Source organism: Pseudomonas pudica, assembly GCF_015680405.1.
Taxonomy (GTDB): domain Bacteria; phylum Pseudomonadota; class Gammaproteobacteria; order Pseudomonadales; family Pseudomonadaceae; genus Aquipseudomonas; species Aquipseudomonas pudica.
In genome coordinates this window covers 1-97934 of the sequence record NZ_JADLJS010000018.1, presented here as the reverse complement: position 1 = coordinate 97934, position 97934 = coordinate 1, and the positions used below count along the sequence as shown (strand labels likewise).

The 97934-nt window shown below is 63.5% G+C and carries 86 protein-coding genes and 1 tRNA gene; 37 read left to right on the top strand and 50 right to left on the bottom strand.

Translation table 11 applies throughout. From position 1 onward, the window contains the following. Positions 1-118: 118 nt before the first annotated feature. From nfuA to IRZ77_RS14760, 3 genes are all read right to left on the bottom strand, one after another. Complete coding sequence (gene nfuA, locus IRZ77_RS14770; protein ID WP_003250416.1) at positions 119-703, bottom strand: Fe-S biogenesis protein NfuA; 585 nt, start codon at positions 701-703, stop codon at positions 119-121. Positions 704-761: 58 nt separating this feature from the next. Further along, positions 762-1796, bottom strand: a complete 1035-nt coding sequence (locus tag IRZ77_RS14765) for an acyltransferase family protein (protein ID WP_196173757.1) — start codon at positions 1794-1796, stop codon at positions 762-764. Between the two features lie 208 nt (positions 1797-2004). Next, positions 2005-4305 (bottom strand): fatty acid cis/trans isomerase, encoded by a 2301-nt coding sequence (locus IRZ77_RS14760; protein ID WP_135002259.1) that lies wholly within the window; start codon positions 4303-4305, stop codon positions 2005-2007. Between the two features lie 183 nt (positions 4306-4488). Here IRZ77_RS14760 and metH point away from each other — a divergent pair, with 183 nt between their 5' ends. Further along, positions 4489-8196, top strand: a complete 3708-nt coding sequence (metH, locus tag IRZ77_RS14755) for a methionine synthase (RefSeq protein ID WP_046615695.1) — start codon at positions 4489-4491, stop codon at positions 8194-8196. Positions 8197-8356: 160 nt separating this feature from the next. Continuing rightward, on the top strand, positions 8357-8572 hold the full coding sequence (locus IRZ77_RS14750) for a DUF2970 domain-containing protein (RefSeq protein ID WP_046615696.1): 216 nt from the start codon (positions 8357-8359) through the stop codon (positions 8570-8572). A gap of 329 nt (positions 8573-8901) precedes the next feature. Here IRZ77_RS14750 and IRZ77_RS14745 read toward each other — a convergent pair whose 3' ends face one another. Continuing rightward, positions 8902-9978: an ABC transporter substrate-binding protein gene (locus tag IRZ77_RS14745; RefSeq protein ID WP_153670982.1), complete on the bottom strand. Its 1077-nt coding sequence runs from the start codon at positions 9976-9978 to the stop codon at positions 8902-8904. A gap of 213 nt (positions 9979-10191) precedes the next feature. On the opposite strand from IRZ77_RS14745, the gene IRZ77_RS14740 reads away from it, so the two are divergent. The 7 genes from IRZ77_RS14740 (at position 10192) to IRZ77_RS14710 (ending at position 17811) form a co-directional block, all read left to right on the top strand. Further along, entirely contained in the window at positions 10192-11844 is a 1653-nt protein-coding gene (locus tag IRZ77_RS14740; protein ID WP_085600253.1) for a nitrite/sulfite reductase, read from the top strand. Then, entirely contained in the window at positions 11828-12322 is a 495-nt protein-coding gene (locus IRZ77_RS14735) for a DUF934 domain-containing protein (RefSeq protein WP_046615699.1), read from the top strand. Before IRZ77_RS14740 ends, IRZ77_RS14735 begins: the two co-directional genes overlap by 17 nt. A gap of 129 nt (positions 12323-12451) precedes the next feature. Continuing rightward, a complete protein-coding gene (locus IRZ77_RS14730) occupies positions 12452-14023 on the top strand; it encodes a hypothetical protein (RefSeq protein ID WP_196173755.1) in 1572 nt (523 codons plus the stop codon). 229 nt (positions 14024-14252) lie between these two features. Then, complete coding sequence (gene dkgB, locus IRZ77_RS14725) at positions 14253-15056, top strand: 2,5-didehydrogluconate reductase DkgB (RefSeq protein WP_046615701.1); 804 nt, start codon at positions 14253-14255, stop codon at positions 15054-15056. A gap of 4 nt (positions 15057-15060) precedes the next feature. After that, a complete protein-coding gene (locus IRZ77_RS14720; RefSeq protein ID WP_196173754.1) occupies positions 15061-16014 on the top strand; it encodes a TIGR03571 family LLM class oxidoreductase in 954 nt (317 codons plus the stop codon). A 14-nt stretch (positions 16015-16028) separates the two neighbouring features. Then, complete coding sequence (locus IRZ77_RS14715) at positions 16029-17204, top strand: MFS transporter (protein WP_046615703.1); 1176 nt, start codon at positions 16029-16031, stop codon at positions 17202-17204. Positions 17205-17346: 142 nt separating this feature from the next. Further along, entirely contained in the window at positions 17347-17811 is a 465-nt protein-coding gene (locus IRZ77_RS14710) for a nuclear transport factor 2 family protein (protein WP_046615704.1), read from the top strand. Here IRZ77_RS14710 and IRZ77_RS14705 read toward each other — a convergent pair whose 3' ends face one another. Beyond that, positions 17812-19167, bottom strand: coding sequence for an ATP-binding protein (locus tag IRZ77_RS14705; RefSeq protein ID WP_196173753.1), 1356 nt, complete (start codon positions 19165-19167; stop codon positions 17812-17814). It lies immediately after the preceding gene. Then, a complete protein-coding gene (locus IRZ77_RS14700; RefSeq protein WP_196173752.1) occupies positions 19164-19874 on the bottom strand; it encodes a response regulator in 711 nt (236 codons plus the stop codon). Before IRZ77_RS14700 ends, IRZ77_RS14705 begins: the two co-directional genes overlap by 4 nt. A gap of 168 nt (positions 19875-20042) precedes the next feature. On the opposite strand from IRZ77_RS14700, the gene IRZ77_RS14695 reads away from it, so the two are divergent. From IRZ77_RS14695 to IRZ77_RS14675, 5 genes are all read left to right on the top strand, one after another. Next, a complete protein-coding gene (locus IRZ77_RS14695; RefSeq protein ID WP_135002265.1) occupies positions 20043-20825 on the top strand; it encodes an MlaA family lipoprotein in 783 nt (260 codons plus the stop codon). Further along, positions 20815-21048 (top strand): hypothetical protein, encoded by a 234-nt coding sequence (locus IRZ77_RS14690; protein WP_256573704.1) that lies wholly within the window; start codon positions 20815-20817, stop codon positions 21046-21048. Before IRZ77_RS14695 ends, IRZ77_RS14690 begins: the two co-directional genes overlap by 11 nt. Before the next feature lie 269 nt (positions 21049-21317). Beyond that, positions 21318-22550 (top strand): MFS transporter, encoded by a 1233-nt coding sequence (locus IRZ77_RS14685; RefSeq protein WP_046615709.1) that lies wholly within the window; start codon positions 21318-21320, stop codon positions 22548-22550. 36 nt (positions 22551-22586) lie between these two features. Beyond that, positions 22587-23360 carry an AraC family transcriptional regulator gene (locus IRZ77_RS14680; RefSeq protein WP_196173751.1) on the top strand — a complete coding sequence of 258 codons (774 nt, stop codon included), beginning with the start codon at positions 22587-22589 and terminating at the stop codon, positions 23358-23360. Between the two features lie 107 nt (positions 23361-23467). Then, positions 23468-24616, top strand: a complete 1149-nt coding sequence (locus IRZ77_RS14675; RefSeq protein ID WP_085600235.1) for a M14 family metallopeptidase — start codon at positions 23468-23470, stop codon at positions 24614-24616. A 193-nt stretch (positions 24617-24809) separates the two neighbouring features. Here the strand turns inward: IRZ77_RS14675 and IRZ77_RS14670 are convergent, their stop codons facing one another. From IRZ77_RS14670 to IRZ77_RS14640, 7 genes are all read right to left on the bottom strand, one after another. Continuing rightward, entirely contained in the window at positions 24810-25778 is a 969-nt protein-coding gene (locus IRZ77_RS14670) for a Csu type fimbrial protein (protein ID WP_196173750.1), read from the bottom strand. Then, positions 25775-28072: a fimbria/pilus outer membrane usher protein gene (locus tag IRZ77_RS14665; RefSeq protein WP_196173759.1), complete on the bottom strand. Its 2298-nt coding sequence runs from the start codon at positions 28070-28072 to the stop codon at positions 25775-25777. Before IRZ77_RS14665 ends, IRZ77_RS14670 begins: the two co-directional genes overlap by 4 nt. A gap of 108 nt (positions 28073-28180) precedes the next feature. Then, entirely contained in the window at positions 28181-28957 is a 777-nt protein-coding gene (locus IRZ77_RS14660; protein WP_046615713.1) for a fimbrial biogenesis chaperone, read from the bottom strand. A gap of 39 nt (positions 28958-28996) precedes the next feature. Next, positions 28997-29500: a Csu type fimbrial protein gene (locus IRZ77_RS14655; RefSeq protein ID WP_196173749.1), complete on the bottom strand. Its 504-nt coding sequence runs from the start codon at positions 29498-29500 to the stop codon at positions 28997-28999. Between the two features lie 3 nt (positions 29501-29503). Next, the gene (locus IRZ77_RS14650; RefSeq protein WP_135002270.1) at positions 29504-30034 is read right to left on the bottom strand and encodes a Csu type fimbrial protein; all 531 of its coding nucleotides are present in this window, start codon (positions 30032-30034) and stop codon (positions 29504-29506) included. A gap of 18 nt (positions 30035-30052) precedes the next feature. Further along, positions 30053-30589 (bottom strand): Csu type fimbrial protein, encoded by a 537-nt coding sequence (locus IRZ77_RS14645; RefSeq protein WP_046615716.1) that lies wholly within the window; start codon positions 30587-30589, stop codon positions 30053-30055. A gap of 30 nt (positions 30590-30619) precedes the next feature. Then, positions 30620-31147, bottom strand: coding sequence for a Csu type fimbrial protein (locus IRZ77_RS14640; RefSeq protein WP_046615717.1), 528 nt, complete (start codon positions 31145-31147; stop codon positions 30620-30622). 263 nt (positions 31148-31410) lie between these two features. Between IRZ77_RS14640 and IRZ77_RS14635 the strand changes: the two genes are divergently transcribed. From IRZ77_RS14635 to IRZ77_RS14625, 3 genes are read left to right on the top strand one after another with little or no spacing between them, the layout of a single operon-like run. Further along, positions 31411-33660, top strand: coding sequence for an ATP-binding protein (locus IRZ77_RS14635; protein WP_046615718.1), 2250 nt, complete (start codon positions 31411-31413; stop codon positions 33658-33660). Positions 33661-33672: 12 nt separating this feature from the next. Continuing rightward, on the top strand, positions 33673-34134 hold the full coding sequence (locus tag IRZ77_RS14630; RefSeq protein WP_046615719.1) for a response regulator: 462 nt from the start codon (positions 33673-33675) through the stop codon (positions 34132-34134). A gap of 13 nt (positions 34135-34147) precedes the next feature. Further along, positions 34148-36535: a response regulator gene (locus IRZ77_RS14625; RefSeq protein WP_196173748.1), complete on the top strand. Its 2388-nt coding sequence runs from the start codon at positions 34148-34150 to the stop codon at positions 36533-36535. Between the two features lie 93 nt (positions 36536-36628). Here IRZ77_RS14625 and IRZ77_RS14620 read toward each other — a convergent pair. Then, a tRNA-Gln gene (locus tag IRZ77_RS14620) sits at positions 36629-36703 on the bottom strand. Positions 36704-36963: 260 nt separating this feature from the next. Between IRZ77_RS14620 and IRZ77_RS14615 the strand changes: the two genes are divergently transcribed. Further along, on the top strand, positions 36964-37206 hold the full coding sequence (locus tag IRZ77_RS14615) for a DUF465 domain-containing protein (protein WP_046615721.1): 243 nt from the start codon (positions 36964-36966) through the stop codon (positions 37204-37206). 1 nt (position 37207) lies between these two features. Here the strand turns inward: IRZ77_RS14615 and IRZ77_RS14610 are convergent, their stop codons facing one another. After that, positions 37208-37633: a DUF1810 domain-containing protein gene (locus IRZ77_RS14610; protein ID WP_046615722.1), complete on the bottom strand. Its 426-nt coding sequence runs from the start codon at positions 37631-37633 to the stop codon at positions 37208-37210. Between the two features lie 158 nt (positions 37634-37791). Here IRZ77_RS14610 and zapE point away from each other — a divergent pair, with 158 nt between their 5' ends. Then, complete coding sequence (gene zapE, locus IRZ77_RS14605) at positions 37792-38877, top strand: cell division protein ZapE (RefSeq protein WP_196173747.1); 1086 nt, start codon at positions 37792-37794, stop codon at positions 38875-38877. A 92-nt stretch (positions 38878-38969) separates the two neighbouring features. Further along, entirely contained in the window at positions 38970-40211 is a 1242-nt protein-coding gene (locus tag IRZ77_RS14600; RefSeq protein ID WP_135002272.1) for an NHL repeat-containing protein, read from the top strand. Between the two features lie 76 nt (positions 40212-40287). On the opposite strand, the gene IRZ77_RS14595 is transcribed toward IRZ77_RS14600, so the two are convergent. Continuing rightward, positions 40288-42177 carry a propionyl-CoA synthetase gene (locus IRZ77_RS14595; RefSeq protein WP_196173746.1) on the bottom strand — a complete coding sequence of 630 codons (1890 nt, stop codon included), beginning with the start codon at positions 42175-42177 and terminating at the stop codon, positions 40288-40290. Positions 42178-42357: 180 nt separating this feature from the next. Between IRZ77_RS14595 and IRZ77_RS14590 the strand changes: the two genes are divergently transcribed. Continuing rightward, positions 42358-43224, top strand: coding sequence for a LysR family transcriptional regulator (locus tag IRZ77_RS14590; protein ID WP_108480327.1), 867 nt, complete (start codon positions 42358-42360; stop codon positions 43222-43224). Here IRZ77_RS14590 and IRZ77_RS14585 read toward each other — a convergent pair. From IRZ77_RS14585 to IRZ77_RS14565, 5 genes are all read right to left on the bottom strand, one after another. After that, positions 43198-44352: an HPP family protein gene (locus tag IRZ77_RS14585; RefSeq protein WP_196173744.1), complete on the bottom strand. Its 1155-nt coding sequence runs from the start codon at positions 44350-44352 to the stop codon at positions 43198-43200. The genes IRZ77_RS14590 and IRZ77_RS14585 overlap by 27 nt on opposite strands. 262 nt (positions 44353-44614) lie before the next feature. Then, positions 44615-45934 carry an ATP-binding protein gene (locus IRZ77_RS14580; RefSeq protein WP_196173742.1) on the bottom strand — a complete coding sequence of 440 codons (1320 nt, stop codon included), beginning with the start codon at positions 45932-45934 and terminating at the stop codon, positions 44615-44617. Next, on the bottom strand, positions 45931-46599 hold the full coding sequence (locus IRZ77_RS14575) for a response regulator transcription factor (RefSeq protein WP_039614066.1): 669 nt from the start codon (positions 46597-46599) through the stop codon (positions 45931-45933). The genes IRZ77_RS14580 and IRZ77_RS14575 overlap by 4 nt, the downstream gene beginning before the upstream one ends. Continuing rightward, positions 46600-46914: a PepSY domain-containing protein gene (locus IRZ77_RS14570; RefSeq protein ID WP_085600216.1), complete on the bottom strand. Its 315-nt coding sequence runs from the start codon at positions 46912-46914 to the stop codon at positions 46600-46602. After that, entirely contained in the window at positions 46914-47225 is a 312-nt protein-coding gene (locus IRZ77_RS14565) for a PepSY domain-containing protein (RefSeq protein WP_085600213.1), read from the bottom strand. Before IRZ77_RS14565 ends, IRZ77_RS14570 begins: the two co-directional genes overlap by 1 nt. Positions 47226-47498: 273 nt before the next feature. Between IRZ77_RS14565 and IRZ77_RS14560 the strand changes: the two genes are divergently transcribed. After that, a complete protein-coding gene (locus IRZ77_RS14560) occupies positions 47499-48578 on the top strand; it encodes a patatin-like phospholipase family protein (protein WP_135002275.1) in 1080 nt (359 codons plus the stop codon). A 53-nt stretch (positions 48579-48631) separates the two neighbouring features. Next, the gene (gene queD, locus IRZ77_RS14555; protein WP_025338446.1) at positions 48632-48988 is read left to right on the top strand and encodes a 6-carboxytetrahydropterin synthase QueD; all 357 of its coding nucleotides are present in this window, start codon (positions 48632-48634) and stop codon (positions 48986-48988) included. A 38-nt stretch (positions 48989-49026) separates the two neighbouring features. Here the strand turns inward: queD and IRZ77_RS14550 are convergent, their stop codons facing one another. Together IRZ77_RS14550 and IRZ77_RS14545 are read right to left on the bottom strand one after the other, a co-directional pair. Beyond that, the gene (locus IRZ77_RS14550) at positions 49027-50286 is read right to left on the bottom strand and encodes a hypothetical protein (RefSeq protein ID WP_196173740.1); all 1260 of its coding nucleotides are present in this window, start codon (positions 50284-50286) and stop codon (positions 49027-49029) included. 71 nt (positions 50287-50357) lie between these two features. After that, a complete protein-coding gene (locus tag IRZ77_RS14545; RefSeq protein ID WP_161795747.1) occupies positions 50358-50825 on the bottom strand; it encodes a DUF1289 domain-containing protein in 468 nt (155 codons plus the stop codon). Between the two features lie 406 nt (positions 50826-51231). On the opposite strand from IRZ77_RS14545, the gene acnB reads away from it, so the two are divergent. Beyond that, on the top strand, positions 51232-53841 hold the full coding sequence (gene acnB, locus IRZ77_RS14540) for a bifunctional aconitate hydratase 2/2-methylisocitrate dehydratase (protein WP_108480323.1): 2610 nt from the start codon (positions 51232-51234) through the stop codon (positions 53839-53841). 71 nt (positions 53842-53912) lie between these two features. On the opposite strand, the gene prpD is transcribed toward acnB, so the two are convergent. The 6 genes from prpD to IRZ77_RS14510 form a co-directional block, all read right to left on the bottom strand. Next, positions 53913-55439, bottom strand: a complete 1527-nt coding sequence (gene prpD / locus IRZ77_RS14535) for a 2-methylcitrate dehydratase (RefSeq protein WP_196173738.1) — start codon at positions 55437-55439, stop codon at positions 53913-53915. A 109-nt stretch (positions 55440-55548) separates the two neighbouring features. Further along, positions 55549-56739, bottom strand: coding sequence for a 2-methylaconitate cis-trans isomerase PrpF (gene prpF, locus IRZ77_RS14530; RefSeq protein ID WP_196173736.1), 1191 nt, complete (start codon positions 56737-56739; stop codon positions 55549-55551). 157 nt (positions 56740-56896) lie between these two features. Then, positions 56897-59485 carry a Fe/S-dependent 2-methylisocitrate dehydratase AcnD gene (acnD, locus tag IRZ77_RS14525; RefSeq protein ID WP_196173734.1) on the bottom strand — a complete coding sequence of 863 codons (2589 nt, stop codon included), beginning with the start codon at positions 59483-59485 and terminating at the stop codon, positions 56897-56899. A 169-nt stretch (positions 59486-59654) separates the two neighbouring features. Continuing rightward, positions 59655-60782 (bottom strand): bifunctional 2-methylcitrate synthase/citrate synthase, encoded by a 1128-nt coding sequence (gene prpC, locus IRZ77_RS14520; RefSeq protein WP_085600205.1) that lies wholly within the window; start codon positions 60780-60782, stop codon positions 59655-59657. Between the two features lie 167 nt (positions 60783-60949). Then, complete coding sequence (gene prpB / locus IRZ77_RS14515) at positions 60950-61840, bottom strand: methylisocitrate lyase (RefSeq protein ID WP_003259689.1); 891 nt, start codon at positions 61838-61840, stop codon at positions 60950-60952. Beyond that, the gene (locus IRZ77_RS14510) at positions 61837-62553 is read right to left on the bottom strand and encodes a GntR family transcriptional regulator (protein ID WP_108480321.1); all 717 of its coding nucleotides are present in this window, start codon (positions 62551-62553) and stop codon (positions 61837-61839) included. Before IRZ77_RS14510 ends, prpB begins: the two co-directional genes overlap by 4 nt. A gap of 329 nt (positions 62554-62882) precedes the next feature. Between IRZ77_RS14510 and rloA the strand changes: the two genes are divergently transcribed. From rloA to IRZ77_RS14485, 5 genes are all read left to right on the top strand, one after another. Further along, positions 62883-63419 (top strand): retropepsin-like aspartic peptidase RloA, encoded by a 537-nt coding sequence (rloA, locus tag IRZ77_RS14505; protein ID WP_046615736.1) that lies wholly within the window; start codon positions 62883-62885, stop codon positions 63417-63419. 5 nt (positions 63420-63424) lie between these two features. Beyond that, positions 63425-64960 (top strand): osmotic stress tolerance membrane protein RloB, encoded by a 1536-nt coding sequence (gene rloB, locus IRZ77_RS14500; protein ID WP_025338437.1) that lies wholly within the window; start codon positions 63425-63427, stop codon positions 64958-64960. Further along, a complete protein-coding gene (locus IRZ77_RS14495; protein WP_046615737.1) occupies positions 64960-65940 on the top strand; it encodes an alpha-L-glutamate ligase-like protein in 981 nt (326 codons plus the stop codon). Before rloB ends, IRZ77_RS14495 begins: the two co-directional genes overlap by 1 nt. A 193-nt stretch (positions 65941-66133) precedes the next feature. Further along, positions 66134-67477, top strand: coding sequence for an aminodeoxychorismate synthase component I (gene pabB, locus IRZ77_RS14490; protein WP_108480320.1), 1344 nt, complete (start codon positions 66134-66136; stop codon positions 67475-67477). Positions 67478-67610: 133 nt separating this feature from the next. Continuing rightward, a complete protein-coding gene (locus tag IRZ77_RS14485; RefSeq protein ID WP_108480319.1) occupies positions 67611-68345 on the top strand; it encodes a phosphoadenylyl-sulfate reductase in 735 nt (244 codons plus the stop codon). 126 nt (positions 68346-68471) lie between these two features. Here IRZ77_RS14485 and cysB read toward each other — a convergent pair whose 3' ends face one another. The 3 genes from cysB to IRZ77_RS14470 all read right to left on the bottom strand — a co-directional run bounded on the left by cysB (position 68472) and on the right by IRZ77_RS14470 (position 71143). Further along, positions 68472-69446, bottom strand: coding sequence for an HTH-type transcriptional regulator CysB (gene cysB, locus IRZ77_RS14480; RefSeq protein WP_013971904.1), 975 nt, complete (start codon positions 69444-69446; stop codon positions 68472-68474). Positions 69447-69574: 128 nt separating this feature from the next. Then, a complete protein-coding gene (locus tag IRZ77_RS14475) occupies positions 69575-70072 on the bottom strand; it encodes a universal stress protein (protein ID WP_015269711.1) in 498 nt (165 codons plus the stop codon). A 123-nt stretch (positions 70073-70195) separates the two neighbouring features. Next, complete coding sequence (locus IRZ77_RS14470; protein ID WP_108480352.1) at positions 70196-71143, bottom strand: putative 2-dehydropantoate 2-reductase; 948 nt, start codon at positions 71141-71143, stop codon at positions 70196-70198. A gap of 231 nt (positions 71144-71374) precedes the next feature. Here IRZ77_RS14470 and IRZ77_RS14465 point away from each other — a divergent pair, with 231 nt between their 5' ends. Then, positions 71375-72451 (top strand): 3-deoxy-7-phosphoheptulonate synthase, encoded by a 1077-nt coding sequence (locus IRZ77_RS14465; RefSeq protein WP_085600196.1) that lies wholly within the window; start codon positions 71375-71377, stop codon positions 72449-72451. 130 nt (positions 72452-72581) lie between these two features. Here IRZ77_RS14465 and IRZ77_RS14460 read toward each other — a convergent pair whose 3' ends face one another. Continuing rightward, entirely contained in the window at positions 72582-72863 is a 282-nt protein-coding gene (locus IRZ77_RS14460; protein WP_046615741.1) for a GNAT family N-acetyltransferase, read from the bottom strand. Between the two features lie 508 nt (positions 72864-73371). Here IRZ77_RS14460 and oprI point away from each other — a divergent pair. Beyond that, positions 73372-73623 (top strand): outer membrane lipoprotei OprI, encoded by a 252-nt coding sequence (oprI, locus tag IRZ77_RS14455; RefSeq protein WP_003259780.1) that lies wholly within the window; start codon positions 73372-73374, stop codon positions 73621-73623. Between the two features lie 131 nt (positions 73624-73754). On the opposite strand, the gene IRZ77_RS14450 is transcribed toward oprI, so the two are convergent. From IRZ77_RS14450 to IRZ77_RS14440, 3 genes are all read right to left on the bottom strand, one after another. Continuing rightward, on the bottom strand, positions 73755-74732 hold the full coding sequence (locus IRZ77_RS14450; protein ID WP_046615742.1) for a L,D-transpeptidase family protein: 978 nt from the start codon (positions 74730-74732) through the stop codon (positions 73755-73757). Between the two features lie 111 nt (positions 74733-74843). Beyond that, positions 74844-75134 (bottom strand): hypothetical protein, encoded by a 291-nt coding sequence (locus IRZ77_RS14445; protein WP_013971899.1) that lies wholly within the window; start codon positions 75132-75134, stop codon positions 74844-74846. Positions 75135-75192: 58 nt separating this feature from the next. Next, positions 75193-75798, bottom strand: coding sequence for an arylesterase (locus IRZ77_RS14440; RefSeq protein WP_046615743.1), 606 nt, complete (start codon positions 75796-75798; stop codon positions 75193-75195). A 10-nt stretch (positions 75799-75808) separates the two neighbouring features. Between IRZ77_RS14440 and IRZ77_RS14435 the strand changes: the two genes are divergently transcribed. Both IRZ77_RS14435 and IRZ77_RS14430 read left to right on the top strand, forming a co-directional pair. After that, positions 75809-76492, top strand: coding sequence for an ABC transporter ATP-binding protein (locus tag IRZ77_RS14435; RefSeq protein ID WP_016714756.1), 684 nt, complete (start codon positions 75809-75811; stop codon positions 76490-76492). After that, the gene (locus IRZ77_RS14430; protein ID WP_196173732.1) at positions 76492-78999 is read left to right on the top strand and encodes an ABC transporter permease; all 2508 of its coding nucleotides are present in this window, start codon (positions 76492-76494) and stop codon (positions 78997-78999) included. Before IRZ77_RS14435 ends, IRZ77_RS14430 begins: the two co-directional genes overlap by 1 nt. Positions 79000-79125: 126 nt before the next feature. On the opposite strand, the gene greB is transcribed toward IRZ77_RS14430, so the two are convergent. The 4 genes from greB to IRZ77_RS14410 form a co-directional block, all read right to left on the bottom strand. Beyond that, complete coding sequence (greB, locus tag IRZ77_RS14425) at positions 79126-79599, bottom strand: transcription elongation factor GreB (protein WP_046617232.1); 474 nt, start codon at positions 79597-79599, stop codon at positions 79126-79128. An 11-nt stretch (positions 79600-79610) separates the two neighbouring features. After that, a complete protein-coding gene (locus tag IRZ77_RS14420) occupies positions 79611-79919 on the bottom strand; it encodes a hypothetical protein (RefSeq protein WP_025338428.1) in 309 nt (102 codons plus the stop codon). 221 nt (positions 79920-80140) lie between these two features. Further along, a complete protein-coding gene (locus IRZ77_RS14415; RefSeq protein WP_046617231.1) occupies positions 80141-80578 on the bottom strand; it encodes a DoxX family protein in 438 nt (145 codons plus the stop codon). 113 nt (positions 80579-80691) lie between these two features. Continuing rightward, positions 80692-82098, bottom strand: a complete 1407-nt coding sequence (locus IRZ77_RS14410; protein WP_196173730.1) for an MltF family protein — start codon at positions 82096-82098, stop codon at positions 80692-80694. Between the two features lie 158 nt (positions 82099-82256). Here IRZ77_RS14410 and IRZ77_RS14405 point away from each other — a divergent pair, with 158 nt between their 5' ends. From IRZ77_RS14405 to IRZ77_RS14395, 3 genes are all read left to right on the top strand, one after another. Beyond that, entirely contained in the window at positions 82257-83054 is a 798-nt protein-coding gene (locus tag IRZ77_RS14405; RefSeq protein WP_046617229.1) for a TatD family hydrolase, read from the top strand. A 218-nt stretch (positions 83055-83272) separates the two neighbouring features. Beyond that, a complete protein-coding gene (locus IRZ77_RS14400; RefSeq protein WP_196173728.1) occupies positions 83273-84751 on the top strand; it encodes a methyl-accepting chemotaxis protein in 1479 nt (492 codons plus the stop codon). A gap of 75 nt (positions 84752-84826) precedes the next feature. Continuing rightward, complete coding sequence (locus IRZ77_RS14395) at positions 84827-85195, top strand: Mpo1-like protein (RefSeq protein ID WP_046617227.1); 369 nt, start codon at positions 84827-84829, stop codon at positions 85193-85195. 137 nt (positions 85196-85332) lie between these two features. Here IRZ77_RS14395 and IRZ77_RS14390 read toward each other — a convergent pair whose 3' ends face one another. From IRZ77_RS14390 to IRZ77_RS14380, 3 genes are all read right to left on the bottom strand, one after another. Then, positions 85333-86130, bottom strand: coding sequence for an acyl-CoA thioesterase (locus IRZ77_RS14390; RefSeq protein ID WP_108480314.1), 798 nt, complete (start codon positions 86128-86130; stop codon positions 85333-85335). Positions 86131-86207: 77 nt separating this feature from the next. Further along, positions 86208-86987, bottom strand: coding sequence for a CHAD domain-containing protein (locus IRZ77_RS14385; protein ID WP_085600184.1), 780 nt, complete (start codon positions 86985-86987; stop codon positions 86208-86210). A gap of 17 nt (positions 86988-87004) precedes the next feature. After that, positions 87005-87283: a hypothetical protein gene (locus tag IRZ77_RS14380; protein WP_003259403.1), complete on the bottom strand. Its 279-nt coding sequence runs from the start codon at positions 87281-87283 to the stop codon at positions 87005-87007. A gap of 179 nt (positions 87284-87462) precedes the next feature. On the opposite strand from IRZ77_RS14380, the gene IRZ77_RS14375 reads away from it, so the two are divergent. Then, on the top strand, positions 87463-88503 hold the full coding sequence (locus tag IRZ77_RS14375) for a patatin-like phospholipase family protein (RefSeq protein WP_046617224.1): 1041 nt from the start codon (positions 87463-87465) through the stop codon (positions 88501-88503). Between the two features lie 178 nt (positions 88504-88681). On the opposite strand, the gene IRZ77_RS14370 is transcribed toward IRZ77_RS14375, so the two are convergent. The 7 genes from IRZ77_RS14370 to IRZ77_RS14340 form a co-directional block, all read right to left on the bottom strand. Further along, a complete protein-coding gene (locus IRZ77_RS14370; protein WP_108480313.1) occupies positions 88682-90553 on the bottom strand; it encodes a SurA N-terminal domain-containing protein in 1872 nt (623 codons plus the stop codon). 183 nt (positions 90554-90736) lie between these two features. Beyond that, positions 90737-91009 carry an HU family DNA-binding protein gene (locus tag IRZ77_RS14365; protein WP_003259401.1) on the bottom strand — a complete coding sequence of 91 codons (273 nt, stop codon included), beginning with the start codon at positions 91007-91009 and terminating at the stop codon, positions 90737-90739. 152 nt (positions 91010-91161) lie between these two features. Next, on the bottom strand, positions 91162-93558 hold the full coding sequence (gene lon / locus IRZ77_RS14360) for an endopeptidase La (RefSeq protein ID WP_015269697.1): 2397 nt from the start codon (positions 93556-93558) through the stop codon (positions 91162-91164). 163 nt (positions 93559-93721) lie between these two features. Further along, entirely contained in the window at positions 93722-95005 is a 1284-nt protein-coding gene (clpX, locus tag IRZ77_RS14355; protein ID WP_025338419.1) for an ATP-dependent Clp protease ATP-binding subunit ClpX, read from the bottom strand. A 108-nt stretch (positions 95006-95113) separates the two neighbouring features. After that, entirely contained in the window at positions 95114-95755 is a 642-nt protein-coding gene (gene clpP, locus IRZ77_RS14350) for an ATP-dependent Clp endopeptidase proteolytic subunit ClpP (protein ID WP_003259400.1), read from the bottom strand. 91 nt (positions 95756-95846) lie between these two features. Continuing rightward, positions 95847-97160 carry a trigger factor gene (tig, locus tag IRZ77_RS14345; RefSeq protein WP_015269696.1) on the bottom strand — a complete coding sequence of 438 codons (1314 nt, stop codon included), beginning with the start codon at positions 97158-97160 and terminating at the stop codon, positions 95847-95849. 247 nt (positions 97161-97407) lie between these two features. Continuing rightward, a complete protein-coding gene (locus tag IRZ77_RS14340) occupies positions 97408-97707 on the bottom strand; it encodes a DUF6388 family protein (protein ID WP_046616831.1) in 300 nt (99 codons plus the stop codon). Positions 97708-97934 lie beyond the last annotated feature (227 nt).

Here is a 97934-nt window from a genome sequence, read left to right as displayed (position 1 = left end):
GGGCTGCGTAGCAGCCCCCGGGGTATTGGCGGCGAAGCTGATATTGCTGGGGCCGCTCCGCAGCCCTTTCGCGACGCAAGGCCGCTCCCACACGCAACAGACCGCGCCTGCCTCTACATCAGTAATAGGCGTTCTCTTTCTGGCTGTGGTCAGTCACGTCACGCACGCCCTTCAGCTCGGGAATACGCTCGAGCAGGGTGCGCTCGATGCCTTCCTTCAGGGTCACGTCGGCCTGGCCACACCCCTGACAACCACCACCGAACTGCAGCACGGCAATGCCGTCGTCGACCACATCCACCAGGCTCACCTGGCCGCCGTGGCTGGCCAGGCCGGGGTTGATCTCGGTCTGCAGGTAGTAATTGATGCGCTCGTTGATCGGGCTGTCTTCGTTGACCATCGGCACCTTGGCATTCGGTGCCTTGATGGTCAGCTGGCCACCCATGCGGTCGGTGGCATAGTCGACCAGCGCGTCTTCCAGGAAGGGCACGCTGACCGCGTCCAGGTAAGCGGTGAAGCTCTTGAGGCCCACGGCGGTGTCGTCAGGCTTCTCTTCGCCCGGCTTGCAGTAGGCGATGCAGGTTTCGGCGTACTGGGTGCCCGGCTGGGTGATGAAAATGCGAATGCCGATGCCAGGCGTGTTCTGCTTGGAGAGCAGATCGGCCAGGTAGTCATGGGCGGCGTCGGTAATGGTTATAGCGCTCATGTAGGTTCCTCACAGACTTGCGGCCAAGTGTACGCCAACCCGGCTTTCGAACAAAGTCCTAGTATTTGACTCGGGAAAGCGCATATTCAGGGGCCTGCCCCCTTGGCGCCGCCAGCCAGGCCTGCATGCGCCGGTACAGCCCGCGCTCCAGCCACTGGTAGCTGAACCACGACATTAGTCCAATGGACGGCACGCACAGGGCGAACACCAGGTACGGGTTTAACTGCAGGCGCTGGCTGGCGAACCAGCCGGCGTACAGCACCAGCACATGGACCAGGTACACCGAATACGAACAGTCGCCCAGCGCCTTGAGCAGCCGGTTGCCGCGGAACAGTGGCTCCAGGGCGACGAAGGCCAGCACGATCATTGCGCTCGGCAGGCCCCAGTGCAGCAAGCGCCAGGAAGCGTCCAGGTGGTAGATGGCAAGGCCTGCCACTGCCAGTAACGCCAACGGTAGCAAGCGGCCCTGGTGGATGAGGCCGCGACGGTGCAGCACGCCCAGGCCGATGCCGAGCAGGAATTCGTAGATGATGTCGTTGCCGTAGAAGCGGCTGAGCACGCCCAGTCGGCCCAGTAGCTCGCTGGCCAGCAGCAGCGCGGCGGTGACCAGCAACTGGTGATGACGGCGGCGCACCAGGAAGGCCAGGCCGAACAGCAGGTAGAAGAACATCTCGAAGTTAAGCGTCCAGCCCACGTTCAGGGTCGGGTACAAGCCGTAGCCACCGGGGTTTTCCGCCGGGATGAACAGCAGCGACAGCAGCAGGTGGTGCCAGGTGAATGCCTGGTGTGGCATCCATTGGCTGAAGGCCAGCAGCAGGGTTGCCATCAGCGCCGTGTAGAACCAGTAGGCCGGGACGATACGCAGCGCCCGGTTGAGCAGGAACTGGCGGGGCTCGATGGCCTTGTCGCAGGTCGACAGGTAGATGACCAGCCCGCTGATGACGAAGAAGATGTCGACGCCTGCGGCGCCGCGGTCGCTGAGCAGTTGGCCGATAGGGCCGGAGGCTTGGAAGTCGAAGAAAATCTGCATGAAATGGTGACAGACCACCACCCAGGCGGCGAACGCCCGCAGTGCTTGAAGCGAATACAGCATGGAGTACCCTGCGCTTGCCGGTGCATTGAGGCCTTTGGGAGCACGTTGCGCTCCATCACCGGCAAGCCGGCTCCCACAAGGACTGCGCAGCCTTCAGGCATGTGCGGCCCCTGTGGGAGCTGGCTTGCCGGCGATCGGGCTGCACAGCAGCCCCCGGACCACCCACCCATTCCGACCGCAGGGTAATCGGAAAGGTCAGCCCGACCGATCAGAGGTTCTCGTAGCGGTTCATGTCCAGCACGCCCGCCTCGACCGGTTCGGTCTCCTTGATGAAGCTGTTCAGGTCATGGAAGTAGCGCCAGAACTCTGGGTGACTGCGACGCACACCCCAGCGCATGACGATGCGCTCGAACCTGGCCGGGTCATCTTTCGCGTACTCCATGTCCTCGACGAACTCCGGCACATCACTGGTCGGGATGTTGAAGATGAAGTTGGGGTAGCTGCTGAGCACGCCCGGGTACAGGGTCAAGGTATCCAGCCCCGGCTGGTAGCGGTACGCCTCGCCCAGCAGGAACGCCACGTTGCTGTGCGCGCGGTTGCGCAGCAGGCTGTATACCTGGCGCTGGCCGCCCTGCCCTTCGATGCGCAGCATCGTCGCTTCGGGCAGCTGGTTGATCACCTTCAACCCGGCAGCCGGGCGCGACACCAGGCGGCTGAGCGATTGTTCGGCATTGCGGAACTCTTCGCTCACCTGCGGCCGTGAACAGAACGCACCCTGGCAGCGGTTGATCGGGTCAGGCGCGGCATTCAGGCTGCCGGTACGCTGCAGAAGCTTCAGGCCGAAGTCGCGCTTGGGGTTGCGCGGGTCGAGCTGGATACCGCTCGGGGTGTCGGTGTCGATGTCTTCATAATCCATCCACATCTTCACCTTGCCGCTGTTCTGGTACCAGTCACCGAGGATCGCCTTGCGCTGGTCGGCCGGCATCAGGCGCAGGAAGTTGACCTCGGCGCCGTTGCGGATCAGGTCGAAGTACAGGCGCGTCTGCAACTGGTGCGAGACGTTGCCGAACACATCGAAGTTGACCGCCAGCTGGTAATAGGTGCGCTCGAACAACGGGTAGTCGAACAGCCACACGGTCAGCGGCACATCACCGATCAGGCCCTTGCTCACCGAGGCGCTGTCGAAGTGGCGGAAGATGCTCAGCAACGCGTTGTCGTTACCGGCCCACAGCGTCGCCCAGCCCGGGGCCGGCATGTCGGCATAGGCTTCGCGGCGCAGTTTTTCGTACTCGTTGCGCTTGTCGCGGTAGGCGTGCCACAGGCTCAGCACGCTGCCCACGTCATCGATCTGCCCAGGCATGGCCAGCAGCGGTGTGGCCTCGCCACGGTACTTGGCATCGGTGATGTAGCGGTCATGGGCCGGCTCCTGGAACAGCGCCCAGAAGTTGTCGCGGATCACGTCGGTGGCAATCTGCCCACGGCATACCGGGCCACGGATGAAGGTGCGCACGAAGTACTCGGCGTTATCCAGCATGAACTGGTAGCGCGCCACTGCCGGGATCGCTTCGAAGGTTTCGAACGGGTTGGCCCGGTGGCGCGGGCCGTAGCCTGGCAGCGCGGTGGCATGCCAGTCGCCGGCGTAGAACAGTTGCTTGACCCGCTTGAGCTTCTGCGGCCCCATCGGATAGGTGATGTGCGTCTTGTGCACGATCACGCCCTGCACCGGGATCAACCGGTAGTAGAAGTCGGTGCCCGGCGGGTCGTTGGGGCGGCGCGTGGCGATCAGGTCGACCGGCTGACCGCTCGGTGTACGCGAACGCACCCACTGGAAGAAGTGGCCCTGCTCGCCACCAACGAAATAGATGTGCGCCAGGAACAGGTGCTCGTACAGCCAGCGGCCGACCAGCGCCTCGGTGGAACCCGGGCGGTTGAGCAGCTCTTCCCAGTCGGCAATCTGCTTGGCTTCGGCCGCGCTTGGCTTGATCGGCTGGTACTCGACGGGTGCACCGGCGGCCAACCAGCGGCGCATGGTGTCGTATTCCTTGTCGGTCAGGCCGGTCACCGCCAGTGGCATGCCTTCCTTGGGGTGAGCGCCGGCATAGGCATCGAACTCATGCGGCAACGGGCACATGTTGTTGCGGTTCAGGCCCAGGACGATTTCCTCGGGCAGCTTGGCATTGGGCGTGAGCGGGGTCTTGTGCCCCAGCTCGAGCATGCGCGCCATCAGCGCGGCCTGGCTGCCCTGGTTGTCGAGCACCGAGTAGAAGCCCTTCTTGCGCCACTCGCCCTCGCTATGGGCGTCGTAGAACAGCCGCGTGGTGGGCACTGCCTTGCTGCGCTCGCCCTGGTACACGGGAACCTTGGTGGCGCCGCGCACCGCGCCTTCAGGGCTTTCCAGCTTCAGCTGGCAGGCGGCGTCGTTGCAGGCGTGGCAGGCCACGCATTTCTCGGTGAAGATCGGTTGAATGTCCCGGGTGTAGGAAATGGCCGGGCTCGACTGGGGGGCTTGCCCGAACGCCACACTGCTGATGAGCAGGGCGAAAACGCCGGCAAGAATACGATGCACCATGTGCGGAAAGTCCTGGGTATTGAAAGCCATCACGATTTGTTGCCTGGTCGTCCTTGGGTGCCCTGCTTCGCCGACGCCCGCCCAACATGAGCCATTTTCATGCAAATGGGCGATGCGCCTAAAAACCGCGCAGCTTTGTTATGATTCTGCACCTTCTGAAATTTGCCCGACCAGGTAGTTCCTATGTCCGACCGCAGCGCTCGTCTCCAAGCACTCCAGAACGCACTCAAGGAGCGCATCCTGATCCTCGACGGCGGCATGGGTACTATGATCCAAAGCTACCGGCTCGAGGAACACGACTATCGTGGCACGCGCTTCGCCGATTGGCCAAGCGATGTCAAGGGTAACAACGACCTGTTGCTGCTCAGCCGCCCGGATGTGATCGCAGCCATCGAAAAGGCCTACCTGGATGCCGGCGCCGATATCCTCGAAACCAACACCTTCAACGCCACGCAGATTTCCCAGGCCGACTACGGCATGGAGTCGCTGGTCTACGAGCTGAACGTCGAGGGCGCGCGCATCGCCCGCCAGGTGGCCGATGCCAAGACCCTGGAAACCCCGCACAAGCCGCGCTTCGTCGCCGGCGTGCTCGGCCCTACCAGCCGCACCTGCTCGATTTCCCCGGACGTCAACGACCCCGGCTACCGCAACGTCACCTTCGACGAACTGGTAACGAACTACACCGAGGCCACCCGCGGCCTGATCGAGGGTGGCGCCGACCTGCTGCTGATCGAGACCATCTTCGACACCCTCAACGCCAAGGCGGCGATCTTCGCCGTGCAGCAGGTGTTCGAGGAAGACGGCATCGAACTGCCGATCATGATCTCCGGCACCATCACAGACGCCTCGGGCCGTACCCTGTCGGGCCAGACCACCGAAGCGTTCTGGAACTCGGTGCGCCATGCCAAGCCGATTTCCGTGGGCCTGAACTGCGCCCTCGGCGCCAAGGACCTGCGCCCGTACCTGGAAGAGCTGGCGACCAAGGCCGACACCCATGTCTCGGCCCACCCCAACGCCGGCCTGCCGAACGCCTTTGGTGAATACGACGAAACCCCGGCGGAAATGGCCGTGGTGGTCGAGGAATTCGCCGCCAGCGGCTTCCTCAACATCATCGGCGGCTGCTGCGGCACCACCCCGGGCCACATCCAGGCCATCGCCGAGGCCGTGGCCAAGTACAAGCCGCGCGAGATTCCGGAAATCGCCAAGGCCTGCCGCCTGTCGGGCCTGGAGCCGTTCACCATCGACCGCCAGTCGCTGTTCGTCAACGTCGGCGAGCGCACCAACATCACCGGTTCCGCCAAGTTCGCCCGGCTGATCCGTGAAGAGAACTACACCGAAGCCCTGGAAGTCGCCCTGCAGCAAGTCGAGGCCGGCGCCCAGGTGATCGACATCAACATGGACGAAGGGATGCTCGACTCCCAGGCCGCCATGGTCCGCTTCCTCAACCTGATCGCCGGCGAGCCGGACATCTCGCGCGTGCCGATCATGATCGACTCGTCCAAGTGGGAAGTGATCGAAGCGGGCCTCAAGTGCATCCAGGGCAAGGGCATCGTCAACTCCATTTCCATGAAGGAAGGCGTCGAGCAGTTCAAGCACCACGCCCGCCTGTGCAAGCGCTATGGCGCTGCCGTGGTGGTGATGGCCTTCGACGAAGTCGGCCAGGCCGACACTGCCGCGCGCAAGAAGGAAATCTGCCAGCGCAGCTACGACATCCTGGTCAATGAAGTGGGCTTCCCGCCGGAAGACATCATCTTCGACCCGAACATCTTTGCTGTCGCCACCGGCATCGAAGAGCACAACAACTACGCCGTCGATTTCATCGAGGCCTGCGCCTACATCCGCGACCACCTGCCGCACGCCCTGAGCTCGGGCGGTGTATCCAACGTGTCGTTCTCGTTCCGTGGCAACAACCCGGTGCGTGAAGCCATCCACTCGGTGTTCCTGTACCACGCGATCCAGAACGGCCTGACCATGGGTATCGTCAACGCCGGCCAGCTGGAGATCTATGACGAGATCCCGGCTGCCCTGCGTGAAAAGGTCGAGGACGTGGTACTCAACCGTACCCCGCATGGCACCGACGCACTGCTGGCCATCGCCGACGACTACAAGGGCGGCGGCGCAACCAAGGAAGTGGAAAACGAAGAGTGGCGCTCGCTGCCGGTGGAAAAACGCCTGGAGCACGCGCTGGTCAAGGGCATCACCGCGTTCATCGTCGAAGACACCGAAGAATGCCGCCAGCAGTGCACCCGCCCGATCGAAGTGATCGAAGGCCCGCTGATGAATGGCATGAACGTGGTCGGCGACCTGTTCGGCGCGGGCAAGATGTTCCTGCCCCAGGTGGTCAAGTCGGCCCGGGTAATGAAACAGGCGGTAGCGCACCTGATCCCGTTCATCGAAGCCGAGAAAGGCGACAAGCCGGAAGCCAAGGGCAAGATCCTGATGGCCACGGTAAAAGGCGACGTGCACGACATCGGCAAGAACATCGTCGGCGTGGTGCTCGGCTGCAACGGCTACGACATCGTCGACCTCGGCGTGATGGTGCCGGCCGAGAAGATCCTGCAAACCGCCCGTGACGAGAAGTGCGACATCATTGGCCTGTCCGGCCTGATCACGCCGTCGCTGGACGAGATGGTCCACGTTGCCCGCGAAATGCAGCGCCAGGGCTTCCAGTTGCCGCTGATGATCGGCGGCGCCACCACCTCCAAGGCGCATACCGCAGTCAAGATCGAGCCCAAGTACAGCAACGACGCCGTGGTCTACGTCACCGACGCCTCCCGTGCGGTGGGCGTTGCCACCCAGCTGCTGTCCAAGGAGCTGAAAGCCGGCTTCGTCGAGAAGACCCGCCAGGAATACGAGGAAGTACGCGAGCGCACCGCCAACCGCAGTGCCCGTACCGAGCGCCTGAGCTATGCCCAGGCGATCGCCGCCAAGCCGCAATACGACTGGGCCGGCTACCAGCCAGCGGTACCCTCCTTCACCGGCGTCAAGGTGCTGGAAGACATCGACCTGCGCACCCTGGCCGAGTACATCGACTGGACCCCGTTCTTCATCTCCTGGGACCTGGCCGGCAAGTTCCCGCGCATCCTCACCGACGAAGTGGTCGGCGAGGCGGCCACGGCGCTGTACAAGGATGCCCGCGAGATGCTCGACAAGCTGATCGACGAAAAACTGATCAGCGCCCGCGCGGTGTTCGGCTTCTGGCCGGCCAACCAGGTGGCCGATGACGATATCGAGGTGTACGGCGAGGACGGCCAGGCCCTGGCTACCCTGCACCACCTGCGCCAGCAGACCATCAAGCCGGATGGCAAGCCCAACTGGTCGCTGGCCGACTTCGTCGCGCCGAAGACCAGCGGCGTTACCGATTACGTCGGCGGTTTCATCACCACCGCCGGCATCGGTGCCGAGGAAGTGGCCAAGGCTTACCAGGACAAGGGCGACGACTACAGCTCGATCATGGTCAAGGCCCTGGCCGACCGCCTGGCCGAGGCCTGTGCCGAATGGCTGCACGAGCAGGTGCGTAAAGAGCACTGGGGTTATGCCCGCGACGAACACCTGGACAACGAGGCGCTGATCAAGGAGCAGTACCGCGGCATTCGCCCGGCGCCCGGCTACCCGGCGTGCCCGGACCATACCGAGAAGGAAACCCTGTTCCGCCTGCTTGATGGCACTGCCATCGGCGAGACCGGGCCGAGCGGCGTGTTCCTCACCGACCACTTCGCGATGTTCCCGGCGGCGGCGGTCAGCGGCTGGTACTTCGCCCACCCGCAGGCGCAGTACTTTGCGGTGGGCAAGGTCGACAAGGACCAGATCGAGCGCTACAGCGCGCGCAAGGGCCAGGATGTGAGTGTGAGCGAGCGCTGGTTGGCGCCTAACCTGGGTTACGACAGCTAAGACCCTTGGGGCCGCTTTGCGGCCCATCGCGACACAAGGCCGCTCCTACAGGAGAATTCAATCCCTTGTAGGAGCGGCCTTGTGTCGCGATGGGCTGCACAGCAGCCCCAATAGCCACCTACACTGTCCCTGATTGCCTCTGATTTCCTCAGGAGCCACCATGGACGATTCCAGCCAGGGCAAGCCCCCTACCTTCTGGCAGATGCTGCACAGCATCCTCGCTGCCGCCTTCGGCGTGCAAAGCGGCAAGAACCGCGCCCGTGACTTCACACACGGCAAGGCCAGCCATTTCATTGCGCTGGGGACGCTGTTCACCCTGGTGTTCATTGCCGTGCTGATCGGCCTGGTACAGTTGGCCATGCACCTTGCTCGCTAGCCCTTGAAGGGCAGTGATTTACCTGTGGGAGCGGGCAAGCACGCGAAAGGGCCGGCACAGGCAAAGCAAAAACGCCTGCGGGACTCCCTCCCGCAGGCGCTCCGGCTGCATCACGGTCTTGAGTACAAGTCTACTGGTGGCTGACCCAATACACGGCAGTGACCACCACCAGAACGATCAGGCAGAGGATCGCCCAGGCATCGACGCTGCTGTCAGCTTTGCGGACCTTGGTTGAGTTTCCCATTGCATTGCCTCTTGTAGTGGTTATGGGAATGCACTTCACCACCAGCAGTTAAGACGAGCAATGCCCTTCCCTCAAGCAAGGTCTTTCAATAATTGATCGGTGATGTCAGAAACGGGTACTGGTAATCGGGCGGCCGCCCTTCGGCACTGTAATGCTTGAAATCGATGCCGTAGTCGGGCTGTTCCAGGAGTTTCAGCCATCGGCTCGCCTTGCCCTGGTCGATCGGTTGCAACACCGGCACGCGATGCTCGCGCAGGCCATCACGGTTCACTGCCAGCCCCAGGGCATCGTCGTGCAGCATCACCATGGCCCAGCCGCCGAGGCTGAAATGCCCGCCCATCAGCACGCTGAGGCGCCCGTCGATACGTGCCTTCAGGGCCTCGGGCGAGCTGTTGATGGCGCTGAACAGCACATCGCGCCCCGGCGTACGCCCCGCCTCTTCGAACGCCTGCATGGCACCAAAGGCCATTTCGTCGTTGGCCGACCACACCAGGCGGGTGGCCGGATAGCGCTCCAGCAGTTGCTGCGCCTGCTCGTAGGCGCGCTGGCGGCTCCAGCCGCCATATACCACCTGGCGCAGGCGCACCTGGGGGAAGTCGGCCAGGGCGCGGCGCATGCCCTCCTCTCGCAGCTGCGAGGCCGGGGTGGTCTTGACCCCGGCAAACGCCAGCAGGTCCACCGGGCCACTGTCGCGGGGCAATTGCGCGACCATCTGGTGCAACATCTGGAAGCCCGCCTGCTCGTCGTTGGCCGTCAAGGTGCCCAGCAGCTCGGCGTATTTGCCGGGCTGGGCCTCGATGCTGTGGGCCTGGCTGGCAGTCAGGCCGTTGTTGACCAGGAACAGCTTGACCCCGCTGCCGCGCGACAGGCGGATGATCTCCGGCGCCACGTACTGCTCGTTGACCAGCACCAGGTAATCCGGGCGCTGCGGCCCGCCCAGGATCGCCCTGGCGTGGGTCAGCGCCAGGTCGGCGCGGCGTTCGCTGTACTCCACGCGCAGGGTCATGCCCAGGTCGTGCGCAGCGGCCTGCATGAAGCGGCTATAGCTGGTCCAGAACGTCTCGGTGGACAGGCCCGGGTTGAGGAAAACCACCGAAACCGGCTGCGCGCTTGCCGCCAGCGGCAAGACAAGACACAAGCTTTGGCACAATGCCTTGAGCATGGGCTGACATCCCTGCGAAGCAAACACCGGATTATAAACGCCAGGCCATACCGAGCACACAAATGGCAGTCAGTCTCACATAGTCCATTTGGTTCTTTTCATATGCAAAAACATCACTTTAGCGCATAAACGCAACCTGCTATCGTTCCCCGGCTCCGAAGCGGAGTGCGCGGCCGTGCGCGCGAATAGCTGCATGCCTGAGACAGGACTTTTATGTACGTATACGACGAGTACGATCAGCGGATCATCGAGGACCGCGTCAAGCAGTTCCGTGATCAGACCCGCCGCTATCTGGCCGGTGAGCTGAGCGAAGAAGAATTCCGCCCTCTGCGCCTGCAGAACGGCCTTTACATCCAACGTTTCGCACCGATGCTGCGCGTCGCCGTGCCGTACGGCCAGCTGAACGCCACCCAGGTCCGCACCCTGGCCAAGATCGCCCGCGACTACGACAAGGGCTATGCCCACATCTCCACCCGCCAGAACGTGCAGTTCAACTGGCCGGCCCTGGAAGACATCCCGGACATCCTCGCCGAACTGGCCACCGTGCAGATGCACGCAATCCAGACCAGCGGCAACTGCCTGCGCAACACCACCACCGACCAGTTCGCCGGTGTGGCCGCAGACGAAATCGTCGACCCGCGTCCGTGGTGCGAGATCGTCCGCCAGTGGACCACCTTCCACCCGGAATTCGCCTACCTGCCGCGCAAGTTCAAGATTGCGATCAACGGCTCGCAGGAAGACCGCGCCGCCATCGAAGTGCACGACATCGGCCTGGAGCCGGTGCGCAATGCCGCTGGCGAGCTGGGCTTCCGTGTACTGGTCGGTGGCGGCCTGGGCCGTACCCCGGTGGTGGGTTCGTTCATCAACGAGTTCCTGCCGTGGCAGGACCTGATCAGCTACCTCGACGCCATCCTGCGCGTGTACAACCGTTACGGTCGCCGTGACAACAAGTACAAGGCGCGGATCAAGATCCTGGTCAAGGCACTTACCCCGGAAGTGTTCGCCGAAAAGGTCGAGGCCGAAATGGTCCACCTGCGTGGCGGCAGCACCACCCTGACCGAAGCCGAAGTGCAGCGTGTATCGCGCCACTTCGTCGACCCGGCCTACCTGGCCCTGGACAACTTCGACTATGCCGCCCAGGACGCCGAGTACCCAGGATTCGCCCGCTGGCGCTCGCGCAACACCCGCGCCCACAAGCGCCCTGGCTACGTGGCCGTGACCCTGTCGCTCAAGCCCACCGGCGTTGCCCCGGGCGACCTGACCGACAAGCAGCTGGACGCCGTGGCCGACCTGGCCGAGCGCTACAGCTTCGGCTTCCTGCGGACCTCGCACGAGCAGAACATCATTCTGGCCGACGTCGAGCAGCGGCAGCTGCACGCCCTGTGGCTGGAACTGCGCGAAAGCGGCTTTGCCACCCCGAACATCGGCCTGCTGACCGACATCATCTGCTGCCCGGGTGGTGACTACTGCTCGCTGGCCAACGCCAAGTCGATCCCGATCGCCGAATCCATCCAGCGCCGCTTCGACGACCTGGACTACCTGTTCGACATCGGTGAGATCGACCTGAACATCTCCGGCTGCATGAACGCCTGCGGCCACCACCACGTGGGCCACATCGGCATCCTAGGCGTGGACAAGAAGGGTGAGGAGTTCTACCAGGTGTCGCTGGGTGGCAATGCCGCACGCGGCGCGAGCCTGGGCAAGATCCTCGGCCCGTCCTTCGCTCAGGATGACATGGCCGATGTGATCGAGAAGCTGATCGCCGTGTACGTCGAGCAACGTACCGAGGAAGAGCGTTTCATCGACACCTACCAGCGTATCGGCATCGACCCCTTCAAGGAACGCGTCTATGCAGCGAATCATTAAGAACAACCAGATCGTCGACGAAACCTGGCATCTACTGCCCAAGGAAACGTCCTTTGACGAGCTGACCAACTGCGACGACTACATCGTCCCGCTGCAGATGTGGCGCGACCATGCCCATGCGCTCAAGGCCCGCGACGGCGGGCTGGGCATATGGCTGGACAGTGACGAAGAAGCCGAAGAAATCGGCGAAGAGGTGCAGCACTTCCAGGTCATCGCACTGAACTTCCCGGCGTTCACAGACGGGCGCAACTACTCCAATGCGCGCCTGCTGCGTGACCGCTACAAGTTCAAGGGCGAGCTGCGCGCCATTGGCGACGTGTTGCGCGACCAGCTGTTCTTCATGGCCCGTTGCGGTTTCGACGCATTTGCCATCCGGGCCGACAAGGACCCGGAAGACGCACTGCAAAGCCTGAAGGACTTCTCGGTGACCTACCAGGCCGCCACCGACGAGCCGCTGCCGCTGTTCCGCCGCCGCTGATCGTCACCTTGCAATGCCAGACGGCCCGCCTTCATGGCGGGCCGTTGCGTTTCCTGATCGAGAATTCAAGTTCGCCGATGGCTTGCCGACATCACGCAGGAACGTATCAGTAAAGCGCAGGGAGCGTGAATGAATCCGATTACACCGATCATACGCACGACGCAGACCTACCTTCCCGCTTCCACGGTAACACCAGGCAATGCCGTGAAAGCCGCAAGCGCCACAGCTGCAAGCAGCAAGGTCAGCATAGGCCAGTCGCCGCCCAGCACCGACATCGGCATTTACAATGCCAAAGGTACCCTCGGCAGTGGGCAGGTTCGCTATGTCTGGGAGCATGACGGCATCGACAGGCTGAGCCTGAACATGTACAGCGCGATTCAGTCCTCCTCCACCGCATCCCGGTTCCAGGGACTGGGCGCAGCATTGCTGGAACAACTGGCAGCCAATGGCGGGCAACGCATTTCCCAATCAGGCTTGGCAATTGACAGCGCTACGGCAACAGAACCCATGCTGCTTGGGCTTCAACAGGCCAGGTTGCGCGAATTCGCCACGGACAGCGTGACCTTCACCCTGAACACGGCCTCCGGCGCGACCGTTTCACTGGGGCTTTACAACAGCGACAGAGGCTTGGCGGTAGATGCCGAGGTGCTCGGTGGCAACCTGACCGCCGGCGAACTCGACGGCCTGACTAAGATGGCGGACAGCTTCCAAGGTGCCCTCAACGGCCTTGCTCAGGAACCCCCTGGCCTGAAGCTCGGCGCGCTGGTCAAGCTAGACCCCGCACTCTTCACCGGCCTGCAGTTCAAGGCACAGCTGGAAACCGCAGGCGGTGCTCGGCAGACGTTTGCCCTGCAAATGGACGAGCATACGCGCAGCCTGGAACTCCAGGCACCGTCCGGCAATGTGAAAATGAACTTCGACACCCAAGGCGGCACCTTGCTCGGCAGCGAGGCGCAACGGCAAGCAGCAGTGTCGAACTACCTGACCCAATTCGACGCCGCGCAGCAACGCGGGAACGGCAATGAACAGCTGATGACGCTGTTCAAAGATGCATTCCGCCAGCTCAATAGCGTGGACGACGCAGCCCTGCGCCCAGCCAATCATGACACCTGGCTGAACAAGACCAGCCGCCTGCTGCTCAGTGGCATGGCCGATTTCAATGCTTCGCTCACTACACCCGAGCAGCGAACCAACCCCATGCGCCCGCATGAGATAGACAGCTTCGATTACACCGTTTCACAGACCACCACCCGCAATGGCGGGGCAGCGAACCTGAGCCTGCAACAGGACCAGCAGAGCACGCTGAAGGCCTCTTGGCACGAGAGCCTCAACCCCTGGGTAGAGCTACAACTCACGCTCGACAGCAAATCGCAGGACTACCGTTATCATGAGGTGCATGACCAAGCCAGCAGTTCGACCCGCATAGGCTTTGTCAACAATGTCCTGGTCGAGGCCACTGCCACCCAGCAGGCCAGTCAGCAGGAGCGTGTACGCACCTACCAGCAAGCCGAACTGCAGTCTGACATGACCACCTCTGCCTCGGCCGCACAGTCACGCGACCTGCTGGACATGCTCGATGAGTTCCTGGCCCAGGACCGGCAGGCGCGACGTCTTGGCCTTGGCTCCAGGCTCGAGCAGCAGGTCCAGTCGCTGCGGAACCTGTGGTTGCTGCAGTCCAACCCGGCATTGATCGACGACTGATGTTTGCATCTGCCTGCCCCTGTCGCCCTTCAGCGGGCGCCAGGGAGCGGGATGAATTGCCTGGCGTTCGCTCACGATCGGCCCGCCTATTCTTGACTGCAGGACAAAGGACCTTGGCCCTGCCCCAGCTTAATCAATCCCCGCCAAACCCGCACACTGCTCCCACACGAACAGCCCGAGCCTTGAGTCTCGGTTCAGTTCACCTCCCTTACTCACCAGGAGCAGATCCATGAGCATTCCATCCTTTGGCCTCGGCACCTTCCGCCTCACCGGCCAAGCCGTCATCGACTCGGTCAAGTCGGCCCTGGAACTGGGCTACCGGGTCATCGACACTGCGCAGATCTACCAGAACGAAGCCGACGTCGGCCAGGCCATCGCCGAAAGCGGCGTCAAGCGCGACGAGCTGTTCATCACGACCAAGATATGGGTCGAAAACTACGCCGCCGACAAGCTGATCCCCAGCCTGCGCGACAGCCTGCAGAAGCTGCGCACCGACTACGTCGACCTGCTGCTCATCCACTGGCCTGCCCCGGGCAACGGCGTTGAGCTGCCCGAGTACATGGCGGCCCTGGCCGAAGCCAAGAAGCTGGGCCTGACCCGCCAGATCGGCGTGTCCAACTTCAACATCGACCTGACCCGCCAAGCCATCGAAGTGGTCGGCAAAGGCGAAATCGCCACCAACCAGATCGAACTCAGCCCGTACCTGCAGAACAGCAAGCTGACCGCCTTCCTCAAGGAGCAAGGCATCACCGTCACCTCCTACATGACCCTGGCCTACGGCAAGGTGCTGAAAGATCCGGTACTGGCCGACATCGCCGCCAAGCACAAGGCCACCGTCGCTCAGGTTGCCCTGGCCTGGGCCCTGCAGCTGGGCTACGCAGTGATCCCGTCGTCGACCAAGCGCGAAAACCTGGCCAGCAACCTGCTCGCCCGTGACCTGAAGCTGGACGCCGACGACATGGCACGCATCGCCAAGCTCGAGCGCAATGGTCGCGAAGTCAGCCCTGACGGCCTGGCGCCAATCTGGGACTGATACCATGACCACGCCCCTCGAACGCCTGACCGCTGGCGGCTTCAGCATCGGCCTGGAAGCACCGCTGGACCACGACTGGACGCCCGCCGGCGACCAGGCGCGCCGCCGTGACGGCCGCCAGTTCGGCGAACCTGACCTGGCCCGCCACGCAGCACTGGCACAACTGGCCGATCGCCTGGGCTACCGCGCCCTGTGGGTCCGCGATGTGCCGCTGTACGACCCTTCGTTCGGCGACGCCGCCCAGGTGTTCGAGGTATTTGCGTACCTCGGCTACCTGGCCGGCATAACCCGCGACATCCTGCTCGGCACGGCTGCCGTGGTGCTGCCGATTCGCGAACCGCTACTGACCCTTAAATCGGCCAGCAGCGTGCAGCGCCTCAGTGGCAACCGCCTGCTGCTGGGCGTGGCCAGTGGTGACCGGCCGGTGGAGTACCCGCTATTCGGTCGGGATTTCGAGGGGCGTGGCAACGCATTCCGCAAACAGGTCGCGCTGCTGCGTGATGGTGCCAACGGCCACCTGCCCGAAGGGCTGGCCGTGCTACCCAGTACCGCTTCGCCGCTGCCGTTGCTGGTAGCCGGCCTGGCCCAGCAGAGCCCGGAATGGATCGGCAGCAACCTGGACGGCTGCCTGGCCTACCCCGGCACACCGGACGACCACCGGCACCGTGTCGCTGCCTGGCGCGCGGTGGCGGGCAACAAGCCTTACAGCAGCTTCATCCATCTGGACCTGGCGGACAACCCCGACGAACCGCTGCAACGCTGGCGCTTCGGTTTCCGCGGCGGCCGCAAGGCGCTGGCGGCCGAGCTCCGCGCCCTGCGCGCGGTGGGTGTCGACCATATCGGCCTGCACCTGCGGCGTAACGTGCGGCCGCTGGACGAAACCCTGCGCGAAATCGCCGAATACGTATTGCCACAATTCCATGAGACAAAAACCCAACTGACGGAGGCCACCCCATGACAGGAGCACGCGCAATGAAGAGCGGGCACGTCCTGTTTGCCTTGGCCATCGGCGCCTTCGGCATCGGCACCACCGAGTTCACCCCGATGGGCCTGCTGCCGGTAATTGCCCAAGGTGTCGATGTCAGCATCCCCAGCGCTGGCATGCTGATTACCGCCTATGCCATCGGGGTGATGGTCGGTGCGCCGATCATGACCCTGCTGTTCAGCCGTTTCGGCAAGCGCGCCGCGCTGATGGCGCTGATGGCCATTTTCACCCTCGGCAACCTGCTGTCGTCGCTGTCGCCGGACTACTACACCCTGCTCGCCTCGCGCCTGGTCACCAGCCTCAACCACGGCGCGTTCTTCGGCCTTGGTGCGGTAGTGGCTGCCAGCGTGGTGCCCAAGGAGAAACAGGCCAGTGCCGTGGCCACCATGTTCATGGGCCTGACCATTGCCAACATCGGCGGCGTGCCGGCCGCCACCTGGATCGGCCAGCAGGTCGGCTGGCGCATGGCCTTTGCCGGTACTGCCATGCTGGGCCTGCTGGCCATGGCCGCGCTGTGGTATGCCCTGCCCAAGGGTGAGCGCGGCAGCGTGCCGCACGTGCGCAAGGAGCTGGCGGTCATCGCCCGGCCCAGCGTGCTGCTGGCAATGGCCACCACCGTGCTCGGTGCCGGCGCCATGTTCACCTTGTACACCTATGTCGCACCGGTACTGGCCGAACTGACCGGCGCCTCGGACAGCTTCGTCACTCTGGGCCTGGTGCTGATCGGCGTGGGCTTCACCCTGGGCAACAGCCTGGGTGGCCGCCTGGCCGACTGGTCGCTGGATGGGGCGGCGCGGATCTTCCTCGCGGCACTGGCAGTGATCATGCTGCTGATGCCGCTGGTGCTGGGCAGCCACATCGGCGCCGCCATCGCCTTGCTGGTGTGGGGCATGTTCACCTTTGCCGTGGTACCGCCGCTGCAGATGCGGGTGATGACCGCCGCCATCGAAGCACCGGGGCTGGCCTCGTCGATCAACGTGGGCGCGTTCAACCTGGGCAATGCCGTGGGCGCGGCGCTGGGTGGTGCGGTGATCAGCCTGAACCTGGGCTATGCGGCAGTGCCGATGGCGGGTGGCGTGCTGGCGGCTGCCGGGCTGCTGCTGGTGTGGCTGGGCGGGCGTAGCAAGGCTGCCGGGAAAACCGCAGCCGACGCAGCCAGATAGAGCCCCCCTGCAAGAGCGCGCCTGGCATGGCACCTCGGCATTGTTCCACGCACTGCAATTATGATGTGCCAGGCGCACCCATTCTCTGTTCGGTCAGCGGCTACTACTCTCCTACAAGCCAATCGAACTGAGGAGTACCGCGATGTCCCGTCCACCCCTGCCGCCCTTCACCCGCGAAAGCGCCATCGAAAAGGTCCGCCTGGCCGAGGATGGCTGGAACGGCCGCGACCCGGCCAAGGTTGCGCTTGCCTATACCGTCGACACCGTGTGGCGTAACCGCGCCGAGTTCCCGCGTGGCCGTGCCGAGGTCGAGGCGTTTCTGACGCGTAAGTGGAACCATGAACTGGAGTACCGCCTGATCAAGGAGCTGTGGGCCTTCACCGGCAACCGCATTGCCGTGCGCTATGCCTACGAGTACCACGACGACAGCGGCCAGTGGTACCGTGCCTATGGCAACGAGAACTGGGAGTTTGCCGACGACGGGCTGATGCAGAACCGTCATTCGAGCATCAACGAGCACCCTATCAGCGAAGCCGAGCGCAAGTTCCACTGGCCGTTGGGCCGGCGCCCGGATGATCACCCAGGGCTCAGCGAAATGGGGCTCTGATCAACCCTGCGGCAGCATGATCCTGACTTCCAGCCCACCGCCCGGGCGGTTGCCCAGGGTCATGCTGCCACCCTGCTCCAGCACGATGGCCCGTGCTGCGGGCAGGCCCAGCCCAACGCCACCGGTATTGCGGTTGCGTGAACCTTCGATACGGTAGAACGGCACGAATACCTGCTCATGCAGCTCCGGCGCGATGCCCGGCCCGCGATCCAGCACGGTAATCTCGATCTGCCTGGCGCTCACCGCCAGCACCACCGTTGGCTCACAGCCGTACTTCGCTGCATTGTCGATCAAGTTGACCAGCACACGCCTGATACCCACTGGCCGCCCCGTGTACACGCAGCGGCGCGGCCCGCTGAGGCCGACCTCGACCCCCGCGTCCTTGAAGTCGTCCACCACGGTCAGCAGCAACTCGCCCAGGTCGAATACGGTCGTCTGTTCCAGCCGTGCATCATCACGGAAGAACTCCAACGCCGCATCGACCATCGCCTGCATCTCGTCGACGTCCTTGAACAACTTGGCCTGCAGCTGGGCATCGTCGACGAACTCGGCGCGCAAGCGCATGCGCGTCAGCGGTGCACGCAAGTCATGGGAAATGGCCGCGAGCATCTGGGTGCGGTCGTTGAGAAAATGCTTGAGCTGCGCCTGGGTGGCATTGAACGCGAGAATGGCCTGGCGCAGGTCGTGCGGGCCGACCACCGGAATGGGCGGGGCGTTGAAATCCTTGCCAAAACGCCGCGCCCCTTCGGCAAAGCGCTCCAGCGGCTTGGCCAGGTAGCGCGTGGCCAGCAGCGCGACGGCAAGGCTGGAAACCAGCATCAGGCCAAGGATGATCAGGTTGCGAGGCAGTTCATCCAGCCCCCAGCTACGGTTGGTGGCGCGGAACAGCACCCAGGACTTGTCGCTCAGCTCGATCATCAGCGCATAGCCGCGCTCAGGTGCGTATTCCGGCATGTCGGACGGTGCAAAGGCCTCGACCCTGGCATCCGGGCGCTTGAGCAGCGCGCGCAGGATAGGCGTGCCCTCGCTGAACTCGGCATCGACCAGCACTGGCACGTCCGCTTCGTCATGCCGGCGCAACCATCGCACGGAGTATGAGCCATCGCCCGCCGCACTGGCGATGTTGGCTCGTTGCGCCATGGGCGCGGCGTCGAGGATGCGGGTAACCGCTGCAACCTTCTCGATAACCCCGCTCTCCAGCAGCGGAGGCTGCGCCCAGGCACTCAACAGCAGGCTGAACAGTCCCTTGAGCAGCAGCAGGAACAGCATCGCCGTCAGGGTGGTAAGCGCGATCCAGCGGGCAATGGTGATCCTGGGCCTTGGCAGCGCCTGGCGAACCCTGGCCAGCAGCTTCATCGCTTCGCGACCGTGGACGTGAAAAGGTAACCGGCATTTCGCAGGGTACGGATCAAGGGCTCGTTGCCGTTGTCGGTTTCAAGCTTGCGGCGCAGCCGGCTCACCTGGACATCGATGCTTCGGTCATAGGCGTCATACGCATCGCCACGAGCCATATCCAGCAACTGCTGGCGGCTGAGCACCCGCCGCGGATGTTCGGCGAACACCAGCAGCAGCTCGAACTCACCGTTGGACAGAGGGATCATGACGTTGTCCGGCGAACGCAGTTCGCGCCGCACCACATCCAGCCGCCACCCGGCAAACTCCAGGGTCGCGCAGGCATGGCTCGCCGTGCCACCGGCCGCTTCCCCGGCACGGCGCAGCACTGCCCTCACCCGGGCCAGCAGTTCACGGGCGGCGAACGGTTTGGTCAGGTAGTCGTCTGCCCCCAGCTCCAGGCCAACCACCCGGTCACTCAACTCGCCCATGGCGGTGAGCATGATCACTGCCACTTTGTGCTCGGCCAACAGGCGCTGGCACAACACCAGGCCACTGTCGCCAGGCAGCATCACATCCAGGATGACCAGGTCCGGCACCCGCCGCTCAACGGCTTGCCAGAGCCCCTTTCCATCCGTGGCCACATCAACCTCGTAGCCATGCTGGCAGAGAAACTTCTGCAGCAGGTCGAGCACCTCGACATCATCGTCGACTATCAGCAAATGGCTCACAAAAAAGCACCGCAATACAAGGTTACCAAGCCGTACTTTAAGGCCATCCCCGCGCAACCGTCATATATTTCAACTTGGTAACAAAGTGTCGACGCCGAGAAAATCCAGACATTTCCAGGCAAAGAAAACCGCGCAGCATCGGCGCCAGTTCTTGCCAGGAATGTATCCATGTCCCTTTCATCATCCGCCTCCCGCTCAGCGCGCTCTGCCGCGCTGGCCTTGTCGCTGCTTGCGGCGGGAGGCTGCAGCCAACGTGCACCGGCCACGGCGGCCTGCGGCAATGTCGCCTATCAGGTCAGTGACCCGGCGGAGCCCGCCAACCGCGCCGTATTCGCCTTCAACCGCACGGTCGACGACTATCTGCTGGCCCCCGTCGCCAGGGGCTACACCGCGCTGCCCGGTTTTGCCCGGCAGGGCATGCACAACTTTGCCAGCAACTTCGGTGAGCCCAAGGTGTTCGTCAACGACCTGCTGCAGGGCAACGGCGAACGAGCGATGACCAGCCTCTCCCGCTTCATCTTCAACACCACCTTGGGTGTGGCGGGGCTGGTCGATGTGTCTGGCAAGATGGGGCTGAGCCAGCATCGCTCGGACTTTGGCCAGACCTTCGGGGTGTGGAACATCGCCGCTGGCCCCATCGTCGAGTTGCCGCTGCTGGGCACCCACAACCTGCGCGATGCCACCGGCACGCTGCTGGGCCTGGCACTGGACCCGTTTGGCGGCAACAGCGATACCGTCGAAACCATGGGCAACGTAGCCACAGCCGGCGGCATCGTCGATACACGGGCCGAAGCACTGCCTTTGACCGACCTGCTGCGCACCTGGCCTGACTACTACCTTGCGCTGCGTGACTACACCGCGCAGCGGCGCAGCAACCGGGTGGCAGAAGGCAAGGCCGGCGAGCCGGGAGCGTGGCCAGTGGATTGTGCAGGGGGTGCCCGTGAAGAATGATGCCCAAGCCGCCATGCTGCTGTTCAGGCGCCTGGAAGGCGCTGCCCGGCAACCGCTGTTGCTGCATGAACTGGAAGCCCGGCTTTCGGCCGATGGCCGGAGCCTGGTGCTGAGCCGCTATCGCGAACGCTTTACCGCCGAAGGCAAGCCCTACCGGCACGAGGCTCACCGCAGCGTACCGATTGCAGCATTGCTGCGCTGGGTGGCGCGTCACGAACGATGAATCCGGCGCGGCCAGGTATTAGCAGGGAGCCTGTGGGAGCGGCTTCAGCCGCGAACACCGGCGCAGCCGGTGCCATGCACCGCGTTGGATTTTTCGCGGGTAAACCCGCTCCCACAGGGTACGCGGACCGCTTGCGAATTCAGGGCGTCAGGCCCGGAATGTCCGAAACGCGACAGTAGCTGCCTGTTCGGCGTGAGACAGGCAAACCGGGCCCTGGCTACCCTTCTTCGGCAAATGCCTTGTTCCCTTTCGCCAGAAGAAGATCGCCCATGACGACCTCCACCGCCTCCATGGCCGCCACCACGCCTGCCGACCAACCCCAGGGCTTTCTGGTCCGCATCGTCGGCGCCGCCGCATTCGCCCACCTGCTCAACGACCTGATCCAGGCCGTGCTGCCATCCATCTACCCGATGCTCAAGAGCGATTTCGCGCTGAGCTTTGCCCAGATCGGCTGGATCGCCCTGATCTACCAGGTGACCGCGTCCCTGCTGCAACCCTGGGTCGGCCTGTACACCGACAAGCACCCGCAACCCTACCTGCTGCCGGCTGGCATGCTGGTGACGCTGGTGGGCATCGCCCTGCTCGCCTTCGCCAGCAGCTATGAAATGCTGCTGGTAGCCGCAGCGGTAGTCGGGGTGGGTTCGGCGACCTTCCACCCCGAAGCCTCGCGAGTGGCCAGGATGGCCTCCGGTGGGCGCTTCGGCACCGCGCAATCGACTTTCCAGGTAGGTGGCAACACCGGCTCGGCCCTTGGCCCGCTGCTGACCGCTGCCATCGTCATTCCACACGGCCAACCGGCCATTGCCTGGTTCATGCTGGCGGCCGCGCTGGCGGTGTTCGTGCTGTTGCGGGTGACCGGCTGGACCGTGCGCCACGGCCAGACCCGGCTCAAGACCTTCGCCGGCCAGCAGGCCCCCGGCCTGTCGCGTGGCGCCATGTGGCGCGCCGTGGCGGTGATCGCCGTGCTGATGTTCGCCAAGTTCGTCTACATCGCCTCGTTCACCAACTACTTCACCTTCTACCTGATCGAGCATTTCGGCCTGAGCGTGCAGCACAGCCAGCTGTACCTGTTCGTGTTCCTCGTGGCCGTGGCCCTGGGCACCTTCGCCGGTGGCCCGGTGGGTGACCGTATCGGGCGCAAGGCAGTGATCTGGGTCTCGTTCCTCGGCGTGGCGCCCTTCGCCCTCGCCCTGCCTTACGCCAATCTGGCCTGGACGGCGGTACTGGCGGTGGCCATCGGCCTGGTGATGTCCTCGGCCTTCGCTGCCCTGGTGGTATATGCCCAGGAGGCCGTGCCGGGCCGGGTCGGCATGGTGTCGGGGGTGATGTTCGGGTTGATGTTCGGTATCAGCGGCATCGGCGCTGCCGGGCTTGGCGAACTGGCCGACCGGCATGGCATCGAGTGGGTGTACCAGATCATCTCGTTCCTGCCGCTGCTGGGGTTGGCCACGGCGCTGCTGCCGGCAACCCGCTCGCAAGCCCGCCCCAGCCGCTGCTGTTAAAGTGGGCATGCCAGGCTGCCCGTACAAGAGGTCGAAATGCTGAAGCCGCAGCACGAATTGCTGGTGGAAGTGGATGAGTGGAGCTGGGAGGTGGGCAGCCGTGCGACGGACTACCCGACCGACTGGTTCATCGAGCCCCACAGCCATGCCAAGCACCAACTGATCTATGCCATAAAAGGCCTGATGATCGTCGAGTCCGGTAACGAACGCTGGACCGTGCCCCCCAGCCGCGGCGTATGGATGCCCTGCGGCCAGGTGCACGCTATACGCTGCGTGGGCGATGTGAAGATGCGCAGTGTGTTCGTGCGCACCGACGCGGCAGTGCAGTTGTCCGTGCAGAGCAAGGCTATCAGCATCTCGCCGTTGCTCAGCGAACTGATCAAGGCTTCCGTAGGCTTTACCGCGCCGTTTGCCGAAGACTCGCGCGAAGCCCGGGTGATGCGCCTGATCCTCGACGAGATCTGCGTGCTGCCGACCATGCCACTGAAGCTGTCGCAGCCCCGCGACAAGCGCCTGCAGGCGATCTGCTCGGCATTGCACCAGCGGCCTGACGATAACGCTACCGTGGCCGACTGGGGCCAGCAGCTGGGGGTGGACGAAAAGACCATCCAACGCCTGTTCCGCAAGGAAACCGGCATGACCTTCGGCCAGTGGCGCCAGCAGGCGCGGCTGATGCAGGCACTGGAGCGGATTGCCCTGGGCGAGCGGATCATCGATGTGGCGGGGACGCTGGGGTATGACAGCCCCAGTGCCTTCGCCAGTATGTTCAAGCGCCAGTTCGGTATCACGCCGAGTCAGTTCTTCAAATAGCCTGTAGGAAACATATGATATCGCCCACGCGTTGCTGATCTCGCACAGCAACCCTGTCAAGCCGTGTACAGTACCCTCACAACAAAGCCCCAGAAGGAGCCCGGTACATGACCGTGACGCTGTCCCCCCTGCAGATCGACTGCGATTTCGACTCCGGCAACATCCAGGTACTGGATGCCAGCAACCCGGCCCGGGTGCACCTGGCCATCCGCCCGGACACCCACAGCGACCACTACCAGTGGTTCCACTTCAAAGTCAGCGGGCTGACGCCGGGCCAGGTCCATCGCTTCAGCCTCGACAACGCCTCCGGCTCTTCCTACAAGAACGCCTGGAGCGGCTACAACGCCGTGGCCTCCTATGACCAGCAAACCTGGTTCCGCGTCCCCAGCCAGTTCGACGGCACGGCGCTGTCGTTCGAGGTGAAGGCCGAACAGCCGCACATCTGGTTCGCCTACTTCGAGCCCTACCCGCGCGCCCGCCACAACCAGCTGATCGAGCGTGCACGGCAACTGCCGGGGGTGGAATTGCTCGCCAGTGGCCGCAGCGTGCAGGGCCGCGACATTCCCCTGCTACGTGCCGGTGATGGTGCCGCAGGCAAGCGCAAGCTGTGGCTGATTGCCCAGCAGCACCCGGGCGAACACATGGCCGAATGGTTCATGGAGGGCGTGATCGACCGCCTGCAGGCCAACGACGCGGTCATACAGCAGTTGCTGGCCAAGGCCGACCTGTACCTGATCCCCAACATGAACCCCGACGGCGCCTTCCTCGGCCACCTGCGCACCAATTTCAAGGGCAAGGACCTCAACCGTGCCTGGCAGGACGCCAGCGTCGAGTTCAGCCCCGAGGTGTTCTTCGCCCAGGCGCAGATGAAGCAATACGGGGTGGATGCGTTCATCGACGTGCATGGCGACGAGGAGATTCCCCACGTGTTCACCGCAGCCTGCGAGGGCAACCCCGGCTACACGCCGCGGCTGGCCAAACTGGAAGAGCAGTTCCGCAGTACCTTGTGCAGCCTGACCCGCGACTTCCAGACCGTGCATGGCTACACCCGCGACGAACCGGGGCAGGCCAACACGACGCTGGCCTGCAATGCGGTGGGGATGGCGCATGACTGCCTGTCGCTGACCCTGGAAATGCCGTTCAAGGACCATGACGACGCGCCGGATGCTGTCACCGGATGGTCGGGAGCACGCTCGAAAGCGTTGGCCGGGGCGGTGCTGGAGACATTGGCGAAGATGGTTGGCGATTTGCGCTGAGTGAAACGGCCCATCGCCGGCAAGCCGGCTCTCACAGGACTGCACATGACTCATGGAATTAGCAGGGACCCTGTGGGAGCGGCTTTAGCCGCGAACGCCGGCGTAGCCGGTGCCACGCACCGCGTTGGATTCTTCGCGGCTAAAGCCGCTCCCACAGGTTACGCGGACCGCCGCCCCCACCAGGTCCCTGCGCTCAGAACTGCACATCCAGAAGCACGCTGTCGGTATAGCTCCCAGCCGGGGGTGTAGCCTGATCGGTGTAGACCTTGGCGTTGTAGTTGAACACCTGGCTACCGGTGCCGGTACCCGTGCCGGGGTTCACATCGGCATCGGTACTGGCCCGTCGTGCAGCCCCTACCGAACCCCAGCGCACCGCACCGGCGCCCTTGAAAATGTCATAGGCCAGGTAGTTGTTGGCCGTCGACTTCATCCGCCGCCGACCATTGGCCACGTTCTGCCCGTCGTCCAGGCCCACGGTGTAGTTGCTGCCCTTGGTGCACGACACACTCAGGCTCTGGCTTACCGTACCGAACCCCGCCACCACTGGCGCGCTGGCGAAGTTGATACTGGGTGTGGTGATCTGGCAGTCGTTGGTCACCGTCATGCTCACCAGCAGGGTCTTGGTACCGGTGCCTTGGTCTCGCCCTATGCAAAGCCCGCCAACACCGATCCCGTCGCAATAGTCCCAGGTCCACTCGACGGTGAGGGTTTCCTGATACAGCCCCGCCGATACATTGCTGCCTACCTGCGTGCGCATGTAGATGGGCACGTTCTTCGGTGTACCGTTGAGCAACCCGAGCAGGTCGAGGATGCCGGTGGTCCTGAATTCGAAGGCGGTGCCACGGGTAATCGGATAGGTGGTTGTGGCGTCGGCATACAGCGTGTAGGGGATCACATCCCCGGTAGCCCCTACCAGCCCGCTGGTGGTAGAGGTGATCTTGATCTTGAAGGAGTCGGTACTACTGAGCACGCTGATCACCGAGCCGTTGCATTGCAGGCCCGAGTTGGTGCTGGAGGCCGTCTGTACCGTGCTACGTACCTGGGTCGAACTGAGCGAACCAAACGCCGCCGGCGCAGTTACCACTGACGTGCACTTGGCCCAGCCCGAGCCTGCCCACACCACCAAGGCACTTGCCCATAAACCACGCCAGCAGGCCTTCATTTGCATACCAACGGGCCGATCAAGGGGATCGAGCCTTGCGACTCAGGCAGGTCGAACGCCACCTGGCACTGCCCGCCGCCTTCCAGCTCCACCTGCAGGCGGTTATGCGGCGCCAGGTTCTCCAGATACACCAGGCCATCCCAGCCGACCACCGCCTGGCTGCCGCTTTCTGCATGGGTGACACGGCTGCCCAGCTTGAGTACCTGCCGGTCGGCGTCCACCAGTTCGATACTGGCCGCCAGCACACGCCTGAGCGGGAACTCCAGCAAGTAGCCACTGCCCCGGCGTACCGCCACCCGCTGCTCCACTTCCGGTGCGAGGATATCCGGCGGCAAGTCCATGGGGTCGATCTCGTACTTGCCTCGGTAGTAACCGCTGCTGTACGGCACCAGCAGGTGGCCATCGGCATCGGTGCGGCCGACCTCCTGGTTTTCATAGCGCACCGGCACATCGGCGTAACCACCGGTGCTGACCACCACGAAGGCATCGTCGATGCGGTTGGCAGCGAACAGCCCGGCATCCATCCACACCAGCGAGCCACTGGCGTCGGCCCAGCGGGTCATTTCGCCACTGCTGCCATACACACCGGCCTGCAACTGCACCGACTGCAGGCGCCAGGTGGCATCGGCCTGGCGGTAGGCGTCGCGCTCGCTACCGGCGGCGTAGCCGAGGTTGTAACCGACACCACCACCCACTGGCGTCGCGCGGCTGTAGTTGACCCGCTGCAGGGTTTCGCCTTGCTGGCTGCGTTCCATGCCCAGGGCCAAGGTACCGTGCAGGTCGAACGGGATCACCAGTTGCGCCTGCACCGCCCACCGGCTGTCCCCCACTTCACGGTTGGCCGACAGATACACGCTGCTGTTGCCCCACAGCGGCCTGCTGTAACTCAGGTTGATCAGCCGCGTACGTGTGCCGTCACCGGCGCGCACATCGAAATAGCCGGCGCCGATGTTGCCGTATTCGTTCAGGTTCAGGCTCAACGTGACCTGTTCGCTGCGCTGGCTCAGCTGTATGTCGCGGCTGTCGACCCGGGTCAGATCGGCATAGTCGCCATGGCGTTGCAGGCGCTGGTAGCTGAAACCGATGCGCTGGCTGTTGTACTGGTAGCCGAGGGCGATCTGGTGGCCCTTGTCGCCGTCGAACCGGCTCTGCGCCAGGGCCGCGTTGAGCACGCCGAAGTTGCCCAGCCGCATGTTGCCGCCCAGACCGCCCAGCATCAGCGATTCGGCGCTTTCGGCATGGGTCTCCAGGGTGAAGAGGTCGCTGACCCCGTAGCGCAGGCTGGCCGAGGCAATCCCGGGGCCGTAGGCAAAATCGCGTACCCCGTAGTCACGGCGCAGGCTGCCGGCCGCTACCGAATAGTCCGTCAGGCCCTGCTGCAGCAGGCTGCTGGTGACGTAGAACGGCAAGGTGGTCGACACCTGCCGGCCAAGGGCGTCGGTGGTGACCACCACCGCCTCCCCGGCGCCGTTGATGAACGGCACGTTGGTCAACGTGTAGGGGCCCGGCTGCAATTCGCTGGTGCTGGACTTGTAGCCATTGATGAACAGGTCCAGCGAAGTCGGTACCGCCGCTTCACCGGAGAACGCCGGCAGCGGATAGGTGACCAGGTCGGGGCGCGCAGCGAAATCGCGCGATACCTGCAGGCCGCCAACCCGCACCGAGCTGGTCCAGGGCAAGGCCCCGGTCACAAGGTCCCCGGCTTCGTAGGTCAGCAGGCGCTGCTCGTCGGTGAAGCGCCAGGTGGTGTCGTAGCGCAAGAAGCCCTGGCGCAGGTCATCGGTCGGCGCACCATTGAACGACTGGCGCCACTGCCCGGTGCTGGAGAACGTACCCCAGCTGTCGAACAGGCGCAGTTCGTTCCAGGCCGCCAGGTAGCTGCCGCCGTCATCGGTGTCGTTCAGGTACAGGTCGTAGTTGAACAAGGCGCCGAAACTGCTGCGCGCATCGCTGGCCGGGTACAGGTTGCGGTCGCCCAGCTGCTGGTCGGGCAGCCAGGCCGGCGGCACTTGCAGCAGCAGGCGCTGGTTCTGGCTGTCATAGTCGGCATGCATCCCCCCGATGGCCTCCAGCGCCACCTCGCCCTGCGGGTTGCCCGGCAGCGAGACACCGGCCGCCCGCAACACTTCGCTGTCGATATACAACTGCCCGGCGCGCTGCTGCACCGGCACCAGCTCAGCCTTGGGCATCTGGTTCACCAGCAGTTCGAGGTACAACGTGGCATCGGCGATGGCGGACAGCTCCGTAGGTGGTGGTGGCAGGTCGTCGCCCAGCACCAGGCCAGGGCCGACCAGGGCAAGCCCCAGGCACCAGCGATGCGTCCTCGCTGTCAGCCACCTCACACACGGTTTCCAACCATTGCCGGGTCCTCCCTGGCCCCTGCGCGGCATTCAGGCGCAGGCTCATTGGCTTTGGCGGATGGCGTCCGCGCTGCTCTGGCCGTTTACCCTCCCTTTCAGCACACTGCCGGCGTTCGGTGCCAACGGTGCCGGCCAGCGCATGCTGGCCCCCGGCAGCACATAACCCAGCAGGCCGTCGGCCAGTGGCTTGCTCTGGCTGCCCTGCTGCACCACCACATCGGTCAGCCGTGCATGCACCGCGCCGGTGTTGCGCAGCTCCACGTACGGCTTGCCCTGCACGGTCACCGCACGCCAGCTGAGTTGCGGCTTGCCGACGCCCTCGGCATTGCGTTTGCCCTCGGGATCGGCTTTGCCCCACAGGCCTTCGCCGTAGACGAACAGGGGTACCGAGTAGCGCATCTGCAGGCGGATCGCCGCGGTAGTGCCGGGCTCGGCCTTGTCGACTGGGATGGCGGGCGGGATTTCGTCGATGATGATGCGATAGGCCTGCTCCTGTCCGACTGGCGAGGGGCTGGTGCGGGTCAGGCGAATCAGTTGCTTCTGCCCGGGGGCGATGTTGGCCACCGGCGGGCTGCCAATGATTTCGCGCTGTGCCTGGTACTGTTCCTGGTAGTCACCCTGGCGCCAGGCGAACACCCGCACCTGCAGGTTGGCCGGTGCGGTACCGCGGTTTTCCAGCCACAGTGCGCCAGCCTTCTGGTCAGCCTCCAGCACCGGGTCGATCGGCCAGATCAGCACCGAGGTGGCCGCCCCGGCCGGCAGGCTCGCCAGCCACAATACTCCGATCAACCCACGCGCCCACTTCGCGCCTGCCCCCATGAAGCTCTCCTTGGATACTGGTCGTTGGTGCCGATGCATTCACCAGGTCACCGTCACTTGCACCACATCGGTGTAGGTCCCTGCCGGCAACGTGCCGGTCAGCTGGATCCGCCCGTACACCGGCAGCTTTATCGCCGTCGGGTCGGTGTAGCTCACGGCCACGCTCTGGCCGATCCCCAGGCTCTGGCTGTATGCCGCGTCCCGGTACAACTGGTAGGCCAGCACCTGTGTGCCGCCCGTGCGCTTGAGGTTGCGTGTGCCACTGGCACTGTTCTGCCCGCCATCAACGCTCATGCTCAACGCCACCCCCGGGGTGCACTGAAAGGTCACCGTGGTGCCGCCCAACGAGGTGTCGAGGCCCCCAGTGGCCAGGGCCGATTGCGAGCCGTAGTCGAGCGTCCCGTAGCTGCTCACGCCGCCCACCACCAGGCACCCGGCGACGATCTGCGCCGTCACCATGAAGCTGCTGGTGGTCGCCGCATCCAGAGGCGCGGCCAGCAGCACGCCGAGGCCACTCAGGCCACATGCCAGCCAGCTACGCATGGCTCAGAACGACAGTTCGACGGACACTGTGTCGGTGTATACCCCTGCCGGCAGGCCGGCCTTGCCGCGCGCCTGGCCATACAGGTTGACGACCTGTGCCGTACCGCTGCTGGTCGGCAAGGTGATGGTGCCGTTGATGGCCAACACCTGCGTGCGCCCGGCATCGGTATAGAAATCGTACGGCACGAAGTTGCCGGCGCCATCCGCCAGCGCACGGCTGCCCCCGGCCGACTGGCCATCGTGGACGCCTGCCCCCACGCGGATCACCGGTACCGTGCCAGCCGAGCAGAGAATGCTGATCGCCCCTCCGCCGCCGCCGATCACCTGGGCGTCCGCGCTGGTGAACAGGGCATCGCGAGTACCGAAGTCCAGGGCACCGAAGTTCACCCCCGAAGTGCCCGAGCTGCCATTGACCTGGCACGCTGCGGTCAAGGTCAGCTTCGAGTCGATGGTCCCGGTCGTTGCGGCCTGGGCCTGGGAAGCCAGCATCAGCCCAAGGCCGGTGAGGATGCAGCGTGAAAGGTTCGTTCTCATCGAAGTCTCCTTGCGTTGTTACCAGTCCAGGGTCACCCTCAGGGTGTCACGGTAAAGGCCGGCCGGCAGCGCGCGCGGTTGCGCCACTACCACACCGTAGATGGGGATCGGTATCTGCCGGGTACTGCTGATGGTGAAGGCACGTGCCTGGCCGATGCCGTAGCGGCTGTTACCGCCTGGGTCGATCGCCAGTTGATAGGGGATCAGCTCGCGGCCATTGCTCAACCGCCGTATGCCGTCGCTGCCATTCAGGCCGCCGTTGATGCGCACGTTGAACGCACGCACTTCGGGCGTGCAGCTGATCTGCAGGCTACCCTCGCCGCTCACATCATCAACCCGGCTGCGCAGCGGCTGGTCCCAATACGGACCGCGCTCGCCGAAGTCCATCACCCCGGGGTTACCCACCGTCGCCGGTTGCGTCTCGTTGCTGCTGATCTGGCAAGCGGTGCTGATCACCAGCCGCGCCTGGATGAAACCGGTACTGGTGCCATGCGCGGCACCGCCGGGCACCAGCAGCGGGCCGAGGGAAAGCAGCAGGATCGAGGTACGGTTCATGGCGTCGCGTCCTTGTGCATGGTGGCATCCCTACCAGCTGACGGTGACTTTGAGCAGGTCGGCATACAGGCCTGCAGGTGGTATCCAAGCCAGCTTGTCGATCCGTGCATACAACGGCAGCTCGACCGAACCGCTGTTTGGCACCCGCGCCGAATGCGCCACATTCACCGCCAGCGGTTCGCGCCAGGCAGCATCGCGGTACAGGCGATACGGGATGAGCCGAGCCGTGTCATCGTCACTGGCCAGAAAGCGCAGCTCGCCGACGCCGCCATGCTGGCCGCCGTCGACGCGAACCTGATAGGGGGTGCCGGGGTTGCATTCCAGGCGTGGCGGGCGCCGGCTCAACAGTGCGCCGGTGAGCGGCGCGCCAGGACCATCCAGCCGTGCAGCAGCGCCCAGGCCGATGCTCCCAAGCGCCTGCGCCCCGGCATCGCGGGGCTGGTTGACCAGCATGCAGCCACGCTGCACCAGCACCCGTACCTCCACCAGGAAGTCCGCCGCCATGACACTGCTACTCAACATGAGGCCCAACAGGGCGGCCAGGTAGCGCTCTGTCACCTAATTATCCTTGTCGATGTCTGCTGACCTGAGCGTAGCAGCGGAGTGGCATCACGCTGCTGGCATCGAGCCATTTTTTTGTATTAGCCAAAAAGCGCTACCACCTGAAAAAAAAGCCGCACGACACAGAACGCATCGCCGGCATTCTCCTCAAATGGCCAAAGGCCGTTATCCGGGCCGATATTCTGTTAGGGTGTATCCCTTTCATCCTGCCTAGACTCATGCGGCATGCATGGAAGGACACGACAGGAGCGTTTTCATAGATGATTGCAGACAGCACGCTCACCCAAGCCCTCGAGCGCTGTGCCCAGGAACCGATCCAGCTGCCTGGCAGCATCCAGCCCCACGGCTTCCTGCTGGTGCTGGACGAAACCGAAATGCGCGTACTCCAGGCCAGTGAAAATATCGAGCATTGGCTTGGCATACCGGCCACTGAACTGGCCGGTTGCGACTTCGCCGAACTGGTCAGCGGTGCCTTCGACCTGCGCCTGCACCTGGCCCGCCTGCCAGAGGATGAGATCTTTCCGTTCCACATCAGCGATGTCTTCCTGCGCCAGGGCGCGCCTTACCGCGGCAACCTGCACCTGCTGGTGCATCGCCACGACCAGGTGTTGATCGCCGAATTCGAACCCCCTCGCCTGCCAGCGGATCTTGCCGGGCAAGGCGACTACTACCCACTGGTGCGCAGCTTCGTGGGCCGCCTGCACCAAGCCGGCAGCCTCGAGGAACTGCTGCAGCAAACCGTGCTGCAACTCAAGCGCATCACCGGCTTCGGCCGGGTCAAGGCGTACCGCTTCGATGCCGAAGGCAACGGCCAGGTGCTGGCCGAGGTGGCCGACCCGGGGTACCCGAGCTACCTGGGCCTGTGTTTCCCCGCTTCGGACATACCGCGCCAGGCGCGCGAACTGTACCGAATCAACCGCATCCGCGTGATCGAGGACGCCAACTACCAGGCCTCGCCGTTGCTGCCCGCTGCCAACCCGCGCACCGGCAAGCCGCTGGACCTGAGCTTTGCCGCACTGCGCAGCGTGTCGCCAGTGCACCTGCAGTACATGCGTAACATGGGTACCTTGGCATCGATGTCACTGTCGATCGTGGTCGACGGGCAACTCTGGGGGCTGGTGTCCTGCCACCATGAACAGCCGCGCCCGGTGGACCTGCGCACCCGTACTGCCTGCGAACTGCTGGCCAGTGTGCTGTCGCTGCAGATCGAGTCGCGTGAGTCCCACGCCAACACTCGCCAGTTGCTGGAACTGCGCCAACACATCGTGCGCATGATCTCGTCCATGGCCGACCATGACAGTGTCGGCGACGGCCTGCGCGACTTGCCCGAAGTACTGCTGGCCTTCGCTGGCGCCCAAGGTGCCGCAGTCATTTCCGCCGAGCGTTGCGATCTGATCGGCAAGACCCCTCCGGCCGCGCAGGTAAACGCCTTGGTGCACTGGCTATCCCAGCGTGGTGAAGACAGCGTGTTCCACAGCGACAACCTGCGCCGCGACATTGATGAACTGCCCGAGCTCGCGGCCCATGCCGGCGGTGTGCTGGCAGTGGCCATTTCGCAGATCCACTCGCACTACCTGCTGTGGTTCCGCCCAGAGCAGGTGCGCACGGTGACCTGGGCCGGGCAGCCGAACAAACAGGTCGGGCCACAGGGCAACCTCGACCCGCGGCACAGTTTCGAAAGCTGGCAGGAAAAACTGCGCGGCTACTGCGAACCCTGGCACCCGCTGGTCATCGAAGGCGTGCAAGAGCTGCGCACGGCAGTGCTCGGCATCGTCCTGCGCAAGGCTGAGGAACTGGCCCAGCTGGCCGGCGAGCTGCGCCGCTCGAACAAGGAGCTCGAAGCGTTTTCCTACAGCGTGTCCCATGACCTGCGCGCGCCCCTGCGCCATATTGCCGGTTACTCCGAACTGCTCGGCGAAATAGAGGGCCAGGGCCTCAGCGAGCGTGGCAGGCGTTTTCTGCAACACATCGAGGAAGCCGCGCATTTTGCCGGAAGCCTGGTCGACAACCTGCTCAACTTCTCGCAAATGGGCCGCTCGGCCCTGCGTCTGTCCGAAGTCGACCTCAACGCCCTGGTCGAAGCCATTCGCAGCGAACTTGCGCCCGACTACCAAAACCGCGAAATTGTCTGGGACATCGCCCAGTTGCCCAAGGTGATCGGTGATCCGGCGTTCATCAACATGGCCTTGCACAACCTGCTGGCCAACGCCATCAAATACACACGTGGGCGGACCCCGGCACGCATCGGCATCAGCGCCGTGCAGCACCCGGGCGAAACCGAGATCTGCATTCGCGACAACGGCGTGGGCTTCGACATGGCCTACGCGAACAAACTGTTCGGCGTGTTCCAGCGCCTGCACCGCATGGAAGACTTCGAAGGGACCGGCATCGGCCTGGCCAGTGTCCGTCGTATCATCGAACGCCATGACGGTCGGGTCTGGGCCCACGGCAAGGTTGGCCAGGGAGCCACCTTCCACTTCACCCTCCCGCGCCACCCCGCTAACACCTGAGGCACCGCTACCATGCTCAAACCCATCCTGCTGGTCGAAGACAACCCACGGGACCTGGAGCTGACGCTCCTGGCGCTGGAGCGCAGCCAGTTGGCCAACGAGGTCATCGTGCTGCGTGACGGTGCCGAAGCACTCGACTACCTGCTACGGCGCAATGCCTATGCCGAACGTGACGATGGCAACCCCGCCGTATTGCTGCTGGACCTGAAACTGCCAAAGGTCGATGGCCTGGAGGTGCTGAAGGAAGTGCGCGCCACCGCCGAGCTGCGCAGCATCCCGACGGTGATGCTGACGTCCTCGCGCGAGGAGCCCGACCTGCTGCGCGCCTACGAGCTGGGAGTGAACGCGTACGTGGTCAAGCCGGTGGAGTTCAAGGAATTCGTCGCCGCCATTTCCGACCTGGGGATATTCTGGGCGGTACTCAACGAACCGCCACCCGGCTCGCTGCGCCTGACCCGGCGTGGCAGCATCTGAGGTGCCTGCGACGATGCTGCCGACACCGCTCAAACTGCTGATGGTCGAAGACAATTCGATGGACGCCGAGCTGACCCTGATGCGCCTGGAACGCAGCGGGCTGAATGTGCAGGCGCAACTGGTGTTCGACCATGCCGGTGTCGAGCAAGCCCTGCGCGAGTCCAGCCATGACCTGATCCTGTGCGACTGCGTGCTGCCGGGCTCGTCCGGCACCGAAGTGCTGGCCATTGCCCAGCGCCTGGCACCGGATATTCCGTTCATCTTCCTGTCTGGTATCTACGGCGAAGAACATGCGGTGGAAATGATCCGCCTGGGCGCCACCGATTATGTGCTGAAGAAGAACCTGCCGCTGCTGCCCAAGGCCGTACGCCGGGCCCTGACCGAAGTTCAGGAGCGCCAGCGCCGACGCCGCGCCGAAGAAGCCCTGGCCGACGTCGAGGCACGTGCACGCATTGCCATCGATGCTGCTGGCATGGGCACCTGGGACATGCGCCCGCAAGAAGGGCTGTTGTTGTGGGACGACCGCTGCAAGACCCTGTTCGGCCTGCCTGTCGATACCGAAATGACCCTCGACGTGTTTTACGCCGGCATCTACCCTGACGACCTGCCGCAGGTGCGCGAGGCAGTAGAGCACGCCATGTGCCCGGAAAGTGGCGGCGTGTATCGGGTCGAGTTCCGCATCGCCCAACCCGCTGGCCTGGAACCGCGCTGGTTGCTCAGCAGCGGCCAGAGCCAGTTCGTCAACGACCAGTGCGTGCGTTTTTCCGGGGTGCTGCAGGACATCCATGCCCAGCGCCTGGCCAACCAGGCACTGCGTCAGCTCAACGAGATGCTGGGTGAAAGGGTCGAGCGCCGCACTCGCGAACGCGACCGTGCCTGGGAGCTGTCGCAAGACTTGCTGGCCGTGCTCAACAAGGACCTGACCCCAGTCGCGCTGAACCCCGCCTGGGAAGCCAGCCTGGGCTTGTCCCGCGAGCGCCTGAGCCAGTCGTCCTTGCTGCACCTGCTACCCGAGCCCGACCAGGAACTGCTGCTCACCGAACTGGCCGCCCTCGCCCACGGCCGCACCAGCGCCCGCTTTGTCGGGCGTATCCTGGATGCCGGTGGCCAGCAGCGCTGGTTGTCCTGGGTGGTGGTGCCGGAAGACACCCTGCTTTACGTGGTGGCGCGCGACATCACCAGCGAACGCGAGGCCGCCCTTGGCCTGGCCGAAGCCAACGCCCGCCTGCGCGAGCAGATCGCCGAACGCGAACGTATCGAGGCCGCGCTGCAGCAGATGCAGCGGCTGGAAGCGGTCGGTCAGCTGACCGCCGGTGTGGCGCACGATTTCAACAACCTGCTGACGGTAATCCTCACCGGCGCCAGCTTCCTCGAGCGCGACCTGGCCAAAGCCGACCTGGAAAAAGCCCGTGCGCGGCTCACGCACATTCGCGAAGCCGGCGAGCGCGGTGCCAAGCTGACCTCGCAGTTGCTGGCTTTCTCCCGACGCCAGCGGCTGGAGCCGGTGGCGCTGAACCTCAACCGCACCTTGGCCGGCCTGGAAGAATTGCTGCGCCGCACCTTGGGCGGCAATGTCTCGGTACGTCTGGACCTGGAACCAACCCTGTGGCAGGCGCTGACAGACCCGACCCAGACCGAAATGATCATTCTCAACCTGGCGATCAACGCCCGCGATGCCATGCCCGACGGCGGCCAACTGACGCTGTCGACCCGCAACACGCTGATCGACGCCCGCCCACAGCGCCCGGAAGACCCGGACCCTGGCGAGTACGTGATGCTGAGCATCCGCGATACCGGCTGCGGCATGAGCGAAGAGGTGCTGGCCAAGGTGTTCGAGCCGTTCTTCACCACCAAGGATATCGGCAAAGGCTCGGGCCTGGGCCTGGCCCAGGTGTTCGGCTTCGCCAAACAGTCCGGGGGTGGCGTACGTATCGACACCACGCCGGGGCGTGGTACGCAGGTGGCCGTGTACCTGCCGGCAGTCAAAAGTGAAGCCGTCAACGAACCGATGCCGTCGCTGCTCAGCCACTCGATAAGCGAAAGCGGCCGTAATCGCACCGTGCTGCTGGTGGATGACGACCATCTGGTACGGGACATGCTCGGTGATGTATTGCGCCAGTATGGCTACCAAGTGCGCCAGGCGCACAGTGGCGAACAAGCCTTGGCTTTACTGGATGAGCAGATCGACCTGCTACTGAGCGATTTCGCCATGCCCGAGTTCAATGGTGCGCAACTGGCACTAGCGGCACGCGAGCGGTACCCGCACCTGCCGGTGGTGCTTCTTACCGGTTACGCAGAATTGCAGGGGTTGGAGCTGCCGGGCAGCCTGGTGATCCAGAAGCCGGTACAGGCCGACGAACTGGCCCGCTTGCTGAACGAGATGCTTGGAACTGCCAGGTGACCGAACAGAGCCCCTGGCAAAACCTGCAGAAACGACAAAGCCCAGCGCTTGTCTTTCCAAGCACCGGACCGAGATACGTTTGAAGCAAGAAAATGGCAGGGGCGGCTGGATTCGAACCAACGCATGGCAGGATCAAAACCTGCTGCCTTACCGCTTGGCGACGCCCCTGTATCGGATGCAGCGTTTGCTGCTCTGACAATTCCAACTGAGTGACAACTGGGTTGTTGTCTTGGAATGCGCGGCACTTTAACAACAAACTTTGGGTCTGTGAACCCCCTGATGAAAAAAAATTACCAAAAAACAGCGAGTTAGTCATTTTTGCGGTTGGCATGGTGACCATCCGTCGTTTTCCGCCCGCTTGGCTTCAACACAATCGCTTTCCTCCCTTCCAATCAGATGAGCCATCTGTATTGACCAAGGAGGACCCCATGCCTGTCTCCCACGACCTTTATCAGGACTTGCACTACCCGCGCGAAATCGTCCAGCAACGCCGTCAGCAGGACAAGGCACTGGATCGGCTGCTGGACGAATACATGGACATCGACAACCAGGTGCTGGCCGCCGAGTCGATCTCGGCGGGCAACTTCGAGGATGAAGACCTGCGCCGCCTGAAAGAACGTCGGCTGGCAGTGAAGTACATGATCGAGCGCCAACTGGAGCACAAGGGTTGAATCAACCCTGCAACATGGCCAGGGTCAGGGCGTCCGGCTCACCATCGTAGAACTGCACCAACGCCAGCTGGAACAGCGGGTTGCCGGGCGCTGCCTTGGCGAACAGGGTCAGGCACGAGCGCAACTTGAGGTGGTCGGGGCTGCCGAGCATTTCACGGGCGCTCTTGTCGCTGTGCTGCAGCAGCGCAGTCACGCAAGCCTCCAGGCGTGGGCCAAGCAGCGGATGAGCAAGGTAGGCACGGGCCTCGTCGATACCGGCCAGCGCATAGCGTTCGGCCATGGCGCTGTGGCCCAGGCCATCGACCTGCGGGAACACGTACCACATCCAGTGGCTGCGCTTGCGCCCGGTCTGCAGCTCCTGCATCACCTGGTCATACACAGGGTTCTGCGCCTCGACGAAACGCTGTAGATCATGGTCGGCGTGCATGCTCGTCCCTCCTCGAACCGATGCCAGCCTTTACTGTACGCCTGCATGGCAAACCTATCTCGTCAGGCGATGATTGCCGCGCAATTTCTGTATTGGTCAAAATGGCCGCCCTCGGGCAAGCTGCACACTGCCCCGCCATCGCCCAAGGAGCTTTGCTTTTGCCTGCCTGGATCCCAACCCCGCTACGTCAGCTTGGCCAACGCCTGCGCGGCGCCGCCGCCAACCAGAGTGAACTGCTCGGCTGGTTCGAGGACAAGGCGCACAGCCGCGGTTACCAGCTCAGCGACGGCCAACGCCGGGTGATCCACTGCATGGCCGAACAACTGGCGCAGCTCGAACAAGGCCAGCCTCGCAGCCTGTACCTTTACGGTTCGGTAGGCCGGGGCAAAAGCTGGCTGCTCGATGGCTTTTTCCAGGCCGTGCCGGTGCAAGCCAAGCTGCGTCTGCATTTCCATGACTTCTTCGCCCGCCTGCACCAGGGCATGCACCGCCACCGGGCGCTGGACGACGCATTGGGAGCGACCCTCGACGAATTGGTAGGCGATTGCAGGGTGCTGTGCTTTGACGAATTCCATGTGCACGACATTGGCGATGCCATGCTGCTCACCCGGCTGTTCAATGCGTTGTTCAGCCGTGGCGTATTCCTGCTGGTGACGTCCAACTATGCGCCTGAAGGGCTGCTGCCCAACCCGCTGTACCACGAGCGCTTCCTGCCGGTGATCCGCCTGATCAACAGCGCGATGGAAGTGCTGGAAGTGAGTGGCGATACCGATTTCCGCAGCCTGCCGGCCAACCGCGAGCATCAGCGCTTTACCCGGGGCCATTATGTGTGGCCGGGCAACGCAGCGCAGCGCCAGGCGTTGAATGTGCCCGAGCCGCAGCCGGTAATGCTGGAAGTGAACAAGCGCCCGCTGCGCGCGCTGGCCGTTGATGGTCGGCGGGTGGTATTTGCCTTTGCGGATCTGTGCGAGAAGGCCACTGCCGTCATCGACTATCTGGTACTGGCCGAGAAGTACGACGAGTGGATCGTCGATGGGCTGGATGATCTGGCGGAATGTTCACTGGCCGCACAGCAGCGCTTCGTCAACCTTGTGGATGTGCTGTATGACCAGGACCGACAGGTCGTGATAATTGGCAAGCGCCCGTTGGGACAAAGCCTGGACGGACCGCTGGCCGACCTGATGCGCACCCGCAGCCGGTTGGGCCAATTGCGTCAACTCGCGCCAGGGAGCGTCAATCAATGAAACCTTCCGGGCTGTCAACTACCAGTTCTACCAGCTGACCGGCATTGCGAAACGGCCTCTACTGTGCGCTCACGCATATGGAGGCACCTTACATGTCGAACAATCCAGCACTGTGGACTCGCATTGACCTTCCTCTGCCGGAAGATGATACGAGCGAAATCGCCCGCCCGCCCTACCTGGTGGGTGGTTTCTACTATAGTTCCAAAAACTCCGAAGCTGCCCCGGGTGAGCCGACGATGGTACTGACCAAGCTCACCCCCGATGGCGCGGCCGTCGAAGCATTTGGCGAGCATGGCACCGTACGGATCAGGATGCCGTCAGAACAAGCTTCATGGTTATGCTTCGTTGAAAATGGCGATCATTTGGTGTGTGGCGTGGCACTTCGGGCCACTCAGCACTTCGCCCTTTTCCGCCTGAACAAAACCTCAGGCAAGCTGGACCAGGCTTTCGGCGATGGAGGTTTCAAGCTGGAGCCTTACCCGAAAGATGAGGTTGTTTTCCCTCTTCACAAGGGTACATCCCCTTGTCACGAAACATATCAGGAAGACACCGCCGGCTATGCTGGCAGCGTACCGCAGTTTGCGGATGGCAAACTGCGCCAGGCCGTGAACTCCGGACTTGCTCAATTTGACCTGCAGGGAAATCTGGACAAATCGTTCAACAGCACCGGGATGCGTAGATTCTTTACCTGGCAGAACCAGCCCCTGTTCACCCTCGCAGTCGTCGCCAGATACGCCGGGGAGGACCACGCCGGCTTCTACTACTGCGGCATGCATCGCGTGGGGAATAAGGATGTGCAGGCTTGGGTAGGCGCCTGCGACAAGAACGGCGCAGTTGTCCCTGGCTTTGCGCAGGAGGGAGTCTGGATTGTCAATCGCCTGCCAGGCCATCCGGACATCGCCCATGTTTCTGTTTATTCCGCAGTTCAAGCACATGACTGCCTTTATCTGGTAGGCAACGCAGGAAGCGGTACCGGTGACAGTGGGTTTGTGCTTCGCCTGAAACTGGATGGCAGTGTCGACCCCAGCTTCAACGACGGCCAAGCTGTGATTTTCAAGCGACCGGAGTTTGACCGGACGAAGGCATTCGCTGTTACTCCGCATGACAGCGGCATCCTGATCGGCTGTGCCCATACGTTCCAAGCCAATGATCAATTGCCAACGGCAATCGTTCGACTGGACGCAAATGGCAAGGTGGATAGCTCATTCGGTGACAACGGCTGGCTACTCACTCCAGCTTACCCGGAAAGCAAGACCCTGCTGACCTTTGCCAGTGGCGGCCAGCAGATCATCGAGTTGAGGGGCGAGAAGTTCTTGGCCCGCTACCCACTGTAACCCCCAAGCGCGTCAGCCGCTGATGAGCCCGCCCCAGGAGCGGGCTCATCAGTGCGTTGCGCAACACTGGCTCGGCTCAGCCAGCCCTGGGCAGATCCGCCAGCACCGCCTCGATCTCCCCCAGCACTGCCGGGTCATCCAGAGTAGAAGGCGGCACATAGTCCTGCCCGTCGGCAATCTTGCGCAGCACCGCCCGCAGAATCTTCCCGGAGCGGGTCTTGGGCAGCCGCTTCACCAACCGCACTCGGTTGAAACACGCCAACGCGCCAATCTCCTCGCGCACGCTACCCACCAGGTCCACCAGCAACTGCGCCTCGGCAATGCCTTCGCCGTCCTTGAGCACCACCAGGGCCAACGGCACCTGCCCCTTGATCTCGTCATGCACACCAATCACCGCGCACTCGGCCACCGCCGGGTGGCGCGCCACCAGGTCCTCCATCTCGCCAGTGGACAGCCGGTGCCCGGACACGTTGATCACGTCATCCGTGCGCCCCATGATGTAGACGAAGCCGTCATCGTCCAGGTAGCCACCATCACCCGTGTGGTAATACCCCGGGTAGGTCCGCAGGTAGGCCTGCAGATAACGCTCATGGTCCCCCCACAGCGTCTGGCTGCACCCGGGCGGCAATGGCAGGGCGATGACGATCGAGCCCTGATGGTTCGGCCCCAGCAAGTGGCCCTCGTCATCCAGCACGCGCACGTGGTAGCCCGGCACCGCACGGTTGCTCGACCCTGGCTTCGCCGCGCTGCCTTCCAGCCCGACGCAGGGCGCGGTGACCGGCCAGCCGGTCTCGGTCTGCCACCAATGGTCGTGCACCGGCTTGCCACTGACCCGTTCCAGCCATTCGTGGGTGCTCGAATCCAGTTTCTCGCCAGCCAGGAACAGCTGGCGCAGCGAGCTCAGGTCGTGCTTGCGGATCAGCTCGCCCTCAGGGTCTTCCTTGCGGATGGCGCGCATGGCCGTAGGGGCGCAGAACAATGCGTTGACCTTGTATTGCTCCACCACCCGCCAATAGGCCGAGGCGTCCGGGGTGCGAATCGGCTTGCCTTCGTAGAACACTGTGGTACAGCCGCTCATCAGCGGCCCATAGACGATCAACGAATGGCCGACCACCCAGCCCACGTCGGATATGCCCCACCAAACATCGCCGGCCTGCATGCCGTAGATATGGCGCATGGCGTAGCACAGCGCCACGGCATTGCCGCCGTTTTCCCGCACGATGCCCTTGGGTTTGCCGGTGGTGCCAGAGGTATACATGATGTAAAGCGGGTCGCCCGCATCCAGTTCCACCGGTGCCACCGGCTCGGCTTCGGCCAATGCCGCCTGCCAGTCCAGGTCGCGGCCCGGCTGCAGCTGGGCACGCGCCTGCGGGCGCTGCAGCACCAGCACATTGCGCGGCTGGTGACGGGCCAGTTGCAGGGCACGATCGACCAGCGGCTTGTATTCGATTACCCGCTCGAACTCCAGCCCGCAGGACGCCGTCAGCAGCAGCGTCGGCCGGGCATCGTCGATGCGCAAGGCCAGCTCGTTGGCGGCAAAGCCACCGAACACCACCGAGTGCACTGCGCCAATCCGCGCGCAGGCCAGCATGGCCATGGCCGCCTGCGGCACCATGGGCATGTAGATGATCACGCCATCGCCCTTGTTCACCCCCAACTGGCGCAACAAGCCGGCCAGTCGCGCCACCTCGTCGCGCAGTTGGTGATAGGTGTAGGCCTGCTGCACACCGGTCACCGGCGAGTCGTAAATCAGCGCCAGCTGCTCGCCACGGCCCTGCTCGATCTGGTGATCGAGGGCCAGGTAACAGCTGTTCAGGCGGCCATCGGAAAACCAGCGGTGGGTGCCGTCGGCATTGTCTTGCAGCGTGAGGGCAGGCTTGCGGTGCCAGGCCAGATGCGCGGCCTGTTCCGCCCAGAACGCGGCAGGGTCGGAAATGGAATGGGCGTAGCTGTGCTGGTAGCTCATATCGAAAGAAACCCGGTACTTGTTGTTATTGAAGGGCGAAACTTGAGTATGGACCGCTACACCCGCGCCGCCATGGGACTAAAGTCACAACCGACCTGCAAATTTGCAGACAACGCAAAAACGCCCCACAACGGTGCAAAGCCTCTAGAATAGGCAGCCCCTTCAGCCACCGAGCAGCTCATGGACATCGATCAGGCCCGTACCTTTCTGGAAATCGTGCGTTGCGGCAGCCTGGTCGCCGCCGCCGAACGCCTGTTCGTGTCACAGACGGCGATCACCGCAAGGGTGCAACGCCTGGAACAGCAACTGGGCTGCCAGCTGTTCGTGCGCAGCCGCAACGGCGCCAGCCTGACCAGCGACGGCGAGGCATTCGTCAGTTATGCCAACCAGATGGTGCAAACCTGGGAAGCGGCGCGGCGCGACCTGCCGCTGCCCGAGGGTTGCCAGCAAGTGCTGCACGTGGGCGGTGAGGTGAGCCTGGGCAACCCGATGCTGCTCGACTGGGTCAGTGCCCTGCACCGCGAGCTGCCCAGCCACGCCATCCGCAGCGAGGTGAGCGACGGCGAAGCGCTGCTGCGCAAGGTCGAGATGGGCCTGCTGGATGCCGCGCTGGTCTACCAGCCGACCTACGGTCCAGGCTTGCAGGTGGAGCAGTTGATGGAGGAGAAGCTGATTCGTGTGCGCCGGGTCAACCAGCCGACCCCGTACATCTATATCGACTGGGGCGAAGCCTTCCGTCGCCAGCACGATGCCGCCCTGCCCGACTGCGCGCGCCCGGCGCTGAGCTTCAACCTGGGCCCGCTGGCCTTGCAGTTCATACTTGACCAGGGCGGCAGCGGCTACTTCCGCACGCGGGTGGTGCAGGCCTATCTGGACAGCGGGGTGTTCGAGCGGGTACCGCAGGCGCCGGAATTCACCTACCCGACCTTCCTGGTGTACCCGCGCAAGCGCGACAGCGAAGCCCTGCAACAGGCCTTCGCCATCCTGCGCCGGCTGGTGGCCGACGGCGCCAGCGACTGGTCACAACGCTGGGACCCGGTTATCTGAAGCCTCGGCCTTGCTGAGCAGCTGGCGCTTGAGGCCGGCGATCAGGTCGGTCTGGGTGACCACGCCCACCAACTGGTCGGCATCGAGCACCGGCAGGCAATGCAGGCCCTGTTCGCACAGCAACGGCAGCAAGCGCTCCAATGGGTGCTGGCTGCTGACGCTGATTACCCGGCGGCTCATCACCTGCTCCATGCGCACCGCCTTGCGGCCGAACAAACCGCGCCAACTGAAGCGACCACGCTGCATGGCCGGGCCGACCAGGTCGCTGAGGCTGACTATTCCCACCAGTTTGCCCTGCTGCAGCACCGGCAGGGTTTTCAGATGGTGGCTGGCCAGTAGTTTCCAGGCCTGCTCCAGAGTGGTATCGGGGGTGGCGAACTGCACGTCGCGGGACATCACCGAGGCTGCGGTGATGCCACCGAGGCTGCGCTGCAGGGCATGTTGCTCGGTGGCCAGGATGATGCGTTCCAGTTCGTCCCGGGTGACGTCGACGAACTCGCCCAGGTCTTCCAGGGCCTGGTCCAGGTCTTCCCCACGGATGCCTACCCGCTCGCTGGGCAGCGGGTCATGGGTGTGGTGCAGGTCCTTGCGCGGCACCGCGCCTTTCGGGTACCGCACGCCGGTAAGGCGGTTGTAGAGGATCGCCACCGCTACCAGAATCAGTGCATTGAGCAGCACCGGCTCCAGCAGGTGATCGCCCATGGCGGTCAGCCCCGGGTCGGCCAGCACCGCGCTCACCGCCACCCCGCCACCCGGCGGGTGCAGGCAGCGCAGCAGGCACATCACCAGGATCGAGATACCGAGGGCGGCAGCGGCCACCCACAACTCCGGGCCGAAGCCCTGGCGCATGGCCAGGCCGACCACACCGGCCAGGGCGTAGCTGCCCAGCACCGGCCAAGGCTGGGCCAACGGACCGGAGTGCACGGCGAACACCAGCACGGCCGAAGCCGCCAGCGGGCCGAGCAGGTGCAAGGCAATGCTGGGGCCATAGGCCATGCTGGTCAGCCAGCCGGCAAGGAACAGGCCGAGCAACGCGCCGATACCGGCACGCAACCATTCTTTGGGGGGAATATTCAGGGGCGCTGGCAACAGCCGCTGCAGACGACTTTCGGAACGCGAGGCAGACATGTAGGTAATCGGAATCTGTAGTTTTTCTGGTTGAAAAGAAAGCCCAGCCAAGGTGGCCTGGGCCTCGTATTGCGGTTGCAATAGCACAAGGGGCTCCGTCCGTGGAGAGATGGAAACCGCAGGGTTTCGTGGGGGAATTTTGCCGGGTGGGGTGGGATTGGGCTAATTCAAAAAAATGCGGCTGTACTGCAATTTTTTTGCAGTGGTGATATGGCCCACGGAGTCATGCTTGCCGGCGATGGGCCGCAAAGCGGCCCCGGTATCACCGAGCCTTGCGCGGCAAGTCGATGCTTACCCGCAAGCCGCCCAGGGGGCTATCCAGCAGCGCCAGGCGCCCGCCCCAGGCCTCGACGATATCGCGCACGATGCCCAACCCCAGCCCGTGCCCGTCGACCTGCTCGTCCAGCCGCGAGCCGCGCTCCAGCACCTGTTGCCGCTGGCCTTCGGGGATACCGGGGCCATCATCATCGACCCACACCTGGTAGCCCTCGGCATTCGGCGCAATTCCCAGCCGTACCTCGCTGTCGGCCCACTTGCAGGCGTTGTCCAGCAGGTTGCCGAGCAGTTCCAGGAAGTCCTCCCGGTCCCACGGCAGCAGCAGCCCGGGCGGTACGTCTCTGGCCAGCAGCAGGCCCTCACCATGGATCATGCCCAGCGTCCCCAGCAACCCCGGCAGCTCGAGGCCGCAATCGAACTGCGCGCCAGGCAGCGCATCCCCCGCCAGGCGCGCACGGTTCAGCTCACGCGCCAGGCGTTGCTGAATCTGCTCCAGTTGCTCACGCATCTGCGTGCGAACATCCGGTAGGTCCTTCAGGCGCTCGCTGGAGGCCAGGCTCAGCAACACCGCCAGTGGCGTCTTCAGTGCATGGCCCAGATTGCCCAGGGCATTGCGGGAACGGCGCAGGCTGTCTTCGGTATGGCTCAGCAGGTGGTTGATCTGCCCCACCAGCGGCGCCAGTTCGCTGGGCACTTCGGCATCCAGCTGCGAACGCTGGCCCTGCTGCAACTGGGCGATCTGCTGGCGTGCCCGCTCCAGCGGCCGCAGCGAGCGGGTCACTGTGATGCGCTGCAACACCAGCACCAGGATCAGCGCCACCAGGCCCATGCCCAGGCCGATCTGCTGCAGGCGCCGGAAACCTTCGCGTACCGGTGAATAATCCTGTGCCACGCTGATCGAGATGTCCTGGCCCAGGCGCCGGTAATCGGCACGCAGGGCCAGCAGTTGCTGGCCTTCCGGGCCGAGTTCGTGGCTGTCGGAAAGGCCCGGCGCGGCGGGCTTGGGCATGTCCAGATCCCACAGCGAACGGGAACGCCAGGTGCCTTTATCGAAATCGATGCGGAAGTAATAGCCGGAAAACGGCCGCTGGTAGGCGGCCGAGATACGCCGCTCATCCAGCTGCAGGCCCGAAGGCCCGCGCACCAGGGCCACCAGCAGGTTTTCGCTTTCCTTGCGCAGGCCGTTCTCCAGGTAGCGCTGCAGGCCGACTTCGAACAGCCACAAGGTCAGCTGTGCCAGCACCAGACCGACCACCACCAGCACCGCCACCAGGCCCAGGCTCAGGCGCGCCTGGATCGACTTCACGCGGCGCTCCCGGCGTAGATGTAGCCTTGCCCGCGGCGGGTCTCGATGACGCTGCGGCCCAGCTTGCGTCGCAAGTGGTTGACGTGCACTTCCAGCACGTTGGAGTCGCGCTCGGTTTCACCGTCGTAGAGGTGCTCGGCCAGGTGGCTCTTGGACAGGATCTGCTGCGGATGCAGCATGAAGTAGCGCAGCAGCCGGAACTCGGCGGCGGTCAGCTGGATATCCACGCCGTCCCGGCTCACGCACTGCCGGCTTTCGTCCAGGTGCAGGCCGGCCGCTTCCAGCGTCGGCTGGTTGGCCAGGCCACGGGCACGGCGCAACAACGCCTGGATGCGCAACTGCAGCTCTTCGGGGTGGAAGGGTTTGCTCAGATAGTCATCGGCCCCGGCCTTCAGCCCTTCGATACGCTCGGCCCACGAGCCACGGGCAGTAAGGATCAACACCGGCGTGGCCAGGCCGGCAGCACGCCACTGGGCCAGTACTTCCAGGCCAGGCAGGCCCGGCAGGCCAAGGTCCAGGATGATCAAATCGTAGGGTTCGCTCTGGCCCTGGTACACCGCGTCACGGCCGTCGGCCAGCCAGTCAACGGCGTAGCCCTGGCGCTGCAGGCCGGCGGTCAGTTCATCGGCCAGCGGTACATTGTCCTCGACAAGCAACAGGCGCATTCAGTCGTCTTCCTCGTCTTTGAGCAGGGCACCGCTGCTGGCGTCGAGCTTGATCTCGCGCACCACACCTTCAGCCGTCAGCAACTCGACTTCGTATTCGTAGCGATTGTCGTCTTCTTCCAGCTCGGCCTCCAGCAGGCGCGCCCCGGGGTGACGCCCCAGGGCGGTTTCCAGCAGATGCTCGAGCGGCAGGATGATGCCCTTCTGGCGCAGCTCCAGGGCTTCGTCCTGGTCCAGGTCGCGGGCAACGGCCAGGGAACACACGGCCAGCAGGGCCAGCGCGAGGTAGCGCGCCGGCCGCAGTAGGTGGATCATCAGTTGTCCCGCTCGTCCTTCAGCACTTCACCGGTCTTGGCGTCCAGCGCCACATCCCATTCGACGTTCTGCGTGTCGCGCAGCTCGACCTTGTAGATGTAGCGGCCGTACTCGTCTTCAAGCTCCGAGTCGGTGACGGTGGCGCCTGGGTGCTTGGCCACGGCGGCGGCCTTGAGTTCGTCCAGCGACTTGACGGTCTTGGCATTGACCAGTTTGACCACTTCGTCGGGCTGCACATCCTTGGCGATGGCGGAATGGGCGCCCAGGGCAAGGGCGGCGGCTACGGTGAACAGGGCAGTCATGCGTTTCATCGTTCTTCTCTCCTGAGAACTGTGCAAGTTGTCTACGGGGTTAAGATTAACCACCGGTCCTTAATTCAACCTGAAAACAACTGGCGCCATGATAGCGCAGGTCAGGCTACTGTCTCGCCATCACCAAATACTGCGCGGCCCTGTGGGAGCGGCTTCACCCGCGAACACCGGCACAGCCGGTGCCATGCACCGCGCTGGATTCTTCGCGGCTAAAGCCACAGGGTATTCGTATGAAGCCCTATAATGACCCGCCTGCCGCCCAAGAGGTCCGCCATGAGCGCCATTCACATCAAATACCCCGCCCTGACCTTCAAGGCCGGCCAACGTGCCCTGCGGCAGGTCCGCGAGCGCGGCCTGCAGGCGGCCGATGTCGGAGTGCTGCCAGGTGCGGCTGGCGGGCCGAAGCCGCTGGGCATCCAGGGCCTGGACCTGGCGCTGTTCGGTGAGTGGCTACCGTCGGCACCACGCCAACGTGCGCTGATCGGCGCCTCGATCGGCGCCTGGCGCTTCGCCAGTGCCTGCCTCGACGACCCGGTCGCAGGCATCCGTCGTCTGGGCGAACTGTACACCGAGCAGGATTTCGCCAAGGGCGTCACCCCGGCCGAAATCACCCGTAGCTGCCAACACATGCTGGATGACCTGCTGCAAGGCCGCGACGGCCAGCTGCTGGCCAACCCACACTACCGCCTGAACATCCTGGTAGTGAAGAGCCATGGCCAGCTCGCCCACGACCATCGCGGCCGCCTGGGCTTCGGTCTGGGTTCTGTGATCGCCAGCAACTTGCTCGGCCGTTCACGCCTGGCCCGGCATTTCGAGCGCATCATCCTGCATGACGGCCGCGCCACGCCGCCGCTCGACGCACTGACCGACTTCCCCTCACGCTGCCTGCCGCTGGACCTGACCAACCTGCGCCATGCCCTGCTCGCCTCGGGCTCCATCCCCATGGTCATGGAGGGTGTGAAAGACATCCCCGGCGCAGGTGCAGGTACCTACCGCGACGGCGGCTTGCTCGACTACCACCTCGACCTGCCCTACCGTGGCGACGACCTGGTGCTGTACCCGCACTTCACCGACAAGGTCGTACCCGGCTGGTTCGACAAAGCCCTGCCCTGGCGCAAGGGCGATGCCACCCGCCTGCAGAACGTGCTGCTGATGACACCCTCGCCGCAGTACCTGGCGGCGCTGCCCTACGGCAAGCTGCCCGACCGCAACGACTTCAAGCGTTTCATGGGCGATGCGCCTGGCCGCAAGCGCTACTGGTACAAGGCCATTGCCGAGAGCCAGCGGCTGGGCGACGAGTTGCTGGAGCTGATTGCCACCGGGCGGTTGCATGAACGCCTGCAAGCCTTGTAGCGGCCATGCTGGTAGACTGCGCGCATTCTTGATTCACATAGAGTTATGACAGCGTGGAAATCTTCAAGGAATTCACATTCGAATCGGCCCATCGCCTGCCTCACGTCCCTGCCGGGCACAAATGTGGTCGCTTGCACGGCCACTCGTTCAAGGTCGGCCTGCACCTGACCGGCCCGCTCGACCCGCACACCGGCTGGATCCGGGACTTCGCCGAGATCAAGGCGATCTTCAAGCCGATCTACGAACAACTGGACCATAACTACCTGAACGACATTCCTGGCCTGGAAAACCCCACCAGCGAAGTGATCGCCAAGTGGATCTGGGACCAGGTCAAACCGCTGCTGCCGGAACTGTCGAAGGTCCGCATCCACGAGACCTGCACCAGTGGCTGCGAGTACAGCGGTGACTGAACCCTGGCAAGGGCGCTGTATCAGCGCCCTTGCGCCCCCTAGAACCTGGCTGAGGTTTCCACTACCTGCACAGTCAGGGATCCTTCTTCACCCAGCGCCTCCGTCCCCAGCCTGCGTTCGGCACGATCTGCCAGCTTCACGACACGGCCACTGCTGTGCCGGAGCTTCACGTTGGCCACTGTTGCCCCCACTTGCAAGGCCGCCGGGTCCAACCCGTCCAGATGCCAGAGAAAATCCGCCTCTGCACGATTCGCCTGCCAACGCTGCGCCAGGTTCATGGTCCAGCCCTTCTGTTTGCGAAGGGTGAAGTTCAAGCGCCGACCACGCTTGTCGAGCGGCCAGACTTCGTACGCATACACCCCGTTACTGAGGTAGGCAGCAAACCAGAAACGCTCGCATGCCGGGCGGGTTTCACCCTCGCGCCAACGCATACCCAAAGCATCGGCCTGCTCCACACTCAACCTTGCCCGTGGGTTCCACTCCGAGCCTTCGTCAAAACGAGCTGCCACCAAGCCCTGCAGGCCGTCAGTGGAGCCGGTAGGCCCGGCTGGTGTTTCGTCGGCCCGCCAGTACAGGCTGGCGATGAAACTGTGCTCTGCCTTGAACACATGACTGCTGCCTGCGCGCAGCAGGCCCGAGCCCCAGGCGACCTCACGCGCTTCATGGGCGTAGTCCAGCACTTCCAGGGCCATCAGGCCCGGCTGGCCGGACAACGTGTTTATAAGCCACGCCCCCCGGTTGGCCAAGCGTCTGGCCCGTTGCCCGGCGGCGTTGACCAGAACGACATTGCATAACCGCGCCCCGCGCTTGATATCCTCGTGGTTCATACCCGACAGGCTCCAAAGGTGCTGCGGGTCGGTCAGACGCTGGCGCCCGGCCGCCGCCTCGGTCTGGTCCTTGACGCCTGCATAGCCTGACAGCGCGCCCGGGTTACCGTGGACAATCCGGTTGAGCGGTTTCCAGTTCCGGTCATAAGGCCGTATTTCATAGCGCAGCGTCGCACCGGTTCGGTCTGTACCGCTGATATAGGCACCGAACCAGAACAGCTCGCCATAGACATGACCGGGCTTGGTATAGCTCCAAGTCTGCAGTCGCAATTGCCCTGTGCCTTCGGGCTCGGCCCGCAGGTACCTGTACCAGTGATCGTTGTGAAGCGCGGCCCCGCCGTAATGCAGCCACATGGGAGCGAGCTTGGCGATCGAAGCGTCCCACTGATCGGCGCGCAGGACCTCATCGCTCAGCTGCCACCAGCAGCGAGCCAGAAAGGAAAATTCCGGATGGTAGACATAGTCACTCATGGGCGCTTCCTGTACATGGAAAACGCCGGACACTACGCGAGCAATGCCGCCCGAAATCAGCGGGAAACAGCCTACTCCAAAGCCTGTTGCAGGAACGCCGGGGCGATGTAGCGCTGGTAATGCGCCTCGGACAGCAGAAAGAACTCGCGGTCGATGGCGTCGCGCAACTGCGGCAGCTCCCAGTCGCGGAATTCCGGCAACAGCACCATGCCATAGGCCTCCAGGTCACGGATCATCCGCGCTCCGCGGGCAATCAGCTGGTACGCCCAGCAGTATTCCGACTGCTGCTCGACAAAGCGGATGGAACGCTGCTCCAGTTGCTGGCGCAGCAGGCCTTTGTCGAACACCTCCAGCTTGGCCATCATCACCTGCACCAGCAGCTGCTCAAGGCGCAGCCACACGGCGCGCTTCTGCGCATCGTCGTAGCCGTTCCAGTTGATCACTTCGTGGTGGAACCGCTTGCAGCCACGGCAAACCGTGTCCCCGTACACCGTGGAGCACAGGCCGACACAAGGGGTCTTGATGGACTTGTTGGACATGAAAAACAACAGCTTGGCGGTGGAACACGGTCCCATGTTAGCCCTTTGTCTAACCAGGGTCACTCGTTAAAGTCATCTTCGCCGCCTTACCTTCGGGCTTTTTTTGCCGTAGAATCATCCGGCCTTTTCAAAGGCAACAATGTCCGTTGGAAGCTGTTTTCAAAGCGTCACGAGCACAGTTCATCCGGTAGAACGGCGTTGGCCCGGGCCATGCATCCCTCGCATGCCCGTGCCAGCCCTCATCAGCTCCCCGTTCTGCTGGCGTAAAACTTTGAAAGCAGCTTCTGTAAGGATTCTTTGCGACTCTGGCTGGGCGGCCCACAAAGCCGTGGCAGCGCATGGGTGCATTGAATGCTGGATGAGCGTCCCGGACCCCCTTTAGGGACCACTGATGAGGGAAATAACTGTGCTTGAAGCCTACCGCAAACACATCGAAGAGCGTGCCGCCCTGGGTATCGTGCCCCAGCCGCTGAACGCCGAACAAACTGCAGGCCTGGTCGAGCTGCTGAAAAACCCGCCGGCCGGCGAAGAAGCCTTCCTCGTAGACCTGATCACCAACCGCGTACCGCCAGGGGTCGACGAAGCCGCCTACGTCAAGGCCGCTTTCCTCTCCGCCGTCGCCAAGGGCGAAGCCAAGTCGCCACTGATCGACCGCAAGCACGCCACCGAACTGCTGGGCACCATGCAGGGCGGCTACAACATCGAAACGCTGGTCGCACTGCTGGATGACGCCGAACTGGGCGCCGTCGCGGCCGAACAGCTCAAGCACACCCTGCTGATGTTCGATGCCTTCCACGACGTGGCCGAAAAAGCCAAGGCCGGCAACGTTCACGCCAAGGCCGTGCTGGAATCCTGGGCTGCCGGCGAGTGGTTCACCTCGCGTCCGGCCATCGCCGACAAGTACACCCTGACCGTGTTCAAGGTGCCTGGCGAAACCAACACCGACGACCTGTCCCCTGCTCCGGACGCCTGGTCGCGCCCTGACATCCCGCTGCATGCCCTGGCCATGCTGAAGATGGCCCGCGACGGCATCGAGCCGCAGCAGCCTGGCTCGGTCGGCCCGCTGGCCCAGATCGAAGCCGTCAAGGCCAAAGGCTTCCCGGTTGCCTACGTCGGTGACGTGGTCGGTACCGGTTCCTCGCGCAAATCCGCCACCAACTCGGTGCTGTGGTTCTTCGGCGACGACATCCCGTACGTGCCGAACAAGCGCGCCGGTGGCTTCTGCTTCGGTACCAAGATTGCCCCGATCTTCTACAACACCATGGAAGACGCCGGCGCCCTGCCGATCGAATTCGACTGCACCAACCTGGCCATGGGCGACGTCATCGACGTTTACCCGTTCAAGGGCGAAGTACGCCGTCACGGTAGCGACGAACTGGTCACCAACTTCGAGCTGAAAACCGAAGTGCTGCTGGATGAAGTCCGCGCTGGCGGCCGTATCCCGCTGATCGTCGGCCGCGGCCTGACCGAAAAAGCCCGTGCCGAACTGGGCCTGGGTGCTTCCGACCTGTTCAAGAAGCCGGAGCAGCCTGCCGATTCGGGCAAGGGCTTCACCCTGGCACAGAAAATGGTCGGCCGTGCCTGCGGCCTGCCAGAAGGCCAGGGCGTGCGCCCAGGCGCCTACTGCGAGCCGAAGATGACCACCGTCGGTTCCCAGGACACCACTGGCCCGATGACCCGCGACGAGCTGAAAGACCTGGCGTGCCTGGGCTTCTCCGCTGACCTGGTGATGCAGTCGTTCTGCCACACCGCGGCCTATCCGAAGCCGATCGACGTCACCACCCACCACACCCTGCCAGACTTCATCCGCACCCGTGGCGGCGTGTCGCTGCGCCCTGGCGACGGCATCATCCACAGCTGGCTGAACCGCATGCTGATGCCTGACACCGTGGGTACCGGTGGCGACTCGCACACCCGCTTCCCGATCGGCATCTCGTTCCCGGCAGGTTCCGGCCTGGTGGCCTTCGCCGCCGCCACCGGCGTCATGCCGCTGGACATGCCAGAATCCGTGCTGGTGCGCTTCAAGGGTAAACTGCAGCCAGGCATCACCCTGCGTGACCTGGTCCACGCCATCCCTTACTACGCCATCCAGAAGGGCCTGCTGACCGTCGAGAAGAAGGGCAAGAAGAACATCTTCTCCGGCCGCATCCTCGAGATCGAAGGCCTGAACGAGCTGACCGTCGAGCAAGCCTTCGAGCTGTCCGACGCCTCGGCCGAGCGTTCCGCTGCCGGTTGCACCATCAAGCTGCCAGAGAAGGCCATCGCCGAGTACCTGCAGTCCAACATCACCCTGCTGCGCTGGATGATCGGCGAAGGCTACGGCGATGCCCGCACCCTGGAGCGCCGCGCCCAGGCCATGGAAGCCTGGCTGGCCAAGCCTGAGCTGCTGTCGGCCGACGCCGATGCCGAATACGCCGAAATCATCGAAATCGACCTGGCCGAGGTGAAAGAGCCTGTGCTCTGCGCGCCGAACGACCCGGACGATGCCCGCCTGCTGTCTTCGGTACAGGGCGAGAAGATCGACGAAGTGTTCATCGGTTCGTGCATGACCAACATCGGCCACTTCCGTGCTGCCGGCAAGCTGCTGGACAAGGTCAAGGGCGGCATCCCGACCCGTCTGTGGCTGGCTCCGCCAACCAAGATGGACGCTCACCAGCTGACCGAAGAAGGCTACTACGGCATCTACGGCAAGGCTGGCGCGCGCATGGAAATGCCAGGCTGCTCGCTGTGCATGGGTAACCAGGCACGTGTGCAGACCGGTTCGACCGTGGTCTCCACCTCGACCCGTAACTTCCCGAACCGTCTGGGCGACGCCACCAACGTGTACCTGGCATCGGCCGAGCTGGCTGCTGTCGCTTCGATCATCGGCAAGTTGCCGACCGTCGAAGAGTACATGCAGTACGCGAAGGACATCGACAGCATGGCTGCCGACGTTTACCGCTACCTGAGCTTCGACCAGATCGCCGAGTTCCGCGAAGCGGCAGCCAACGCCAAGATCCCGGTGGTTCAGGCGTAAGCTGAGTTGTAGGATGTAAAGGAAAGCCCCGGCAGAAATGTCGGGGCTTTCTTGTTTCAACCTGTACCGGCCTAATCGCGGGGAAAGCCCCGCAGCGGCCCGGACCGGCAACCGCAGATGACGCACAGGGGGACCAACCAGTGGACCGCCATCTGTTCCAGCTTTTGCTGGTCCTTGCACACCTCAAGAATCTCCCCACACCGCTGCCGCGCAAAGCGCGTCGCCAGGTTGTCCCTGAACTTGGCCTCCAGCAACGGTATGCCCTCCCCTCGCCGCCGGCGATGCCCGATCGGGTATTCCACCACCACCTGATCGGTACTGCTGCCATCCTTGAAGAACACCTGCAGCGCGTTGGCGATCGAGCGTTTGTCCGGCTCCAGGTATTCACGGCTGAAGCGCGGGTCTTCCACCACCTCCATCTTCTCGCGCAGGCGGTCGATACTGGGATGGTTGGCATGGAAGGTGTCTTCGTAATGCTCGGCCACCAGATGACCGAAAATCAGCGGCACCGCCACCATGTACTGCAGACAGTGATCGCGGTCGGCGGCATTGGCCAGCGGGCCGCTCTTGGAAATGATGCGGATTGCCGACTCCTGGGTGGTAATGACGATACGGTCGATTTCGTGCAGGCGGTTACGCACCAGTGGATGCAGGGTTACCGCTGCCTCGCATGCGGTCTGGGCGTGGAACTCGGCCGGGAAACTGACCTTGAACAGCACGTTCTCCATCACGTAGCTGCCCAGGGCCTGCGGCACGCGCAGCTCTTGCTGCTCGGACGGCTTGAGCGCAAGGTCCTTGTTGGTGTGACTGAACAGCACATCGTAGAAGCCCCACTGTGGCGCAGTGAGTACACCCGGCACGCCCATCTCGCCACGCAAGGCAATATCGGCCAGGCGCACGCCACGGCTGGAAGCATCACCGGCGGCCCACGATTTGCGCGAACCGGCGTTGGGCGCATGGCGGTAGGTACGCAGCGCCTGGCCGTCGACGAAGGCGTGGGACAAGGCACTCAGCATCTGCTCACGGCTGGCCCCCATCAGCCTGGCGCACACGGCGGTGGAGGCCACCTTGACCAGTATCACGTGGTCGAGGCCAACACGGTTGAAGGCGTTTTCCAGCGCCAGTACGCCCTGGATCTCGTGAGCCATGACCATGGCTTCGAGCACATCGCGCATCAGTAGCGGTGTTTCACCTGCGGCCACGCGCTTCTGGGAAAGGTGATCGGCAACGGCCAGGATCCCCCCTAGGTTGTCCGAGGGGTGGGCCCATTCGGCGGCCAGCCAGGTATCGTTGTAATCCAGCCAGCGCACCGTGCAACCGATGTCCCAGGCGGCCTTGACCGGGTCCAGGCGGTAGGCGGTGCCGGGGACGCGGGCGCCGTTGGGCACAAAGGTGCCTTCCACCTGGGGGCCCAGTAGTTTGGTGCATTCGGGGAAGCGCAGGGCCAGCAGGCCGCAGCCGAGGGTATCCATCAGGCAGTTGCGTGCGGTGTCCAGGGCTTCGGCGGATTCGACCCGGTACGTGAGGGCGTAATCGGCGAGGGTTTGCAGCACCCGGTCGTAGTCCGGGCGGGCATTGAGGTCTACGTTGGCGCTCATATCCAGCTCCCTTCAGAATTGCCGGGGCTGCGGTGCGCCCCTTCGCGGGCAAGCCCGCGAAGGGGCGCAAAGCGGCCCCAACGAACTAAAGCCGAGCGCCAGTGGTGCGTTAGAAGCTATCGCCAGGCACGCGAACCCAGCCCTCCATCAGCACGCGAGCACTGCGGCTCATGATTGCCTTGGTCACTGTCCATTCACCATTCACCTGGCGCGCCTCGGCCCCCACCCGCAGGGTGCCCGAGGGGTGGCCGAAACGCACGGCGCTGCGCTCGCCCCCGCCTGCGGCGAGGTTGACCAGCGTGCCCGGAATGGCCGCCGCGGTGCCGATGGCCACCGCGGCCGTCCCCATCATTGCATGGTGCAGCTTGCCCATCGACAAGGCCCGTACCAGCAAGTCGATATCACCTGCCTGCACCGCTTTGCCACTGGACGCAGTGTAGGTGCTCGGCGGCGCGACGAAAGCCACTTTCGGTGTGTGCTGACGCCCGGCAGCCTGGTCGACGTTGTCGATCAGGCCCATGCGTACGGCACCATAGGCGCGAATCGTCTCGAAGCGCAGCAGCGCCTGCGCGTCGCCGTTGATGGCGTCCTGCAGTTCGGTGCCGGTGTAGCCGATATCCGCCGCATTGACGAAGATGGTCGGGATACCGGCATTGATCAGGGTCGCCTTGAACGTCCCGACACCTGGCACATCGAGGTCATCGACCAGATTGCCGGTGGGGAACATCGCCCCGCCGTCGCCATCTTCATCGGCCGCCGGGTCGAGGAACTCCAGCTGCACCTCTGCAGCCGGGAAGGTCACCCCGTCCAGCTCGAAGTCGCCGGTTTCCTGCACTTCTCCCTCGGTGATCGGCACATGGGCGATGATGGTCTTGCCGATGTTGGCCTGCCAGATGCGCACGGTGGCGATGCCGTTGCGCGGAATGCGTGCCGGGTCGACCAGGCCGCTGCTGATGGCGAACGAACCGACCGCGGCGGAGAGGTTGCCGCAATTGCCGCTCCAGTCGACGAAGGCCTTGTCGATGCTGACCTGGCCGAACAGGTAGTCGACATCGTGTTCAGGCTTGATGCTTTGCGACAGGATCACGGTCTTGCTGGTGCTCGAAGTGGCACCGCCCATGCCGTCGATCTGCTTGCCATAGGGGTCGGGGCTGCCGATCACCCGCAGCAGCAGTGCATCACGGGCAGGGCCGGGGATCTGCGCCTGCTCGGGCAGGTCTTGCAGGCGGAAGAACACGCCTTTGCTGGTGCCGCCACGGATGTAGGTGGCGGGGATTCTTACTTGCGGTACATGAGCCATGGATGTGCTGTCCTGTCTGATAGGCATAAAAACCCGGGGCTGCCATGCAGCCCATCGCCGGCAAGCCAGCTCCCACAGGAACCCAGCTGGCTGCAGGATGTGCAATCCCTGTGGGAGCTGGCTTGCCGGCGATGGGCCCCAAAGCGGCCCCCAGCAATTATGCGGTCGCTTCGAGGAAGTACAGGGCGAAGCGCTGCAGCACGCCGCCGGCTTCGTAGATCGACACTTCCTCGGCGGTGTCCAGACGGCAGGTCACCGGTACCTCCAGACGCTCGCCGTTGGCGCGAGTAACCACCAGGGTCAGGGTCGCCCGCGGCGTACGCGCGCCCAGTACGTCATAGGTCTCGCTGCCATCCAGGCCGAGGGTCTTGCGGTCGGTGCCCGGCTTGAACTCCAGCGGCAGCACGCCCATGCCCACCAGGTTGGTACGGTGAATACGCTCGAAGCCTTCGGCGACGATCGCTTCGACACCGGCCAGGCGCACGCCCTTGGCCGCCCAGTCACGGGACGAACCCTGACCGTAGTCGGCACCGGCGACGATGATCAGCGGCTGCTTGCGCTCCATGTAGGTCTCGATCGCCTCCCACATGCGGGTGACCTTGCCTTCCGGCTCGATACGCGCCAGCGAGCCCTGCTTCACGCTGCCGTCTTCCTTGCGCACCATTTCGTTGAACAGCTTGGGGTTGGCAAAGGTAGCGCGCTGGGCGGTCAGGTGGTCGCCACGGTGGGTAGCGTAGGAGTTGAAGTCCTCCTCCGGCAGGCCCATCTTTGCCAGGTACTCGCCGGCAGCGCTGTCGAGCATGATGGCGTTGGACGGCGACAGGTGGTCGGTGGTGATGTTGTCCGGCAGCACTGCCAGCGGGCGCATGCCGCGCAGGGTACGTTCGCCGGCCAAGGCACCTTCCCAGTACGGCGGGCGGCGGATGTAGGTACTCATCGGGCGCCAGTCGTACAGCGGTGCCACCTTCGGCCCACGGTCTTCCTCGATGGCGAACATCGGGATGTACACCTTGCGGAACTGCTCCGGCTTGACCGCGGCACGCACCACGGCGTCGATCTCTTCGTCGCTGGGCCAGATGTCCTTGAGGCGGATTTCCTTGCCATCGACCACACCCAGCACATCCTTCTCGATGTCGAAGCGGATGGTACCGGCGATGGCGTATGCCACCACCAGTGGCGGCGAGGCGAGGAAAGCCTGCTTGGCATACGGGTGGATGCGCCCGTCGAAGTTGCGGTTGCCCGACAGCACGGCAGTGGCGTACAGGTCACGGTCGATGATTTCTTGCTGGATCACCGGGTCCAGGGCGCCGGACATTCCGTTGCAGGTAGTGCAGGCGAAGGCGACGATGCCAAAGCCGAGCTGTTCCAGCTCCTTCTCCAGCCCGGCCTCTTCCAGGTACAGCTGCACGGCCTTGGAGCCAGGCGCCAGCGACGACTTGACCCACGGCTTGCGGGCCAGGCCCAGCTTGTTGGCATTGCGCGCCAGCAGGCCTGCGGCAATCACGTTGCGCGGGTTGCTGGTGTTGGTGCAGCTGGTGATGGCGGCAATGATCACCGCGCCATCAGGCATTTGCCCCGGCACTTCTTCCCAGCTGCCGGCGATGCCCTTGGCCGCCAGGTCGCTGGTGGCAACGCGGGCATGCGGGTTGGACGGGCCGGCCATGTTGCGTACCACGCTCGACAGGTCGAAGCTCAGGGTGCGCTCGTAGACTGCGCCGCCCAGGCTGTCGGCCCACAGGCCGGCGGCCTTGGCATAGGTTTCCACCAGCTTGACCTGCTGTTCTTCGCGGCCGGTCAGGCGCAGGTAGTCGATGGTCTGCTGGTCGATGGCGAACATCGCCGCAGTGGCGCCATATTCCGGGGCCATGTTGGAGATGGTGGCGCGGTCGCCCAGGGTCAGGGCACGGGCACCCTCGCCGTGGAACTCCAGGTAGGCGCCGACGACTTTCTGCTTGCGCAGGAATTCGGTCAGGGCCAGCACCAGGTCGGTGGCAGTGATGTTCGGCGCCAGCTTGCCGGTCAGCTCGACGCCGACGATTTCCGGCAGGCGCATCCACGAGGCACGGCCGAGCATCACGTTCTCGGCTTCCAGGCCACCCACGCCGATGGCGATCACGCCCAAGGCGTCGACATGCGGGGTGTGGCTGTCGGTGCCGACGCAGGTGTCCGGGTAGGCCACGCCACGGTCGTTGTGGATCACCGGCGACATCTTCTCCAGGTTGATCTGGTGCATGATGCCGTTGCCCGGCTGGATCACGTCGACGTTCTTGAACGCCTTCTTGGTCCAGTTGATGAAGTGGAAGCGGTCTTCGTTGCGGCGGTCTTCGATGGCGCGGTTCTTTTCGAAGGCCTGCGGGTCGAAACCACCGCACTCGACGGCCAGCGAGTGGTCGACGATCAGTTGCACCGGCACCACTGGGTTGACCTGGGCCGGGTCGCCGCCTTTGTCGGCAATGGCGTCACGCAGGCCGGCGAGATCAACCAGTGCGGTCTGGCCGAGAATATCGTGGCATACCACGCGGGCCGGGAACCACGGGAAGTCGAGGTCGCGCTTGCGCTCGATCAGTTGGCCCAGCGAGGCGTCGAGGGTAGCCGGGTCGCAGCGGCGCACCAGGTTTTCGGCGAGTACGCGAGAGGTGTAAGGCAGGCCGTCGTAGGCGCCAGGCTTGATTGCCTCGACCGCCGCGCGGGCATCGAAGTAGTCCAGGTCGGTGCCTGGCAGGTGCTTGCGGAATGCTGTGTTCATATCGTTATCAGGCTCGGTCACGGTATTCGGGGGCAGGTGCGGCTCAGGCCTCGGGGGCGCTACGCGCCCCTTTCGCGACACAAGGCCGCTCCCACAGGTACTGCGCCGTCCCTGTGGGAGCGGCCTTGTGTCGCGAAAGGGCTGCGCAGCAGCCCCAGCGATCTATGACTCAGCGCTGCTCGATCGGCACGAACTGGCGCTGCTCGACGCCAACATACTCGGCGCTTGGGCGGATGATGCGGTTATTGGCCCGCTGCTCGAAGACGTGCGCCGCCCAGCCGGTCAGGCGCGAGCAGACGAAGATCGGGGTGAACAGCTTGGTCGGGATGCCCATGAAGTGGTACGCCGAGGCATGGTAGAAGTCGGCGTTGGGGAACAGGCGCTTCTGCTCCCACATGGTCTTGTCGATAGCTTCGGAAACCGGGTACAGCACCTTGTCACCCACTTCGTCGGCGAGCTGTTTCGACCAGCCCTTGATCACCTCGTTGCGCGGGTCGGACTCTTTGTAGATGGCGTGGCCAAAGCCCATGATCTTGTCCTTGCGTTCCAGCATGCGCAGCAGCTCGGCAGTGGCCTCCTGCGGGCTCTGGAAACGCTCGATCAGCTCCATCGCCGCCTCGTTGGCACCGCCATGCAGCGGGCCACGCAGCGAACCGATGGCAGCGGTTACACAGGAGTACAGGTCGGACAGGGTCGAGGCACAGACGCGGGCGGTGAAGGTCGAGGCGTTGAACTCGTGCTCGGCGTAGAGGATCAGCGACACGTTCATGACCTTGACGTGCAGCTCGCTCGGCTTCTTGCCGTGCAGCAGGTGCAGGAAGTGGCCACCGAGGGTGTCTTCGTCACTGCTGCAGTCGATACGCACGCCGTCGTGGGTGAAGCGGTACCAGTAGCACATCACCGCAGGGAACAGCGCCAGCAGGCGATCGGTCTTGTCACGCTGGGCATCGAAGGTCAGTTCGGGTTCCAGGGTACCCAGCACCGAACAACCCGTGCGCATCACGTCCATCGGGTGGGCGTCACGCGGGATGCGCTCGAGCACTTCCTTCAGGGCTTGCGGCAGGTCACGCAGGCCCTTGAGCTTGCGCTTGTAGTCGGCCAGTTCGGCTTTGCTTGGCAGCTCGCCGTACAGCAGCAGGTAAGCGACTTCCTCGAACTCGGCACCCGCCGCCAGGTCACGCACATCGTAACCACGATAGGTCAGCCCGGCACCGGCCTGGCCCACGGTCGACAATGCGGTCTGGCCGGCCACCTGGCCGCGCAGGCCTGCGCCACTGAGTACTTTTGCTTCGGCCATGGTGTTTCTCCTTTCTTGAACTTGTTATGGATTCTTTCTGGCTAATTCGGGGGTGGCTGCATCGGCCCTATCGCCGGCAAGCCAGCTCCCACAATGTCTTGCACTGGGCTCGAACCTTGTGCGGCACCTGTGAGAGCCGGCTTGCCGGCGAAAAGGCCCTCACAGGCTCAACCTTTTTTCTGGGCAAACAACGCATCGAGGCTCTGCTCGAAGGCGTGGTAACCAATGGCATCGTAGAGCTCCATGCGGGTCTGCATGGTGTCGATCACGTTCTTCTGCGTGCCGTCGCGGCGCAGCGCGGTGTACACGTTCTCGGCTGCCTTGTTCATCGCGCGGAACGCCGACAGCGGGTACAGCACCAGCGAGACATCGACCGAGGCAAGCTCTTCGGTGGTGTACAGCGGCGTGGCGCCGAATTCGGTGATGTTGGCCAGGATCGGTGCCTTCACCCGGTCGGCGAAGGTCTTGTACATCTGCAGTTCGGTGATGGCTTCCGGGAAGATCATGTCGGCACCAGCCTCGACACAGGCGGCGGCGCGGTCCAGGGCGGCGTTCAGGCCCTCGACGGCCAGGGCGTCGGTACGCGCCATGATCACGAAGCTGTCATCGGTACGGGCATCGACTGCGGCCTTGATGCGGTCGACCATTTCCTGCTGGCTGACGATTTCCTTGTTCGGGCGGTGGCCGCAGCGCTTGGCGCCAACCTGGTCCTCGATATGGATCGCGGCAGCGCCGAACTTGCTCATCGAGCGCACGGTACGGGCGACGTTGAAGGCAGAGGCGCCGAAACCGGTGTCGACATCCACCAGCAGCGGCAAATCGCACACGTCGGTGATGCGGCGCACGTCGGTGAGTACATCGTCCAGGCCGCTGATGCCCAGATCCGGCAGGCCCAGCGAACCGGCGGCGACGCCGCCACCGGACAGGTAGATGGCCTTGAAGCCGGCGCGCTTGGCCAGCAGGGCATGGTTGGCGTTGATGGCGCCAACCACCTGCAGCGGATGTTCAGCGGCAACGGCGTCGCGGAAACGCTGACCGGGGGTGCTCTTCACAGTCATTTCTCACCTCGTGGGCTGTTGTTGTGGGCGTCCAGGTAGTGACGCTCGATATTGCGCTTGGACGCGCCGATGTGGCGGCGCATCAGGAGTTCGGCCAGCTCGCCGTCACGGTCGGCGATGGCATCGAGAATGCGGTGGTGCTCGGCAAAGGCCTGGCGCGGCCGGTTGGGCGTTGCGGAGAACTGGATGCGGTACATGCGCACCAGCTGGTACAGCTCGCCGCAGAGCATCTTGACCAGGGTCTGGTTACCACTGCCCTGGATGATCCGGTAATGGAAGTCGTAGTCGCCTTCCTGCTGGTAATAGCCCAAGCCGGCCTGGAACGCGGCATCACGCTCGTGGGTGTCGAGCACCCGGCGCAGTTCGTCGATGTCGGCCTGGCTCATGCGTTCGGCGGCCAGGCGGCAGGCCATGCCTTCCAGCGATTCGCGAATTTCGTACAGTTCGATCAGTTCGGCGTGGTTCAGCGACACCACCCGCGCCCCCACATGCGGCACGCGCACCAGCAGGCGCTGGCCTTCAAGGCGGTGAATCGCCTCGCGCAGCGGCCCGCGGCTGATGCCGTAGGTACGCGCCAGCTCCGGCTCGGAAATCTTGCTGCCGGGGGCGATATCGCCCTTGACGATGGCCGCCTGGATGCGCCGGAAGACGTTTTCGGACAAGGTTTCCGTTTCGTCTGCCAGCACCGGGCTGGGGGTGGATAGGCCTTGCATATTGTCGACACCTTGCAAATCGATTTGCCAGAAATTAGCTAATTCGACGGGAGCAGTCAAAGACAAAATGAATATTGTCGACAATCGTCTAAGAACGAACTAACGCCGGCCCGGTGCTGTCAGATCGCGCACCGCTGGCGTCAAGGCGCCGGCGTGATAGAATGCCGCGCCTCCGTTGGAGTATGGATAGCCTGTCTGTCATCCATTCATGCTGTTGACAGATGAACAAGGAAGCTTGCGCAGTCGCTGCCAGTCGCCTTGCCCTGAACACGGCTCTGAACATGGCTTTGAAAACAGCCCCGAACCTTGCACTGCACCGCGCCAGGAATATGAGACTTACACCCGCATTATTGCTGCTCTGCCTCACCCTGCTGCCGGCCCTTGGCCAGGCCGCAGGCAAGACCGTGTACGGTCTCAACGAATATGCACGCCTGGGCGACCTGGACCTGGAAGTGGCCGCCAAGCTCGACACCGGCGCCAAGACCGCATCGCTCAGCGCCCGCGACATCAAGCGTTTCAAGCGCAACGGCGAAAGCTGGGTGCGCTTCTACCTGGCCATCGACGCCGCCCATTCCCACCCCATCGAACGCCCGCTGGCACGCGTAAGCAAGATCAAGCGCCGGGCCGGCGACTATGATGCTGAATCGGGCAAGGCCTACACCGCACGCCCGGTCATCGAACTTGAAATCTGCATGGGCCAGGCCGTGCGCACCATCGAAGTCAACCTCACCGACCGCAGCGCCTTCCAGTTCCCGCTGCTGATCGGCTCCGAGGCGCTCAAGCACTTCGACGCGCTGGTCGACCCAAGCCTTAAATACGCGGCCGGCAAACCTGCCTGTGCCACCGACGCTCCCAAAGCAGAGTAATCCCGATGCGCTCTCTTACCCTCCATCTGAAAGTCCTGATCACCGTGCTGGTGCTGTTGGGCGTGGCGGTCACGGCTTATCAGATCTTCGTACTCGGCATCCCGGTAACCGAGGATGAAACCGACGACCTGTGGAACATCGACGCCAAGGTCGAGTTCGTGGCCAGCACCAAGGACCCGGTCAAGGTGCAGATGTTCGTGCCACCGCTGAACCGCGACTACGTCAGCCTCAACGAGAGCTTCATCTCCAACAACTATGGGGTGAGCGTCAACCGTGCCGACGGCAACCGCAAGGTCACCTGGTCGGCCCGCCGCGCCAGCGGCAACCAGACCCTCTACTACCGCCTGGTGCTGACCAAGCGCTACAGCAACGAGAAAACCACGGTCAAAGGCCCCACCTTCCGTGACAGCCTTGCAGTGGAAGGCCCCGAGAAGATTGCCGCCGAGGCCCTGATGGCGCCGATCCGCCAGCACTCGGCCGACGTCGAGACCTTCGTCAGCGAGACCATCAAGCGGGTCAACAACCTCAACGACGACAACGTCAAACTGCTGCTGGCCGGCGACACCACGGCCATGAAGAAGGCCCAGGTCATCGACCTGCTGCTGTCGATCGCCCATGTACCGATGGAGAAGGTGCACACCATCCGCCTGGTGGCCGACACCCCGCAAACCCCGGAACTGTGGCTGCGCAGCTTCAACGGTACCGACTGGCTGTACTTCAACCCGGACACCGGTGAGCAGGGCCTGCCCAGCGATCGCCTGCTGTGGTGGACCGGTGACGACAACCTGATCACCGTCGATGGCGGCAAGAAGGCCAACGTCACCTTCAGCATGAACAACAGCGAGATGAACGCCATCCGCCTGGCCAAGCTGACTGACGAGAATACCGACGCCGACTTCCTCGAATATTCGCTGTACGGCCTGCCGCTGCAGACCCAGCAAACCTTCATGATCATGGTGATGATCCCGATCGGCGTGCTGGTGATCCTGGTGCTGCGCAACCTGGTCGGCCTGCAGACCCTGGGTACCTTCACCCCGGTGCTGATCGCCCTGGCCTTCCGCGAGACCCAGCTGGGCTTCGGTATCGTGCTGTTCACGGTAATCACCGCCCTGGGCCTGTCGCTGCGCTCGTACCTGGAACACCTGAAGCTGCAGATGCTGCCACGCCTGTCGGTGGTACTGACCTTCGTCGTGGTGCTGATTGCGGCCATCAGCCTGTTCAGCCACAAGCTGGGCCTGGAGCGCGGGCTGTCGGTAGCGCTGTTCCCGATGGTGATCCTGACCATGACCATCGAGCGCCTGTCCATCACCTGGGAAGAGCGTGGCGGCGGCCATGCCATGAAAGTGGCCATCGGCACCCTGTTCGCCGCTTCCCTGGCGCACCTGTTGATGATGGTGCCGGAGCTGGTGTACTTCGTGTTCACCTTCCCGGCCGTGCTGCTGATCCTGGTGGGCTTCATGCTGGCGATGGGTCGCTACCGCGGCTACCGCCTGACCGAGCTCGTGCGCTTCAAGGCATTCCTGAAGAAGGCTGACGCCTGATGTTTGGCCTGATCAAGACGTGGAAAGCCCTGGAGGCCCGGGGCATCATGGGTATCAACCGGCGCAACGCGGACTACGTGTTGAAGTACAACAAGCGCCACCTGTACCCGATCGTCGACGACAAGATCATCACCAAGGAGCGCGCCCTGGCGGCCGGCATCCATGTGCCGGAAATGTACGGCATCATCGAGACCGAGAAAGAGATCGAGAAGCTCCACCAGATCATTGGTGGGCGCAGCGATTTCGTCATCAAGCCGGCGCAGGGCGCCGGTGGTGACGGCATCCTGGTGATCGCCGACCGCTTCGAGGACCGCTACCGCACGGTGTCGGGCAAGATCATCAGCCACGAGGAGATCGAGCACCAGATCTCGAGCATCCTCACCGGCCTGTACTCGCTGGGCGGGCACCGCGACCGTGCGCTGATCGAGTACCGGGTCACCCCCGACCAGATCTTCAAGAGCATCAGCTACGAAGGCGTGCCGGACATTCGCATCATCGTGCTGATGGGCTACCCGGTGATGGCCATGCTGCGCCTGCCGACCCGCCAGTCCGGCGGCAAGGCCAACCTGCACCAGGGCGCCATCGGCGTGGGTGTCGACCTGGCTACCGGCGTGACCCTGCGCGGCACCTGGCTGAACAACATCATCAGCAAGCACCCGGACACCACCAACGCGGTGGATGGCGTGCAACTGCCGAACTGGGACGGCTTCATGAAGCTGGCCGCCGGCTGCTACGAGCTGTGCGGCCTGGGCTACATCGGTGTCGACATGGTGCTGGACCAGGACAAGGGGCCACTGATTCTCGAGCTCAACGCCCGCCCCGGCCTGAACATCCAGATCGCCAACGACTGCGGCCTGACCCAGCGCACCCACGCCATCGAGGCGCACCTGGAAGCGCTGGCCAAGGATGGCATAAGCGAAGATGCCGAACAGCGCGTGCGGGTATCGCAAGGCATGTTCGGGCACGTGCATCCGCGCTGAAATCGCCAAGGGCTGCCGTGCAGCCCATTCACAGCACAAGGCTGCTCCTACAGATAACGCGATATCCTGTAGGCGCAGCCTTGTGCTGCGAACGGGCTGCAAACACATTGTTGAATGTCGCGCCCAGTGCTAGGCGCATTTCCCGCACAGGTCTACAATCGCCCTCCTCGCTTTTACATCGCCGTCCATACTGATGCCGACCTGTACGCTTCACCCCCTGCCCTATCAGCCCGACCCTGCCGCCTATTTCGCCCGCCTGCGCCAGGCCCCCGGTGCAATCCTGCTGGACAGCGCCCGCCCCGGCGCCGAACGCGGGCGTTTCGACCTGCTCAGCGCCTGGCCGCTGCAACACCTGCAGGCGCAGCCCGACGAAGATGGGCGCCGCTTCCTCCAGCGCCTGCGCGCCGGCCTAGCACGGTTGGGCCATGCGCAGTTGCCCGCAGGTACCGAGCTGCCGTTCGCTGGCGGCCTGATCGGGTACCTGAGCTATGACTTCGGCCGCCGCCTGGAACACCTGCCCAGCCTGGCCGTGGACGACCTTGGCCTGCCAGACGCGCAACTGGGCCTGTATGCCTGGGCGCTGGTGACCGACCACCAGTGCGCGACCAGCCAACTGGTGTTCCACCCAAGCCTGTCGGGCAGCGAACGGGAACGCCTGATCGCCCTGTTCGAAGGGGCCGACAACGCGGAAATCGGCAGCTTCCAGCTACTCGCGCCGATGGCCGGCGACCTGCAGCCCGAGCAGTACAAGGCCGCCTTTGACCAGGTGCAGCGCTACATCCAGGCCGGTGATTGCTACCAGATCAACCTTACCCAGCGCTTCCGCGCGCCTTGCCAGGGCGACCCGTGGCACGCTTACCAGGCCCTGCGCAAAGCCTGCCCCACCCCCTTCTCCGGCTACCAGCAACTGGCCGACGGCAGCGCCCTGCTGAGCTTTTCGCCCGAGCGCTTCATCCGCGTCAGCCAGCGCCAGGTGGAAACCCGGCCGATCAAGGGCACCCGCCCGCGCGCCAGCAACCCGGTAGAAGACATGCGCAATGCCGAGGAACTGCTGCACAGCCCCAAGGATCGCTCGGAAAACCTGATGATCGTCGACCTGCTGCGTAACGACCTGGGGCGCACCTGCGAGATCGGCTCGGTGAAGGTGCCGGAGCTGTTCAGCCTGGAGAGCTACCCCAACGTGCACCACCTGGTCAGCAGCATCACCGGCCAGCTGGCCAGCGACAAGGACGCCCTGGACCTGATCGGCGACAGCTTCCCAGGCGGCTCGATCACCGGCGCGCCGAAGATCCGCGCCATGCAGATCATCGACGAACTGGAGCCGGCACGCCGGGCGCTGTACTGCGGCTCACTGCTATACGTGGACGTGCGCGGCGAAATGGACAGCTCGATTGCCATTCGCAGCCTGCTGGTCAAGGGCGGGCAGGTCAGCTGCTGGGGCGGCGGCGCGGTGGTGGCCGACTCCGAGTGGCAGGCCGAGTATGAAGAGTCGATTGCCAAGGTGCGGGTGCTGATGGAGACCCTGCAAGGCTTGTGATCGTTGGTGAATTCTTCGCGGGCGAGCCCGCGAAGCAGGCGCCACCGACTCCAAGACCGCCTGCCCCGCCATTTTTTGTTACCATCACCTCACTACGAGCGCACAGCGCCACAGCCAAGATGGAAACCGCCTGATGAGCCAACCCTTCGACGTCGCCGCCCTGGCCGCGACCTATGCCAACAAGTCCCCGCAGGACATCCTCAAGCTTGCTTTCGAGCACTTCGGTGATGACCTGTGGATCTCCTTCAGCGGCGCCGAGGACGTGGTGCTGGTGGACATGGCCTGGAAACTGAACAAGCAGGTCAAGGTGTTCAGCCTCGACACCGGCCGCCTGCACCCGGAGACCTACCGGTTCATCGACCAGGTCCGCGAGCAGTACAACCTGCCGATCGAGATCCTCAGCCCCGACCGCGCCAAGCTCGACCCGTTCGTCAAGGAAAAGGGCCTGTTCAGCTTCTACAAGGACGGCCACGGCGAGTGCTGCGGCATCCGCAAGATCGAGCCGCTGCGCCGCAAGCTGGCCACCGTGAGCGCCTGGGCCACCGGCCAGCGCCGTGACCAGAGCCCGGGCACCCGCAGCCAGGTGGCGGCAGTGGAAATCGACAGCGCCTTCTCCACCGCCGAACGCACCCTGTACAAATTCAACCCGCTGGCGCAGATGACCAGCGAGGAAGTGTGGGGTTATATCCGCATGCTGGAGCTGCCATACAACAGCCTGCACGAGCGCGGTTTCATCAGCATTGGTTGCGAGCCTTGCACCCGCCCGGTGCTGCCAAACCAGCATGAGCGCGAAGGGCGCTGGTGGTGGGAAGAGTCGACGCAGAAGGAATGCGGGTTGCACGCAGGCAACCTGATTACCAAGGCATAAACAGCTGGGCCGTTGTGGGAGCGGGTTCACCCGCGAACAGCGGCAAAGCCGGTGCCATACACCGCTTCGCCTTCTTCGCGGGTAAACCCGCTCCCACAGGGGCCATGCGGCCCCTGCAATTCCGGATCAGTGCACCGGCAGTTCGACGCCTTCGAACAGATCTTCCAGCTCCTGCTTGTTGTGGCACTGTATGGCCTTGGCCATCACTTCACGGGTCAGGTGCGGGGCGAACTTCTCGATGAAGTCGCACATGAAACCACGCAGGAAGGTGCCGCGGCGGAAGCCGATCTTGGTGATGCTGGCTTCGAACAGCTCGCTGGCATCCAAGGCCACCAGGTCGCTATCGAGCTTGGTGTCCACCGCCATCTTGGCGACGATCCCCACGCCCAGCCCCAGGCGCACATAAGTCTTGATCACGTCGGCGTCAGCCGCGGTGAACACCACTTTCGGCGTAAGGCCGCGGTGGTTGAACGCTTCGTCCAGCTTCGAACGCCCGGTGAAACCGAACACGTAGGTAACGATCGGGTATTCGGCGACCGCTTCCAGGGTCAGCTTCGGCAGTTTGGTCAACGGATGGCCCTGCGGCACTACCACGCAGCGGTTCCACTTGTAGCACGGCATCATGATCAGGTCGCCGAACAGCTCCAGCGCCTCGGTGGCGATGGCGAAGTCGACAGTACCGTCCGCGGCCATCTCGGCAATCTGCATGGGCGAACCCTGGTGCATGTGCAAGGACACTTCCGGGTACTGCTTGATGAAATTGCTGATCACCGGCGGCAAGGCATAACGCGCCTGGGTATGAGTGGTGGCGATGGACAGCGTGCCCTTCTTCTCGTTGGAGAACTCCTGGGCAATCTGCTTGATGCTTTCGACCTTGCGCAGGATTTCGCCGGCGGTATTGATGATGCGCTCACCGGCCGGGGTAACGCGGGTCAGGTGTTTGCCGCTGCGGGCAAAGACTTCAACACCCAGTTCATCCTCGAGCAGGCGGATCTGCTTGCTGATACCTGGCTGGGAGGTATACAGGCTCTGCGCCGTCGCGGAGACGTTGAGGTCATGGTGCGCCACTTCCCAGATGTAGCGCAGTTGTTGAAGCTTCATAGGTTCCCCTCGGTTCAGCGATGAGTCCGCGGCAGCAGGCAGCGACGATATATAACTATATTAGTGGTTCTGGAAATAAATCTAGAACTATTTTGTTACATACCCCACGAAATGGCCTACGGCTATCTTCATGCTTTCCTACGCCCCAAATGCTGCGCCAGCGGCACCATGTACACGGGTACCGGCGACAGCTGCAGCAGCCGCACCGCCGTACGCCCCAATGGCACATCCACGCCGGCGCCAGCGCTGTGGCTACCGAAAATCAGCAGGTCGACGCTCAGCCGCTGTGCCTGGTCGAGGATCACCTGCGCCGGGTCGCCCTGGCGTACCCGCACCGCCTTGATCACCGCCAGATCGGCCTCCTCGCCCAGTTCGTCGCGAAAGTTTTCCAGCACACGCTGCTCGATATTGGCCATCACCGTGTTCACCCCCTGGCTGTGCAGCTGGTCGAGCGTCTGTTCATCGAGGTAGCTTTGCAAGAGAGATTCAGCGAACTGGCCCATGGGCTCCACCGCGTGGATCACATACAACTCGGCGCCGAATGTGCGCGCCAGCGCCAGCGCGTGTTGCATGACAAAAGGGGCGTAGACACCGAGGTCGGTGGCGTACAGCATGGAGTGGATCATTCGACCTCCTCGACTGCCGCTGCGGCAGAGCAAGCTTCAGCTTAGCAGCGCGCCGGACGCACGCTTTGCCGTCCGGCGTGCTGGTGATGCGGGCTGGAGGGCCCGGCAGCGCCAGCGCCACCCTCAGCGGGTCTGTTGGCCCCGGTCGATGAAAGCCAGCGCCTGGTACAGCATCTCCATGCGCGGCAAGTGGCAGCCCGCCGCACGCGCCTGTGCCAATGGCTCTGCATAGATGGCCTGCAGTTCCAGCGGGCGCTTGTGGACATGGTCGTGGTACATGCTGGGCCAGTAATCGGGCATGCGCTCGGTCACCTGGAACAGGTGCTCGGCATACCCTTCGGGCAATACATGGCCACACGCCGCCGCCCCCTGGACCACCTCGGCCATCAAGGCCTGAATCAGGGCGCGGCCATGGCTGTCGGCCATCAGCGGCGTGGTGCTGGCACCGAGCAGCACCGACAGGCCGTTGTAAGGCACGTTCCAAACCAGCTTCTGCCAGCGTGCCTGGACCAGGTCGGGCATGGCCTGCGAGTCGATGCCCGCAGCCCGGAACAGCCCCGCGCCTTCATTGACCAGTGCAGCACCGCCATCGTTGGCCGGCCCGCTGTGGTAACCGAGGTTGACCGCACCCAGGGCCTGATGGCGGATCACACCGGGCGCCTGGCGGTTGACGCAGATGAAACACAGGCCGCCGAGCAGGTGCATGTCACTGCGCAAGGCAGGGCGCAACTGCTCTTCCACGCCCAGGCCGTTCTGCAGCAGCACCACCTTGGCGCCAGGTGCGGCCACCTGCACGATCAGCGGCGCCAGCTGGTCATTGCTGGTGGCCTTGGCCCCCACCAGCAGCCAGTCGCAGGGCGGCATGTCGGCGACACTGGCATAGGCCTGCACCTTCATCTGCAAGTTGCCATGCACGGCACTGTCCAGGGCCAACCCCTTCTCGCGAACAACCTCGTACTCGCTGCGCAACAGAAAATGCACATCGAAGCCGGCCCGGGCCAGCATCAACCCATAGAAGCCGCCGATGGCGCCACTGCCGATGATGCCGATACGTGGTGTGTGCGAATGCATGCCGATCTCCAGGTAAAAGTCAGCCCTCTTTTTACACAGGTTGCGCAGCGCTGGGCAGCCCATGCACGACAAACACCTGCCATCTCGGAAAAACCCCACACGGACTGGGCCCAGCCCATTGTCGCGCCACCTGTAACGCGCTAAGGTTCGGCTCCCCGCTGCGATTATTCTTGCTGCTGGGCCGCACGGGGATAGTTGGCGGCCGGCACCCGTGACCTGACGAGTAACACGATGGCTGATTTACCGATCGATGACTTGAACGTTGCCTCCAACGAGACCCTGATCACTCCTGATCAACTCAAGAAGGAACTACCCCTCAGCGCCAAGGCCCTGCAGACCGTTACTGCCGGCCGTGAAGTGGTGCGCAATATTCTCGACGGCAAGGACCATCGCCTGTTCGTCGTGGTCGGCCCTTGCTCGATCCACGACATCAAGGCCGCCCACGAATATGCCGAGCGCCTGAAAGTGCTGGCCGAGGAAGTGTCCGACACACTGTACCTGGTCATGCGCGTGTATTTCGAGAAGCCGCGCACCACCGTCGGCTGGAAAGGCCTGATCAACGACCCGTACCTGGATGACTCGTTCAAGATCCAGGATGGCCTGCACATCGGCCGCAAGCTGCTGCTGGACCTGGCCGAAATGGGCCTGCCGACCGCCACCGAAGCACTCGACCCGATTTCCCCGCAGTACCTGCAGGACCTGATCAGCTGGTCGGCCATCGGCGCCCGCACCACCGAATCGCAGACCCACCGCGAAATGGCATCGGGCCTGTCCTCGGCGGTCGGCTTCAAGAACGGCACCGACGGCGGCCTGACCGTTGCCATCAACGCCCTGCAGTCGGTGTCCAAGCCGCACCGCTTCCTTGGCATCAACCAGGAAGGCGGCGTGTCGATCGTCACCACCAAGGGCAACCCGTACGGCCACGTGGTACTGCGCGGCGGCAACGGCAAGCCGAACTACGATTCGGTCAGCGTCGCCCTATGCGAGCAGGACCTGGCCAAGGCCAAGATCAAGGCCAACATCATGGTCGACTGCAGCCACGCCAACTCCAACAAGGACCCGGCCCTGCAACCGCTGGTAATGGAGAACGTCGCCAACCAGATCCTCGAAGGCAACCAGTCGATCATCGGCCTGATGGTCGAAAGCCACCTGAACTGGGGCTGCCAGTCGATTCCGAAGAACCTGGACGATTTGCAGTACGGCGTGTCGATCACCGATGCCTGCATCGACTGGTCGGCTACCGAAAAGACCTTGCGCAGCATGCGTGCCAAGCTGAAGGATGTGCTGCCGCAGCGCAAGCGCGGCTGATACAAGAAAGCGGGGCCGCTTCGCGCCCCATCGCCGGAAAGCCAGCCCCCACATTTCAGGCGTTTCGCCGTACGTGTGGGAGCCAGCTTGCCGGCGATGGACGCGAAGCGGCCCCGCTTTTTTTACAGAATCAGACCTTGCTCGAATGCCGTTGCTGGCGCTCCATGTAGCGCTCCACGTACGAGCAGGACGGAATCACCGTGTAGCCCATCTGGTCAGCGTACTCCAGGGCCCGTTCGGTCAGGGCGGCAGCAATCCCGCGGCCGCGCAGGGCGTTGGGTACGAAGGTGCGATAGATGTCCAGCGTCTGCTTGCCCAGGTCCATGTACGTCAGATAGGCACGATGACCGTCCACGCTGGTCTCGAACTGATGACCGGCCTGGTCATGGTGGATGGTCAGCGCTTCGCTCATCACTACTCCTCGCAGGTCTACTCGGCAGACCCATACCTTAACCGATGGTGGTTTATCCGGCACAGAATCCTCTACGCCACCTGTTGCCCCTTCGACCACTGGACGATTGCAATCGTTCGGATCCTGTGGCACTCACAAGATAGTAGGCGCCGCAGGCGGGATTGCTCAAGGTGGTGGCGGTTAAAAATGGCGAAAATGCGGCCAGATGTCATTCTTGCCAGCGCACCAGGAAGCCACCCGGTGTACTAGGGCTTAAGACGCTGAAGGACAGTTAAAGTCACCCTTAGTTCAACAAAAAAGTTCCTGTACTACAGTCGCTTGCGAACCCTGTACGTTTTTTTCACAGGCGTGTCGCAAATCTTGTCGGAAAGGCGTCAAGCAACATTTTTTTTGCAGTTCTTGCGCTTAGTCAGTTTACTTACTACAAGTAATGGGTACTATGTACGCCGGCCAGTTTCTCTTTTCCGAGAGATGGCTATTTAATAGAAAGTCCTTGAAGGGGAACACGATGAACAACGTTCTGAAATTCTCTGCTCTGGCTCTGGCCGCAGTTCTGGCTACCGGTTGCAGCAGCGTATCCAAAGAAACCGAAGCTCGTCTGACTGCGACTGAAGACGCAGCAGCTCGCGCTCAAGCTCGTGCAGACGAAGCCTACCGTAAGGCTGACGACGCACTGGCAGCCGCTCAGAAGGCTCAGCAGACCGCTGACGAAGCCAACGAGCGCGCTCTGCGTATGCTGGACAAAGCCAGCCGCAAGTAATAATCCTCACGGATTGTTATGGAGCCGACCCACTTGTGGGTCGGCTTTTTTATTGCCGGTACACAAGCAAACGCGCCTGGCAGAAACGAAAAGGCCTGCACTAAGGCAGGCCCGGGTGTGTCGCAATTACCTTACTGCAGTTCGGGCGGAATGCTCGAAACCATCGGTGCCCCACCCTGGCTTTCGGCCGGCACGGCAATTTCCACAGGCATGCCATCTTCCGCGGCCACCACGTCACGCACCATGTCCCAGTTCATGCGTAGGTTATTTGCCAGATCTTCACGCTTGAGCAAGGCGTTGATAACAGCAGTGTGTTTATCGACCACCGACGGATTACCCTGGTCGTCCAACGGCGTGTGCGCCTCCAGATAGACCTTTCCGCCACTGATACCGAACTTGTAGGGCTCATTGATGATGCGCACCGGCGTACCCACCGGCACCATCTTCGACAGTTCCAGCACGTTGTTGTTGAGCATGCGGAAGCAACCGTGACTGGTACGCATGCCAATGCCGAATTTCTTGTTCGAACCATGAATCAGGTAACCCGGTACGCCAAGGGTGAACTTGAACGGCCCCAGCGGGTTGTCCGGGCCGGCCGGCACCACGCTCGGCAGGATGTCACCGTCAGCCGCGTGCTCGGCACGGATCGACGCTGGAGGGGTCCAGGTCGGGTTCGGCGTCTTGGCGGTGATCTTGGTATTGGCGATCGGCGAACCCCAGCCTTCACGGCCAATACCCAGAGGGAAGGTATGCACCACGTTCTGCCCTTTCGGGAAGTAGTACATGCGGTATTCGGCCAGGTTGATGACGATGCCCTCACGCGGGCCCGGCGGCAGGATGTAGCGGGTCGGCAGGATGATCTCGGTGCCGGCACCTGGCAGCCATGGATCCACGCCCGGGTTGGCGGCGATCATTTCCAGGTAGCCGAGGTCGTTGGCGGTGCCGATATCGGCGAACGTGTCCTCGTACTTTGCCTTGATCACATGCACCTGGCCGATGATGTCTTCACCGGGTGGTGGCAATGGCAGCTCCAGCGCAGCAGCGGGGCCTGCTACCAGCAGGGCGGCCAGGGACAGGCTACGGGTGACGGCAGGAAAGCGCGGCAACATCCGGTAAATCCTTCGAAAGGTGGGTCAAGAGAATCGATTGTACACCTGCGCCGATGCAAGCGGGAGGCATTGGCGCCATGCAAGCGTTCCAGATGATGAAAGGTGCGGTGTTCAGCCGCCCTGCAGCTCCGGCCACACCGGGCGCATGCCGCGCCGCTGGGCATCGAGGATCGCGCGGCACAGGTCGCACAGGCGGCCGTCGCGGTAGATCGAGCGCGGTACCCCCGACCAGCGCGGTTGCGCAGGCAGCAGGCCACCGCACAGAGTGCGGTCGGCCGGTACGCCCAGCTCGAGCTGTCGGGCCACGAGGTGGACGCGGATTTCCTGGCAGGCGAACAGGTCGAGCTGCTCATCAGGCTCGATCAGTTGGTAGGCATAAAGGGACCAGGCAGGGCGCGGCATTGGTGGCACTCGAAACGGGGGGCGCAACATTAGCCGAAAGACGGCGCCGTTTAAAGCATCAGAGCAAGGGTTTTATCGCCGGCCAGGCATTTTCCAGCAGGCGCTGCTGGGCGGCCTGAGCCGGGTGAATGCCATCCGCCTGCATCAACTCAGGCACGCCCCCTACCCCCTCGAGGAAAAATGGCACCAGCGGAACCTGTTTTTCGGCAGCCAGCTGTTCATAGACCTGGGCGAAGGCGGTGGTGTAGCGCACGCCATAATTGGGCGGCAGGCGCATGCCCAGCAGCACCACCTTGGCACCGGCCTTGCGCGCACTCTCGATCATTGAGGCAAGATTTTGTTGCAATTGCGCTGGCGACTGCCCGCGCAAGCCATCATTGCCGCCCAGCTCCAGCACCACCAGGCTCGGCTTGTGCGCTGCAAGCAGCGCCGGCAGCCGCGCCTGGCCACCTGCACTGGTGTCGCCGCTGATCGACGCATTGACCACCTTGTCGTCGAAACCTTCTTCCAGCAGGCGGGTCTGCAACAGGGAAACCCAGCCCTGGCGGGTATCCAGGCCAAAACCGGCGCTGATACTATCGCCGACAATCAGCAGTGTTCCCGCCGCCGCGCTCTGGGCCAGGCAATACAGGGCCAGACCGGCACTCAACCACCACACTCGCATCGGATTCTCCATGGGCCCCAGCATTCTCGTTGCGCAGAACCTTAGCAAAGTGGTCCCCAGCGCGGAAGGTGACCTGACCATCCTGCACGCGCTGTCCCTCGACCTGGCCCAGGGCGACAGCCTGGCCATCGTCGGCGCCTCGGGCTCGGGCAAGTCTACCCTGCTCGGCCTGCTCGCCGGCCTCGACCAGCCCAGTGCCGGCAAAGTCATCCTCGCTGGCCACGACCTGGGGCCGCTGGATGAAGACCAACGCGCGCGGGTGCGCGCCGAGCATGTAGGCTTTGTGTTCCAGTCGTTCCAGCTGCTCGACAGCCTCAACGCCCTGGAAAACGTCATGCTGCCGCTGGAGCTGGACGGCCGTCGCGATGCCCGCGAACACGCGCGCACCCTCCTCGAACGGGTCGGCCTGGGCAAGCGCCTGAGCCACACCCCGCGCCAGCTTTCGGGTGGCGAACAGCAACGGGTGGCCATTGCCCGTGCCTTTGCCGCGCAACCGGCGGTGCTGTTCGCCGACGAGCCCACCGGCAACCTAGACAGCCACACCGGCGAACGCATCAGCGACCTGCTGTTCGAACTGAACAAGGAACGCGGTACCACTCTGGTGCTGGTTACCCATGATGAACGCCTGGCCCGGCGCTGCCGCCGCCAGATCCGCCTGGATGCAGGCCGCCTGGTGGCGCCGGTGGAGGCCTGATGAACCACATGCCGCTGTCCCGCCTGTGCGGCCTGGCCCTGCGCCAGCTGCTGCGCGACATTCGCGCCAGCGAAGTGCGCGTGCTGTTCTTCGCCCTGCTGGTGGCGGTGGCGGCCAGCACTGCCATCGGCTATTTCGGTGCCCGCCTCAACGGCGCCATGCAACTGCGCGCCAGCGAGTTCCTGGGTGCCGACCTGGTGGTGCAGGGCAGTGCACCGGCCCGCGACCAGCAGATCGAGGCCGGCAAGGCGCTTGGCTTGCGCCACGCTCAGGTGGTCGAGTTCACCAGCGTGGTCGGCGGCGACAACGGCATCCAGCTGTCCAGCGTCAAGGCTGCCGATGGTGCCTATCCGTTGCGCGGGCAAGTGCGCAGTGCCGCGGAGCCCTATGCAGCAGAAACCCCGGGCGGTGGCCCGGCACCTGGCGAAGCATGGGTCGAGCCACGCTTGCTGGCGGCACTGGGGCTTAAGGTTGGCGACAGCATCGATGTGGGCATGAAGACGCTGCGCATGACCCGCGTACTCACCTACGAACCGGACCGCGCCAACAACTTCTACAGCCTTACCCCACGGGTAATGATGAACCTGGCCGATCTGCAGGCCACCGGCGTGATTCAACCGGGCAGCCGGGTCACCTACCGCGACCTGTGGCGCGGCGATGCCGAAGCGTTGGCGCAGTACCGCGGTGCGCTGAAAAAGGACCTGGCCGCCAACCAGCGCCTGCGCGACACCCGCGATGGCAACCAGCAGGTCGGCGGCGCCCTGGGCAAGGCCGAGCGCTACCTGAACATGGCCAGCCTGGTGGCGGTGCTGCTGGCAGGCGTCGCCGTTGCCCTGTCTGCCAGCCGCTATGCCGCACGCCGCCTGGACGCCAGCGCCCTGCTGCGCTGCCTGGGCCTTTCGCGCCGCCAGGCACTGGGCCTGTACTGCCTGCAATTGGCCATGCTTGGCCTGGTCGCCGCGCTGGTCGGCGCCCTGCTCGGCTGGCTGGCCCAGCTGGGCCTGTTCCGCCTGCTGCATGGCCTGCTGCCAAGCGTGGTGCCTGCAGGTGGCATCGTCCCGGCCCTGGCCGGCATCGCTACGGGGCTGGTGGCCCTGGCCGGCTTCGCCCTGCCGCCAATTGCCGCGCTGGGTCAGGTGCCGCCGTTGCGCGTGCTACGCCGCGACCTGCTGCCGATACCGCCCAGCAGCTGGCTGGTGTACGGCGCGGCCCTGTTCGCCCTGGGCCTGATCATGTGGCGCCTGAGCCTGGACCTGCTGCTCACCTTCGCACTGCTCGGAGGCGGCCTGGTCGCCGCACTGCTGCTCGGCGGCCTGCTGCTGCTCGGTTTGCGCAGCCTGCGCCAATTGCTGGCCGGGGCTCCACTGACCTGGCGCCTGGGGCTGGGCCAACTGCTGCGCCACCCCATGGCCGCTGCCGGCCAGGCCCTGGCCTTCGGCCTGATCCTGCTGGCCATGGCCCTGGTCGCGCTGCTGCGCGCGGAACTGCTCGACACCTGGCAAGCGCAGTTGCCCAAGGATGCACCCAACCATTTTGCCCTGAACATCCTGCCGGATGATCGCGAGCCCTTCGCCCAACACTTGCAGCAGGTCAATGCCACCTCGGCACCGCTGTACCCGGTGACACCCGGCCGCCTGGTGCGAATCAACGACCAACCGGTGCAGCAAGTGGTCAGCAAGGATTCGGCAGGCGAGCGCGCCGTGCAGCGCGACCTCAGCCTGACCTGGGCAGCCGAACTGCCCCAAGGCAACGCACTGACGGGTGGCAACTGGTGGCAGGCGTTGCCCGCCGAAGATGAAATCCCCGGTGTGTCGGTGGAGGCGGAACTGGCCAGCAGCCTGAAGCTGCAACTGGGCGACCTGCTGACCTTCGACATCGGCGGCCAGCAGCGCCAGGCCCGGGTCAGCAGCCTGCGCAGCGTGCACTGGGACAGCTTCCAGCCGAACTTCTACATGATCTTCCAGCCCGGCACGTTGCAGGGGCTGCCGACCACCTACCTGACCAGCTTCTATCTGGCACCGGGCCATGACCTGGATGTGGTGGCACTGTCACGGGCATTCCCGGCGGTGACCATCCTGCAGGTGGACGCCTTGCTCGATCAGCTGCGCAGCATCCTCGCCCAGGTGACCCTGGCGGTGGAATATGTGTTGCTGTTCGTGCTGGCAGCCGGGTTGGCGGTGCTGTTCGCTGGCTTGCAGGCGACGCTGGACGAGCGCATCCGCCAGGGCGCCTTGCTACGTGCGCTGGGCGCGGCGCGGCCATTGCTTGTCAAGGCGCGACGGATCGAGTTCGGCTTGCTGGGTGCGGCCAGCGGCTTGCTGGCAGCGGTCGGGTGCGAGCTGATTACCCTGGTGCTGTACCGCTATGCCTTCGACCTGCAATGGAGCCCGCATGTGTGGTTGCTGCTGTTGCCGCTGGCAGGGGCGTTGCTGGTGGGCGGTGCGGGGGTGCTGGGGACGCGGCGGGCGCTGAATGCCAGCCCGTTGGCGGTTTTACGCGAGAGTTGATGACAGCCTGTGCCGGCCTCTTCGCGGGTAAACCCGCCCCCACAGGTCCGACACAGGTTTCAAGTACCGTGGTGAACCTGTGGGAGCGGGTTTACCCGCGAAGAGGCCGGCACAGGCAACATCGACTCATTGCCCGTAGCTGACGCTGTTTACATACCAGGTCGCTTCACCGGTAGGTGTGTGCACCACCACCTCATCACCCTCCTCCTTTTTCAGCAAGGCGCGAGCCATGGGCGAGTCGATCGAGATGTAGTCATTGCGCCCATAGATCTCGTCATACCCGACGATGCGAAACTTCATGGTCTCGCCCTCGTCGTTCTCGATCTCCACCCAGGCACCGAAGAACACCTTGCCCTCTTGCTGCGGCGAGTAGGCCACCACCTTCACATCTTCAAGACGCTTGCGCAGGTAACGCACCCGGCGGTCGATCTCACGCAGCAGCTTCTTGTTGTACTGGTAGTCGGCGTTCTCGCTGCGATCGCCCAGCGATGCCGCCCAGGTAACCTTCTGGGTAATCTCCGGGCGGTATACCCGCCACAGGTGGTCCAGTTCTTTCTTCAGCGCCTCATGGCCTTCCGCGGTGATGATGTTGGTACTCAACTGCACGCTCCTCAGCGGCGGGTAATCAGGCCTTGGCGCGCGATACGGGTGAGGTGGCCGATGATTTCGGCGGCCTCGTCCGGTGCCGGGGCCTGGATCACGGCCAGGTCGAAACGGTCATTGCCATACTGTGCGAGGTGGCAGCCGGTATCGGCGAACTGGATCAGAAATGCACGCGCCTGGCCCTTGCGCCGGGACAGGCCTTCAAGGTGACGTAAAAGAGTGGGTTGATGCTGGCCGCCGAGCAGGATGCGCGGTGTGCGGGATGCCTGGCTGGCAGGCAAGGGGCTCAAACAGACACTGGTACGTGGGCAACTCATGGAGCTTCTCTCCGCCTCGCGAATCCCGCTGGGCAGCGGTGGGAGGCGTCACCGAACCAGCGCTTTAGCGGTATTTCGGATGACCCGGAGGGGTTTTCCTGCGCCCCGCAAGTAGCTGTTTAAATCGGCGCAGGCGGTATGCTAGAGCTACAAGCGGCAAGATACAAGCCTCAAGCCGAAAGTGATCGGCCTGCGGCTTGTATCTTGGAATTTACGATGTATCAGCGGGCGATCAGGCGGTCCAGCGAGAAGCGGCCAGCGCCTTCGATCAGCACCGCGACGGTGCCAGCCAGCAGGGCCAGGCCGAACTCATAGCCGTTGTTGGACATGAACAGGCCGTTGCCGATGTGCACCGTGAGGATCGCCACCACCAGGGTCACCGCCAGCACCAGGGCCGCCGGGCGGGCCAGCAGGCCGATCACCAGGGCCAGGCCGCCGAAGAACTCGGCACTACCGGACAGCAGAGCCATCAGGTAACCCGGGGCCAGGCCGATGCTCTCCATCCACTGACCGGTGCCTTCCAGGCCATAGCCACCGAACATGCCGAACAGTTTTTGCGCACCATGCGCAATGAAGATGATGCCGACCAGGATACGGATGACGCTCAGGCCAGCGCCGGCACGGGTGGAGAACAGAGCGTTGAGGGTGGCGTTGTTCATGTCGAAGACTCCTTGAAGCGGGAAAGTTGTGTTGGGATGGGCGCCATCATAATCGGTTCTATAGATATGAAAACCGCAAATAATCCAACATAACAATCGATAAAATCGATCTTTCAACGCTTCGCCACACGCTCCAGCGCGGCACGTTCCCGATTGAACGCTAAAAAGTACTTGTTGACGCTATTGACGAAGTTGACCGGCCCCATGCCCACCTGCTCCATGGCGATACGTTCGGTCTGGAAGAACCACTGGTCGCCATTCAGCCCGCGCCGCCGCGCTTCCGCGCGCATGGCCTGGACGCGCTCGGGGCCCAGGTTGTAGGCCGCCAGCACGAAGGCCATGCGCTCGCGTTCGTTGATCTTGGCGCTGGCAAAGAACTTGCGCCGGATCAGCGCCAGATAGCGGGCACTGGCCTGGACATTGCCATCCACCGTGGCGGTGTTGCTCACCCCCACGCGCTGCGCCGCCGAGGGGGTGATCTGCATCAGGCCATGGGCCCCTCCGGTGCCGCGCGCCGCCGGGTTGAGCGTCGACTCCTTGAAGGCCAGCGCGGCCAGGTTGAGCCAGTCGATCTGCTGCGCCTCACCGTGTTTCTGCAGCACCGCCCGCAGCGCGGTCAGGCGCTGGCGATTCTTGCTGGCCAATGGGTCGTGCACCCGGTACTGGCGCCGGTAGATGCGCTCGAACGCGGCGTCCTGGTTGTCCGGTGCGCGGTAGCCCTGCAGAAAGCGATCGACCGTGGCCTGCAACTGCGGCGCATCGGGTCTCACATACCAACGCATGGCTTGCGGCGCCCCCAGCTTTACGCGGCTGTCCAGGCGCAGGCGCGGCATCACCCGAGCCCAGCGCCGGGCGATCGGCTGCTCGACCACGGTCAGGTGATAGATGCCGGCCTGGACCATTTCCAGCACATCCTCCACCGCCAAGGTCGAGTCGACCCACTCCACCTTGATCGGCGCGCGCTTGCGCAGCGCCAGCTGCTGGTTGACCTGCTGGATCAATGGGCCGGCGGCACTGGCGCTGGTCAGGGCCACGGTACGCCCGGACAACTGCTCGACATGGCTGAAGCTGCGCTCGCCCTTGCGCCCCACCAGCAGCAGCGGCACCTGGTCAAGCACCGGCGCGCTGCTGCTGACCCCGCGCACGACGGCGGGGTCGAGCAGTTCGCCCGGCGCGGCCAGGTCACCCTCGCCACGGGCCAAAGCGCCCAGCAACTGCTCCTTGGCCCGCGGGATCAGCTTGAGCTGGATCTCCTGACCGTCAGCGGCACGGGCATTGAGGTAATGTTCCAGGGCACGCAGGCGATAGTATTCGATGCCGACCGGCTCGCCCTTGACCTCACCGGAGCTGTTGCGGCTCTGGTTGACCAGTACCCGCAGCACCTGGCTGGTGCGAATCTGTTGCAGGTCACGGACCTTGGCCGGCGCGATGTTCTGCTGAGGTCCCGGCACGCGCGCATGGGCGGGCCCGGTCAATGTCAGCCCAAGCGTCAGCAGGAAAATGAGCCAGCATCGCTGCATGCGAAAACGTGTCCGTTGTCGGTGGGCGGCATCCATGGAGTTGCACCGCCAAGAGAGAAATGACGGCAAAAGACCACGGCAACAGCATGAAGTTCTTGGTTTTTTCAGAAAAACACGGTTTTTGCTATGCTGGCCGCCCCGCGGCACGAGGTAGCACCATGCAACTGATCGATATCGGCGTCAACCTGACCAACAGCAGTTTCCACGACCAGCAGGCGGCAATCGTCGAGCGCGCCCTTGAGGCTGGGGTCACGCAAATGGTGCTGACGGGCACCAGCCTGGCGGTCAGCGAACAGGCGCTGGAGCTTTGCCAGCAACTGGATGCGAGCGGCGCACACCTGTTCGCCACGGCAGGCGTACACCCTCATGATGCCAAAACCTGGGATGCCGGCAGCGAGCGCCAGTTGCGCCAGTTGCTGAATGAAGCACGCGTGCGCGCCGTGGGCGAATGCGGCCTGGACTTCAACCGTGACTTCTCCCCTCGCCCGCTGCAGGAAAAAGCATTGGAGGCACAGCTGGCACTGGCTGCCGAGCTGCGAATGCCGGTGTTCCTGCACGAACGCGACGCCAGCGATCGCCTGCTGGCGATACTCAAGGATTACCGCGACCACCTGACCGGCGCAGTGGTGCACTGCTTTACCGGCGAGCGCGACGCGCTGTTCGCGTACCTGGACATGGACTTGCACATCGGCATTACCGGCTGGATCTGCGACGAACGCCGTGGCACCCACCTGCACCCGCTGGTGGGCAACATTGCCGAGGGGCGGCTGATGCTGGAGAGCGATGCGCCTTACCTGCTGCCGCGCAGCCTGCGGCCCAAGCCGAAGAATGGGCGCAACGAACCAGCGTTCCTGCCAGAGGTACTGCGTGAAGTGGCCCTGCACCGGGGGGAGTCAGCCGAGCATACGGCGGCGCATACCACGGCAACGGCACGGGCGTTTTTCCAACTCCCCTGAACCCGACGCGCCCCTTTGCAGGAGCAGCCTTGTGCTGCGAAGAGGCCATGACAGCTACAACATTCGGTTGGCCTTGCCTGCCCCTTCGCAGCACAAGGCTGCTCCTACAGGGGCTGGTGCTTGGTGTTGATATGCATCAACAAACTCCATGGCGCACGTAGGCACAATGATGGCACCTTGCCAATATTGTTCCCGCTCAACTCAGAGAAGACCTGCCCATGGGTGCCTGGCTTAGCAATGTTTCCCTGAAGTACAAGTTCTGGGCCGTCAACGCGGTGGCCTTTGTCACAACCCTGCTGCTGGTGCTCTATGCCGTGCACCTGGAGCAGCGCGCCCGCGCCGAGGCCGCGCAGGCCCAGGCGGCCGCGCAGGCCCAACTGCTGGCTGCCTGGCCGGCCGGCCAGCCGCTGCCCCGCCCGGCCAACGTCATCAGCTGGTCAGCCGGGCAAACACCCACCTTCGCGGGTGAACCCCTCGAGGCCCTGCGCAATGCCCAAGGCTGGGTCGAACTGCCCGCCGCCCGGCTCTTGGGCAACAACCCGCTACAGGGTGCGCAGGTGCTGCGCAACGGCGACCAGCAAATAGCCGTGCTGGCGCAGTCGCCAAGCCTGCGTCAGGTGTTCTTCGACCGCTTCAGCAACTACGCGGTATGCGTGCTGATCCTGATGCTGGCGATGCTCGGCGCCTCGCAGTTGCTGATCCGCTTCCTGCTCAGCCAGCTCAACACCCTCAAGGACGTGATGCTGCACGTGGAAAAAACCGGCGACCTGTCGGCCCGCGTGCCACTGGCCTGTGGCGACGAGGTCGGCCAGATGGCCGGGGCCTTCAATGCCATGCAGGCGACCTACCACCGCGTGGTCAGTACCGTCGCCCACACCGCCGCGCAACTGGACTCCGGTGCCGCGCGCCTGGCTGCGAGCATGAGCGACGTGCGCCACGGCATGCTCGGCCAGCAGAGCGAGACCGACCAGGCCGCTACCGCCATCAACGAAATGTCGGCTACGGTGCACCACATCGCCCAGCACGCCGGCGCCACCCGTGATCTGTCACAAACCGCCGATGCCCTGGCCGGTAGCGGCCAGGAGGTGGTCAGCCGGGTGCAGGATTCGATTTCCGGGCTGTCCAGCGGCGTTCAGCAAACTGCCGAGATGATTCGCCAGCTCGCTGAAGACAGCCAGAAGATCAATGGCGTTGTCAGCGTGATCCACAGCATCGCCGAACAGACCAACCTGCTGGCGCTCAATGCCGCCATCGAAGCAGCGCGCGCCGGCGACCTGGGCCGCGGCTTTGCCGTGGTGGCCGATGAAGTACGTAACCTGGCCAAGCGCGTGCAAAACTCCACCGACGAGATCACCACCATGGTCTCCGCCCTGCAGTCGGGCACCCGAGATGCAGTGGAGTTCATGCAGAAAAGCTCGTACAAGGCCGACGACTGTGTCAGGCAGGCCCAGGAGGCCGGCGAAGCACTGGCAGAGATTACCGGTGCCGTGGCGCAGATGCGCGAAAGCAACACCCAGATTGCCGTGGCCGCCGAGCAGCAAAGCCAGGTGGCCGAGGAAATGAACCGCGCCGTGGTAAGCATTCGCGATGTCACCGAGCAGACCGTGCATCAGACCGTGGGCTCGGCGACCACCAGCAGCGAACTGGCAACCCTGGCAGGTGAACTGAACAAAGCCATTGGCCAGCTCAAGCTATAGTCACCATAGCCAGCCTCGATTGGCCCCCGCCTGGGGGGCGCACTAAGCTTTGGGCATGACCGAGAGGAAATGCCCATGAGCAAACGCCTGCCCAACCTGCCCGCCTGGCAATGGCGCGGCTACCACCACAACCACCGCCACCCGGCCAATCTGGTATTGCACCTGATCGCCGTGCCGTTGTTCATCCTTGGCGCGTTGCTGATTCTGTCCGGCCTGTTCGGTCTGGATCTGGGCCAGATTGCCGTTGGCATCATTGCCTTGATCGCCGGCCTGGGCCTGCAGCGCCAGGGGCATCGCCTGGAAGCCGAGCAACCCGAGCCCTTCGCCAACCGCAAGGATGCCGTGCAACGCCTGCTGACCGAGCAGTTCATCACCTTTCCGCGTTTCTTGCTGAGCGGGGCCTGGTGGAAGGCCTGGCGGGAACGACACAAGCATCGGCGCTGATGCCATTGGAGCTGCTCTGCAGCCCAATCGCAACGCAAGGCCGCCTCCCACAAGAACCGCGCATGTCCTGAAATTTACGCGATCCTGTGGGAGCGGCCTTGTGTCGCGATTGGAGCGCAACGCGCTCCCAGGTTCGGTCAGGCAAACACGGTAACCGTCTGCCGGCTCAAGGCCAGCAGTTCGCCCTGCGCCGTCCTCAACTCAGCGGCGGCATGCCCATAACCATCCCGCGCATGTTCGGTTTCCACGCAATAACGGCACCAGTCCAGCGTCGATAGCTGCGCCGTGGGCTGCATGAATTCGATGGTCCAGGTCAACGTGCTGCCGGCAGCCGGCTGCTTGAGAAACGGCATCAGGCTCGGTGGCCAGGCATCGACCAACGCCAGCAGATGCGCCTCGTTGACCGGTTCTTCGGCCACTCCCCGCAAACGTACCCAGCCGCCCATCTGACGCGACTGGTTGCCACTGAACGGCAACCCACCCACCGCCCAGCGCAGGGCCACATGCTGCATGAACTCCGGGGTAACGCCATTGATATGGGGCAGCTCGGGGGCCGCGTCTTCGAGCGCTTTCATTTCCGTGGCCGGCAGCGCCGGCACATCGACCACTGATGGCCGCCCTGCGCCAAAATTGCCCTGCACCAAGGTCACCACCTGGCCGTCTTGAACGGCACGGCCCAGCAAGGTACTGACCGCCTTGCCTTCACGCAGCACCTCCACATCGAAGCGGATTGGTACGTCCGCTGCGGCAGGCGCCACAAAGCTGATGGCCAACGAACGCACGGGGCGGTCATCGGAGATTTTCTGACGCATGGTTTCATACACCATGGCAGCCATCAGTCCGCCAAAGGCGGCGCGCCCCTGGGTCCAGCTTGGCGGGACGCTCACAGATTCGGGGTTGGCCCGCACGGCGTCGAGCAGTTGCTTGAAATTCATTGGCCGGCTCCTACCTGTAGCGAAAAAGGTCTGTCCATCCTAGCCAGCAAACCTTTGCCGATCAGCCCGCATATCGGTCATTTTTCGGGCTTTCGGCGCGCCAGCGCCTGCTGCAGTGCATCCAGCGTCACATCCGAATGGCGCTCGGCCTCGTGCAATTCCTCCTCCCAGGCGGCCTTGCACAGTGCCAGGTCGGCATGGTCGCGTGCCTGCAGCAGCCATTGCAGACGATCGTGCCAGTCACCCAGGTCGCCTTGGGCCTGCTTAAGCAAGCGCCGCAACTGCTTGCCCGCATGGTCGAGCTGCGGATAGGCCTCATCGCCATAGCGCGCACGCTTGATGAGCAGACGCAGGCGGTGGCGATCGTGGGCCGGGTCCTGCAGCGCCTTGTGCAACTTGCGCCACTGTTTGACCAGGCGTTTGTCGATACGCTTTTCCAGCGCCTTGACCAGGCCTTCGCGGTCGGCTGCACGCAGGAACAGCGGAAACGCGTCGACAATCGCCAGCACCCGGGTCAGCTGCGGGCTGGCGGCAACACTGGCGAAGGTTCTGTCACGCCCTTCCAGGCGCCGCTGCCCGGCCTCGGCAAAACCACGCCCGATCAGTTCGGCCGCCAGCACTTCACGGTCACGCAACGGCGTGGTGAGGGTACCCAACGACTTGGCGGCGGCCTCCAGTTGCTCTACCCCCGGCAGCCCACGCAGCGGCCGCAGCAGGCTGCGCAGGCGCCGCAGGGTGGTGCGCAGGTCATGCAAGGCCTCGCTGTCGGTATCGGCAGCCAGGCGCTCGCGGCAAGCCAGCAGGCGCACCTGCAAGGCCACTATCTGGGCGACCACATGATCAAGCATGGCAGACATTGAAAGACGCTCCTTGATCAGCGCCCGGCGCGAGATTCACGAATGTAGAAGCGGGCCTTTTCGGCTTTTCTGGTACAGCTTTCATAACCTTCGAACTGCTGCTGGGTCTTGGCCCCGGTCAGTAGCGACAAGGCCTTGGAGTAACTCACGGCACCGGCAAAGCCTTCGGCCTTGGCCAGGTCCAGTTCCTTCCAAGCGGCATCCAGTTGGGTCGCGCAACTCTCGCGGTAGGCCGTCTTGCCCGCGCAGCCAGCGAGGGCCAAGGCAATCAGTGGAAGGCAGATCCAGGCTTTCATCGGTAATACCTCAATGGAAAAAAACAGTGGCTGTTCGACGCCCCGGCAGCTGAAAAGTGCCCCGCCCGGCCAGCTTGGCCCAGCCAGTTTTATTACAGTAGCTCAGCGCGATGCACATTGAAGCACAGGTGGCGATGGGTGCATTGTAGGACCATGGTTGCACTGGCCGGGGAACGTTCATGAGCAAACGCGTGGCACTGGTACTGGGATCGGGTGGAGCCCGGGGTTATGCACACATCGGCGTGATCGAGGAAATCGAGCGCCGCGGCTACGACATTGCCTGCATCGCCGGCTGCTCCATGGGCGCGGTGATCGGCGGCATCTATGCCGCCGGCAAGCTGGAAGACTACCGCAACTGGATCGAGAGCCTCGACTACCTGGATGTGTTGCGTCTGGTCGACGTCAGCTTTCGTCTTGGCGCAATTCGCGGCGACAAGGTGTTCGGGCAGATCCGCAAGATCGTCGGCGAGATCAACATCGAGCAATTGCGCATCCCTTACACGGCGGTTGCAGCCGACCTCACCAACCAGCAGGAAATCTGGTTCCAGGAGGGCTGCCTGCACCAGGCCATGCGCGCGTCGGCAGCCATCCCCAGCCTGTTCACCCCGGTGATGCAAGGCAACCGCATGCTGGTCGATGGCGGCATCCTCAACCCGCTGCCGATCGTGCCGGTGGTGTCCAGCCACTGCGACCTGATCATCGCGGTCAATCTCAACGCCACCAACCAGAAGCAGTATCAGTTACCGGTGATCGAACGCCCGGCGGCATTCAAGATGCGTTTCGATGCGCTGCTCAGTTCGCTGGGCTCGCGCTTGCCGTTCCGGCGCAAGCCGGCCGAGGAGCTGATCCGCATCGAGCAGGAAATCGTCGCCGAAGGGCTGGCGCAGCCGAACCCGTGGCTGGCCGATGCCGCCGACCCGGAAGGCCAGCAACCGGCGGCGGCTCCGGAGCGCGAAGGCGCGCCGAAGTCGGCGACCGGCTCGTTCATCATCGACAATGTGGGGCCCGCTTCACTGCTGGACCTGATCAACCAGAGCTTCGAGGTCATGCAGACCTCGCTGGCGCAGTACAAGATCGCCGGCTATCCGCCGGATGTACTGATCAACGTGCCCAAACGGGTGTGCCGGTTTTTCGAGTTCTACAAGGCGCCGGAGCTGATTGCCCTGGGGCGCGAGATTGCGCGGGATACGCTGGATAACCATGAAGGGGTGAAACGCTAGGCCTTGTGCTGCTGGTGCCGGCCTCTTCGCGGGTAAACCCGCTCCCACAGGTTCAGCACAGTACTTGAAACCTGTGTTGGACCTGTGGGAGCGGGTTTACCCGCGAAGAGGCCGGCACAGACAACAGAAACGAAACAGGCCGCTCAAGGCGGCCTGTTTCGTTCATGCATCCATCACCTTAGTAACGGGTGATGTCCGCCTTGGCTTCCAGCTGCTTGCGGTATGCCGCGAAGTCTTGCTGGCCAGCACGCGACGCGAGGTAGCGGCGGATTTGCTGCTTCTCTTCGTCGGTGGCAGCAGCGCCTTCGTTGACACCCTTGAGCTGCAGTACCACCAGGCTACCGTCACGCAGCACGACGCTGCCATAAACCGGCTTGTCCTTGGCTTGCGGCTTGCCCAGGCGGAACAGCGCCTGCAGCTCGGCCGGGTCGATACCGTCCTCGCCACGGGTAACTGCTTCATAGGCCTTCCAGCCCTGCCCTTCATGCACGCCGCCCGCTGCAATGGAACCGTCACGCAGGCCGGCAATCAGCTTGTCCGCCTTGGCCTTGAGCTCGGCAGTTGCCTTTTCTTTGGCCAGGTGTTCACGGATGTTCCCGGCCACGGCTTCCAGCGGCAGTTGCTCAGGCTTGCGGTGCTCCTTGACGCGCAGCACCACGGTGGTTTCCGGGTCGAGCTCGATGGCGGTGCTGTTGGCACCCTCCTCCAGCACTTCTTCGGAGAATGCAGCCTGCACGACCGAACGGTTGGCAGTGATGCCTTCACCACCCTCGCGGCCGAAGGCTGCGGAGGTTTGCACCTTCAGGTTCAGGTCCTGCGCCGGCTGGGCCAGGTCGGAGGCCTCGTAGGCGGCATCCTGCAGCTGTTTGCTGGCATCGACGTAACGCTGCTCGACCAACGGAATCTTCAGGTCACGGGTCAGCTTGTCCTTCAGGCTGGCGAAGCTCGGCACCTCCGGCGCCTGTACGCCCAGCAGCTTGATCAGGTGGTAGCCGAACTCGGTGCGCACCGGCGCCGAGACCTGGCCATCCTGCAGCTTGTACAGCGCATCTTCGAACGCCGGGTCGTAAACGCCCGGGCCGGCGAAGCCAAGGTCACCGCCGCTATTGGCCGAACCCGGGTCCTGGGAGAACTCCTTGGCCAGCGCGGCAAAGTCTTCACCCTTGGCCAGACGCTGCTCGATCTCGTCGGCGCGGGCCTTGGCCTGGGCGTCGGTGACCTTGTCGTTGACCTCGATGAGGATGTGCGCGGCATGGCGCTGCTCGGCGAGGTTGGCGATTTCCTTCTCGTACTGTGCCTTGAGCTCTTCGTCGGTCACCTTGACCTGATCGAAGAACGCCGACTTCTTCAGCTCGATGTAGTCGATCACCACCTGGTCTGGCGACATGAACTCCTTGGCGTGCTGGTCGTAGTGCGCCTTGACCTCTTCATCGCTGACCTTGACCGCGGCCGGGTCGGCCTTGAAGGTCAGGGAGGCGAAGTCACGGGTCTGCTTCTCGAGGCGGGCGAAGGCATCGACCTGCTGGTCGGTGACGAAGCTGCTGCCGGCCAGGCCGGTGCGCAGCTGGCCGATGAGCATTTCCTCGGCGAGCATGTCGCGGAACTGCATGCGGCCATAGCCCATCTGGCGAATGACCTGGTCGAAACGATCAGCACTGAACTTGCCGTCCACCTGGAATTCCGGCGTCTGCAGGATCACCTGATCCAGCGCGGCCTCGGAGAAGGCGAATTTGGCATCTTCGGCGCCTTGCAACAGCAGCTTGCGGCTGATCAGGCCCTTCAGTGCCTCTTCGCGCAGCAATTTGTCGTCCAGCAGTGCCGGGTCGAAATCCTTGCCCAACTGTTGCATCAGCTGACGGCGCTGCATGTCGGCCGCCTGGCTCAGCTCGTTCTGGCTGATGGTCTGGCCGTTCACCTTGGCAGCGTCCTGGCTATGGGTGGCGGCCTGGAAAATGGCTTCGAAGCCGGTCAACGCCATCAACACGACGATTAGGCCGATGATGGTCTTGGCAATCCAACCTTGTGAATTGTCCCTGATATTTTGCAGCATGCGTCCCCCAGAAACGGCTGTACCACTGCGTCGACAACCGCGGAGCGTGGGTAGAAACCTGATAAAAGAAAGGCGCATCCGAGGATGCGCCTTTTCTTAGCAAACGTGTCAGGCGGGAACGTTTGCGCCCCGCCATCACCGTGCTCGGACCTGGCCAGGCCAGGTCCGGCTGAAAGAGACGACTTAGTTGACGGCGTCTTTCAGGCCTTTGCCAGCCTTGAAGCCTGGAACCTTGGCGGCAGCGATCTTGATCGCGTTACCGGTTTGCGGGTTGCGGCCGGTGCGCTCTGCACGCTCCTTGACCGAGAAGGTACCGAAGCCAACCAGTACCACATCGTCACCTTGCTTCAGGGCGCCGGTGACGGATTCGATGACTGCGTCCAGCGCACGGCCGGCTACAGCTTTCGGGATGTCAGCAGATGCGGCGATAGCGTCAATCAGTTCCGACTTGTTCACTCTAAGTCCCCTTATTTCTCTATTGAGTTTGTTTCTAAGTATGTAATGAAAAGCTTATGAAACGTGCGCTGGGTGGCCTGATGACAATAGCGTGCCGCTTTATAGCAAGGCCCCGAAAAAACTGTCAAGGAAAGCCCCCCAGCCAAAAACTACTAGTGCGTGCTAATTCTTTCCTTAGCATCGCCGTCGCGCTTTTCATCTTTCGCGACAATCTCCGGAGCCACATCTGGCAAGGGCTCCGGGGCGTATTGCAGCGCAATTTGCAGGACTTCGTCAATCCATTTGACCGGTTTGATCTGCAGATCCTGTTTGATATTTTCCGGAATCTCCTTCAGATCGCGAACATTCTCCTCGGGAATGATCACCGTCTTGATCCCGCCACGGTGTGCCGCCAGCAGTTTTTCCTTCAACCCGCCAATGGCCAGCACCTGGCCACGCAGGGTGATTTCGCCGGTCATTGCCACATCGGCACGTACCGGAATCTGCGTCAGTGCCGACACCAGCGCGGTGCACATGCCGATACCGGCACTTGGACCGTCCTTCGGCGTGGCGCCTTCCGGCATGTGGATATGCACGTCGTGCTTCTCGTGGAAGTCGGCGGCGATACCCAGGCTGCGGGCACGGCTGCGCACCACGGTCTGCGCGGCTGTGATCGACTCGACCATGACATCGCCCAGCGAGCCGGTCTTGATCAGCTGCCCCTTGCCGGGAATGACCACCGCTTCGATGGTCAGCAGTTCGCCGCCCACCTGGGTCCAGGCCAGGCCGGTAACCTGGCCGATCTGGTCCTGCTGCTCGGCCAGCCCGTAGCGGAACTTGCGCACGCCCAGCAGGTGCTCCAGCTGCTCGCTGGCCACCTTGACCTTGACCTGCTTCTGCCCGGTATGTTCCTTGACCACCTTGCGGCAGACCTTGGCGATTTGCCGCTCCAGGCCACGAACACCGGCTTCACGGGTGTAGAAGCGGATGATGTCGCGGATCGCCGAGACGTCCACTTCCAGCTCGTCCTTCTTCAAACCGTTGGCCTTGACCTGCTTGGGCACCAGGTACTTGACCGCGATGTTGATCTTCTCGTCCTCGGTGTAGCCCGGCAGGCGGATGACTTCCATCCGGTCGAGCAGCGCCGGCGGGATGTTCATCGAGTTCGAGGTGCACAGGAACATCACGTCCGAGAGGTCGTAATCGACCTCCAGGTAGTGGTCGTTGAAGTTGTGGTTCTGCTCCGGGTCGAGCACTTCGAGCAGTGCCGAGGCCGGGTCACCACGCATGTCGCTGCCCATCTTGTCGATTTCGTCCAGCAGGAACAGCGGGTTGCGCACCCCCACCTTGGTCATCTTCTGGATCAGGCGGCCAGGCATGGAACCGATGTAGGTACGGCGGTGACCACGGATCTCGGCCTCGTCACGCACACCACCCAAGGCCATGCGCACGAACTTGCGGTTGGTGGCAGCAGCGATCGACTCGGCCAGCGAGGTCTTGCCGACGCCAGGCGGGCCGACCAGGCACAGTACCGGGCCGCGGATCTTCTTGACGCGCTTTTGCACGGCAAGGTACTCGAGGATGCGTTCCTTGACCTCTTCCAGGCCGTAGTGGTCGGCATCGAGGATTTCCTCGGCCTTGGCCAGGTCCAGCCGCACCTTGCTCTGGGCCTTCCACGGCACCTGCACCAGCCAGTCGAGGTAGGACCGGACCACGGTGGCCTCGGCCGACATCGGCGACATCTGCTTGAGCTTGTTCAGCTCTGCCTGGGCCTTGGCCAGTGCGTCCTTGGGCAGGCCAGCGGCCTCGATGCGCTTTTTCAGCTCTTCGACTTCGTTGTGGCCTTCGTCGCCATCGCCGAGTTCTTTCTGAATGGCCTTCATCTGCTCATTCAGGTAGTACTCGCGCTGGCTGCGCTCCATCTGCTTCTTGACCCGACCACGAATGCGCTTTTCGACTTGCAGCAGGTCGATTTCTGCATCCAGCAGCGCCAGTACGTGCTCGACGCGGGTCGGCAGGTCGACGATTTCGAGAATTTCCTGTTTCTGCTCGATCTTCAGGGCCATGTGTGCGGCCATGGTATCGACCAGGCGCCCTGGCTCTTCGATGCTGTTCAGCGACGACAGCACTTCGGCAGGGACTTTCTTGCCCAGCTGCACGTACTGCTCGAACTGCGACAACAGCGTGCGCACGAACACTTCCGACTCGCGCTCGGCGGCGTCGACTTCGTCAATCAGGGAAACTTCGGCACGGATGTGCCCTTCTACTTCGCTGAAACGCTCCACGGCGCCGCGCTGCTCGCCCTCGACCAGCACCTTGACGGTGCCATCGGGCAGTTTCAGCAATTGCAGTACGGTGGCAACGGTACCGACGCGGTACAGGGCGTCTTCGCCCGGGTCATCGTCAGCCGGGTTTTTCTGGGCCAGCAGGAGGATCTGCTTTTCGCCCGTCATCGCCGCCTCAAGGGCTTCGATGGACTTTTCACGCCCCACGAACAGCGGGATGACCATGTGCGGGTAAACAACGACATCGCGCAATGGCAAAAGAGGCAAGTCGAGGGTGGTCTTCATGATTTCGCCTCTACAGCGGCCTTATGGCCGGAAACCGGTGGAAATGATGCTTGGACCTAATGTGGGGGCACGCTTGGGAAATTACAAGCGCTAGCGCAGGAAAAGCAGAAAGGGGCCCGTAGGCCCCTTCTTGCTTGCAACCGTCAACCGGCCCGTGCCTTGATCAGGCGTCCGGCGCGGCCTTGGCTTGCGGCTCGCTGTTCTCGTAGATCATCAGCGGCTGCGAGGTACCATCGATGACGCTCTCGTCGATCACCACCTTGCTGACATCCTTCTTCGAAGGAATCTCGTACATGGTATCGAGCAGCACGCCTTCGAGGATCGAACGCAGGCCACGGGCGCCGGTCTTGCGCTCCAGGGCCTTGCGCGCCACGGCCTTGAGCGCATCGCTGCGGAACTCGAGGTCGACGCTTTCCATCTCGAACAGCTTGGCATACTGCTTGGTCAGGGCGTTCTTCGGCTCGGTGAGGATCTGCATCAGCGCAGCCTCGTCCAACTCGTCGAGGGTTGCCAGTACCGGCAGACGGCCGACGAACTCCGGGATCAGGCCAAACTTGACCAGATCGTCCGGCTCGACCTCACGCAGGGACTCGCCAACCTTCTTGCCCTCTTCCTTGCTGCGTACTTCGGCTCCAAAACCGATGCCACCCTTGGTGGAGCGGTTCTGGATGACCTTTTCCAGGCCCGAGAAGGCGCCACCGCAGATGAACAGGATGTTGCGGGTATCGACCTGCAGGAATTCCTGTTGCGGGTGCTTGCGGCCGCCTTGCGGCGGAACCGAGGCCACGGTGCCTTCGATCAGCTTCAGCAGTGCCTGCTGCACGCCCTCCCCCGAGACGTCACGGGTGATGGACGGGTTGTCCGACTTTCGCGAAATCTTGTCGATCTCGTCGATGTAGACAATGCCCATCTGGGCCTTTTCCACGTCGTAGTCGCACTTCTGCAACAGCTTCTGGATGATGTTCTCGACGTCCTCACCCACGTAACCGGCCTCGGTCAGGGTGGTGGCGTCAGCAATGGTGAACGGTACGTTCAACAGGCGTGCAAGGGTTTCGGCGAGCAGAGTCTTGCCCGAGCCGGTCGGCCCGATGAGCAGGATGTTGCTCTTGCCGAGTTCGACTTCGTCACCCTTCTTGTCACGCTGGTTCAGGCGCTTGTAGTGGTTGTATACCGCTACGGCAAGCACCTTCTTCGCGCGTTCCTGACCAATGACGTACTGGTCCAGGATACCGCTGATTTCTTTCGGCGAAGGCAATTTGTGCGCGCTGCTCTCGGCCTGGGCTTCCTGCACCTCCTCACGGATGATGTCGTTGCACAGGTCGACGCACTCGTCGCAGATAAATACCGAGGGCCCGGCAATCAGTTTGCGCACTTCGTGCTGGCTTTTGCCGCAGAAGGAGCAATAAAGCAATTTGCCGCTGTCCTCGCCGTTACGGGTGTCAGTCATTCGATCGATCCAATCCGGTAGGCTTGCAACACAAGATGAAGGCAATTGCGGGCTTTTTCAAGTCCGCAGGTAGGCGCTTTCCGCGCCTACCTGCTCTGGCACCCCGGTTCAGGAGGCCAGTTGCCGCTTGTCGTAGACCGAGTCGATCAGGCCGTACTCGGCCGCGCGCGAGGCGCTCATGAAGTTGTCACGTTCGGTGTCGCGCTTGATGGTCTCGAGATCCTGGCCGGTGTGGTAGGCCAGCAGCTCGTTCAGGCGGGCCTTGATATTGAGGATCTCCTGGGCGTGGATCTCGATATCGGTGGCCTGACCCTGGAAGCCGCCCAGTGGCTGGTGGATCATCACGCGCGAGTTCGGCAGGCAGTGACGCTTGCCCTTGGCACCTGCAGCCAGCAGGAAGGCGCCCATGCTGCAGGCCTGGCCGATGCAGATGGTCGAGACGTCCGGCTTGATGAACTGCATGGTGTCGTAGATCGACATGCCGGCGGTGACAGAACCGCCCGGCGAGTTGATGTACAGATGGATATCCTTGTCCGGGTTTTCCGCTTCAAGGAACAGCAGTTGCGCGACGACGAGGTTGGCCATGTAGTCCTCTACCGGGCCAACCAGGAAGATCACACGCTCCTTCAACAGGCGCGAGTAGATGTCGTAAGCGCGTTCGCCACGGGCGGACTGCTCGATAACCATCGGGACCAGGCCGCCTGCGGCCTGGATGTCAGAGCTCTGCTGAATATAAGAATTGCGGGACATGTCCTGCGCTCACTCCCAAATAGTCATGGCTTGAATACGCACAAGCCAGCTCGAAGGCTGGCTTGTGGGGGTTTCCTACGAGAGAAGCCTGTCACTCAGCGGCGGCTGGAGCCTGTGCTGGTTTAACGGCATCTTCGTACGAGACCGACTTGTCGGTCACAGTCGCTTTCTGCAGAACAGTATCTACAACTTGTTCTTCCAGCACAACCGAACGGACTTCGTTCAGTTGCTGGTCGTTCTTGTAGTACCAGGCGATGACCTGCTCAGGCTCTTGGTAAGCCGAAGCCATTTCTTCGATCATTTCGCGAACCTTGCCTTCGTCCGGCTTCAGCTCGAACTGCTTGACCACTTCGGCCACGATCAGGCCCAGGACCACACGGCGCTTGGCTTGCTCTTCGAACAGCTCGGCTGGCAGCTGCTCAGGCTTGATGTTGCCGCCGAACTGCTGAACGGCCTGCACGCGCAGACGGTTGACTTCGTTTTCCAGCAGGGCTTTCGGCACTTCGATCGGGTTGGCGGCCAGCAGACCGTCCATGACCTGGTTCTTCACCTTGGCCTTGATGGCCTGGCGCAGTTCACGCTCCATGTTCTTGCGAACTTCGGTGCGGAAGCCTTCCAGGGTCGATTCCTTGATGCCGAACTGGGCGAAGAACTCTTCGTTCAGCTCTGGCAGCACAGGAGCGGCAACGCTGTTGACGGTAATGGTGAACTCGGCGGCTTTACCAGCCAGGTCCAGGTTCTGGTAGTCCTCAGGGAAGGTCACGTTGACAACGCGCTCTTCGCCAGCCTTGGCACCAACCAGGCCGTCTTCGAAGCCCGGGATCATGCGGCCGGAACCCAGCACCAGCTGGGTGCCCTTGGCCGAACCACCGGCGAACACTTCACCGTCGACCTTGCCGACGAAGTCGATGTTTACCTGGTCGTCGTTCTGCGCGGCGCGCTCGACGGCCTCGAAGCGGGTGTTCTGCTTGCGCAGCACTTCCAGCATGTTGTCCAGGTCGGCATCAGCCACTTCGGCGCTCAGGCGCTCGACGCTGATCGACTCGAGGCCGCCAACAGTGAACTCCGGGAACACTTCGAAGATGGCGACGAATTCCAGGTCCTTGCCCTTTTCGAAGGACTTTGGCTCTACCGCAGGAGCACCAGCCGGGTTCAGCTTCTGCTCGACGATGGCTTCGTAGAAGGAAGCCTGGACCAGGTCACCGAAAGCCTCTTGGCGAGCATCGGCTTCGAAACGCTGACGGATCACGCTCATCGGCACTTTGCCTGGGCGGAAGCCGGCAACCTTGGCGCGCTTGGCAGTCTGTTGCAGACGCTTGTTGACTTCGTTCTCGACGCGCTCGGCCGGAACGGCGATGGTCATGCGGCGCTCGAGAGCGGAAGTGTTTTCAACAGAAACTTGCATGGATATTCCTCGTTGCACAGACGTTAGCCGGCGTTTGCCCGACTCCAGAATCAAGGGCAAGCATTCTAGTGAGTCGCGCAGCAGAAGTCACCCCACTCGGGACGACGGGAAACCACGCCGGTCGATTAACTTTCACGGCCCGCACGACATGACGCCGAGCCTGCTTCAATGGGGGCCGCACGACGCCCGGGGCGACCTGCAGCCGAAATACCTTGTCAAACAACTACCACAAACGAATTCGATGCCTTTATTCAGGATCGATTTCGTTGAACTGGCAGTACTCCTCCCACTCCATCCCCAGCGCCTCGGCTACCTCGCGGTGCGTCTCCAGGCGCATGGCCTGCAGCTGCTCGGGGGTTTCGGCGATCAGCTGCAGGGCCAGCTCCCAAGGCTGGATACCCTGTTCCTCGGCCGCATCCTCGAAAGCCCACTCGATCTGCTGGGCCTGCTCGCGCGCATCCAGCTCACGGACCTCTTCGAGCAGCTGCGGGTTGGCCTCGGCAAAGCGCTGTAGCGCCAGGGCCTGACGGGCTTCTTTTGCGATCATCGGGCTGTTCCTCTGCCGGTCAGATGGGCCGGTGTTTCAAACGGCTGAAATCTAACAGCTTTTATTGGGGTGTCACCAGAGGATTGCAAGGGGCGAGATGCGATTTGACAGGAAGGTGGTTCGCCATGACATTTTCAGCGAGTTCGCCATGACGCTTTCAGCGCCTGGGCGATACAGCGCCCCCCCCCCCGCGCGGCCGCTAGCAGGCGCCCGCACACCCAACACAA

What these genes read in the sequence shown, in the direction of transcription:
- nfuA (WP_003250416.1), bottom strand. Translation starts at nt 703, where the DNA reads ATGAGCGCTATAACCATTACCGACGCCGCCCATGACTACCTGGCCGAT.
- IRZ77_RS14765 (WP_196173757.1), bottom strand. Translation starts at nt 1,796, where the DNA reads ATGCTGTATTCGCTTCAAGCACTGCGGGCGTTCGCCGCCTGGGTGGTG.
- IRZ77_RS14760 (WP_135002259.1), bottom strand. Translation starts at nt 4,305, where the DNA reads ATGGTGCATCGTATTCTTGCCGGCGTTTTCGCCCTGCTCATCAGCAGT.
- metH (WP_046615695.1), top strand. Translation starts at nt 4,489, where the DNA reads ATGTCCGACCGCAGCGCTCGTCTCCAAGCACTCCAGAACGCACTCAAG.
- IRZ77_RS14750 (WP_046615696.1), top strand. Translation starts at nt 8,357, where the DNA reads ATGGACGATTCCAGCCAGGGCAAGCCCCCTACCTTCTGGCAGATGCTG.
- IRZ77_RS14745 (WP_153670982.1), bottom strand. Translation starts at nt 9,978, where the DNA reads ATGCTCAAGGCATTGTGCCAAAGCTTGTGTCTTGTCTTGCCGCTGGCG.
- IRZ77_RS14740 (WP_085600253.1), top strand. Translation starts at nt 10,192, where the DNA reads ATGTACGTATACGACGAGTACGATCAGCGGATCATCGAGGACCGCGTC.
- IRZ77_RS14735 (WP_046615699.1), top strand. Translation starts at nt 11,828, where the DNA reads ATGCAGCGAATCATTAAGAACAACCAGATCGTCGACGAAACCTGGCAT.
- IRZ77_RS14730 (WP_196173755.1), top strand. Translation starts at nt 12,452, where the DNA reads ATGAATCCGATTACACCGATCATACGCACGACGCAGACCTACCTTCCC.
- dkgB (WP_046615701.1), top strand. Translation starts at nt 14,253, where the DNA reads ATGAGCATTCCATCCTTTGGCCTCGGCACCTTCCGCCTCACCGGCCAA.
- IRZ77_RS14720 (WP_196173754.1), top strand. Translation starts at nt 15,061, where the DNA reads ATGACCACGCCCCTCGAACGCCTGACCGCTGGCGGCTTCAGCATCGGC.
- IRZ77_RS14715 (WP_046615703.1), top strand. Translation starts at nt 16,029, where the DNA reads ATGAAGAGCGGGCACGTCCTGTTTGCCTTGGCCATCGGCGCCTTCGGC.
- IRZ77_RS14710 (WP_046615704.1), top strand. Translation starts at nt 17,347, where the DNA reads ATGTCCCGTCCACCCCTGCCGCCCTTCACCCGCGAAAGCGCCATCGAA.
- IRZ77_RS14705 (WP_196173753.1), bottom strand. Translation starts at nt 19,167, where the DNA reads ATGAAGCTGCTGGCCAGGGTTCGCCAGGCGCTGCCAAGGCCCAGGATC.
- IRZ77_RS14695 (WP_135002265.1), top strand. Translation starts at nt 20,043, where the DNA reads ATGTCCCTTTCATCATCCGCCTCCCGCTCAGCGCGCTCTGCCGCGCTG.
- IRZ77_RS14685 (WP_046615709.1), top strand. Translation starts at nt 21,318, where the DNA reads ATGACGACCTCCACCGCCTCCATGGCCGCCACCACGCCTGCCGACCAA.
- IRZ77_RS14680 (WP_196173751.1), top strand. Translation starts at nt 22,587, where the DNA reads ATGCTGAAGCCGCAGCACGAATTGCTGGTGGAAGTGGATGAGTGGAGC.
- IRZ77_RS14675 (WP_085600235.1), top strand. Translation starts at nt 23,468, where the DNA reads ATGACCGTGACGCTGTCCCCCCTGCAGATCGACTGCGATTTCGACTCC.
- IRZ77_RS14670 (WP_196173750.1), bottom strand. Translation starts at nt 25,778, where the DNA reads ATGAAGGCCTGCTGGCGTGGTTTATGGGCAAGTGCCTTGGTGGTGTGG.
- IRZ77_RS14660 (WP_046615713.1), bottom strand. Translation starts at nt 28,957, where the DNA reads ATGGGGGCAGGCGCGAAGTGGGCGCGTGGGTTGATCGGAGTATTGTGG.
- IRZ77_RS14655 (WP_196173749.1), bottom strand. Translation starts at nt 29,500, where the DNA reads ATGCGTAGCTGGCTGGCATGTGGCCTGAGTGGCCTCGGCGTGCTGCTG.
- IRZ77_RS14650 (WP_135002270.1), bottom strand. Translation starts at nt 30,034, where the DNA reads ATGAGAACGAACCTTTCACGCTGCATCCTCACCGGCCTTGGGCTGATG.
- IRZ77_RS14645 (WP_046615716.1), bottom strand. Translation starts at nt 30,589, where the DNA reads ATGAACCGTACCTCGATCCTGCTGCTTTCCCTCGGCCCGCTGCTGGTG.
- IRZ77_RS14635 (WP_046615718.1), top strand. Translation starts at nt 31,411, where the DNA reads ATGATTGCAGACAGCACGCTCACCCAAGCCCTCGAGCGCTGTGCCCAG.
- IRZ77_RS14630 (WP_046615719.1), top strand. Translation starts at nt 33,673, where the DNA reads ATGCTCAAACCCATCCTGCTGGTCGAAGACAACCCACGGGACCTGGAG.
- IRZ77_RS14625 (WP_196173748.1), top strand. Translation starts at nt 34,148, where the DNA reads ATGCTGCCGACACCGCTCAAACTGCTGATGGTCGAAGACAATTCGATG.
- IRZ77_RS14615 (WP_046615721.1), top strand. Translation starts at nt 36,964, where the DNA reads ATGCCTGTCTCCCACGACCTTTATCAGGACTTGCACTACCCGCGCGAA.
- IRZ77_RS14610 (WP_046615722.1), bottom strand. Translation starts at nt 37,633, where the DNA reads ATGCACGCCGACCATGATCTACAGCGTTTCGTCGAGGCGCAGAACCCT.
- IRZ77_RS14600 (WP_135002272.1), top strand. Translation starts at nt 38,970, where the DNA reads ATGTCGAACAATCCAGCACTGTGGACTCGCATTGACCTTCCTCTGCCG.
- IRZ77_RS14595 (WP_196173746.1), bottom strand. Translation starts at nt 42,177, where the DNA reads ATGAGCTACCAGCACAGCTACGCCCATTCCATTTCCGACCCTGCCGCG.
- IRZ77_RS14590 (WP_108480327.1), top strand. Translation starts at nt 42,358, where the DNA reads ATGGACATCGATCAGGCCCGTACCTTTCTGGAAATCGTGCGTTGCGGC.
- IRZ77_RS14585 (WP_196173744.1), bottom strand. Translation starts at nt 44,352, where the DNA reads ATGTCTGCCTCGCGTTCCGAAAGTCGTCTGCAGCGGCTGTTGCCAGCG.
- IRZ77_RS14575 (WP_039614066.1), bottom strand. Translation starts at nt 46,599, where the DNA reads ATGCGCCTGTTGCTTGTCGAGGACAATGTACCGCTGGCCGATGAACTG.
- IRZ77_RS14570 (WP_085600216.1), bottom strand. Translation starts at nt 46,914, where the DNA reads ATGATCCACCTACTGCGGCCGGCGCGCTACCTCGCGCTGGCCCTGCTG.
- IRZ77_RS14565 (WP_085600213.1), bottom strand. Translation starts at nt 47,225, where the DNA reads ATGAAACGCATGACTGCCCTGTTCACCGTAGCCGCCGCCCTTGCCCTG.
- IRZ77_RS14560 (WP_135002275.1), top strand. Translation starts at nt 47,499, where the DNA reads ATGAGCGCCATTCACATCAAATACCCCGCCCTGACCTTCAAGGCCGGC.
- IRZ77_RS14550 (WP_196173740.1), bottom strand. Translation starts at nt 50,286, where the DNA reads ATGAGTGACTATGTCTACCATCCGGAATTTTCCTTTCTGGCTCGCTGC.
- IRZ77_RS14545 (WP_161795747.1), bottom strand. Translation starts at nt 50,825, where the DNA reads ATGTCCAACAAGTCCATCAAGACCCCTTGTGTCGGCCTGTGCTCCACG.
- prpD (WP_196173738.1), bottom strand. Translation starts at nt 55,439, where the DNA reads ATGAGCGCCAACGTAGACCTCAATGCCCGCCCGGACTACGACCGGGTG.
- prpF (WP_196173736.1), bottom strand. Translation starts at nt 56,739, where the DNA reads ATGGCTCATGTACCGCAAGTAAGAATCCCCGCCACCTACATCCGTGGC.
- acnD (WP_196173734.1), bottom strand. Translation starts at nt 59,485, where the DNA reads ATGAACACAGCATTCCGCAAGCACCTGCCAGGCACCGACCTGGACTAC.
- prpC (WP_085600205.1), bottom strand. Translation starts at nt 60,782, where the DNA reads ATGGCCGAAGCAAAAGTACTCAGTGGCGCAGGCCTGCGCGGCCAGGTG.
- prpB (WP_003259689.1), bottom strand. Translation starts at nt 61,840, where the DNA reads ATGACTGTGAAGAGCACCCCCGGTCAGCGTTTCCGCGACGCCGTTGCC.
- IRZ77_RS14510 (WP_108480321.1), bottom strand. Translation starts at nt 62,553, where the DNA reads ATGCAAGGCCTATCCACCCCCAGCCCGGTGCTGGCAGACGAAACGGAA.
- rloA (WP_046615736.1), top strand. Translation starts at nt 62,883, where the DNA reads ATGAGACTTACACCCGCATTATTGCTGCTCTGCCTCACCCTGCTGCCG.
- rloB (WP_025338437.1), top strand. Translation starts at nt 63,425, where the DNA reads ATGCGCTCTCTTACCCTCCATCTGAAAGTCCTGATCACCGTGCTGGTG.
- IRZ77_RS14495 (WP_046615737.1), top strand. Translation starts at nt 64,960, where the DNA reads ATGTTTGGCCTGATCAAGACGTGGAAAGCCCTGGAGGCCCGGGGCATC.
- pabB (WP_108480320.1), top strand. Translation starts at nt 66,134, where the DNA reads ATGCCGACCTGTACGCTTCACCCCCTGCCCTATCAGCCCGACCCTGCC.
- IRZ77_RS14485 (WP_108480319.1), top strand. Translation starts at nt 67,611, where the DNA reads ATGAGCCAACCCTTCGACGTCGCCGCCCTGGCCGCGACCTATGCCAAC.
- cysB (WP_013971904.1), bottom strand. Translation starts at nt 69,446, where the DNA reads ATGAAGCTTCAACAACTGCGCTACATCTGGGAAGTGGCGCACCATGAC.
- IRZ77_RS14475 (WP_015269711.1), bottom strand. Translation starts at nt 70,072, where the DNA reads ATGATCCACTCCATGCTGTACGCCACCGACCTCGGTGTCTACGCCCCT.
- IRZ77_RS14470 (WP_108480352.1), bottom strand. Translation starts at nt 71,143, where the DNA reads ATGCATTCGCACACACCACGTATCGGCATCATCGGCAGTGGCGCCATC.
- IRZ77_RS14465 (WP_085600196.1), top strand. Translation starts at nt 71,375, where the DNA reads ATGGCTGATTTACCGATCGATGACTTGAACGTTGCCTCCAACGAGACC.
- IRZ77_RS14460 (WP_046615741.1), bottom strand. Translation starts at nt 72,863, where the DNA reads ATGAGCGAAGCGCTGACCATCCACCATGACCAGGCCGGTCATCAGTTC.
- oprI (WP_003259780.1), top strand. Translation starts at nt 73,372, where the DNA reads ATGAACAACGTTCTGAAATTCTCTGCTCTGGCTCTGGCCGCAGTTCTG.
- IRZ77_RS14450 (WP_046615742.1), bottom strand. Translation starts at nt 74,732, where the DNA reads ATGTTGCCGCGCTTTCCTGCCGTCACCCGTAGCCTGTCCCTGGCCGCC.
- IRZ77_RS14445 (WP_013971899.1), bottom strand. Translation starts at nt 75,134, where the DNA reads ATGCCGCGCCCTGCCTGGTCCCTTTATGCCTACCAACTGATCGAGCCT.
- IRZ77_RS14440 (WP_046615743.1), bottom strand. Translation starts at nt 75,798, where the DNA reads ATGCGAGTGTGGTGGTTGAGTGCCGGTCTGGCCCTGTATTGCCTGGCC.
- IRZ77_RS14435 (WP_016714756.1), top strand. Translation starts at nt 75,809, where the DNA reads ATGGGCCCCAGCATTCTCGTTGCGCAGAACCTTAGCAAAGTGGTCCCC.
- IRZ77_RS14430 (WP_196173732.1), top strand. Translation starts at nt 76,492, where the DNA reads ATGAACCACATGCCGCTGTCCCGCCTGTGCGGCCTGGCCCTGCGCCAG.
- IRZ77_RS14420 (WP_025338428.1), bottom strand. Translation starts at nt 79,919, where the DNA reads ATGAGTTGCCCACGTACCAGTGTCTGTTTGAGCCCCTTGCCTGCCAGC.
- IRZ77_RS14415 (WP_046617231.1), bottom strand. Translation starts at nt 80,578, where the DNA reads ATGAACAACGCCACCCTCAACGCTCTGTTCTCCACCCGTGCCGGCGCT.
- IRZ77_RS14410 (WP_196173730.1), bottom strand. Translation starts at nt 82,098, where the DNA reads ATGCAGCGATGCTGGCTCATTTTCCTGCTGACGCTTGGGCTGACATTG.
- IRZ77_RS14405 (WP_046617229.1), top strand. Translation starts at nt 82,257, where the DNA reads ATGCAACTGATCGATATCGGCGTCAACCTGACCAACAGCAGTTTCCAC.
- IRZ77_RS14400 (WP_196173728.1), top strand. Translation starts at nt 83,273, where the DNA reads ATGGGTGCCTGGCTTAGCAATGTTTCCCTGAAGTACAAGTTCTGGGCC.
- IRZ77_RS14395 (WP_046617227.1), top strand. Translation starts at nt 84,827, where the DNA reads ATGAGCAAACGCCTGCCCAACCTGCCCGCCTGGCAATGGCGCGGCTAC.
- IRZ77_RS14390 (WP_108480314.1), bottom strand. Translation starts at nt 86,130, where the DNA reads ATGAATTTCAAGCAACTGCTCGACGCCGTGCGGGCCAACCCCGAATCT.
- IRZ77_RS14385 (WP_085600184.1), bottom strand. Translation starts at nt 86,987, where the DNA reads ATGTCTGCCATGCTTGATCATGTGGTCGCCCAGATAGTGGCCTTGCAG.
- IRZ77_RS14380 (WP_003259403.1), bottom strand. Translation starts at nt 87,283, where the DNA reads ATGAAAGCCTGGATCTGCCTTCCACTGATTGCCTTGGCCCTCGCTGGC.
- IRZ77_RS14375 (WP_046617224.1), top strand. Translation starts at nt 87,463, where the DNA reads ATGAGCAAACGCGTGGCACTGGTACTGGGATCGGGTGGAGCCCGGGGT.
- IRZ77_RS14370 (WP_108480313.1), bottom strand. Translation starts at nt 90,553, where the DNA reads ATGCTGCAAAATATCAGGGACAATTCACAAGGTTGGATTGCCAAGACC.
- lon (WP_015269697.1), bottom strand. Translation starts at nt 93,558, where the DNA reads ATGAAGACCACCCTCGACTTGCCTCTTTTGCCATTGCGCGATGTCGTT.
- clpX (WP_025338419.1), bottom strand. Translation starts at nt 95,005, where the DNA reads ATGACTGACACCCGTAACGGCGAGGACAGCGGCAAATTGCTTTATTGC.
- clpP (WP_003259400.1), bottom strand. Translation starts at nt 95,755, where the DNA reads ATGTCCCGCAATTCTTATATTCAGCAGAGCTCTGACATCCAGGCCGCA.
- tig (WP_015269696.1), bottom strand. Translation starts at nt 97,160, where the DNA reads ATGCAAGTTTCTGTTGAAAACACTTCCGCTCTCGAGCGCCGCATGACC.
- IRZ77_RS14340 (WP_046616831.1), bottom strand. Translation starts at nt 97,707, where the DNA reads ATGATCGCAAAAGAAGCCCGTCAGGCCCTGGCGCTACAGCGCTTTGCC.